Below are 110,939 nucleotides of genomic sequence, written 5' to 3' on the forward strand. Positions count from 1 at the left end.
CCAGCACCATCCGCGACCTGGTCACCGGCCAGGTCGTGCGCGCCTCCTGATCAGGGCAGCAGCACGCTCGAACCGCTGGTGCGCCGGCCTGCCAGGTCGGCATGGGCGCGGGCGATATCGGCCAGGGCATAGCGCTGGCCGATCTCCACCTTCAGCGCGCCGCTGGCGATCATCCCGAACAGCTCGTCGGCCATGGCCTGCAGATGCGCCGGCGTGTCGGCGTAGCTGCCCAGCGTCGGCCGGGTGACGTAGATCGAACCCTTCTGCGCCAGCACCCCGAGGTTGACCCCGCTTACCGCGCCCGAGGCATTGCCGAAGCTCACCAGCAGCCCGCGCGGGGACACGCAATCCAGCGAGGTTTCCCAGGTGTCCTTGCCCACCGAGTCGTAGACCACCGGGCATTTGCGCCCTTCGGTCAGCTCCAGCACCCGTTGCACCACGTTCTCGCGGCTGCTGTCGATGCAGGCCCAGGCACCCAGGGCCTTGGCCCGCTCGGCCTTCTCGACGGAGCCGGCAACCCCGATCAGGCGTGCACCGATGGCCTTGGCCCACTGGCAGGCGATGGAGCCGACACCGCCGGCGGCGGCATGGAACAGCACCGTCTCGCCGGCCTTCAGCACGTGGGTCTGGCGCAGCAGGTACTGCACCGTCAGGCCCTTGAGCATCACCGCCGCCGCCTGCTCGTAGCTGATGGCGTCCGGCAGCTTCACCAGGTTGGCCGTCGGCAGCACGTGGTACTCGCCATAGGCACCCAGGGGCCCGGTGCCGTAGCCGACCCGGTCGCCCACCTTCAGGTGCTCGACGCCCGCGCCCACGGCATCCACCTCGCCGGCACCCTCGTTGCCCAGCCCGGAAGGCAGGGAGGCGGCCGGATACAGGCCGCTGCGGAAATAGGTCTCGATGAAGTTGAGGCCGATGGCGTGGTTGCGCACCCGCACCTGGCCCGGTCCCGGTTCGGCGATGGGCGCCTCCACCAGTTCGAGCACCTCGGGACCGCCGTACTGGGAAAACTGCACGCGTCTGGCCATGGCCGACTCTCCTTCATCTGGGGAAAGCCCCAATCCAAGCCTTCCGCTTGATCGGCGTCAAGCCACTGCACGGCCCCTGCGGTGGTATGCTTGCGCCCTCTTTTTCCCCTGCAAGCCCCGCCAGCTGGCGCTCGCAAGCCGATTCAAGGTGCATTCGACGTGAGTAAACACATTGAGGCCGTGAAGGCCTACCTGCTCGATCTGCAAGACCGTATCTGTGCCGAACTGGCAGCCGAGGACGGCGGCGCCGGCTTCTTCGAAGAAGCCTGGGAGCGCCCTGCCGGCGGTGGCGGCCGCACCCGCGTGCTGGAAAACGGCAAGCTGATCGAGAAGGGCGGGGTCAACTTCTCCCATGTGTTCGGCAGCAGCCTGCCGCCGTCGGCCAGTGCCCATCGCCCGGAGCTGGCCGGCCGTGGCTTCCAGGCCCTGGGCGTGTCCCTGGTGATCCACCCGGAGAACCCGCACATCCCCACCTCCCACGCCAACGTGCGTTTCTTCATCGCCGAGAAGGAAGGCGAAGAGCCGGTCTGGTGGTTCGGTGGCGGCTTCGACCTGACCCCCTACTACGCCCACGAGGAAGACTGCGTGCTCTGGCACCAGGTGGCCCGCGACGCCTGCGCGCCCTTCGGCGAAGACGTCTACCCGCGCTACAAGGAATGGTGCGACCGCTACTTCCACCTCAAGCACCGCAACGAACCGCGCGGCATCGGCGGCCTGTTCTTCGACGACCTGAACCAGTGGGACTTCGACACCAGCTTCGCCTTCATGCGCGCCATCGGCGACGCCTACATCCAGGCCTACCTGCCCATCGTGCGCAAGCGTCGCCACACCCCCTTCACCGAGCAGCAGCGCGAGTTCCAGGCCTTCCGCCGCGGCCGCTACGTGGAGTTCAACCTGGTGTTCGACCGCGGCACCCTGTTCGGCCTGCAATCCGGTGGTCGTACCGAATCCATCCTCATGTCCCTGCCGCCCCAGGTGCGCTGGGGCTATGACTGGAAACCGGAGCCGGGCAGCGAGGAAGCGCGCCTGACGGAGTACTTCCTTCAGGACAGAAATTGGCTTGAGGAGGCAGGGCTCTGATGGACCGCTACGCCGTCTTCGGCAACCCCATCGGCCACAGCAAGTCGCCGCTGATCCACCGCCTGTTCGCCGCGCAGACCGGCCAGGCCCTGGAGTACGAGGCGTTGCTGGCGCCCCTGGACGACTTCACCGGCTTCGCCCGCGCCTTCTTCGCGCAGGGCCTGGGCGGCAACGTCACCGTGCCCTTCAAGGAACAGGCCTTCCAGATGGCCGACAGCCTCAGCGAGCGCGCCCGCCGCGCCGGTGCGGTGAACACCCTCAAGCGCCTGGATGACGGCAGCCTGCTGGGCGACAACACCGACGGCGCCGGCCTGGTGGGCGACCTGATGCGCAACGCCGGGCTCGAGCTCGCCGGCAAGCGCATCCTCCTGCTCGGCGCTGGTGGTGCCGTGCGTGGCGTGCTAGAACCCCTGCTGGCCCAGCGCCCGGCTGCGGTGGTGATCGCCAACCGCACGGTGGATAAGGCCGAGCAGCTGGCCCGTGAATTCGCCGACCTGGGCCCGGTGCTGGCCAGTGGTTTCGATTGGCTGGAAGAGCCGGTGGACCTGATCGTCAACGGCACCTCCGCCAGCCTCGCCGGCGAGCTGCCGCCCATCTCGCCGAGCCTGATCGAGGCCGGCCACACGGTCTGCTACGACATGATGTACGGCGCGCAGACCACCGCCTTCAACCGCTGGGCCCAGGAGCAGGGCGCCGCGCGTACCCTCGACGGCCTGGGCATGCTGGTGGAGCAGGCGGCCGAAGCCTTCCTGCTCTGGCGTGGTGTGCGCCCGGAAACGGCGCCGGTCCTCGCCGAACTGCGCCGGCTGCTGGCCCAGGGCTGATTCGGTCGCCCCGGGCTACGGCTCGATCACCAGCCGGCTGTGCTCGTCTTCCAGCTTGCGCAGCTCGCGCTCCACATGGGGCCGGGCGCGGCGCAGCACCAGGGTGCGGCCCTCGCCGTCCAGGCGCCGCGCCTCGTTGTGCAGCAGGCTCACCCCGGCGAAGTCGATGAAGTTGATGTGGTGCCCGTCCAGCACTAGGCGCTTGCCCCGGCTGCGCTGGATCAGCCGCTGCACATAGGGGCAGGCGCCGAAGAAGATCGAGCCCTCGATGCGCAGCACCTCCTCCTCGGCATCGCCGGAATGCAGCACGCGCGGCTGCGAGGTGCGCTTGAGGTAGAAGAACAGCGACGCCAGCACCCCCGCGTAGATCGCCGTCTGCAGCTCCAGCACCAGGGTGGCCAAGGCCGTCAGCGCCATCACCACGAACTCCGCCCGGCTCACCCGCCACAGCTGGCGCATGCCCGGCAGGTCGATCAGGTTCCAGCAGATCAGCAGGATGCTCGCCGCCATCGCCGGCAACGGGATATGGGCGATCAGCCGCGCGCCCGCCAGGGCGAACAGCGCCACCCACACCGCCGAGCACACCCCCGCCAAGGGTGAATGGGCGCCGGCCTGCAGGTTCAGCGCCGAGCGGGTGAAGGAACCGCTGGAGAGATAGCCGGAGAACCAGGCCCCGACCAGGTTGGACAGGCCCTGGCCCCGGGTCTCGCGGTTGGCGTCCAGCACCTGTTGCGACTGCGCGGCCAGGGCGCGGGCGATGGACAGGCTCATTACCAGGCCGAGCAGGCCGCAGGCCACCGCCGACGGCAGCAGGCGCAGGATGTCGTCGAGGTCGAAGCGCAGCGTGGTGAACGGCGGCAGGCTGCCCTCGAAGGGTGGCACCAGTGGCACGCCGGCCATGCTGGCGGGGAACGCCATTACCAGCAGGCTGCCCGCCACCAGGCCCAGCAACAGGGCCGGCAGGCGCGGGGCGAAGCGTCGCAGCAGCAGCGTCACCACCAGGGTCGCCAGCGCCACCAGCACCGAAGGCACATGCACTTCGCGCACGTGCCCGGCCAGTTCCAGTGCGCCCTGCAATGCCGTAGCGCGGCCTTCCAGGCTGGGCAGGCCGAGCAGGTTGGGGATCTGCCCCAGGGCGATGACCAGTGCCGCACCGCAGGTGAAGCCGATCACCACCGACTGCGAGACGAAGTTGGCCAGGGCGCCGAAGCGCAAGACACCGAGCAGCCACTGGAACAGCCCGGCGAGGAAGGTCAGCAGCAGCACCAGGGCGATGTAGTCGCCGCTGCCCGGCAGGGCCAGGGGGCTGACGCTGGCGAACAGCACCACGGAGATCGCCGCCGTCGGCCCGCCGATCAGGTGCCAGGACGAGCCCCAGAGGCAGGCGATGATCACCGGCACCACGGCGGCATAGAGGCCGTATTCGGCCGGCAGCCCGGCGATCAGCGCATAGGCGATGGATTGCGGCAGGGCGAGGATGGCGCCGGTGAGGCCCACCAGCGCGTCACGCCCGAGGCTGCGCCCGGTGGTCCGGGGCAGCCAGTCGAGGAAGGGGAAGAGGGTGGAAGGCTTCATCGTGGGACGGGCAGGGCCTCATCGGCAGGCGTGGGAAACGTGGTGCGAACTTTCAATCGCGATGGGCAGCGACCATACGCCACCTCGGGCGAATTGGGGCCGTTTCATGGCCCCCGCGAATCACAGCTTCGCCTTCACCGCCGCCAGCCCGTCGCCACCCTCGCGGGTGGTCACGCCCTGCAGCCAGCCCTCGACCACCTGCGGGTTGGCCTTGAGCCAGGCCTTCACCGCCTCGTCGTTGCTGGCGTTCTTGCTCAGCACCTCGTTCATCACCGCGTTCTCCATCTCCTGGGTGAACGCCAGGTTGGCCAGCAGCTTGCCGACGTTGGGGCACTGCTGGGCGTAGCCCTTGCGCGCCAGGGTGTTCACCGTGCCGCTCTCGCCGAAGTACTTCTCGCCGCCCTTGAGGTACTTCATGTCGTACTGCACGTTCATCGGGTGCGGGGTCCAGCCGAGGAACACCACGAACTCCTTGCGCTTCACCGCGCGGCCCACCTGCACCAGCATCGCCTGCTCGCTGGACTCCACCAGCTTCCAGTCGCCCAGGCCGAATTCATCGCCCTTGATCATGTCCTGGATGGAGATGTTGGCCGGCGAGCCGGCGGCGATGCCGTAGAGGGTGTGCTTGAACCTGTCGGCGTGCTTGTCCAGGTCGGCGAAGGTCTTCACCCCCGCGTCATAGGCGTAAGTGGGCACCGCCAGGGTGTACTCGGTGCCGCCGAGGTTCTGCGCCACCTTGTCCACCTCGCCGGCGGCGACGAACTTGTCGTAGTTGCTCTGCTGGGCCGGCATCCAGTTGCCGAGGAAGACGTCCACCTGGCCCTTCTGCAGCCCGGCGAAGATGATGGGCACCGCCAGGGTCTGGGTCTCGGCCTTGTAGCCCAGGCCGTCCAGCAGCAGGCGGGCGACGCCGTTGGTGACGGCGATGTCGCTCCAGCCCGGGTCGCCCAGCTTCACGGTGGCGCAGCGGGCGTCCTCGGCTTGAGCGGTGGCGATCAGGGCGCTGGAAAGCAGCGCGGCGGCGAACAGGGTGGTGGTGGTCTTCATGCCTTTTCCTTGTGAGTGAAGGTGTGGCCGGCCGTGGGTTCGTCCCCTCTGGTCATGGCTGTGGATAACGTGCGCGGCGCTCCAGGTCATCGAGGTCGATGTGGTTGCGCATGTATTGCTGGCTGGCGTCCACCCAGGGCTGGTGGTCCCAGCTGGTGAGCCGGCCCTGCTCCAGGGCGCCGGCGACGAAGCGGCGGCGGCGCTGGCTGGCGAGCGCCGCCTGGTGGATCGCGGGGATGTCCCAGCGCGCCCGGGCTTCGGCGAGGAAGGCCTCGAGCACCTCGCGGTGGCTCGCGGATGCGGCCAGGTTCTCCAGTTCGCGAGGGTCGCTTTCCAGGTTGAAGAGCAGCAGCGGGTCCTGTTCCGAATAGACGAATTTCCACGGGCCACGGCGGATCATCATCAACGGGCTGGTGGTGCCTTCGGCCATGTATTCGCCGAACACCTCGTCATGCCCGCCCTCGCCCGCCAGGTGCGGCAGCAGCGAGCGGCCGTCCAGCGGCAGCTGTGGGTCCAGGGTGCCGCCGGCCAGTTCCACCAGGGTCGGCAGCAGGTCCATTGTCGAGACCGAAGCCTTCACCCGGCGCGGCGCGAAACGCTGCGGCGCATGCACCAGCATCGGCACCCGCGCGGCCATCTCGAACCAGTGCATCTTGTACCAGAGGCCGCGCTCGCCAAGCATGTCGCCGTGGTCGCCGGAGAACACCAGGATGGTGTCCTCGGCCAGGCCACAGTCCTCCAGAGTCTTGAGCAGGGTGCCGATCTGCGCGTCGACGTAGCTGCAGGCGCCGAAGTAGGCGCGGCGGGCGTCGATGATCTTCTGCTCGGGCAGCGGCTTGTCCCACAGGTCGATGACCTTCAGCAGGCGCTGGGCGTGCGGGTCCTGCTCATGCTGGGCCAGCTGCACCGAGGGCAGCGGGATGTCCTCCTCGCGGTACAGGTCCCAGTACTCGCGGGGAATGGTGTAGGGGTCGTGGGGGTGAGTCATCGACACCGTCAGGCAGAAGGGCCGCCCGGCCTGTTCACGCACATGGTCGTAGAGGTACTGGCGCGCCTTGAACACCACCTCATCGTCGAAATCCAACTGGTTGGTGCGCACGCAGGGCCCGGCCTGCAGCACCGAGGACATGTTGTGGTACCAGCTCGGGCGCACGTCCGGCTCGTCCCAGTTCACCGCCCAGCCGTAGTCGGCGGGGTAGATGTCGCTGGTCAGGCGTTCCTCGTAGCCGTGCAACTGGTCCGGGCCACAGAAGTGCATCTTGCCGGACAGCGCGGTGCGGTAACCCAGGCGGCGCAGGTTATGGGCGTAGGTGGGCACGTCGGCGGGGAAGTCGGCGGCGTTGTCGTAGGCACCGATCTTCGACGGCAGCTGGCCGCTCACCAGGGTGAAGCGCGAGGGCGCGCAGAGCGGGCTGTTGCAGTAGGCCGAGTCGAACACCACGGCACGTTCCGCCAAGCGCGAAAGATTGGGCATGTGCAGGGGCAGGCCACCGTGGAAGGGCATCAGTGGCGCGGCCATCTGGTCGGCCATGATGAAGAGGATGTTGGGGCGGTTCATGGGGCCTTCATCCATATGATCGGTTTATGCGAGAGTGCTGGCGTCGATCATGGAATCGCCGCACCTTTTCGGTAAACCGCATGGGCGGACATGCCTCGGATAAGTAATCGTTATGGCAGACCTGCAACCCGAACTCTCCCTCGACCTGCTGCGCGTATTCGAAGCGGCGGCGCGCCACCTGAGCTTCACCGCCGCGGCGGTGGAACTGGGCACCACCCAGCCGGCGGTGAGCCAGCAGATCCAGCGCCTGGAGAAGCAGCTGGCGACGCGGCTGTTCGACCGCGTCTACCGCGGCATCGAACTGACTGACAGCGGCCGCCTGCTCTTCGTTCATGTGCAGGACGGCCTGCGCGCCATCAACCTCGGCCTGGAGGCGGTGGGTGCGCGGGCCCAGCACGAGGTGCTGCAGGTGGCCACCGACTTCGCCTTCGCCGCCTACTGGCTGATGCCGCGCCTGCACCGCTTCCACGAAGCCCACCCGGAAATCGACGTCAGCCTGGTGACCAGCGACCGCACCATGAACATGCTGCGTTCGGAGATCGACGTCGCCATCGCCTTCGGTGACGGCCGCTTCAAGCACGGCGACGCGCTGCTGCTGTTCCGCGAAGAGGTGTTCCCCATCTGCAGCCCACGCCTGCTCAAGGATCAGGCCGCCCCCCTGCCCGCCGCCGCCCTCGCCCAGTTGCCGCTGCTGCACCTCAAGCCCGAGGTGCGCACCCGCTGGTTCGACTGGGAGGCGCTGTTCCGCGAGCTGGGCATCGACCGCCCGCCGGGCTCCGGTTCCCTGCGTTTCGACAACTACACGCTGCTGGTGCAGGCCGCCATCGCCGGCCAGGGCGTGGCCATCGGCTGGCGCTACCTGGTGGACGACCTCATCGAGCAGGGCCTGCTGGCGCGGGTGATCGAAGGCAGCCTCACCTCCGACTTCGGCTATTACGTGGTGCTGCCCGAGCGCAAGCGCCGGGCGCGGGTAGTGGCCTGCTTCGTCGACTGGCTGCAGCGCGAGCTGGCGGACGAAGACCCGGTGCAGCGTATCCGCAACCGCGAGGGCATCGCCGTCTGACGGGCGGAGTTGGGTTTGCAGGATTTTGAGACGCCAGTCCCATAAAGGGCGCGAGCTGTCATTCGGGTTGCACAAAGCGCGGCTATCACTTCTGGGGTCATTCACTTCCCCGAGTGCTGCCGATGAAACCCCTCGTCCACCTGGCTGCAGGACTCTGCATCTGCGCCATGGCCGGCCAGGCCAACGCCTGGTCCCAGCCCACCCACAAGAACATCGTCAAGGATGCACTGGCCTACATGAACTCCCCCTATGCCACGGAGGAGATGCGCCGGGCCTACAGCTTCTACGTGAGCGCGGCCGGCAGCGAAGCCAAGGCGGGCGAAACCCTCGGTCAGGCCGCCTATGACGTGGACGACTTCAAGGACACGCGCCTGGGTGGCTGGTGGGTCGGCTACGAGCACGCGCCGCTGTGGGGCGCCGCGTCCGGCATCGTCAACTACACCTCCTACTGGCACTTCCTCAACCTCACCCGCGAGGGCGACGCCCACGGCAACCGTCACGGCGGCTACGACTACCGCTACCACAAGGTCGACGGCGGCATCTCAGACGTCGACTGGTACGCCATGGTCTACCTCTACAACCGCGAGCTGAAGCGGGCCGACTTCGACACCACCGAAGCCCACTACCGCCGTGGCAGCCGCTCCGACTGGCAGGAGCACTACGGCGACTTCCAGAACGCCGCCTTCCAGCCTGTGGATAACCTCGCCAGCTACTGGTTCGACCAGTTCCGCGCCGCGCCCTCATTGCAGACCATCGGCTACGCGCTGCACGCCACGGGCGACGTGGCCCAGCCCCACCATGTGTGGATCACCTCGGCCAACGGCCACTCCAGCTGGGAAGGCTGGGTCGACGACCACTACGCCAGCGAACGCCTCAACGACCAGGCCGCGGTGGCCAACCTCATCGGCCGCTACGACGCCAGCCGCAGCGTCAGCGACTTGATGCTGCAGACCGGCCGCGTCGCCTACGCGCACCCCGAGCCGCTCTACGACACCAGCTATGCAACCCGCCTGCGCGTGGCCAAGGAGCTGATCCCCGAATCCATCGCGCTCACCGTCAGCGTCCTGACCAAGGGAGCCAACAGCTTCAATGCACCCAAGGCACTCTGATGGACTCCGGCACCGGGCCCGGCAACTGGCCGGCCTGGTGCTGGGGCTGTACCTGGGCGCGGCCCAGGCCATGCCCACCGCCAAGGACCTGCGCATCGACGGCGAGCTGCTGCCCGGGCGCAGCATCGCCCTGCTGCAGCAGGTGCTGTCGCGGGTGAAGTTCAACACCGACCCGGCGCAGCTGCGCCGTGGCCTGGTGGAGAACCACCTGCTGGCCCGCGACGTGGAGGGCCAGCTCAACGCCCAGAGCCGCGCCGACCTGGACGCCACGGTGGAGATCGAGGCTGGCAACCTGCTGGAGCAGTACTACGGCCGCGACGCCCGCCAGGACATGCGCCCCTTCCTCCGCCAGCCGAAGCCTCTGGATTCGAAGCGCCTGCGCGAGGTGCTGGCGCCGTCCAGCAGCGTGCTGGTGGCCAACAGCCTGGTGCTCGGCCCGGTCCAGGAGCAGGCGGCGGCCAAGGTGGAGCTGATCCGCTGGCAGTTCCCCGGCGAGCCCGAGCACAGCCTCGACCTGCTGGACCTCTACCGTGGCGACAACGTCCAGGGCCAGGTGGAGCTGCAGAAGGGCAATCTGGAATACCTGGCGCGCCAGGTGCAGGCCCGGGTGCAGCGTGATCACCTCTGGTACCGCCTGGGCCGCGACGGCTTCACCCAGGCCGAGCGCGCGGGCGTCAAAGCCCTGGTGCGGGACCGCCTGGTGCGCCACCGCTACCTGCACCAGATCGGCCTCTACAGCGACTTCCACCACGAGTCCGACGCCCTGCGCGCCCTCGCCGCCCAGGTCACCGATGCCGAGGCCCAGGCCTACTACCAGCGCAACCTGGCGCAATACCGCAACGTCGCCCAGGTGCAGGCCGCGCACATCCGCCTGGGCGACCAGGCCGGCGCCGACCGCGTCTATGAGGAGTTGCAGAAGGGCCTGGATTTCGACGAAGCGGTGCGTCGCTACTCCCAGGCCGAGGACAAGACCCGCATGCCGCCAGGCGACCTGGGGCTGATCCGCCCCGCTGACGCGGACCTCGACCTGCTGCGCAAGACCGCGCTGATCCAGAAGGCCGACAGCCTGTCCCAGCCCATGCACATCGACGGCGCCTTCGAGATCGTCCGGGTGCGCAGCCGCGAGGACCGCCAACTGCCCCTGGACGACCGCAGCGTGCGCTTCGAAGTGAACCAGGCCGTGGCGCGGGAAAAGCTCGCCGCCCAGGTGGACGCGCAACTCGGTGCCCTGCTGGCCAGCGCCAAGGTGGAAGGCCTGTGAAGGGCTGGATAGGCACCGCCTTGGTCTGCAGTGCGGGCGCCGTGGCTGTGGCGGGAATCATGGTGACCCTGGAGCCGACGCCCGTGGCCGCCGTCGAAGCGGCGCCGGTGGTACGACCCAGGGTGATAGAAGCTTCAACGCCCCGTGAGCCGGTGCTCAGCCCCGCTCCGACACCTGCGCCCCGTCCTGCCGTGGCCCAGGTGGCCGCCGCGGTGCCGGAGGAACGGCCCCTGGACCAGCAGGACGCCATTCTCTTCATGCAGATGATGGAGCAGGAAGGCGACCCGCGCCGGCCCGAGCTGGGCGGCCTCAAGCCCCGCCAGGGGGCCACTGCCGCCGAGCTGGCCGACCCACGCCAGTACGCCGCGCTGGAAGACTGGCAGGCCCGCGAGCTGGTGCAGGCCTACACCAGTGGTGTGCAACAGATCCCGGAGATCCGCGCGCGTATCGAGGCGGCAGCCCAGAGCGGCGAGCGCACAGCCGCCGAGCTGGACGAAGCCCGCGCCGCCCTGCAGCAACTGGAAGCCCTGCAGAGCAAGCTGGAGCGACAGGCGCCGCAGCTGCTGCCCGGCGGTACCGCGCCGACACCGCCCAAACCCTGAGCCAGGCTGGGCGGGTTGCGGGTACCATGGCGCGTCGGTACCCGAGAGAGGTGAACATGCAGGCTGCCCCCCTACCCCGCATCAAGGGCTTCCACGCCCACATCTACTACGACGCGGACAGCTTCGAACAGGCCCGCGAACTCTGCGAAGAGGCCGCGCGCCGCTTCCCCCTGAAGATGGGCCGCATGCACCGCCAGCCCGTCGGCCCGCACCCGGACTGGAGCTGCCAGCTGGCCTTCCGCCCCGAGCTGTTCGGCGAACTCATCCCCTGGCTCGCCCTCAACCGCGCCGGCCTCAACGTGCTGGTCCACCCCATCACCGGCAGCGACCTGCGCGACCACCGCGACTACCCGATGTGGATGGGCGCCGTGCGGCCGCTGGACCTTTCCGACCTCAGCGACGGCGCCATCGAGTACGACCTCTAGCGGCTCAGGCCGGGCGCAGGGTCGCCAGGACTTCGTCCGCCGCGCGCTGGCCGGCGCGGACCGCGCCTTCCAGGTAGCCGCACCAGACAGACGACGTTTCGCTGCCGGCCCAGTGCAGGTTGCCCAGGGGCGCGCGCAGGTGGCGGCCATGGCGGCTAAGCAGGCCAGGCGGCAGTGGTGATACGCAGCCGGCGGTCCAGGGCTCGCGGTTCCAGTCCTGCTCCACGTAGGCCAGCGGTCGGCCCGCTTCCTCGCCGAACAGTCGCACCAGCTCCTTCAGCACCCGTGCCTGGCGCTTGCGAGCATTGCTCCCCGCCCGCGCCGGGTCGAGGAAAGCCAGCAGTACGCCCAGGCCCTGGTGAGCGGGGCTGCCATCGAAGGTCATCTGTACCAGCCCACTGTCGATGAAGCCGGCACCGGAGAGCCCCGACTCTTTCCAGAACGGCCGCGCATAGCTCAGGTGCACCTTCATGCCGCTGCCGCCGGTCCAGCCCTTCTGCAGGGCGGCGCGCCCCTTGGGCAGTGCCGGTGAGAAGCCGATGCGGGCCATGTCGGCGGGCATCATCGCCACTATCACCCGGCGAGCACACAGGCGGCCCAGAGCGCAATCCAGGGTGACCGCCTCCTGATCCCAGCCCTCGATGCGCCGCACCGGCGCGCCCAGTAACACCGAGGGGCCGAGTTGCTGCGCCAGGTTCAGGGACAGCCGCTGCGCGCCGCCCTGCAGGCGGAACTGCTGGGCCTGGTCGTCCAGCGCGGCGAAGCCGCCGGCGGAGTGCAGGTAGAAGAGAAACCACAGCAGCGAGACCCGGTCCGGCGCGCTGTTCAGGGTGGTGGCGACCGTGGTGGACACCGCCTCGACAGCCTCGGCATCGACGCGCTCGGCCTTCAGCCAGGCGGCGAGGCTCCAGCGGTCCCACTCTTCGGCGCGGGCTGCGCTCCAAGGGGCTTCCAGGGGCACCTGCCCCGCCATGGCCTCCAGCCGCGCCTGCAGTGCGCGCACGGCGTCCCCTGGCGGCTCGTCGGCATCGAAGGTGTAGCGCTCGCCACCCAGCAGGGCGGCCATCTGCCCGCCGCGGTACTGCGGCACCAGGGGAATGCCCAGGTCGCTGGCCAGTTCCATCACCAGCGGCTGGTCGCCGCCCACCCACTGGCCACCGCCGTCCACCTCCAGGCCATCGCCCATGGGCTGGTTGACGGTGCGCCCGCCCACCCGCTCGCGGGCTTCCAGCACCGCCACGCGCAGGCCGCTGCCGGCCAGGCGACGCGCCGCCACCAGGCCGGAGAGGCCGGCACCGATGATCGCGACATCCAGTTCCAGCGCTGCGGGTTCGGGGACCGCCGCGCGTCCGCTGCGGGTGATCGCGGCGAGCAGGGCGGCGCCGCTGAGGCACAGCAGGTGCCGACGGGTGAGTGAGGGGGTTTCGAGCAGTCGGTAGCGCATGGTGTTCTCCACTTGGTAACCAAGTTGCCGGAGGCAAAAAACGACCGCTTCCCGCGGTCGTCGGGTTCAGGCCGAGGTGGTGCGCACCGAGGCCAGGTAGAAGGGCACTGGGTCCTGGCGAGCCAGGAGCTGGCGGGCCAGGGTCAGGTAGAACCAGCGCAGCTCGGCGGGGTCGCCGTCGATGGCGCCCTGGTCGTCGGTCCAGCGCTGCCAGAGGGCCATTTCCATCTGCAGGATGCGGTTGCGGCCGATGGCGGTGATGCGCCGCCAGAAGGCATCTTCCAGGCGCTGCGCCTCGGCGGCGTCGAGCGTGGCCGGACAGGTGTCCACCTGTTGCAGCAGGCGTTCCCGCTCGGCATCCGTGGCATGGCGCGAGGCCGCCTCCAGCAGGCCGATGGCATAGAGCTGCTGGTACTCGGCCAGGTCCCGTAGCAGGCGGCTGGTGGCGTCGGATTGCAGCCGGTCGGCGCAGCGCAGCAGCAGCTCGAAGATCCGTGCATCGGCTCGGGCCGGGTCCAGCACACGGCTGGCACCGCCCTGGCGGACCTCCACCAGGCCGACGTCCTTCAACTTGTGCACGGCCTGGCGCACGGTGATGCGCGAGACGCCGTAGCGCTCGGCCAGCAGGCGCTCGGCCGGCAGCGATTCGCCGGGCGCCAGCTGGCCGTCGAGTATCTCGATGAACAGGCCTTCCAGCGCGGCGTCGGCGGCGTGCCCCTTGGGGGCGGGTGTGATCGATTCGTTCATGGCGGGAAAATTTACTTGGTTACCAAGTTAAGTCAAGGCCCCGTGGCGAATCGACGCGCGCTGAGCCACGGCCTATGATCCGCCGCCTGTTTTCGGAGACCCGCCATGCGCTACCTGCTTGTCGTCACCCTGCTCTGGGCTTTTTCCTTCAGCCTCATAGGCGAGTACCTGGCCGGGCGGGTGGACAGCGATTTCGCCGTGCTGGCGCGGGTGCTGATCGCCGCGCTGGTGTTCCTGCCCTTCACCCGCTGGCGCGGGCTGCCGACAAGGCTGCTGGCGGGGTTCTGGCTGGCCGGGGCGCTGCAGTTCGGCATCACCTACCTGTGCCTGTACCGCAGCTTCGCCGTGCTCACGGTGCCCGAGGTGCTGCTGTTCACCGTGCTCACGCCCATCTACGTGACCCTGCTGGACGACGCCCTGTCCCGCCGCTTCAGCCCTTGGGCGCTGCTGGCAGCATTGGTGGCGGTGGGTGGCGGGGTGATCATCCGTTTCGACCGCCTGGAGGGCGACTACCTGCTGGGCTTCATCCTGCTGCAGGTGGCCAACGCCACCTTCGCCGCCGGCCAGGTGCTCTGCCGTCGCCTGCTGGTGCGCTACCCGGTGGAGCAGTCGCTGCATCGCTTCTTCGGCCACTTCTTCCTTGGCGCGCTGCTACTGGCGCTGCCCTCCTTCCTGCTCTTCGGCAATCCCGAGCGCCTGCCGCAAACGGCCGTGCAATGGGGCGTGCTGGTGTGGATGGGCCTGTTCGCCACGGCCCTGGGCATGTTCTGGTGGGTCAAGGGCAGCACCGCCGTCAGCGTCGGCACCCTGGCGGTGATGAACGAACTCCACGTCCCCGCCGGCCTGGTGGTCAATCTGCTGATCTGGAACCGCGACGCCGACCTCCCCCGCCTCGCCCTGGGCGGTGCAGTCATCCTCGCCTCCCTGTGGATAAGCCGCCTGGGCCGCTCGGCCCATCCTGCAAAGCGCGCCGAATCTGGACCGTAGGGTGGGCTTCAGCCCACCACGATGCTTCAGCTATTCACCAAAGCCACCGGCATCCTCCCCAACCCCGGCCCAGTCTTCCGGTAGCAGCCCGTCTTTCACGTAGCGGTGGAAGCTCGAATAGGGCCAGTCCTTCACCTGTGTCACCAGCCCATGCCTGACCGGGTTGTGGTGGATGTAGTCGACGTGTCGCTCCAGGTCGGTCTGGTCCCTTATCTGGTGCTCCCAGAAGCGCCGTTGCCAGATGCCTTTCTCCCGCCGGTTCGCCTTGCTTGCCGAGCGTGGAGACGGAGGCAGCGTCATGGAGAACTGGCTCTTGATCAGGCTCCAGCGGCGAGAGAAGTCAGCATCCCCGGGCGGCAGGGTCCAGACGGCGTGCAGATGGTCCGGCAGTACGCAGATGGCGACGGTGTCGAAGGGCATGCGTTGCAGGGCGAGGGAGTAGGCCCGGCGCAACGAAGGGATGGCATCGGTCAGCAGTGTGGCGCGGCGATCGGCCAGGGTGACCGTGAAAAAGAAGGTGCCGCCGGGCACCAGGCTTCGGCGGTAGTTCGACATGGCAATCCGTTGCCTCGTGTTCGGGTCTTTCTTGGTGGGCTGAAGCCCACCCTACGTGGACTTCAGCTCACATGTATGGCTCAGGCGCGGGCGCTGCGCACGCCTTCGGCCAGGGATTTGCAGAGGGTGAGGACGCCATCGATGGCCTGTTCGGCGGTTTCGGCCTTGGCGATCTGGTCCACCAGGGCGGAGCCCACCACCACACCGTCGGCGAGGCGGGCGATGTTGGCGGCGTGTTCGGCGGTGCGGATGCCGAAGCCGATGGCCACCGGCAGGTCGGTGTGGCGGCGCAGGCGGGCCACGGCTTCCTGCACGTGCTCCAGGGTGGCGGAGCCGGCACCGGTGACGCCGGCCACCGAGACGTAGTAGACGAAGCCGGAGCTGCCATCGAGCACCACGGGCAGGCGCTTGTCGTCGGTGGTCGGGGTGGTCAGGCGGATGAAGTCGATGCCCGCGGCCTGGGCCGGGTGGCAGAGGTCTTCGTTATGTTCCGGCGGCAGGTCGACGACGATCAGGCCGTCCACGCCGGCTTCCTTGGCGTCGCCGATGAAGCGCTCGACGCCGTAGTAGTGGATGGGGTTGAAGTAGCCCATCAGCACCACCGGGGTGCTCTGGTTGCCTGTGCGGAACTCGCGGACCAGCTGCAGGGTTTTCGCCAGGTTCTGCTTGGCCGCCAGGGCACGGATGTTGGCCAGCTGGATCGACGGGCCGTCGGCCATCGGGTCGGTGAAGGGCATGCCCAGTTCGATCACGTCGGCGCCGGCTTCCGGCAGGCCCTTGAGGATCGCCAGGGAGGCGTCGTAGCCCGGGTCGCCGGCAGTGAGGAAGGTCACCAGGGCGGCGCGGTTCTGCTGTTTCAGTTCGGCAAAGCGGGTCTGCAAGCGGCTCATGCCTTGGGCTCCTGTTGCATGTGGTGCATCACGGTCTGCATGTCCTTGTCGCCACGGCCGGAGAGGTTGACCACCATGATGTGGTCCTTCGGCAGGTTGGGTGCGCGCTTGAACACTTCGGCCAGGGCGTGGGAGCTCTCCAGGGCCGGGATGATGCCTTCGAGGCGGCAGCACTGGTGGAAGGCATCCAGGGCTTCGTCGTCGGTGATGGAGGTGTATTCGACGCGGCCGATGTCATGCAGCCACGCGTGTTCCGGGCCGATGCCGGGGTAGTCGAGGCCGGCGGAGATGGAGTGGGCGTCGATGATCTGGCCGTCTTCGTCCTGCAGCAGGAAGGTGCGGTTGCCGTGCAGTACGCCGGGTACGCCACCGTTGAGGCTGGCGGCGTGCTTGCCGGTCTCGATGCCGTGGCCGGCCGCCTCGACGCCGATGATCGCCACGCCGGTGTCATCGAGGAAGGGGTGGAACAGGCCCATGGCGTTGGAGCCGCCGCCGATGCAGGCGACCAGCGAATCGGGCAGGCGCCCTTCCTTCTCGGCCAGCTGCTCGCGGGTCTCCTTGCCGATGACGGCCTGGAAGTCGCGGACCATGGCCGGGTACGGGTGCGGGCCGGCGACGGTGCCGATCAGGTAGAAGGTGTTGTGGACGTTGGTTACCCAGTCGCGCAGGGCTTCGTTCATTGCGTCCTTGAGGGTGCCGGTGCCGGCGGTGACCGGGATCACGGTGGCGCCCAGCAGCTTCATGCGGAAGACGTTGGCCTGCTGGCGGTCGATGTCGGTGGTGCCCATGAAGATCACGCATTCCATGCCGAAGCGCGCGGCCACGGTGGCAGTGGCCACGCCGTGCATGCCGGCGCCGGTCTCGGCGATGATGCGTTTCTTGCCCATGCGCTTGGCCAGGAGGATCTGGCCGATGCAGTTGTTGATCTTGTGCGCGCCGGTGTGGTTCAGCTCTTCGCGCTTGAGGTAGATCTTCGCGCCGCCGCAGTGCTCGGTCAGGCGTTCGGCGAAGTACAGCGGGCTCGGGCGGCCGACGTAGTCGCGCTGGAAGTAGGCCAGCTCCTTGAGGAATTCCGGGTCTTCCTTGGCGGCTTCGTACTCGCGGGCCAGGTCGTGGATCAGCGGCATCAGGGTTTCGGCGACGTATTGGCCGCCGAAGGAGCCGAACAGGCCCTTGGCGTCTGGGCCGGTGCGCAGTGAAGTCATGGTGGAACTCCTGGGAGTGGTATCCGATGGCAGCCATTCTACCGCTGGCCGGTGCCGGGAAAAGCGATTAGATTGCGCTGAATCGTCAGTAAAACTCACAGATGACCATGAGCCGCGACCTCCCTCCCCTCAATGCCCTGAAGGCCTTCGAAAGCGCCGCCCGCCTGCTCAGCGTAAGCCGAGCGGCAGAAGAGCTGCACGTCACCCACGGTGCGGTGAGCCGCCAGGTGCGTGCGCTGGAGGAACAGTTGGGCGTGGCCCTGCTGGCCAAGGACGGGCGCGGCATAAAACTCACGGATTCCGGCCAGCGCCTGGCCGAAGCAGCAGGCGACGCCTTCGAGCGGCTGCGTGGCGTCTGCGCGGACCTGCGTCGCCAGGAGGAGGACCGCCCCTTCGTCCTCGGTTGCCCCGGCAGCCTGCTGGCACGCTGGTTCATCCCGCGCCTGGACCGCCTCAACCGCGAGCTGCCGGAACTGCGCCTGCAGCTCTCCAGCAGCCAGGGCGAGCTGGACCCGCGCAGCCCGCAGCTGGACGCCACCCTGCTGTTCGCCGAGCCGCCCTGGCCGGTGGACATGCAGGTGTTCGAGCTGGCCGACGAGCGCATCGGCCCGGTGTTGAGCCCCCGCTACGCCGGTTTCGCCGAGCTGGAACAGGCGCCGCCCGAGCGCCTGTTGCGGCGCCCGCTGCTGCACACGGAATCGCGCCCCCAGGCGTGGCCGCAATGGGCCCGGGCGGAGGGATTGGACGCGGAAGGGTTGCAGCTGGGCCAGGGCTTCGAGCACCTGTACTACCTGCTGGAGGCGGCGGTGGCCGGCCTGGGCGTGGCCATCGCGCCGCAGCAGCTGGTGGCCGATGACCTGGCCGCCGGCCGCCTGGTGGCGCCCTGGGGCTTCGTCGAGACCCCGGCGCGGCTGGCCCTGTGGGTGCCTGTCGGGCGCCAGGGTCCGCGCGCCGAGCGCCTGGCGCAGTGGCTGCGCCAGGCTTTTTCCCAGCCTGGCTGAGGCGGGTCGGAACCCGCCTGCCTGCGCTAGAAGTCGCCGCGCAGAGAGAGCATGTAGCTGCGTGGCTCGCCGTACAGGTTGACCCGGTCGGTGCCGTCGGCGGAGGCGTAGTACTTGCGGTCCAGCAGGTTCTCGCCGGTCAGGCTGACCTGCCAGTGCGAGTCGAGCTTCCAGGCCGCGCGGGCGTCCCAGATGGCGCGGCCGGGGGCGCCGTACTTGTAGCCGTCCCAGGTTTCGTTCTCGTAGCGCGATTGCGCGGAGACGCCGGCGCCGAGGGTCAGGCGGTTCCAGTCGCCGGGCAGGGTGTAGCTCGTGGAGATGCGCGCCAGGTGCTTGGGCGTTTCGGTGGAGACCGGGCCGCCGCTGCTGCTGCGGGTCATGTTGTAGGTGTAGCCGGCCAGCACCTGCAGCCCGGGCAGCAGCTCGCCGCTGGCCTCCAGGTCGATGCCCTTGCTGCGCTGGATGGTGCCGTTGACGTAGCAGGTGCCGTAGGCGTCGTTGCCGGTGCAGTTGGGGCTGTTGTCGACGTCCTCGACGGCCACGTCCTCCTGCTTCACGTAGAACAGCGCGGCGGAGAGGTTCAGGCGCTTGTCGAACAGCTCGCCCTTGATGCCGGTCTCGTAGTTGGAGCCGACGGCCGGGTCGAGGGAGGTGCCGTTGATGTCGTGGTAGTTGCCCTGGGGCAGGAAGATGTCCGCGTAGCTGGCGTACCAGGACCAGTTGCGGTCGATGTCGTAGATCAGCCCGGCGAAGGGGGTGACCTGGCCGCTCTCCTTGGTGACGTAGTCCGGGCTGGAGTCGAAGGCCTGGTACTTGTAGTCGAAGTCGTAGTTGTACCAGCTGACGCGGGTGCCGAGGACCAGGCTCAGGTCTTCGGTCATGTGCAGGCGGGTATTGGCGTAGAGGCCGTAGCGCTCGTCCACCAGGTCGGTGATGGAGGTCCAGGCCGGGCGAGCCGGCTTGGCGAAGGCGTGGTGATCGACGTCGAACAGGTTGACCGGGATGCGTTGCCGATCGGGGGCCGAGCCGTCGAAGAAGATGTCGGCCATCTTGTCGGTCACGTGCTGTTGCGACCAGTTGGCGCCGACGGTGACCTGGTGGCTCAGGCCGAAGGCCTCGAAGTTGCCGTTGAGGTGGCTGTCGATCCCCCGGCTGCTGACGTCGAGCTGGCGGAACTGCACGCCGCGGAAGGTCGAGCCGGCCTGGGTGAGCGGGTCGACGGTGCCCCGGGCGTAGGTCAGAGCCTGCTCGAAGCCGCCGTCGGACACGCTGATGGAGGTGGTGCTGGTCCAATCGTCGTCGAAGCGGTGCTCGAGTTCGAGGAAGGCTTCGTTCATCTCGGTTTCGTGGCGGTTCCAGTCCTGCACCAGGGCGGTGGAGCGGGAAACGTCCAGGGCCTTGCCGTTGCTGTAGCGCGGCAGGCCGAAGATCGAGTAACCGTCGATGCGGCCGGTCTGGCGGCGCAGGCTGAAGGTCAGGGTGGTGTCGTCGCTGAGGTCGCCCTCGACGATGCCGTAGAGCAGCGGCGTCTTCGAATGCTTCTCGTCGAGGTAGGAGTGCTTGTCCTCGTAGGCCGCGACGAAGCGCCCGCGCAGGGTGCCGGCGTCGTTCAGCGCGCTGCTGCCGTCCAGGTCGAGGCGGTAGTTGTCCCAGGAGCCGGCGCGGGTGTTGAGGGTGAAGCGCGGCTCGGCGGTCGGGCGCTTGCGCACCATGTTCACCGCGCCACCGGGGTCGCCGGCGCCTACCAGCAGGCCGGCGGCACCGCGCAGCACCTCGACACGGTCGAAGATGGCCGTGTCCGGCGGCAGCCAGCCGGTGACGGTGTAGGCCTGGCCCGGCACGCCGTCCATCAGGTAGCTCTCCTCGCCCAGGGTGAAGCCGCGCGACTGGTACACGTGGGCGCCGAAGTTGCGCTGGCCGAAGGTGATGCCCGGGGTCTTGGCCATGACCTGGTCGAGGCTGTTGAGGTTCTTGTCGTCCATCACCTGGCGGGTCATGACGGTGACCGACTGCGGCGTCTCGCGGATGGATTGCGCGCTTTTGCCGATGGTCACCGCGCCGGTGGTGTAGGAGCCGGTGCCTTCGGTGGTGCTGCCCAGGCCTGTGGCATTGATGCTGGTGGCGCCCAGCTCCAGCGCCCCGCTCGCCTCCCGGGCGATGAGGATGTAGCTGCCATTGGCCTGGCGCACCGCCTGCAGCCCGCTGCCGGCGAGCAGCGCGGCGAAGCCCGCCTCCACCGAGTAGTCGCCATGCAGCCCGGTGCTGGCGCGGCCGCCCAGCTGCGCCGCGTCGAAGGACAGCGCGACCCCGGCGGCGCTGGCGAAGCGGCCGAGGTTTTCGGTCAGCGAACCGGCGGCGATATCGAAGCGCTGCGCGGCCAGGGCCGGCGTCAGGCTGGCGAGGCCGGCGCAGAAAATCACGGCCCTGAGGGTGGCGGTCAGCGGGTGTTTCGGGTGGCTGGGCGTTGGCATGGTTTCTCCCCGTTGCATGCGTTGGTTGCAACGAGAGCCGAAGCGGCGGAGGGAAAAGTGCAAAGGCGGGTGAAAAAAGTTTTCGACGGGCTCAGCCCCGTGGCACCAGGGTCACCCAGTAGCGGGTGCGGCGCACCACGGTGACCGGAAAGCCGCTCTCCAGGGCGGCCAGGGCGAGGTCGGTGTCGCCCAGCGGGAAGGCCCCGGACACCCTGATTCCGGCGATGCGCGGGTCGCAGCGCAGCCAGCCGCTGCGGTAGCGCGAAAGCTCCGCCAGCAGCTCGCCCAGGGGACGGTCGATGGCGATCAGGCTGCCCTGGGTCCAGGCCGCCGTGGCGGCGTCCACCGGCTGTGGATTACCCACGGCGTCACGGCTGAAGCCCAGCTGCTGGCCGGCCTCCAGGCGCACCCGCACCGTGCCTTCCCGGGGGCTGACCTCCACGGCTTTCTCCAGCACAGCGACCTGGCTGCCGGCCTCGCCCAGGGTGACGGTGAAGCGGGTTCCCAGGGCGCGCACCCGGCCGTGGGGCGTTTCCACCATGAAGGGGCGTTGCAGCGGGTCCGGCGCGGTTTCCACCAGCAGTGCGCCGCTGCGCAGCACCAGCAGGCGCTGCGTAGCGTCGAAGCGCAGGTCCACGGCGCTGCGGGTGTCGAGCATCAGTTGGCTGCCGTCGTCGAGGGTGAAGCGCCGCCGCTCGCCGATGCCGCTGGCGAAGTCCGCCGCCAGCCGCTGGCCCGGCTCGCTACGCCAGCCCACGGCGCCCAGCGCTCCGGCCGAGGCCAGCGCCACCAGGCCGCGCAGCACCAGGCGGCGGGATTGCGTGGCGCCCTGCAGGCTGCTGGAGGCGAGACGGCCGGGCACCTGGCCGACCTGGTCGCGCACCGCTTCGATGCGGTGCCAGGCGGCTTGGTGCAATGGGTCGGCGGCGTGCCAGCGCTGCCAGGCCTGCTGGGTGGCTTCGCTGGCGGCGCCGGAGGCGAGGCGCGCGTACCACTGCGCGGCGGCGCGGATGGCCTCGCGTTCGGCGTCGCTGAGTTCGAGGGCGCTGCGGCTCATGGCAGGGTCGCCATGACCAGGCAGCAGTGCTCCATGGCCTTGGCCATATGGTTGTTCACGGTGCGCAGGGAGATGCCCAGGCGCTCGGCGATCTGCGCGTAGGTCAGGCCTTCGCATTGGGAAAGGATGAAGGTCTGGCGTGCCTTGGCGCCGAGCCCGTCGAGCAGGCGGTCGATCTCCAGCAGCGCCTCGAAAAGGATGGCCTGCTCCTCCAGCGAGGGGTGCACGGCCTCGGGCATCGCGGCCAGGGCTTCCAGGTAGGCCTGTTCCAGGGAACGGCGGCGGTAGAGGTCGATGACCAGGCCACGGGCGATGGTCGCCAGGTAATGGCGGGGCTCGCGCAGGCCGCCGGCGCTACGGGCCAGGAGCACGCGGACGAAGGTGTCCTGGGCCAGGTCGGCGGCATCGGCGGAGTCGTTGAGGCGCTTGCGCAACCAGCCGCGCAGCCAGCCGTTGTGCTCGCGGTAGAGCGCGTCCAGCTGGGCGTGTGGGGCGGAATCGGGGATTGCGGTGGACACCAGGTCCCTCCCGGAAGCATCGCGATGCAAATAAGAATTTGTCGCAATTCTATGGGTGGGAGCGGGTGTTTGGGAATGGGCAGTTGAATGGGGGCCACAGCGGTCGGGCCGATGACGGCAAGCGCGGGGCTTGCCGCCATCGGCTCGTGGGCGGGGCTAGAAGTCGCCGCGCAGGGTGAGCATGTAGCTGCGTGGGGTGCCGTAGGTGGTGCCACGGGTCCAGTAGCCGGTGGAGTCGAAGTAGGTGCGGTCGAAGAGGTTTTCGACGTCCACGCCGACGGTCCAGTTCTGGTCGAGCTTGTAGGCGGCGCGCGCGTCGTAGATCGCCCGGCCGCTGTTGGCGGTTTCGTTGTAGGCATCCTCGTAGCCCGACTGCGCCGATACGCCGGCGCCGATGCTGAGGCGGTTCCACTCCCCCGGCAGGCTGTAGTTGGTGTTGAGGCGCAGCAGGTGCTTGGGGGTCTGCGCGGAGATGGGGCCGCCGTTTTCCGAGCGGGTGGTGTTGAAGGTGTAGCCGGCCGCCACCTGCAGCCCCGGCAGCACCTCGCCGCTGGCTTCCGCCTCGAAGCCCTTGCTGCGGCTGATGCCGTCGCTGTTCACGTAGCAGCGGTTGGCGACGTCCTGCGGGCAGTTGCCGTCGTTGGCGTAGTCGCGGGCGGCGACGTCTTCCTGCTCGATGTAGAACAGCGCGAAGGACAGGTTCAGGCGCTTGTCGAACAGCTCGCCCTTGATGCCGGTCTCGTAGTTGGAGCCGATGGCCGGGTCGAGCATGCTACCGCCCGCGGTGCGGTAGCCGGCCTGGGGCATGAAGATGTCGGCGTAGCTGGCGTACAGCGACCAGGCGTCGTCGAGGTCGTAGATGGCGCCGGCGAAGGGCGTGAATTCGTGCTTCTGCTCGTTGGTCGACAGCAGGTCGCCGCTCCAGGAGTCGGTCTTGTACCAGCTCAGGCGGCTGCCGAGGACCAGGCTCAGGTCCTCGGTCATGTGCAGGCGGGTGCTGAGGTAGGTGCCGTAGCGGGTTTCGATGGTGTCGTCCTTGGCGTCCCAGCCCTGGCGCGCCAGCTGGGGCACGTTGCTGTTGTTGGGGTTGAAGACGTCGAGGGGGATGGGGCTGGGCAGCGCGACGGTGGCGTCCTTGTCGTTCATCTTGCGCTTGGACCAGTTGGCGCCGAGGGTCACCTGGTGGGACAGGCCGAAGGCCTCGAACTCGCCGTCCAGGTGGCCGTCCACGGCGTTCGAGGTGACGTCGAACTTGTGGTAGCTGATGTCGTTGACCATCGGGCCGGTGGGGCTGCCGTAGTCCAGGGTGTCGCCCGCGCCCCATTCGATGGCGCTGCGGTTGTAGCTGCTCTCGGAGTGGGACAGCGCCAGCTTGCCGGTCCAGTTGTCGTCGAAGCGGTGGCTGAGGTCGGCGAACACCTCGTCGGTGCGGCTCTGCAGCTTGGCCCAGTCCTGGCCGAGGAAGGTCGAGCGCTTCAGGTGCGGGTTGCTGCCGTCGGGGTTCATCGGCAGGCCCAGCACGCTGTAGCCGTCGATGCGCGAGGTCTGCCGGCGCAGGCCGAGGGCGACCGTGGTGGCGTCGTTGAGGTCGACTTCGACGATGCCGTAGAGCAGCGGGCGCTTGGATTCGGTGACGTCGATGAAGTAGCCGCGATCCTCATAGGAGGCGACCATGCGGCCGCGCAGGGTGCCTTCGTCGTTGAGCTTGCCGCTGGCGTCCAGGTCGAGGCGATAGTTGTCCCAGGAGCCGGCGCGGGTGGTGATGGAGAAGCGTGGGTCCACCGTGGGGCGCTTGCGCACCAGGTTCACCGCGCCACCCGGATTGCCCGCGCCCACCAGCAGCCCGGAGGCGCCGCGCAGCACTTCGACGCGGTCGAACATGGCCATGTCCGGGGTCATCCAGCCGGTGTAGGCGAAGGCCTGCCCGGGTACGCCGTCGACCATGTAGCTCTCGTCGGTGAGGTCGAAGCCGCGGGAGCTGAAGTGGTGGTTGCCGTAGCCACGGTTGGCGCGGGTGATGCCCGGGGTCTGGGCCATCACCTGGTCGAGGGAGACGAGGTTCTTGTCGTCCATCAGCTTGCGGGTGACCACGGTCACCGATTGCGGCGTGCGGCGCAGCGATTGGGCGCTCTTGCCGATGGTCACGGCGCCGGTGGTGTAGGAGCCGCTGCCTTCGGTGGTTTCACCCAGCAGGGTGCTGTTGATGTTGGTTGCGCCCAGTTCGAGGGTGTCGCCGCTGCTGGTCGCCACTTCCAGGGCGTAGTTGCCGCCGCTGTTGAGCGCGCGTAGGCCGGTGCCGGCCAGCAGCCGGGCCAGCCCTTCGTTCACCCCATAGTTGCCGTTCAGCCCGGGGCTGCGCTTGCCGGCGGTGAGCTTCGCGTCCACCGAGAGGAGGATGCCGGCCTCGCTGGCGAAGCGGTTCAGCGCCTGGTCGAGGTTGCCGGCGGGGATGGCGTAGGCGCGGGTCTGTTCGCTGGCGGCCTGCGCCAGGGGGGCGGTGGCGACCAGTGCCGGGCCGGCGACCAGCAGGCTGGCGAACAGGGCGTGGCGGATGGCGGCGCTGAGGCGGGAGCGATGGGAAGCGGGCAGATACGGCATTCTGGAACGTCCTCTTGAGAATGCTTCTTGATTGATTTCAAGAGGTATCCCGAGCGAGCCGGGGAAACCGACAACGCCGGGTGAAGTTTTTTTTCAGGGCTCAGGCGCGGGCGCGGACGGTGACCCAGTAGCGGGTCAGGCTGTGCACCTCGACGGGCAGCGATTGCTGCAGGGCGGCCAGTACACGGTCGGTGTCGGCCAGGGGGAAGACGCCGGTGAGGACCAGGCCCGCCACCTCCGGGTCGCAGCGCAGCACGCCGGGGCGGTGGCGCGACAGCTGGCCGATGAACTCGCCCAGGGTCATGCGCTCGGCGACCAGGCGGCCCTGGCTCCAGGCGATGGCGTTGGCATGGGCGCTGCCGAGCTCACCGAGCCGCCCGGCGGAGAACCACAGGCTCTGGCCGGCCTGCAGGCGCGTAGCGGCTGCGTGGCGCGGGCGCAGTTCCAACTGGCCTTCGTAGAGCTGGACGCGACTGCCGCCGTCCTGCTCGTAGACCGAGAAGCGCGTGCCCAGGGCCTGGATCTCCCCGGCTGCGGTCTCCACGATCAGCGGTCGCCCGGCCGGGTCCTGGCCGCTGTCCAGCAGCAGTTCGCCGGCCAGCAGGCGGATGCGCCGCTCGGCGTCGCTGAAGAGGATGTCCACCGCGCTGCCGCTGTTGAGCATCAGCTGGCTGCCGTCCTCCAGGGTGCGTTCGAGGCGTTCGCCGGTGCCGCTGCGCAGGTCGGCCATGGCTTCGCGCCAGGGCAGGTGCGACTGGGCCGCGTAGCCGCTGCCGCCGGCCACCAGCAGCAGGCCGAGCAGCTTGAGGGTCTGCCGGCGGCGGGCGTCGGGCATGTCGCGCAGCACCGCGCGGGCGGTGTCGCCGGGTACGCCGGCGAGGGTGCCCTGCAACTGTTGCAGGCGCTGCCAGGCGCGCTGGTGCTCGGGGTCGGCGTCCTGCCAGGCGACGAAGCGGCGCTGTTGCTCACCGTCCAGTTCGCCACCCCACTGCAGCATCAGCCAGTGGCTGGCCTGCTCGACGATGGCGGGGGCGATGGGGGCGTCGCGGTGGGCTGTCATTCGGCGTAGAGCACCTGGTAGCAGGCCTGGATGGCGCGGATCATGTACTTCTGCACCGAGCTGACGCTGACCTGCAGGCGCTCGGCGATCTGTGGATAAGTCAGGCCCTCGAACTGCGAGAGCATGAAGGCTTCGCGCACCTTGGCCGGCATCGAGTCGAGCATGGCGTCGATCTGCAGCAGGGTCTCGATGACCATGGCGCGGGTCTCCAGGGAGGGGGTTTCCGGCTCCGGCAGCATGGCCAGGCTGTCGAGGTAGGCCTGTTCGATGCGCTGGCGCCGCCATTGGTCGATGACCAGGTTGCGGGCGATCTGCGCCAGGTAGCTGCGGCCTTCGCCGCTACCGGGCAGGCGCCGGGTCACCAACAGGCGGAGAAAGGTGTCCTGGGCGATGTCGGCCGCCCGCTCACGGTCGCCCAGGCGCCGCCGCAGCCAGCCTTGCAGCCAGCCGTGATGGTCCTTGTAGAGACGGTGCACATCCTGTTGCAGCGATGGCTCGGGGATGACAGTGGACACCCGATGCTCCCGTGATGCCTAAGTGCGGATAAGAATTGATCGCAATTCTAAGTGGAGCGGGGGCGCTTGGGAATACGCCATGGGTGCGGAGGCGGGGCCGCAGGATGGGCGGCCTTGTGGCGGCGCCCATCCTGCAGTGATGACGCGGGATCAGAACTCCGGGGTGTATTTGACCGTGAGCATCAGGTTGCGCGGGTCGCCGAAGTTGTTGGCGCCGTCGCCGGCGGCGAAGCCGGGCTGGTAGTAGCGCTTGTCGAAGAGGTTGTTGGCGTTGAGCGCCAGGTCGACCTCCGGGCTCAGCTCGTAGCCCAACCGCGCGTTCCACACGGTGAAGCCGGGCACTTCGAAGTCACGGGCGAAGCTGACGGTGTGGCTCTGGGTGTTGAAGCCGCCGCCGACGCTGAAGCGACGCAGGTTGCCCGGCAGGCGGTAGTCGGTCCACACCCGCAGCATGTGCTTGGGCGTCCACTGGCTGTAGATGCTGCCCTTGTTGTCCGGGTCTTCGAGGAACTTGGTGGTGTTGTAGGTGTAGCCGGCGAATACCTGCAGGTCGGTCAGCAGCTCGCCGCTGATCTCCGCCTCGATGCCCTGGCTGCGCACCTGGCCCGATGCCCGGGAGCAGTACCAGCCGTCGCATTCGAAGCCGGAGTCGAGGTCCTGGGTGGCGCGGTTCTTCTGGTTGTAGCGGAACACCGCCAGGGAGGTGTTGAGGCGGCCGTCGAGCAGTTCGCCCTTGAGGCCGACCTCGTAGTTGGTGCCGACGATCGGTTCGAGGATCTTCTGATCGGCGGAGCGCTCGGTCTGCGGCTCGAACACGTCGGTGTAGCTGGCATAGACCGCCCACTGCTCGCTGAGGTCGTAGATCAGCCCCAGGTAGGGGGTGACTTCGCCGGTGGCAGTGGTGCGGCTCGGGGCGCCGCCGGTGACGTTGTACTCATAGTCGTACCAGCTCACGCGGGACCCCATCACCAGGGTCAGCGGCTCGACCAGCTTGACCCGCCAGCTGCCGTACAGGCCCTTCTGGCGGACGTCGTAGCCGGCGTTGTAGGCGCGGCCGCCCGGCGAGGCGAGGATGTCGGCGACGGTGGGTTTCGGGCGGTGATGGTCGATGGCGAAGATGTTGCCGCCGGGGACGAAGCGCCGGGCGTAGAAGTCGTCCGAGGTGTACTTGGAGTAGTTGCCGCCCAGGGTGACTTCGTGTTCCAGCGACAGCGCGTTGAAGCGCCCGGTGAGGTAGTTGTCCATGCCGATCTTGGTGGACTGGAAGTTGGTGATCCAGTCGGCGAAGTTCAGGCCGCTGCCGTCGGCGGCGACGTCGCCGTGCATGCGCTGGTGGATCGAGTCGCTGTGTTCCTGCATGCGCAGCAGCGAGGATTTGAACGTCCAGTTGTCGTCGAAGCGGTGCTCGAGATCGAGGTAGACGGTGGTCTGGTCGGTGTCGAGGTGGTTCCAGGTGGCGCCGCTGTAGGTGGAGCGCGAGAAGCCGATGTCGCTGCCGTCCGGGTAGCGCGGCAGGCCGCGCATCATCGGCCGCGATTCGCCGTCGGTGTTGCTGACGCCGAAGCCGACCGTGGTGTCGGGGGTGAAGTCGTAGTCGAGGGCGGCGTAGAACGAGCGGGTCTCGTCCCAGACGTAGTCGGTGAAGGAGTGGCTGCGGTCTTCGTCCACCACCACGCGGCCGCGCAGGGTGCCTTCCGGGTTGAGCGGGCCGCCGGCGTCGAGTTGCAGGCCGTAGTGGTCCCAGGTGCCGGCCTTGCCGGTGATGGCGACGGTGGGTGCGTCCTGGCCGCGCTTGCGCACCAGGTTCACCGCGCCGCCGGGGCTGCCGGCGCCTTGTAGCAGGGCGGCGGCACCACGGAGGATTTCCACGCGGTCGAAGAACACCAGGTCCTGGGTCGCCCAGTTGCCCAGCACGTAGAAGTTGCGCGGCACCGGCACGCCGTCGTACTGCCAGTCGTCGATCTGGAAGCCGCGCGAAGAGATGACCATGCCCGGGCCGATGCCCTGGGCGCCCACCAGGCCGGTGGTGCGGTTGACCGCCTCGCGCAGGTCGGTGATGCCCTGGTCGTCGAGCTGCTTGCGGGTGATGACGGTGACCGACTGGGGGATTTCCTTCAGCGTCCGCTCACCCTTGCCGATGCTGATGGCGCGGGCGGCATAGGAGCCGCTGCCCTCGGTGGTGGCGGCATTGCCGAAGCCGGCGGCGTTGACGGTGGTGGCGCCCAGCTCCATGGCGCCGGTGCTGTCGGCCTTGGGCTGCACGCTGTAGTTGCCGCTTTCGGTGACCCGCAGTTCCAGGCCGCTGCCTTCGAGGGCGCGCTGCATGGCCTGGGTGGCGGTCATCGAGCCCCTGACGGCCGGCGCCAGCTTGCCCTTGACCAGTACCGGCTCCAGGGACACCACCTGGCCGCTCTGGCTGGCGATGGCGTTGAGCGTTTCCGCCAGGCTGGCAGCGGGCAGGTCGAAGGCCAGCACCTGTTGCTGGCTGGCGGGCTGGCTGTAGACGTAGCCGAGCGGGCCGGTGGCGGCGAGCGCGACGGCGATGGCAATGGCGCGGGGCCAGGGTTTGCGCACGGAGATTCTCCTGAATGTGTGGGCGTTGTCAGGAGATAGGTGGGACGAACGCAAAAAACCGGACACGAATGAGATGAATTTTCATTCGTTGCCTGTGCAGGCCGCTATCCATGGGCTTCGCGGCATTCAAACGGCCGCGCTGATCAAGGTCAGCCAGGGGCCGTAGGTGTCGACGCGGATCGGCAGGGTTTCGCCCAGGGCGGTGAGCGCGCGGTCGGGGTCGTCCAGGGGGAACACGCCCTGGACCTTGATCTGGCGGACCTCGGGGCTGACCCGGATCAGCCCGCGCCGGTAGGGGCGCAGGGCGTCGATCACCGCCTCCAGGGGCTCGTCCAGCACATTGAGGCGGCCTTGCAGCCAGCTCGCGCGGTTGCGCTGGTCGCCGCTGAGCAGTTCGATGTGGCGGGCGTGCAGCAGCGCCGCCTGCCCTTCGCCGAGGCCGAGGGAGCCGCCTAGCAACTGCGACGCCTGGGCGCCGCGCTCCAGGGCCACCGCGCGGGTGCTTTCCGCGAGTTGCTCCACCAGCAGACGCCCGCCCAGGGTGCGTACGTCGCCCTGGCGGGTACGCACCACCAGGGGCAGGGTGTTGCCCGGAGCCGCACTGATCACCAGCGCGCCCTGGCGCAGGTGAAGCAGGCGGGTGTTGGTGGAGAAATCGAGGTCGACGGCGCTGTCGGCGTTGAGCTCCAGCAGGCTGCCATCGGCCAGGGTGAAGCGGCGTCGCTCTCCGGTGCCGGTGCGCAGGTCGGCCATCAACGCCTGCCCGGCCTGGCTGCTGGCGCCGAGCCAGAGCCCGCCACCCAGCAGGCCGAGGCCGGCCAGGCCACGCAGCAGGTTGCGCCGCGACAGTTCCGGTTGCAGCAGGGCTTCGCGGGCCTGGCCCGGGGCGCGCCGCTCGAAGCTGCGCAGGGTGTCGTAGTGGCCGCCGAGGCCGCCTTGCAGGCGGGCCCAGGCGTCCTGGTGGCTGCTGTCGCTGTTCAGCCAGGTTTCGAAACGGGCCTGCTGGCGCGCATCGGGCGTGCCGGCGCGGAGTCGCACCATCCAGGCGATGGCTTCTTCGCCGGCGCGGTCGATATGGGCCTGGCTCATGGCTGCACCCCGGTGAGGTAGCACTGGCGCAGGGCCTGGGTCATATAGCGGCCGACGGTGCGCTCGGAGACGTCCAGGCGGCGGCCGATCTCGGCGTAGCCGAGGCCGTCGAGCTGGTTCATGAGGAAGGCCTTCTTCACCGCCTGGGGCAGGCCGGCAAGGCTGCGGTCGACGGCGTGCAGGGCTTCCAGCAGAAGGTGGATCTCTTCCGGCGAGGGGGCCAGCTCCTCCGGCAGCAGCATCAGCCGCTCCAGGTAGGCCTGCTCCAGGCGCCGGCGCCGGTGGCGGTCGAAGATCAGCCGCCGGGCGATGGTGGAGAGGTAGGCGCGGGGCTGCTCGATGGTGGCCGGGTCGACCTGGGCGACCAGCAGCTGGCAGAAGGTTTCGGCCGCCGTGTCTTCGGCGTCCGCGCGGTTGCGCAGCTGCCGCTGCACATGCTGCAGCAGCCAGCGGTGGTGGTCGCTGAAGAAGAAACCCAGTTTGCTGGACGCGGACACGGGAGGGGAACCGGATACAAATGAGAATGCGTCGTATGTTATACAAATGCCCGTGCAGGTCCACCTGAACCGTTGCGGGCCCGATGCAGCGGGCCAGGGGCCAAGCGTCCGGCGCACCGATACGCCGCCTTCTGCAGGGCTGCCGCAGCCCTCGTCATGCCTGCCCTCGGCACCTCATCAAGGGCGTTTTCCTGACCTTTCAGATGATAATTATTCTCGTAAAGGCTAAATAAGGCGCCCCCTCTTCGTCTCCAGTGCAACGGAATTTTTCACTCGACGACAAGGAGTCGGCAGCGATGTTCGTGCCATTCACCCGTTTCATGACGATCACATTGGGCCTCTGTGGCGCGGCGCTCAGCCCCGCCCTGCTGGCCGAAACCGAGCCTGCCCGGAGCCCCGATCCGCACGCTACGCCCCTGGAGCTGGAGGCCACCAGCGTCACCGCCGAGGGCCTCGGGGCGACCACCGAGAACACCGGGTCGTACACCACCGGCAGCATGAACACCGCCACGCGCTTGAACCTGTCGATCAAGGAAACCCCGCAGTCGGTGTCGGTGGTGACCCGCCAGCAGATGGATGACTTCAAGCTCGACACCCTGACCGAGGTGCTTGGGCAAACCACCGGGGTGGTGGTGCAGCACCTGGACTCCGACCGGGCGATCTATTCGTCACGGGGCTATGGCATCGACAACTTCCAGGTCGACGGCATGCTCAACACCTTCAGCCGCATGAAGTCCGACTCGGACACCATCATCTATGACCGCATCGAGGTGGTGCGCGGCGCCACCGGCCTGACCACGGGCGCGGGTGATCCCTCGGCAACCGTCAACATGGTGCGCAAGCGCCCCACCCGCGAATGGGCGGCCAGGGCCGGCGCCAGCGGTGGCAGCTACGACAACTACTACAGCTATGTGGATGTCGGCGGCCCCCTGGCGTTCGAGGGGCGCCTGCGCGGGCGCGCGGTGCTGGCCTATCGCGACAGCCAGTCGTTCCGTGATCACTACGCGCAGCAACGGGAGGTGGGCTACGGCATCCTCGAGGCCGACCTGACCGAAAGCACCACCCTGGCCCTGGGCTTCGACTACCAGGACAAGCAGGTCCAGGGCACCTCCTGGGGCACGCTGCCCTACTGGAATGCCTCGGGTGGCAAGGCCAACCTGCCGCGCTCCACCAACATGGCGGCGCACTGGAGCTCCTGGCCGCTTCAGGACAAGACAAGCTTCGCGACTCTCGACCAGCAGCTGGGTGGCGACTGGCACCTCAAGGCGGCCTACACCCACCGCGACAGCGAGAGCGACGGCAAGGTCTACTACGGCGGTGGCGGTATCCCGGAGGCCGACCGCTCGGGCATGAGCGCCTGGACCAGCCACATGATCGGCACGCAGAAAATGCGCGTGTATGACCTCAACCTGGCGGGCTCCTACAGCCTGCTGGGGCGCGATCACGAACTGATGCTGGGCTATGGCGAAGCCGAGCGCCGCGACTGGTCGCCCTACACCATTCCCGGCCCGACCCCCCCGGGCTACACCGACATCGACGACTGGAAGTACATGGGCGGCATCGGCAAGTTCCCCGACACCGTGACCCACCTGCCCGGTTCCGACGGCAGCACCCGGCAGAAGGCCGGCTACCTGGCCACCCGCCTGAGCCTGCGCGATGACCTGCATGCTGTGCTGGGCAGCCGCTACGGCAGCTGGAAAAACCAGGCCCGCAGCTATGAGTACGATGCCAACGACCAACTGACCGGCATCGAGGACACCCGCCAGCAGCACAACGACATGTGGACGCCCTATGCCGGCCTGCTCTACGACCTGACCCCCGAATACACCCTGTACGTCAGCTACACCGACATCTTCAAACCCCAGGAGCTGCGCGACGCCAACCGCAAGTACCTGGAGCCGGTGGTGGGCGCCAACTACGAGCTGGGGCTCAAGGGCAGCCTGCTGGAGGAGCGCCTGAACCTGGCCACGGCGGTGTTCTGGAGCAAGCAGGACAACGTCGGAGAACTGGACAGCTCGGTGCCACCGGACCCGGTCACCGGCGAGGAGTTCTACAAGTCGGGCAGTAAGGGCGGCAAGGCGCAGGGGTTCGAGGCCGAGGTTTCGGGCGAGGTCCTGCCGGACTGGAACCTGACGGCCGGCTACTCCTACACCCACGCGCTGGATGGCGAGAAGCAGCGCAGCAATGGCGGCGAGCCGATGAACATGCTGCGCCTGTCGACGGCCTATCGCCTGCCGGGGCAATGGCGCGCGCTGACCGTCGGCGGCACCTTGAACTGGCAGAGCGAGATCTATGGCAACACCCGGCGCCCGGTGGGGCGCGACAGCGGCGGTGCGATCATCACCCAGACCACCCGCGTCCATCAGCAGGCCTACAGCGTGGTGGGGCTGATGTCGCGCTACGAGTTCGACAGGCACCTGTCGGTGTCGCTCAACGTGAGCAACCTGTTCGACAAGAAGTACTACGAGCGGGTTGGCTTCTATAACGGCGTTTACTGGGGCGAACCGCGCACCCTGACCCTGGGCCTGGACTGGACGCTCTGAGCCTTCGACGCGCGGGTTGCTGAGGAGCGGGCATGCGCGAGGCCGGCTCCCTCAGGCGGGGCCGGCCTCGTGGAAGCCGCCCTGGGCGGGCGGCTCGGGGTGGGCGACGGATCTAGCCGCGATGGCGCAGCATGTAGGTCGCCAGGGCCACGGCACCTACGGCGCCCGCCGCGACGCCAGCGGTGGCCAGCGGGTGCTCACGGCCGTACTCGCGGGTGGCGATGCCGGCCTTGGCCGTGCGCTCCCAGGCCTGGCCGGCCAGGTCACGGGAGCGACTTAGGGTGCGCAGGGCGCCGTCCTGGATGGCACTGAGCGAGTGCTGCGACTCCGCTTCCACCACGTGCTTGATGCGCTCGATACCGCTGCGCAGTTGTTCGATTTCCTGCTCGATGCCCTGCAGGGTGGATTTCTTGCGCGAAGACATGAAGAAAGCCATGTCGTACCTCCTCTTTCGGGTTGGGGTAATAGGTCCGACCCACGTATCGCCGAGGAGTGCAGCTAATCTGAACTTATTCGTGGGATTCCGGGCCTGAGATGGCAAGTGGCCCATTTCCGAAAAGCAAGGAGAACAACCATGTCTGATCATCACACCTACAAGAAGATCGAGATCGTCGGCTCATCCCGCACCAGCATCGACGAAGCCATCAACAACGCCCTGGCCGAGGCGGCGAAGTCCATCCGCAACCTCGACTGGTTCGAGGTGGTGGAGACCCGCGGCCACATCGAGAACGGCAAGGTCGGCCACTACCAGGTCACCTTGAAGGTCGGATTCCGACTCAGCGATAGCTGAGCGTCTTACAGAAAAGGCCTGCCCCCTGGGCTAGGCTCACACAGGTTTGGCCATGTGGCGTCTCAACGAACAAGACCACAGGTGCCATCCGCTTGGGGACGTCTGGTCCCCTTGGCTCGCTCGAGCCTTTCTTTTCTACAACGAGGGAGCGTTACCGATGAAGAAACTGTTGTTGGCCGTTGGCCTGTTTACCCTTGCCGGTTCGGCTTTTGCCGCCGCCAAGCCCTGCGAAGAGCTGAAGTCCGAAATCGACGCGAAGATCAAGGCGAATGGAGCCACCTCCTACACCCTTGAGATCGTCGACAAGGGCAGCGCGACCGACAAGAAAGTGGTCGGCAGCTGCGAAGCGGGCAGCAAGGAAATCGTCTACCAGCGCAATTGATCGCGCGATGAGCAGTAAAGCCGGCGTTCGCGCCGGCTTTTTTATGGGCGCCCGGCGGGCGTCATTGCTTACCCGGAGGTGCCCTGGTTACCGAAAAGTGCCTTCTGGTGGCTGCCGCCGGGTAGGCCTACAGTAGCTCGCCTGTGTCTTACGGAAGGCGTGAGTCTTCCCCCGAGCAAGGTCCCTTCGCTATGTCAGCCCTTTCTTCCCTGCCCCTTTCCGTCCTTGACCTGGCCCCCATCCGCGACGATGGCGGCCCCGCCCAGGCGCTGCACAACTCCCTGGCCCTGGCGCGCCATGTGGAGCAACTCGGCTTCTCGCGCTTCTGGGTGGCCGAGCACCACAACATGGAAGGCATCGCCAGCTCCGCCACCTCGGTGCTGCTGGGTTACCTGGCGGCCAATACCTCCACGCTGCGCCTCGGCTCCGGCGGGATCATGCTGCCCAACCACGCGCCGCTGGTGGTGGCCGAGCAGTTCGGCACCCTCGCCACGCTGTACCCGGGGCGCATCGAGCTGGGCCTCGGCCGCGCGCCGGGCGCCGATCACCTCACCGCCCGTGCCCTGCGCCGCGAGCGTTCCGGCAGCGCCGATGATTTCCCCCAGGACGTGGAAGAGCTGGAGCTGCTGCTCGGCCCGCGCCTGGAAGGCCAGAAGGTCATCGCCATGCCGGGCATCGATACCCGGGTGCCGATCTGGCTGCTCGGCTCCAGCCTCTTCAGCGCCCAGCTGGCCGGGCAGAAGGGCTTGCCCTATGCCTTCGCCTCGCACTTCGCGCCGCGCTACATGCACGAGGCGATACGCGTGTACCGCAACCACTTTCGCCCCTCGGCGGTGCTCGATGCACCCTACGTGATGCTCGGCGTGCCCCTGGTGGCGGCGCCTACGGACGAGGAGGCGGACTTCATCGCCACCACCGTCTACCAGCGGGTGCTGAGCCTGATGCGTGGCGAGAGCCTGGTGCTGCGCCCGCCGGTGGAGAGCATGGCCGGGCGCTGGTTGCCCCATGAGAAGGAAGCGGTCGGCAGTTTCCTGGCAATGGCCATGGTGGGCGGGCCGGAGAAGATCCGCGGCAAGCTGGAGGTGCTGCTGGAGCAGACCGGCGCCGACGAGCTGATCTTCACCTGCGACGTCTACCAGCACGAACACCGCCTGCGCGCCTTCGACATCCTCGCCGAGCTGCGCGGCTGAGTCAGATCGGCCCGCAGCCCAGGGTGTCGCCCCGCGCCACCACGTTGCGCTGGGCGTCGTACATCAGCACCTGCGGGCGCATGACGATGGGCCGGGCGTCGATGCGGTAGCGCTCGCCGGCGACGAAGCCGTCATAGCGGATGCGCACGTGGCAGGTGAGCTGGAAGGAACCGGAATCGCTGTTGAGGGTGCCGCCGCTGGAGACCTCGAACTGGTAGCGCATCTCCAGCTCGTGGCGGCCGGGGCTGACCTGGTAGTAGCGGCCGTCGGCGGTGCGCTTGCCGTCCAGGCGGTCGGCCATGAAGCTGGTGCCCGGCTCGCCGCGCAGGTCGATCCAGGCCTGGGCCGGGTCGGGTTGGGGCAGCGGGCCGGCGCAGGCGGTCAGGCTGGCCAGCAGGAGCGCGGCGGGTAGCTTGCGCATGGCGGAATCCTCGGGAGGGCGTGGCGTTCAGGATAAACCCGCGGCCCGTTTTCAGACATCGCCGCAGCGACTTTCCCGGGCCCGCGCCACTTCGCGGTTGTCTTCGGTATAGAGCCGCGCCCAGGGGCGGAAGCCGATGCCGCCGGCCTTGAGCTCGTAGCGCTGGCCGGCGCTGAATTCCGGGTAGTCCAGCTTCAGCAGGCAGGTGCGGGTCATGGCTTCGCGCTGGGGGCCGATGTCGTGGCCGTCCACATCGAAGCTGAAGCGCACCTCCAGTTCATGGCTGCCCGGGGTCACCTGGAAGTAGCGGTCGTCCTCCAGGGGTTTGCGGTCGACGCTGGCCGCTTGCAGGGCGTGCTTTTCCGGCTGGTTGAGGTCGACCCATGCCTGGTCGGGGTCGTGGCTCGGCATGATCAGCGAACAGCCGCCGAGGTTGAGCAACAGGACAGTGGGAAGCAGGCGACGCATGCGGCAACTCCTTATGGCGTGCGGTGGGCCCATGCGCTAGCTTCACGCCATGCCGGCCACCATTCTTCTAGCCTCTCTCGACCGCGTCCGCACCCTTGCGGTTCCGTTGCTGCTCGCCCTGGCGCTGAACGGTTGCTCCAGCCTGGACTACTACGGCCAGCTGGCCAGCGGGCAGCTGCAGTTGCTGCACGCCCGTGAGCCGGTGGCCCGGGTGCTCGCCGACCCCAGCCGCGATGCCACCTTGCGCCAGCGCCTGGCGCTCTCGCAGCGGGCGCGGGTTTTCGCCAGCACCGAGCTGGCCCTGCCGGACAACGGCAGCTACCGCGTCTATGCGGATATCCACAGACCCTTCGTGGTGTGGAATGTGTTCGCCACACCGGAGCTGTCCCTGGCGCCCGTCACCCACTGCTTCCTCATCGCCGGCTGCGTCGCCTATCGCGGCTATTACCAGCCGGGCCGTGCCCGTGGTGCCGCGGCGTTGATGCGCGAGGAGGGGCTGGATACCTGGATCGGCGGCGTCGAAGCCTATTCCACCCTGGGCTGGTTCGACGACCCCATCCTCAGCAGCATGGTGCGCTGGGACGAGGACCGGCTGGCGGCGGTGATCTTCCATGAGCTGGCGCACCAGCAGCTGTACGTCGCCGACGACAGTGCCTTCAACGAATCCTTCGCCAGCTTCGTCGAGCGCGAGGGCCTGCGCCAATGGCGTGCCAGCCAGGGCCTGCCGGCGGGTGGTGAGGAGGGCGTGCGCCAGCGCGAGCAGTTCACCGCACTGGTGCTGGCCAGCCGCGAGCGCCTGGAGAGGCTCTACGCCAGCGATCGCCCGGATGCCGAGAAGCGCGCGGCCAAGCAGGCCGAGTTCGAGCGCCTGCGCCATGACTACCGCCAGCTGCGCGACAGCCAGTGGCAGGGCGTCGGCCGCTACGACGGCTGGATCGAAAGTCCGCTGAACAACGCCAAGCTGTTGCCCTTCGGCCTTTACGACCGCTGGGTGCCGGCCTTCGCCGAGCTGTACCGACGCAGTGCCGGCTGGACCGATTTCTACGAGCGGGTGGCGGCGCTGGCCGCGCTCGAGCCCACGCAACGCCAGGCGGCTGTGGCCGCGTTGATGCCGGAGAACTCGCCGGTGGCCGCATCGGTCGAATGAACGTGGATTCGCCTGACAGAGGAGGTGTGCGATGAACAGATGGGGATTGGCCGTGCTGCTCGGCCTGCTGGGCAGCGCCGCCGTGGCGGCGCCCAAGCCGTGCGAGGCGCTCAAGCAGGAGATCGAGGTGAAGATCCAGGCCGCCGGGGTGACCGCCTATACGCTGGAGATCGTGCCGGCCGCCGAGGTGGAAGACCCGAACATGGTGGTCGGCACCTGCGAGAACGGCACGAAGAAGATCGTCTACCAGCGCAACGGGACCTGAGCCCTGCGTTGCATCGCCCGGGCTACAGGTATGGGATCTAGCGCGCGAAGGCCTGGTGCATCTCCGCCAGGGTGGCGAAGTACCAGGCCGGGGCTTCCGCCATCAACTCTTCATGGCTGCCGAAGCCGTAGCCGACGCCAATGGCCTTCAGGCCATTCTCCCGGGCGCCGATCAGGTCGTGCTTGCGGTCGCCTATCATAAGTGTCTCGGCCGGGTCCAGGCCTTCCTCGTCCAGCAGATGACGGATCAGCTCCACCTTGTTGGTGCGGGTGCCATCCAGCTCGCTGCCGTAGATCACCTTGAAGTGCCTGGCGAAATCGAAGTGCCGGGCGATCTCGCGGGCGAACACCGCCGGCTTGCTGGTGGCGATGTACAGGGTGCGGCCCTGCTCGCCGAGCATCCCCAGCAGCTCGGCGACGCCTTCGAACACGCGGTTCTCGTAGAGGCCGGTGACCTTGAAGCGGTCGCGGTAGTGGTTCACCGCCTCCCAGGCGCGGGGCTCGTCGAAGGCGTAGGTCTGCATGAAGCACTGCAGCAGCGGCGGGCCGATGAAGTGCTCCAGGCGCGCCAGGTCCGGCTCGTGGATGTCCAGCTTGCCCAGGGCGTACTGGATCGAACGGGTGATGCCCTCGCGCGGGTCGGTGAGGGTGCCATCGAGGTCGAAGAGAATGTTCTGCTGGTGCATGGCTTTAGAGCTCTTTCTTGATCTTTTTCTGTTCGGATTCGATTTGCTGGATGCTGCGATCTGGCGTGGGGAGTGACTCGGGCATGGTGCCGCCCAAGTCCTCGATGGTCTGTCGGACCTTCCTGCCTACTTCGTGGTGGATCTGATTGGCGTGCTGTTTGCCCTGTACGTCTTCCCTACGCAACTTGTCCTCGGTCTGAGTGGCGCGGAACAGGTTGGCGGCCAGTTCCGTGCTACCCATGTGGTCGAGGATCTTCTGGTTTTTCTTCAACTGCTTGCGGGCGTGGATGTCCCGTGCTGATAGGCCGCCGTAAAGGCCGCGGTACCCGTGGTCCTGGAATAGGGCGTAGTCCAGGCCGCTGGCGACGCCGGCATCCCTGGCCGCTGCGGCCAGGTGTTTGTTGTGTTGCGCCAGTTCGTTGCGTATCGCCAGGCGCTTTTCGTCTTCGTCCAGCTGGGCGAAGCGCTCGTCATCGGCCAGCTCCTGTCGGCGGGTCTGGATGGCGAAGTAGGTCTGGCCGTTGGCGATGACCGGTTTGCTCGGGTCGCCGTTTTGCACGATCAGGTAGCAGGCGTAGCGGGACAGACGGATATCAGGGACTTGGCGCTGCGCGCCGGAACCGATCGCAACCATTGTGAGGATGTCCTCAATATGGTCTTCGATCACATGGCCGCTGCGCAGGCAGGCTTCACGCGCACGCTCCACCACCGGGGTGAAGTGGCGATACTGGGAGTAGCCCAGCACCTCGGCCAATTGCCTGGCCAGCCAGAACTCGTTGCCTTCCTCATCCGTCTGGCGGAGGCCTTCGAAGGTGGCGTGGTGCTGATCGGTGACGTTCCGGTTCATGGCGCTCTCCTTGCCTTTGAAAGGGTCAAGGCATCTTCACTCGCCGTATCCCTCGGCGATATGCAGGTCCTTCAGCTTCACGTAGTTGGCGGCGCTGTAAGTGAAGAAGGCCTTTTCCTTGTCGCTCAGCGGGCGGGCCTGTTTTACCGGGCTGCCGACATAGAGGTAGCCGCTTTCCAGGCGCTTGCCCGGTGGTACCAGGCTGCCGGCGCCGATCACCACGTCGTCTTCCACCACGACGCCGTCCATGACGATGCTGCCCATGCCCACCAGGATGCGGTTGCCCAGGGTGCAGCCGTGCAGGGTGACCTTGTGTCCTATGGTCACATCGTCGCCGATGAGCAGGGGAAAGCCGTCCGGGTTGAAGGGACCGGCGTGGGTGATATGCAGGACACTGCCGTCCTGCACGCTGGTACGTGCCCCGATGCGGATACGGTGCATGTCGCCGCGGATCAGGGCGAAGGGCCAGACGGAGCTGTCATCGCCCAGTTCGACATCGCCGATGACCACGGCGGATCGGTCGACGAAAACCCGCTCGGCCAGCTGTGGAGCGGTGCCCCGGTAGGTTCTTATCGCGCTCATAGAAAGTCCTGTGGCTGCGTTGTGCGCCGATTGTAATTAAGATGAACGCCATCGACCCGGGTTAAACCTCGTGGCTCGTCGGTTGTCCCACTCATCAGGTGCACCCGGCGTAGGACCGTCAAAAATCTGGCAATGTGGCTGGCCGTCTCTGGAAAAGGAGAGAGTCCATGACTACCTTGCGTTTCAGATCCTCTGCGAACAGAACCAAAGCCGCAGCGGCCACGGTAACCCGTGAATCCCTCGAATCCCAGGTCGCCGCCTATCTGCGGCGTGGGGGGCAGATCCAGAAGATCGCCCGGGGGGTGAGCGGGATGCCATTGAACGGTTCCTGGCACTTGTCCAGGCGCAGGAAATGATTCAGGAGGGGGCCTTGTGCCCCCTCTCTCTTTCCCGGTATCTACGCTCCATCAACCTTTCCAGACGCAACAGGTGAATGCCGTGAGCTCCAGCAATCCCCTCCTTCAGGACTTCGACCTGCCGCCCTACTCCGCCATCCGCCCGGAGCATGTAGAGCCCGCCATCGACACCATCCTCGCTGACAGCCGTGCCGCCATCGAGTCCCTGCTCGCCCGCCAGGAAGGCACGCCGACCTGGCAAGGCCTGGTGCTGGCGCTGGACGAACTGGGCGAACGCCTGGGCCGCGCCTGGAGCCCCGTGAGCCACCTCAACGCCGTGTGCAACAGCGCCGAGCTGCGCAGCGCCTACGAGGCCTGCCTGCCCAAGCTCTCCGAGTACTGGACCGAACTGGGCCAGAACCGCGCCCTGTTCCAGGCCTATGAGGCGCTGATGCAAAGCCCCGAGGCCGCTGGCTTCGACGTGGCGCAGAAGACCATCCTCGAACACGCCCTGCGCGACTTCCGCCTGTCCGGCATCGACCTGCCGAGCGACAAGCAGCAGCGCTACGGCGAAATCCAGATGAAGCTCTCCGAGCTCACCAGCCGCTTCTCCAACCAGTTGCTGGACGCCACCCAGGCCTGGACCAAACAGGTCAGCGACGAAGCCGCGCTGGATGGCCTGACCGAATCCGCCCGCGCGCAGATGGCCCAGGCCGCCAAGGCCAAGGGCCTGGACGGCTGGCTGATCAGCCTGGAGTTCCCCAGCTATTACGCAGTGATGACCTACGCCAATGACCGCGCCCTGCGCGAAGAGGTCTACACCGCCTACTGCACCCGCGCCTCCGACCAGGGCCCCAACGCTGGCCAGAACGACAACGGCCCGGTGATGGAGCAGATCCTCGACCTGCGCCAGGAGCTGGCCGCCCTGCTCGGCTTCGGCAGCTACGCCGAGCTGAGCCTGGCCACCAAGATGGCCGAGACCAGCGACCAGGTGCTGAGCTTCCTCCGCGACCTGGCCGTGCGCAGCAAACCCTTCGCCAAGCAGGACCTCGACGAGCTGCGCGCCTTCGCCGCCGAACAGGGCCTGGACGACCTGCAGAGCTGGGATACCGGCTACTACGCCGAGAAGCTGCGCGAGCAGCGCTACAGCATTTCCCAGGAAATCCTCCGCGCCTATTTCCCCATCGACAAGGTGCTCACCGGCCTCTTCGCCATCGTGCAGAAGCTCTACGGCATCGAGATCCGCGAGCTGTCGGGCTTCGACACCTGGCACCCGGACGTGCGCCTGTTCGAGATCAGCGAGAACGGCCAGCACGTCGGCCGCTTCTTCTTCGACCTCTACGCCCGCGCCAACAAGCGTGGCGGTGCCTGGATGGACGGCGCCCGCGACAAGCGCCGCACCTCCGCCGGCACGCTGGTCAGCCCGGTGGCCAACCTGGTGTGCAACTTCACCCCGGCCGTGGGCGACAAGCCCGCGCTGCTGACCCACGATGAAGTCACCACCCTGTTCCATGAATTCGGCCACGGCCTGCACCACCTGCTGACCCGCGTCGAGCACGCCGGCGCCTCCGGCATCAACGGCGTGGCCTGGGACGCGGTCGAGCTGCCCAGCCAGTTCATGGAGAACTGGTGCTGGGAGCCGGAAGGCCTGGCACTGATCTCCGGCCACTACCAGAGTGGCGAGGCCCTGCCCCAGGACCTGCTGGACAAGATGCTTGCCGCGAAGAACTTCCAATCCGGCCTGATGATGGTGCGCCAGCTGGAGTTCTCCCTGTTCGACTTCGAGCTGCACGCCACCCACGGCGACGGCCGCAGCGTGCTGGAGGTGCTCGAAGGCATCCGCGCCGAGGTCTCGGTGATGCGCCCGCCGGCCTTCAACCGCTTCGCCAACAGCTTCGCGCACATCTTCGCCGGCGGTTACGCGGCCGGGTACTACAGCTACAAGTGGGCCGAAGTGCTCTCCGCCGATGCCTTCTCCAAGTTCGAGGAAGAGGGTGTGTTCAACGCCGACACCGGCCGCGCCTTCCGCGAGGCCATCCTCGCCCGTGGCGGCTCCCAGGAACCCATGGTGCTGTTCGTCGACTTCCGCGGCCGCGAACCCTCCATCGACGCCCTGCTGCGCCACCTCGGCCTGTCCGCGGAGGCCGCATGAGCGAAGGCCCCGTGAACGTCACCAAGAAGCGCTTCATCGCCGGTGCCGTGTGCCCGGCGTGCAGCGAGCAGGACCGCATCCAGATGTGGGACGAGGACGGCGTACCGCACCGCCAGTGCGTGGCCTGCGGCTATGCCGACACCCTCAACGCCCAGGGCCAGTCGGTGCCCAAGGAGCTGGGGACGCGGGTCAACAAGGCTGTGCCCAAGCCGGCCGACCCCAAGGTTCAGGGCGTGCAGTTCTTCCCCAATCCCAAGCTGAAGAAACCCAGCGAGTGAATTGAAGGCCAGGGAGGGCCGATGACCCGTCTGATGCTCTGTGGCCTGCTGGCTTTGGCCAGCGGCCTTGTCGTCGCCAGCGAAATCACCCGCGAGCCTGCGGCACTGCCCGCGCGTTATGGCGCCGCGCTGCCTCACAGCGCGGCCGACCTGCAGGCCTGGGACCAAGACACCCGCCGTTTCCCACCCGTCGCCCATGCCCTGGACCAGATCGCCGATGGCAGCGAGCCCTGGTTACAGCGCTGGCGTTCGGCAATGGCCCAGGTCCGCCCGACGGAGGCCGTCGCGGTCGAGCGCCTGTGGCAATCGCACTTGCAGTTCAGCGAGCTGTCACCGACGTTCTGCACCTTCGCCCGGCACCGCCTGCAAGGGCCGGACGACCTGATCCGCCGCATCGTCTCCGTACCTTTCGCGAAGGGCTGCGCCCAGGCATCGGACCGTCCCTTGCTGTTGCGCCCGGATACGCCGGCCCGCGCGGTGCTGGCGTTCTACGCCGGGCAGGAAGCACCTGTGCCCGCTTTCGAGCCGCGCCTGGAGCAGGCCGTCACCGCGATGATCCCGGGCGCTGAAGCCTATGAGCTGCGCGCCGCCGCCTTCACCCTCGTGCACCTGAAACAGGCCGAGGCCAACCGTGCGTTGCTGCGCATCCATGGGCGGATCACCGACCAGGACAAGGCCGACCAGGTCGCACTGGCTTTCCTGCGGAGCGACGACCCTCAGGGACGCGCACTGGCGCAGGCGGCCTGCCAGCGTCGCCTGCGCGATCCGATGTGCAGCCCCTCGCCGTACTACGGGGCAGAGGCTCAGGGCGAGGACGAGCCGCACGTCGACAGGGCACTGGTCGCGCGTCGCATCGCCGAGCTGGCCACCCTCGGCTTCAGCCGGGTGCAGGCGCTCAAGGTGGATGAGCAGGCCAGTGCCGACCCGGAGTTCCTGCTGAGTGCCGCCGACTACCTGTACGGCTTCGACACCGAGACCGGGATGTTCCCCAACCAGCACGATTCGCTGTTGCGGCGCCTGGCGCGCCTGGCCGGGCCAACGCTGCAGGATGTGGTGTTCGAGGAGCGCTACCCGGCGGACGACCAGGGCCCCTACCGGCTGAGTGCCTATGCCGATGGCTCGGTCTATCGCCTGGAGGCGCAGAACTACGGCGACTGGTACGACGTCCAGGCCGTGCTGCAACTGCTGCAGCGAGTCGCCGATGACCGCCGGCTGGACGTGGCATTTGTGCCGCTGGCCAGTGGCGACCAGATGTCGCTGGTGCTGGCCGGCCCCAACGCTGCGGTGAACGCGGCATTCGAGCGCGGCCTGTTGCAGCGGGGCGAACCGGAGCAGGCGATGGAAAGCGGCAAGGCATTCGAGGCGGAAGTCATCCAGGGGCTGCAGCGCCAGCAGCCTTGAGCGTGGCGCTTATGACAGTGTTAGATTCCGACACCCAGGGCGGATCTTCCCCTGCGTGCACAAGGGTTCAGAGAGGGCGTCATGTGGCACTTGGTATGCGGTGACAACGCGGTCGAAGGCGTCGCCTTCGTGCTTGGCGAGGAGGTGGCGCGGCAGTTCCTGCGGGTGCTGCGCGATGACCTCGCCGTCGGCCCGCTGAGCGGTATCGAACAGCCGCCCTGTACCCGCCGTGCCGCCTTCTGGCGCGCGGTATGGCCGGTTGCGGTGCAGCCGGTGCCGGACTTCGAAGGCGGCCTGGGCGAAGACGCCCAATGGCTCGCCGGCCTGGCCGGGCAGAGTCATGCGGTCACCGTCTGGCATGGCGACAGCGCCTCCGAGCAACTGTTGTTGGCACGGGTCGCGGCGGCCCTGGAGCACAGCGAGCTGCCCCTCTGGGAAGTGCCCTGCGGCAGCGGTGACAGCCGCGTGGCCAGCCGCCGCGCGGTGGCCATGCACGCGCCGGCCGAACTCGCCGAGCTGTACCTGCCGAAGCTGGTGGGGCCGGAGCGCCGCCAGCAACTGGCCAACCAGTGGCGTGGCGTACTGGCCGAGGGCGCGGGCATCCGCCGCTGGCGCGACGGGGCCTTCCAGGGTGAAGACTTCAGCTTTATCGATGCCGACCTGTTGGGCCGCTGCTCCCCCGAATGGCGCCCGCTGGGCCGGGTGATGGCCGATGTCATGGGCCACTGCGACGGCTTCTTCGCCACCGACTTCTTCCTCTTCTGGCGCACCCGGGAACTGGCTGCCCAGGGCCGGGTCCAGATCGAGGGCGAACCCGGTGCCAATGGCTACGGCGGCCTGCAGGTGCGCCTGCCCGGTTGATTCCGGGCTGCACTCATTCCTTCGAGCCGGAGGCTTCATGCACGGACCCGACCCCCGCAACCCGCATCCCATGGCGGGCTTCCCCCAGGTCTGCTTCATCCGCAATACGGTGAACAACCCGCAGATCGAGATCGGCGAATACACCTATTACGACGACCCGGACGACTCGGAGAACTTCGAGCGCAACGTGCTCTATCTCTTCCCCTTCATCGGCGATCGCCTGGTGATCGGGCGCTTCTGCGCCATCGCGCGCGGGGTGAAGTTCATCATGAACGGCGCCAACCACAAGCTCTCCGGCTTCTCCACCTACCCCTTCCAGATCTTCGGCGGCGGCTGGGAGCGGCACATGCCGGAGCTGTCCGAGTTTCCCAACAAGGGCGACACCCTGATCGGCAACGACGTGTGGATCGGCTACGAGGCGCTGATCATGCCCGGGGTGAAGATCGGCGATGGCGCCATCATCTCCTCGCGTTCGGTGGTGACCCGCGACGTGGCGCCCTACAGCATCGTCGGCGGCAACCCGGCCGAACCGCTGAAGCGGCGCTTCCCCGACGAGGTGGTGGAACGCCTGCTCGCCCTGGCCTGGTGGGACTGGCCGGTGGAGAAGATCAGCCGGCACATGGCGGCGATCATGGCCGCCGATCTCGACGCCCTGGAGCGCTGCGCCCGGGAAGACTGAGGCGAACTGCGTCACTTCCGCCGAGCGGGCACCTTGCCCCGGCGCGGGGCCGGGAGTAGTTTTCCCTGCTGTGCCCCGCTGCACAGGGAGCCGTCGCAGAGGGCGGCAATACAGCAAGGAGACCCCAGGTGCCCACCTTTACCCGCAACAAACTCCCGGTCGTCGGCAGCCTCGAACTGGTGGTCGGCAACGTGCTCAAGCTGAAACTCAACGGCCTGGGGCCGGGCAAGAAGCACTACCGCATCAAGAGCGCCAACACCTGCCTGGAAGTGAAGCAGGACGCCAACGACCGCCAGAGCGAGCAGAGCATCACCATCAAGGCTTTGCGCGCTTGCCAGTCGGTGCGTGTGGAGGCCTTTTCCGCCGTCGATGACCTGCCCTCGGGCATCCACGTGGTCATCACCGTGCTGGAAGCGCTGACGCTGCCCGATGGCAAGACCGACGAAGGCTGCCTCGCGCGCCTGCTGCTGGCCGAGTCGGTGGTGCCGAAGAACGCGGGAGGCCTGGAGGAAGCGCTGTTCTCCATGCAGCTAATGCGCCAGGTGATCGAGAACCGCATGGCGTTCTCCGAACCGAAGCACTTCGGCAAGCCCGCCAACAAGACCATGACCGGCTTCATCACTGCCCGTGACCCGCTGCAGTTCGAGGGGTTCGGCAACTATCCGGCCATCGGCGCCAAGGAAGGCAAGATCGACAGCTACCTGCGGCTGGCCAACGACGGTTCCGACCTGCGCTTCTCCTTCGTCCGCCAGCATGTGCAGAACGCCCTGGACGTGGCAGCGGGCAAGAGCGTCGCCAAGCCCTACAAGCCGCCGGTCTATGGCTGGATGACCGAAGGCAGCGACCCGGGCGGCTACTTCATCAAGGCGGTCGACAAGGGTGGCCAGACCTTCTTCAGCCTCACCCAGGCCTTTATCGACAACCCCAACAACCCGGGTAAACCGAAGAAATGAACAGCTCACGCCTGGCCGGACTCTTCTCCGGCGCCCTGCTTTTCGTCACCCTCGGTGCCTGCGCGGCCGAATCCTTCGGCCCGTCGATCTACACCGGCCAGGTGGCGCGTTTCGACATCGCCGAGGACAAGACCTTCGCCGACCCCGAGCAGGACATGCGCTACCTGCTGATGCAGGCCAAGCGCAACGACAGCGCCAACCACTTCTGCGTGGTCGGCTACCAGTGGCCGGATGGCAAGCGCAAGGCGGCGGTGCATTGGCAGGAAGGCCAGCGCATCGTGCTCTGGACCGGAAAATCCGGCGTGAGCGATGAATTCAAGTACGCCGACTCCCTGGCCATGGCCAATACCGTGGACCTCAAGGACGGGCTGGTGGACACCGACGAGCAGCGCTTCGGCAGCAGCTTCCTGCAACTGCGCTCCTCGGCCGAAGGCACCCTCGCCGACTGCAAGGCCCACGGCCGCCAATACCTGATCGAGCCCTTCACCCCGCCGAGCGAGTCCGACGAGGACGAGTAGGGCTTTCCGACGAAAACCGGCTGGCGTAGGACGCTGTAAGAATATACTGTTCATGCATACAGTATTTTCCGGAGCGCCTCGCCATGTCCGTCACCCTCCCGCCCCGTGGCCGGGGAACCGGCAGCAACCCGTTCAACCGTTTCGCCCCGACCCTCTCGGTGGCCGAGGACGACGGCTGGTACCAGGAGGTGCCGCCGACCCGCGCCACCGAAGTGCGCATCGAGACGGCCAAGAGCATCATCGCCCGCAACCAGTCACCCGACCTGCCCTTCGACCGCTCGATAAACCCCTATCGCGGCTGTGAACACGGCTGTATCTACTGCTATGCGCGGCCCAGCCACGCCTATTGGGACATGTCCCCGGGCATCGATTTCGAAACCCGGCTGATCGCCAAGACCAACGCCGCCGCCCTGCTGGAGCAGCAGCTGAGCAAGCCCGGCTACCAGTGCGCGCCCATCGCCCTGGGCGCCAACACCGACCCCTACCAGCCCATCGAGCGCGAGCATCGCCTGACCCGGCAGATACTCGAAGTGCTGCTGCGCTACCGCCACCCACTGACCATCGTCACCAAGGGCTCGCTGGTGCTGCGCGACCTCGACCTGCTGAGCCAGCTGGCCGAGCAGCGCCTGGTCAAGGTGATGATCAGCCTCACCACCCTCGACGACGAGCTCAAGCGCGTGCTCGAGCCCCGTGCCGCCGCGCCATCCGCGCGCCTGCGGGCGATCCGCGTGCTGCGTGAAAACCGTATTCCGGTGGGGGTGCTCTGCTCGCCGATGATCCCGATGATCAACGACAGCGAGCTGGAAAGCCTGCTGGAAGCCGCCCGTGACGCCGGCGCGCGTAGCGCCTCCTACATGCTGGTGCGCCTGCCCCGGGAGGTGGCGCCGCTCTTCGAGGAATGGCTGCAGGCCCACTACCCGCAACGGGCTGCCCATGTGATGAGCATCATCCGCCAGTGCCGGGGCGGCGAGGTCTACGACAGCCGCTTCGGCAAGCGCTTCAGCGGTGAAGGCGCCTTCGCTGAATTGCTGGCCCAGCGCTTCGCCGTCGCCATGCGCCGCCTGGGCCTGGAGAAACGTGGCGATGTAGCGCTGGACTGCTCGCGTTTCTGTCCGCCTGGGGGGCAGATGGCGTTGCTGTGAGCCGTGCCCGGATATGCGTTGCCGGATATTGCCTGGAAGACGCTAATACCGTTGCGCCCAGGGCCGTCCTGCGGGCTATCCAGCGATTCGATGTCAGCGAGTGTGACCGGAAACCGTCGAGCGGAGTCCTGTAGGGGGTCGGATAAATCCGACCGTGCCGGTAAAGTAAACCGCACCCCCAGAAGACTCCCCAGGCGAAGAGGTCGGCATGAGCGACGAGCACGAAACCCAGAGGCACCAGGAAAGCGCGGACGAAGCGCTGCGCAATATCGTCGAAGGCTTCCAGCGCTTCCGCGACGAGGTGTTTCCCGAGCAGGAAGAACTGTTCAAGCGCCTGGCCCATGAACAGACGCCGCGCGCCATGTTCATCACCTGCGCCGACTCGCGGGTGGCCCCTGAGCTGATCACCCAGAGCTCCCCGGGCGATCTGTTCGTCACCCGCAACGTCGGCAACGTGGTACCGCCCTACGGGCAGATGAACGGTGGTGTTTCCACCGCCATCGAGTTCGCCGTCATGGCCCTCGGCGTGCACCACATCATCATCTGCGGCCACTCCGACTGCGGCGCCATGAAGGCGGTGCTCAACCCCGAGCAGCTGGAGCGCATGCCCACCGTCAAGGCCTGGCTGCGCCATGCCGAAGTGGCCCGCACCGTGGTCGCCGAGACCTGCGGCTGTGCCAACCACGAAACCCTCGGCGTGCTCACCGAGGAGAACGTGGTGGCCCAGCTCGACCACCTGCGCACCCACCCCTCGGTGGCCGCGCGCCTGGCCAGCGGGCAGTTGTTCATCCATGGCTGGGTCTATGACATCGAGACCGCTGCGATCCGCGCCTACGACGCCGAAGCCGGCCGCTTCATGCCCATCGGCGAGGGCCCGCTGCCCATGGCGACCCCCCGCGCGCGCTACCGCTGAGCCCAGGGCGCCCCGGCGGACCGGGGCGCACGGGTGGCAGTGCGCCACCAGGCATTTCGTCTGGAAGCCTCATTCCAGAGCCTTTTCTTCAGTTTGAGTTAAGTCTGCGCGCCTAAGGTTTTTCTCCATCCCGACCGCCCGGTCGGGTTGCAATCTGCCATCAAGCGGCAGGTCACGAGGGCCATCGGCCCGCTCGGAACGCAAACAGGAGAAACCATGAACCAGGACATCCGCAGCATCCCGCCCGCCCCCTCCGACGACATCGACGCCCAGGCCGCCTTCGACACCCTGGTGCAGGGCTGCCGGCGCTTTCGCGAGGAGACCTTCCCCCGGCAACGCGCCCTCTTCCAGCAGCTGGCGCAGCGCCAGTCGCCGCGGGCCATGTTCATCACCTGCGCCGACTCGCGGGTGGCCCCGGAGCTGATCACCCACAGCGCGCCGGGCGATCTCTTCGTTACCCGCAACGTCGGCAACCTGGTGCCGCCCTACGGCCAGATGAACGGTGGCGTCTCCACCGCCATCGAGTACGCGGTCATGGCCCTGGGCGTGCAGCACCTCATCGTCTGCGGCCATTCCGATTGCGGCGCCATGAAGGCGGTGCTGGCCCCTGAATCCCTGAACGGCATGCCCACCGTCAGCGCCTGGCTGCGCCACGCCGAGGTGGCCCGCAGCCTGGTGGAACGCAACTGCGATTGCGTGGGCCACGATGCCCTCGGCGTGCTCACCGAGGAGAACGTGGTGGCCCAGCTCGACCACCTGCGCACCCATCCGGCGGTGGCTGCGCGCCTGGCCGCCGGCCAGCTGTTCATCCACGGCTGGGTCTACGACATCGAGACCGCCGCCATCCGCGCCTACGACGCCGAGGCCGGCCGCTTCCGGCCGCTGGAGCAAGGCCGCGCCGCCATGGCGACACCGCGCCCGCGCTACCTGGCGTCCTGACGCCCCCTTCCCATACGCCGTGGCGGCCGAGACCGCCGCGCGTCCCCCTTTCGTGCCGCAGGAGATCGCGACATGCGCCTTGCTTCCCTTCAATCCACGCTACCCCGGGACCTGCTGGCCTCGGTGGTGGTTTTCCTCGTCGCCCTGCCACTGTGCATGGGCATCGCCATCGCCTCCGGCATGCCGCCGGCCAAGGGCCTGATCACCGGCATCGTCGGCGGCCTGGTGGTCGGCTGGCTGGCGGGCTCGCCGTTGCAGGTCAGCGGGCCGGCGGCGGGCCTCGCCGTGCTGGTCTTCGAGCTGGTGCGCGAGCACGGCATGGCCATGCTCGGGCCGATCCTGGTGCTGGCCGGGCTGTTGCAACTGTGCGCAGGCCGCCTGCGCCTGGGCTGCTGGTTCCGGGTCACCGCGCCGGCGGTGGTCTACGGCATGCTCGCCGGCATCGGCGCGCTCATCGTGATGTCGCAGGTGCATGTGATGTTCGATGCCAAGCCCCACGCCTCCGGCCTGGAGAATCTCCTGGCGTTCCCCGCGACCCTGGTGGGCGCCCTCGCCCAGGTGGGGCCGGGCGGTGGCCTGGCCGCCGCGGCGCTGGGCCTGGGCACCATCGCCTGCATGTGGGGCTGGGAGCGCTGGCGCCCGCAGTCGCTGCGCTTCCTGCCCGGGGCGCTGATCGGTGTCAGCCTGGCGACCCTGGCCAGCCTCGCCCTGGCGCTCGATGTGCAGCGGGTGACGGTGCCGGCCACCCTGGGCGAGGCCATCGATTGGCTGCGCCCGGCCGACCTGCTCGGCCTGGCCGACCCGCAGATCCTCCTGGCGGCGCTGGTGGTGGCCTTCGTCGCCAGTGCCGAGACGCTGCTTTCCGCCGCCGCCGTGGACCGCATGCACGCAGGGCCGCGCTCCGACCTGGACCGCGAGCTGTCGGCCCAGGGCGTGGGCAACCTGCTCTGCGGCGTGCTCGGCGCGCTGCCCATGACCGGGGTGATCGTGCGTAGCTCGGCCAACGTCCAGGCCGGCGCCCGCACGCGCCTGTCCGCCGTGCTGCACGGTGCCTGGCTGCTGGCCTTCGTGGCGCTGTTGCCGGCGGTGCTGCAGAGCATGCCGGTGGCTGCCCTGGCCGGCGTGCTGGTGTTCACCGGCTTCAAGCTGGTGGATGCCAAGGCCATGCGCAGCCTCTCGCGCTACGGGCGCGCACCCTTGCTGATCTACGCCGCCACGGCACTGGGCATCGTCGCCTTCGACCTGCTCAGCGGCGTGCTCATCGGCTTCGCCCTGACCCTGGCCAAGCTGGCCTGGAAGGCTTCACGCCTGAAGGTCGCCCTGGTGCAGGGTGCTCCCGGCGAGGCCGAGCTGCGCCTGGCCGGCGCCGCTACCTTCCTGCGGGTGCCGCAGCTGGCGCGGGTGCTGGAGGGGGTGGAACCGGGCACCCGGCTGCAGGTGCCGCTGGATAACCTCAGCTACATCGACCATGCCTGCATGGAGCTGCTGGAGGATTGGGGGCGCGCCGCGCAGCGCCAGGGTGGGGCCCTGCAGATAGAGCCCCGTGCCCTGAACCGGCGCCTGGAGGGACGGCTGCTCAGCCTGCGCGGCCGCGCCGTCTGAAGATCAGCTGGCGGCGCGTTGTGCCTGGTCCAGCTGCAGTTCGACGCCGAGCTGGCGCGAGAGGCAGGGCCAGCGCTTCCACGCCGCTTCCACCTTTGGGTCGTGCAGCCTGTCGCGGTAGTGCTGCACCGAGACGCGTTCGAACACCGCCTCGTCGAGCATGCCGTCCACCGCGTGGTGCACGGCTTCGTCCAGCTGGTTGGCGAAGGGCTCGCCGATCAGCTGGTGGGCGATGAGGTTGGCCACGGTGGTGTCCAGCGGGATCAGCGGCTCGCCCAGGTGGGCGATGTAGCGGTCGTTCACTTCCTCCACCAGGCGGTGGGCGAGGTAGGCCTCGTCGAGCAGGCCGTCCAGGCCCTCGTGGCCTTCCACCATGCTCGGCGGCTGCAGGAAGAACTGCTCGGCCACCTTCAGCACCGGCTTCACCTGGGCCTCGATGCCGGCTTCGCGGGCGACGTTGGCGGCAGCGTCGAGCACGTCCGGCACCTGTTCGATATAGGCGCTGACGAAGCGCGCCAGCACGCCCTGGGCGTCGTCGTCGGGCAGGCGGATGGCTGGGTGGAGGCGGTCCAGCTGGGTGGAGAGGATGCGTGCCAGGTGCCCGCTCCGGGCTTCCTGTTCGTGGGCTCGCTGGATGAGTTCGCGCAGGGCGAGGGTATTCATGACTGCTCCTGGATAGGACATGGATCGAAGGGAGGGGAAGACACAACTTAGCTCGCCCCGGCGGCCAGCTAAGACCCGATTGTCATAATGCCGCAATGCTTATGCATGGTCGCGATAACGGCCACCGCGCACTCCCGCCAACCCCGCGCCAGCCGTGGCGTTTAGGACAAGGCTTGCGGCCCTTGCGCCAATTTTCCCGTCGCGTTGCCAGCTTCAAGTCGGTGTCTATACTCCGAGTCGAAAGGCGATACCTGATGACACCCGACTGTGCACCACGTGCTGAAGGTCGGCCGTTAAAGTCAGCCGTATTAACGACCGCTCCCTTAGCCGCTGGCCCAGCCGGCGGGATAACAAGAACGATAAGGGGAACCCGCAATGATGCGACATCCACGAGTCTGGATGGGACTCCTGCTGTGGTCGATTTTCAGCCAGGCGCAGGCCGCCTGGACCGTCAACATGACGCCCGGTGCCACCGAGGTCAGTCGTACCGTTTTCGATCTGCACATGACCATCTTCTGGATCTGCGTCGTTATCGGCGTGATCGTGTTCGGTGCCATGTTCTGGTCGATGATCATCCACCGTCGCTCTACCGGCCAGGAGCCGGCGCATTTCCACGAGAGCACCACGGTGGAGATCCTCTGGACGGTCGTGCCCTTCGTCATCCTGGTGCTGATGGCGATACCTGCCACCAAGACCCTGATCGACATCTACGACAGTTCCGAATCCGAGCTGGATATCCAGGTCACCGGCTACCAGTGGAAGTGGAACTACAAGTACCTGGGCCAGGACGTCGAATTCTTCAGCAACCTCGCCACCCCCGCCGAGCAGATCCACAACAAGGCGGAGAAGGACGAGCACTACCTGCTGGAGGTGGACGAGCCGCTGGTGATCCCGGTGGGCACCAAGGTGCGCTTCCTGATCACCGCCGCCGACGTCATCCACTCCTGGTGGGTACCGGCGCTGGCGGTCAAGCGTGACGCCATCCCCGGCTTCGTCAACGAAGCCTGGACGCGCATCGACAAGCCCGGCATCTACCGCGGCCAGTGCGCCGAGCTCTGCGGCAAGGACCACGGCTTCATGCCCATCGTGGTCGAGGCCAAGTCCAAGGAGGACTTCGCCAAGTGGCTCGCCGGTCGCAAGGAAGAGGTGGCCAAGCTCAAGGAGCTGACCGACAAGGAGTGGACGCTCGAAGAGCTCAGCGCTCGTGGCGACAAGGTCTACCACACCACCTGCGCCGCCTGTCACCAGGCCGAGGGCCAGGGCATGCCGCCCATGTTCCCGGCGCTCAAGGGCTCGAAGATCGCCACCGGGCCGAAGGAAGACCACCTCAGCATCGTCTTCCACGGCAAGCCCGGCACCGCGATGGCCGCCTTCGGCAAGCAGCTGTCGGAAGTCGATATCGCCGCCGTCATCACCTACGAACGCAACGCCTGGGGCAATGCCAAGGGCGACATGGTGACGCCGAAAGAAGTGCTTGCGCTCAAGCAAGCCGAGGAGAAATGACATGAGTGCAGTGATCGACCACGATCATGCCGGGCATGATCACCACCACGGCCCGGCCAAGGGCCTGATGCGCTGGGTGCTCACCACCAACCACAAGGACATCGGCACCATGTACCTGTGGTTCGCCTTCGCCATGTTCCTCCTCGGGGGTTCCATGGCTATGGTGATCCGCGCCGAGCTGTTCCAGCCCGGGCTGCAGATCGTCGAACCGGCCTTCTTCAACCAGATGACCACCATGCACGGCCTGATCATGGTCTTCGGCGCGGTGATGCCGGCCTTCGTCGGCCTGGCCAACTGGATGATCCCGCTGATGGTCGGCGCGCCGGACATGGCCCTGCCGCGCATGAACAACTTCAGCTTCTGGTTGCTGCCGGCCGCCTTCGGCCTGCTCATCAGCACCCTGTTCACCGCTGGCGGCGGGCCCAACTTCGGCTGGACCTTCTACGCGCCGCTGTCCACCACCTACGCGCCGGAGAGCGTCACCTACTTCATCTTCGCCATCCACCTGATGGGCATCAGCTCGATCATGGGCGCGATCAACGTGATCGCCACCATCCTCAACCTGCGTGCCCCGGGCATGACCCTGATGAAGATGCCGCTGTTCGTCTGGACCTGGCTGATCACCGCCTTCCTGCTCATCGCCGTGATGCCGGTGCTGGCGGGCTGCGTGACCATGATGCTGATGGACATCCACTTCGGCACCAGCTTCTTCAGCGCGGCCGGCGGCGGCGACCCGGTGCTGTTCCAGCACGTGTTCTGGTTCTTCGGCCACCCCGAGGTGTACATCATGATCCTGCCCGCCTTCGGCGCGGTCAGCTCGATCATCCCGGCCTTCGCGCGCAAGCCGCTGTTCGGCTACACCTCGATGGTCTACGCCACGGCCTCCATCGCCTTCCTCTCCTTCATCGTCTGGGCGCACCACATGTTCGTGGTCGGCATCCCGCTGACCGGCGAGCTGTTCTTCATGTACGCCACCATGCTGATCGCCGTGCCCACCGGGGTGAAGGTGTTCAACTGGGCCAGCACCATGTGGCAGGGCTCGATGACCTTCGAGACACCGATGCTGTTCGCGGTGGCCTTCGTCATCCTCTTCACCATCGGCGGCTTCTCCGGGCTGATGCTGGCCATCGCCCCGGCGGACTTCCAGTACCACGACACCTACTTCGTGGTGGCCCACTTCCACTACGTGCTGGTGCCTGGCGCCATCTTCGGCATCTTCGCCTCGGCCTATTACTGGCTGCCGAAGTGGACCGGCCACATGTACGACGAGACCCTCGGCAAGCTGCACTTCTGGATGAGCTTCATCGGCATGAACATGGCGTTCTTCCCCATGCACTTCGTGGGGCTGGCCGGCATGCCGCGACGCATCCCGGACTACAACCTGCAGTTCGCCGACTTCAACATGATCTCCTCCATCGGCGCCTTTACCTTCGGTGCCACCCAGCTGCTCTTCCTGTTCATCGTCATCAAGTGCATCCGTGGCGGCAAACCCGCTCCGGCCAAGCCCTGGGACGGTGCCGAAGGGCTGGAGTGGACCGTGCCCTCGCCGGCGCCGTACCACACCTTCAGCACCCCGCCGGAGGTGAAGTGAGATGAGCGGGGAACTGAACAATCGCCGCCTGATTCCACGCCTGCTGGTGCTGGTGGTGGCGATGTTCGGCTTCGGTTTCGCCCTGGTGCCGATCTACGAAGTGATGTGCGTGGCCTTCGGCATCAACGGCAAGACCAATGCCTCCGCCTACGAAGGCAGCCAGGCGCTGGACGAGAAACGCCAGGTGCGGGTGCAGTTCCTCGCCACCAACTCGGCGGACATGACCTGGGAATTCCGCTCCAAGGCGGACGACCTGGTGGTGCACCCGGGGGCCAGCAACGAGATGCTGTTCATCGCCCACAACACGACGGACAAGCCCATGACCGCCCAGGCGGTGCCGAGCATCTCGCCATCCAAGGCCGCCGCGTACTTCCACAAGACCGAATGCTTCTGCTTCACCCAGCAGGTCCTGCAACCGGGCGAGCGCATCGAAATGCCGGTGCGCTTCATCGTCGACCGCGACCTGCCGCCCGACGTGCACCACCTGACACTCGCTTACACGCTGTTCGATATCACGGCCCGCAAGCCTCCGGTCGCCAAGACCGGCAGCTGACGCGCCGACAAGGAGAACAACAACGATGGCAAGTCACGAGCAGTATTACGTTCCCGCCCAGAGCAAATGGCCGATCATCGCCACCATCGGCATGCTCGTCACCGTCTACGGCCTGGGCACCTGGTTCAACGACCTCAAGGCCGCCCGCCCGGATTCCAACGGCCCGCTGATCTTCTTCGTCGGCGCCCTGTGCCTGGCGTACATGCTGTTCGGCTGGTTCGGCGCGGTGATCAAGGAAAGCCGCGGCGGGCTTTACAGCCCGCAGATGGACCGCTCGTTCCGCTGGGGCATGAGCTGGTTCATCTTCTCCGAGGTGATGTTCTTCGCCGCCTTCTTCGGCGCGCTGTTCTACGTGCGCACCTGGGCCGGCCCCTGGCTCGGCGGCGAGGGCGACAAGGGCGTGGCCAACATGCTCTGGCCCAACTTCCAGTACACCTGGCCGCTGCTCAACACCCCCGACCCGAAACTCTTCCCCGGGCCCAAGGAGGTGATCGACCCCTGGCACCTGCCGCTGATCAACACCCTCCTGCTGGTGTCTTCCAGCTTCACCGTGACCTTTGCCCACCACGCGCTGAAGAAGGCCAACCGCAAGCTGCTGAAGATCTGGCTGGCGTTGACCATCCTCCTCGGCGTCGCCTTCCTCGCCCTGCAGGTCGAGGAATACGTCCACGCCTACACCGAACTGGGCCTGACCCTCGGCTCGGGCATCTACGGCGCCACCTTCTTCATGCTCACCGGCTTCCACGGCGCCCACGTGACCATGGGCACGCTGATCCTCACGGTGATGCTGGTGCGCATCCTGCGCGGGCACTTCGACGCCGACCACCACTTCGGCTTCGAAGCCGCCAGCTGGTACTGGCACTTCGTCGACGTGGTCTGGGTGGGGCTGTTCATCTTTGTGTATGTGCTTTGAGGGCAGCTGCAAGGGGCAAGCGGCAAGCTTCAAGTGATGGCTGGGCTCGCCCTTTCTTGCAGCTTGAAACTTGCAGCTTGCAGCTCCGACCTACCAGGTCGTATGCGACACCAGTTGGCCGCTGTAGAAGCCCCAGGCGACGAGGCCGAGGGTGAGGGCGGCGAGAATGACGCGGACGGTGAGGGCGTTGACCACGCGTGAACCGCGGCCCTCGTCCTTGACCAGGAAGAACAGGCCGCTGAACAGGCTGACCACGGTGGCCAGCAGCATGAAAACGATAAGCGCCTTGAGCATGGGCGAATCCGGGGCAAGGGGGACGTTGTGCAGTATAGCCAGAGCTTTCCAGGCTCCAGGCCACGTCGGTTGAGGGCCTTCCGCCCCGGCCTCGTGCCCACCCTCGTGGTGCTGGCGCTGCTGCCCCTGCTCATCGGCCTGGGCGTCTGGCAGCTGTCCCGCGCCGAGGAGAAGCGCCAGTTGCTGGCCGGCTACGAAGCGCGTCGCAGCGCCGAACCCATCGCCATCACCGAACTCGAACGCCTGCCCGACCCGGCCTATGTGCGGGTGCGCCTGCAGGGCAGTTTCGATGACCAGCACAGCCTGCTGCTGGACAGCCGCATCCGCGCCGGCAAGCCCGGCGTCGAACTGCTGCAACCCTTCTACGACCAGGCCAGCGGGCTTTGGCTGCTGGTCAACCGGGGCTGGCTGCCCTGGCCGGACCGGCGCACCCCGCCGCAATTCGACACCCCGCACCAGCCCCTGGCCCTCGACGCCTGGGTCTATGTGCCGCCCGGCGCCGCCTTCGAACTCAAGCACGTGGAAAGCGCCGAGTGGCCGCAACTGATCAACCAGGTCGAGCCACGCGCCCTGTGGCAGAAGCTCGGCCGTGGCGGCCTGCCCTTCGAGCTGCGCATCGAGCCCGGCCTCGCCGCCTATGAAGCCGACTGGCCGGTGGTGGCCATGGGGCCGGAAAAACACCTCGGTTACGCGGTGCAGTGGTTCGCCATGGCGGCGGCCCTCTGCGCACTCTTCACCTATTTCGGTTTTCGCCAAGCACGGGAGTTAACGGATGAATCCAGCCCTCGCTCTGCCTGATACGCCGCCGCGCCGTACGCGCGGGCGCCTGCAGCTGCTGCTGATCCTCGCAGTGGTACTCGGCCCCATGGTGCTGGCCTCGGCCATGTACAAGCTGCGCTTCTGGGTGCCGGAGGGGCGCAGCTACCACGGCGCGCTGATCGGCAACGGCCAGACCCGCGCCGACCTCGGCGTGCAGGGCGCCGGGGAGCCTGCGCTGTGGCAGCTGCTGGTCACCGCCCCCCAGGCTTGCGAGGCCGACTGCCAGCAACTGGTCTACGTCGCCCGGCAGATCCACATCGGCCTGGGCCGCGAGGCCGAGCGCGGCAGCCACGCCTTCGCCGCCGGGCAGCCGCTGTCGGCGGACTACCAGCAAACCCTGGAGCGCGAATACCCGCGCCTGCAACGCTACACGCTGGACCCGGCGGCCTATGGCAAGGCGGTGGAAAGCGACGTCACCGGCCCGCAGCTGTGGATCGTCGACCCCCACGGCAACCTGGTGCTGCGCTACGACGCGAAGATCAAGGGCAAGCAGATCCTCAACGACCTGCGGCACCTCATGAAGCTCTCGAATATAGGTTAGGGGCAGCGGCAAGCTTCAAGCGGCAAGCTGCAAGTTCTTGTCGCTTGAGGCTTGCAGCTTGCAGCTGAGAAAACGGAGTTCTCCCATGCCAAGATCGTCCCGTCCCGGTTTCTACCTCGCGGTGCTGGCCACCGCGCTGGCTGTGGTGGTGGTGCTGCTGGGCGCCTACACCCGGTTGACCCATGCCGGCCTCGGTTGCCCCGACTGGCCAGGGTGCTATGGCTTTATCAGCGTGCCCAAGACCGAAGCCCAGCTGGCCCACGCCGAGGTGCATTTCCCCGAGGCGCCGGTGGAGGCCGACAAGGGCTGGAACGAGATGATCCACCGCTACTTCGCCGGCACCCTGGGCCTGGCCATCCTCGGCCTTGCGGTGCATGCCCTGGTGCGGCGCGGGCGTGATGGGCAGCCGCACAAGTTGCCGCTGTTGCTGCTCGCCGTGGTCATCGCCCAGGCCGCGTTCGGCATGTGGACGGTGACCCTCAAGCTCTGGCCCCAGGTGGTCACCGCGCACCTGCTCGGCGGGTTCACCACCCTGGCGTTGCTGTTCCTCCTCAGCCTGCGCCTGTCCGGCGCCTTCGCCCCGTTGCAGCTGCCCGCGCGGCTGCGCTACCTGGCGACCCTCGGGTTGTTGCTGGTGATCGGCCAGGTCGCCCTCGGCGGCTGGGTCAGCTCCAACTACGCGGCGGTGGCCTGTGTCGACCTGCCCACCTGCCACGGCCAGTGGTGGCCGGAGATGGACTTCGCCAACGGCTTCCACCTCAGCCAGCACATCGGCCCCAACTACCTGGGCGGGCAGCTGGACAGCGACGCCCGCACCGCCATCCACATGACCCATCGCCTCGGCGCCCTGGTGGTGACCCTCACCCTGCTGGTGCTCGCCTGGCGCCTGCGCGCCGCCGACCTCGGCCGCCTCGCCGTGCTGGTGCTCGGCGCCCTGGCGCTGCAGGTGGGCCTGGGCATCAGCAACGTGATCTTCCACCTGCCGCTGCCCGTGGCAGTGGCCCACAACGGCGGCGGTGCGCTGCTGCTGTTGACCCTGGTGCTGGTGAACTACCGCGTGCGTGCGCCGGCCCTGGCCGCCGCTCCTGCAACCACGGCTCTCCGGCTGCACGCCGGCAAGCCTGCCTGAACACAAGAAGAAGGAGAGACGCCATGGCCACTCTGCTCAGCGAACGCGAGGCCCGGGTCCACGCCAGCTGGCGCGATTACCTGGAGCTGACCAAGCCCAAGGTGCTGGTGCTGATGCTCATCACCTCCCTGGTGGGGATGTTCCTCGCCACCCGTGCGGGCGTGCCCTGGGAGGTGCTGATCTTCGGCAACCTCGGCATCGCCCTGTGCGCCGGGTCGGCGGCGGCGGTGAACCACGTGGTGGACCGGCGCATCGACTCGATCATGGCGCGCACCCTCAAGCGCCCGGTGGTCAACGGCCGCGTCTCGCCCGTCGCCGCGCTGGTGTTCGCCCTGCTCCTGGCGGTGGCCGGGCAGGTGATGCTGCTGCACTTCACCAACGAGCTCACCGCCTGGCTGACCCTTGCCTCGCTGCTGGGCTACGCGGTGATCTACACCGGCTTCCTCAAGCGCGCCACGCCGCAGAACATCGTCATCGGCGGCCTCGCCGGCGCCGCCCCGCCGATGCTCGGCTGGGTCGCGGTCACCGGGCACCTGTCCGCCGAGCCGCTGCTGCTGGTGCTGATCATCTTCGCCTGGACCCCGCCGCACTTCTGGGCCCTGGCCATCCACCGCAAGGAGGAATACGCCAAGGCCGACATCCCCATGCTGCCGGTGACCCATGGCGAGCACTACACCAAGGTGCACATCCTGCTCTATACCCTGGTGATGTTCGCCGTGAGCCTGCTGCCCTACGCCATCCACATGAGCGGCCTGCTCTACCTGGTCTGCGCCATCGCCCTGGGCGGGCGCTTCCTGCAATGGGCCTGGGTGCTCTACCGCGACAGCCGACCGCACGCGGCGATCAAGACCTTCAAGTACTCTATCGCCTACCTGTTCCTGCTGTTCATCGCCCTGCTGGTGGACCACTACCTGCTGCTGAACATCTGACTCCAAAGGCTGTTACACCGCGGACCGTGCCATCGGCACGCTTCGCGGTTAGTCTTGCCGCCACCGAAATCCCCGAGTGAAGACCGCCCATGACCCGTGTGCAGAAAACCGTATTCGTCCTCATCGCCCTGGTGGCGCTGGTGCTCGGCCTGACCGTGCACAAGGTGCTCAACAACCAGCGCCAGGCCGACCCGACCCAACTGCTCGACGCCGGCATCGTGCTGCTGCCGCAAAGCCGCACCCTGCCGTCCATCAGCCTCACCGACCAGGACGGCAAGCCGGTGGCGGTCAACGAACTCAAGGACAAGTGGAGCCTGCTGTTCTTCGGCTACACCTTCTGCCCGGACATCTGCCCCACCACCCTGGCGCAGATGCGCGAGCTCAAGGGTCTGCTGCCGGAAGCGGCGCGCGACAATCTGCGCGTGGTGCTGGTCAGCGTCGACCCGAACCGCGACACCCCGCAGCAGCTCAAGCAGTACCTGGGCTACTTCGACCCGGCCTTCGTCGGCTACACCGGCGAGCTGGCCGCGATCCAGAAACTGGCCAACGCCGTGAGCATCCCCTTCATCCCGGCTGACACCAGCAAGGAAAACTACACCGTCGACCACAGCGGCAACCTGGTGGTGATCGGCCCGGACGGCACCCAACGTGGCTTCATCCGTGCGCCGCTGAACAATCAGAAGCTCAAGGACCAGTTGCCCACCCTGCTGGCACCGGCCAGCTGAGAAATTCTTTTCTCAATTGCAACCGATTCTCAATAAAAATAAGATGGCGCTCCCTCACCCTCCGCCTGTCAGGGAGCGCGCTTGTCGGAGCCCGATCTCAAGAGCCTTTTCATCAAGCATGCGAAGGCCCTGCAAAGCCTGTTGACGCGCAAGGTGCGCGACCCGCAGCTGGCCGCCGACCTGGTCCAGGAGAGCTTCCTGCGCCTGGCCGAACAGCGCGGCAAGGAACGCATCGACAACAGCCCCGCCTACCTCTACCGCACCGCCCACAACCTGATGATCGATCACGCCCGGCAGCAGTCGCGGCGCAAGACCGAGTCGGTGCCCCACGAGGCGCTGGAAGAGATAGTCGAAGAACGCCCCGGCCTCGACGAAGAAGCCGCCGAGGCCCAGCACATGCTCCGGCTGCGCGAGGCGGTGGCGGGACTGCCGCCGCGCACCCGTGAAATCTTCCGCCTCAACCGCCTCGAAGGCCTGACCCACGCCGAGGTCGCCCGGCAGTTGGATATCTCCGACAGCTCGGTGCAGAAGCACCTGTCCAAGGCCCTGGCGCATGTCATGCAGCGCCTGCAAACCGGCGCTTCGAGCGAAAGATGACAAATGGTTTACCGAATATCGGCCCCTCAGACGTCAGCATTCATATAACGAGAACTCGAGAGACCGCCGTGATCAGCCACGACCTGCGCGAGCAGGACATCCGCGAGCAAGCCGCCGACTGGGCCATCCGCCTCAGCGCCGGGGCCCTGGACGCCGAACAGGCGCAGGCCCTGGCCCGCTGGCAGGCCGAAGACCCGCGCCATGGGCCGGCGCTGCAGTTCGCCCAGCGCACCTGGGCGGACCTCGCGCGCCTGGGCGAGATGCCCGAGCCCGCGTATGCACCCGCCGGCCAGGCACTGCCACGGGCACGGCCGCAGCAGCCGGCCCGCCGTCGCCCGCGCCTGCGCTGGGCGGCCAGCGCTGCCGCCGTGTTGCTGCTGGCCGGGCTCGGCGTCGAACAGGGCAAGCAACTGCTGCTGCCCCTGCTGGCCGACCATGCCACCGCCAAGGGCGAGATACGCCAGGTGCAGTTGCCGGACGGCAGCCGCGTGGAACTGGACACCCGCAGCGCCATCGACCTGGCCTTCAGCGATACCGAACGCCGGGTGCGCCTGCTCGGCGGCGACGCCTACTTCACCGTGGCGCCCCTGGGGCCCAACGAGTCGCGGCCCTTCGTGGTCGAGAGCGCCGGGGGCACCACGCGCGCCCTCGGCACCCAGTTCCTGGTCAGCCAGGACGACGAGCAAGGCGCCTGGGTCGGCGTCACCGAGCACAGTGTCGCCGTGGCCCTGGAGCGCGCGCCCGATCGGGGCCCCCGCGAGCAGGTGCTGAGGGAGGGCCAGAGCGCCCGCTATGACGCCCGTGGCGGTATCCAGCCCCTGGCCGCCCGCGACCTGCAACGGGCCACCAGCTGGCGCCGTGGCGTGCTGGTGTTCGAGCGCGTGCCCCTGGAACAGGTCGCCGAGCAGCTCAACCGCTACCGCCCCGGTCGCGTGCTGATCACCGACTCGGCCCTGGCCCGTCGCGAGGTCAGCGGCGTGTTCCGCCTCGACATCCTCGACGAGGCCCTGGACACCCTCACCCACGAACTCAAGGTCAGCCGTCTCGACCTGCCCGGCGTCACCTTCCTCTACTGACCTGGAGGCCCGCTCCGCGCGGCTTCCAGCGTTCCCCTGAAAAAAATCGCAAAAAAACCTTACTGAGTTTTCCCGACTGGTTCGTCTTGGTGATGAGAGTGATTTTCATTCACCAAACAATAAACACAGCCATAAGGAAAACCGATGAACGCATACAAGGGGCCGGGCCAGCGATTCCGTCGTGCGCTGCTCGCCTTGGGGGGAAGCTGGATGCTGGCCTGCGCTGGGGAGTTGCAGGCCGTCGAATCCGCTCCGGCGACGGCGCAGGCGCAACAGGCACTGGTCGCCTTCGATATCCCGGTACAGCCGCTGAGCAGCGCGGTGCTGACCTTCGCCGAGCAGTCCGGTGTGCAGGTGATCTTCGACGCCGCCCTGCTGGAAGGGCTGCAGGGCAACGCGGTGCGTGGCCGCCTGGAAATCCGCGAAGGCCTGCAGGCACTGCTGCGCGGCCACCCGGTGAGCTACAGCTTCAGCTCGCCGCGCCAGGTCAGCCTGACCCGCACCTACGCCGATGCCGGCAGCGTGATGCAACTGGGCGCCACCCATGTGCAGAGCCAGGCCGACGCCAACGACTGGATGTACCGCACGCCGCGTTCGGTGGCGGTGATCGGCCGCGAGCAGATCGACCGCAACCCGCCGCGCCACGCCGCCGACATGCTCGAGGAAACCTCCGGCGTGTACAGCATCGTCAGCCAGCAGGACCCGGGCCTGTCGGTGAACATCCGTGGGCTGCAGGACTTCGGCCGGGTCAACATGTCGATCGACGGCGCCCGCCAGAACTTCCAGCAGAGCGGCCACCAGCAGCGCAACGGCGAGGTGCTGGTGGACACCGAGCTGCTGACCCAGGTGGACATCGAGAAGGGCCCGACCTCGGGCATGGGCGGCGCCGGCGTGATCGGCGGCATCGCCAACTTCCGCACCCTCAACGTCGAGGACGTGCTGCTGCCCGGCCATGACTACGGCGCGCGCCTGCGCGGCACCACCGGCCTGGGTGGCTACGACAACGGCACGAATTTCATCGGCAGCGCCGCCTTCGCCCTCGACGAAGACCTGTGGAGCCTGCTGGTGGCCCACAGCGAAAAGCACCTGGGCGAGTACGAGCCGGGCCAGCGCGGCAAGTCCGGCGCCGAGAACCAGCTGGGCCTCGACGCCCAGCCGGGCAAGCCGACCTTCGTCAAGTTCACCAACCAGATGCAGCGCTCCGACCTGTTCAAGCTCGGCCTGAAGCTGGCGTCGGACCAGACGCTGGGCTTCAGCTACCTGGAAAGCCGCGTCAGCTACGACAACGCCAGCATGGCCAACGCCCTGAGCACCGATACCTGGCGCAAGACCGGCGAGGACAAGCTGACCAACAAGCTCTACAGCCTCGACTACAGCTACACCCCGGACAACCCGCTGATCGACCTGCAGGCCAAGCTCTACTACGGCACCACCCGCAACGAGCAAGACGTCTACAAGGGCAACCCGCCCACCGGCTATCCGTCCGACTACTGCGACGTGCCGCGCTCGACCGCGACCTGGGAGCGCAACTGCGCACCGGCGTATTCGATCACCCACCGCACCGACACCTGGGGTGCGCAACTGCAGAACACCTCGACCTTCGAGCTGGATGAGCGCTCGGTGGTCACCGCCAACTACGGCATGGAATATTTCGAGGACAAGACCAAGCCCGAAGCCGGCCTGGCCACCCCTCGCGTCGCCACCGACCCCATCGGCGACACCCTGGGCGTGACCCCCAAGGGCACCCGGGAAATGGCCAGCCTGTTCACCGGCCTGGGCTATCGCTACGACGACTGGCTGCAGATCAATGGCGGCCTGCGTTATGACCGTTACCACCTGGAAGGCGACACCCGCCTGACCGCCTACCGCGACTTCAACGGCCGCACCCAGTCGCCCCAGTACAGCGTGGACGAAGAGCGCGGCCACCTCTCGCCGACCTTCTCCATCGCGGTGAACCCGGGCCTGGACTGGCTGCAGCTGTTCGCCAACTACGGCAAGGGCTGGCGCCCACCGGCCATCACCGAAACCCTGATGCACGGCACCCACATCGGCGACGCCGCCTCGAAGATGTACCCCAACCCCTTCCTCGAACCCGAGGAATCCCGGACCTGGGAAGCCGGCATCAACCTGTTCAAGGAAGGGCTGTTCATCCCCGGGGACAAGCTCACCGGCAAGGTCGCCTACTTCGACACCAAGGTCGACGACTACATGTTCATGAGCCTGGAGGTGGGCCTGCCCAATACGGCGGTCACCAACCTGGGCACCTCGGCCTTCGTCAACAGCCTCAACCCGGCGCGCTTCAAGGGCGTGGAATACGAGCTCGAATACGACGCCGAGCGCTGGTACACCGGCCTTACCTACACCCACATGATCGGCAAGAACGACCTCTGCTACAAAGTCTGGTACCTCGGCCCCTCCGCCGTCGCCACCGGCCAGGAATGGCGCGACAACCTGGTGAAATGCGGCTTCATGATGGGCAGCGCCGAGCACATGCCCATGGACCGTGGCAGCTGGCACGGCGGCCTGCGCTTCTTCGACAAGAAACTGGATATGGGCCTGCGTGCCCGCTACAGCGAAGGCTTCTTCGAGACTTACTCCGAGCGCCGCGCCGCCGGCGAGGAAGACGTCTACCCGCTGATCTGGAAGAGCTACGTGGTCTGGGACTTCTACAGCGCCTACCGCGTCAGCGACAACCTCACCCTGCGCCTCTCCGTGGAGAACCTGCGTGACCGTGCCTACGTGGTGCCGATGGGCGATGCCCTGGCCGCCACCATGGGCCGTGGGCGCACGGCGCAGGGCACCGTGGAAATCCGATTCTGATGCACGCCCCCGTGGCAGGCATCGACGAGCACGCCTTTCGGTCCTGAGCCGGCAGGCAGGCCCCGAGGCACCGGACGGCGCCGAGGGAAACCCCAAACGATGGAGACTCACCTGTGACTATCGCAATCAACTACGGAACCGCCACCAATGGCCGCACCTACTTCGCCGACTGGCGCGCGGACTTCATCAGCGGCAACCACCCGGACAACACCGGCGGTTTCTACCCGGGCTCGCTGAGCGGTACCCAGTACGCCCTGTCCAGCGGCGTTGACGGCCACACCGCAGGTTTCATCGCCGGTGGCTCGCTGAACTACACCCTGTTCTCGCCGCCGGCCCACACCCTGTACGGCCAACTGGACAGCCTGGGCTTCGGTGACCAGATCGTTAAGGGCGGCTCCGGCTATGGCTTCAACACTGGCCCGGAACTGTCCATCACCGGCCTCAACCTGACCGGCACCCAGACCGCCAACAACATCGTGCACAAGGTCGTCTACGGCCTGATGCAGGGCACCACCACCGAGCTGGAAGCCGTGCTCAACGCCAACAACCTGTCGATCAACGGCAGCTCCGGCGCGGACACCGTCACCGGCTACAACGGCAACGACACCCTCACCGGTGGCGCGGGTGTGGATAACTTCTTCTTCGGCGTGAACGGCGCGGCCACCAGCTTCGGCAACGACACCGTCACCGACTACGCCAGCGGAGAGAAGATCCAGATCTCCAACTCGCTGTTCGCCAACTACAGCGCCTTCACCGCCGCCGGCGGCACCGTGGGCACCGTGGGCGGCAACACCGTCATCGACACCAACGGTCACGGCACCATCACCCTCACCGGTGTGACCAGCTTCAGCACCAGCGATCTGCAATTCGTCGCCTGACGAAAGCAAAAAGCGGATGAAAGATCGCTCTTCCATCCGCTCCGTTACCACGTCGTCACAGCCCTCGCTTGCAGGCCGGCTGTGACGGCGCCGAATTCTGAAAGGCGCCCGGGGGCACGTCAATGCCCGCCGGGCGCACGCCGCAGGAGCTAATCGGTCATGGCCACACAACAGCAGGGCCCGCGCAACGAGATCCTCACCGCGCTGGGGCTGTTCCGGTCGAGCTTTCGCAGCGTCGGCATCTTCACCGCCGTCATCAACCTGCTGATGCTCGCCCCGGCGCTCTACATGCTGCAGGTCTATGATCGGGTGCTGGCTTCCGGCAACACCATGACCCTGGCCATGCTCACGCTGATGGTGCTCGGCCTGTTCGCCTTCATGGGGCTGCTGGAGTACGTGCGCAGCTTCGTGGTCATCCGCATCGGTGCACGCCTCGACATGCACCTCAACGAGCGGGTCTACAGCGCGGCCTTCGAGTCCAGCCTGAAGAGCGGCGACCAGGCCGCCGCCCAGGCGCTGAACGACCTCACCACCCTGCGCCAGTTCGTCACCGGGCCTTCGCTCTTCGCCTTCTTCGACGCGCCCTGGTTCCCCGTCTACCTGGGGGTAATCTTCCTTTTCGACCCCTGGCTCGGGCTGTTCGCCCTGGTCGGCTCGCTGATCCTGGTGCTGCTGGCCTGGCTCAACGAGCGGGTGTCCGCCGAGCCCCTGGCTGCCGCCAGCCGCCTGTCGATCCGCTCCTCCCAGCAGGCCGGCAGCAGCCTGCGCAATGCCGAGGTGATTGAAGCCATGGGCATGCTCGCGGCCCTGCGCAGCCGCTGGTTCGCCGGCCATGGCGAGTTCCTCCGCCAGCAGAACCTGGCCAGCGAGCGCACGGCGATGATCGGCGCGCTGTCGAAGATCGCCCGCATCGCCCTGCAATCCCTGGTGCTCGGCCTCGGCGCCTGGCTGGCGGTGATCGGCCTGGTGACGCCGGGGATGATGATCGCCGGCTCCATCCTCATGGGCCGGGTGCTGGCGCCGCTGGACCAGCTGATCGGTGCCTGGAAGCAGTGGAGCGCCGCGCGCCTGGCCTACCAGCGCCTGGTGGCGCTGCTCCAGGCCCACCCGCGCCGGCCCCAGGCGATGCGGCTGCCGGTGCCCGAGGGCAACCTGAGCGTGGAGCAGCTCAGCGCCGCCGCGCCGGGCAGCCGCATTCCCGCCCTGCTCAACCTGGGCTTCGCCCTACCGGCCGGGGAAACCCTCGGCGTGCTCGGCCCATCGGGCTCCGGTAAATCCAGCCTGGCGCGCCTGCTGGTGGGCGTCTGGGCACCCCAGGCGGGCAAGGTGCGCCTGGATGGCGCCGACCTGCAGCAATGGGACAAGGCCGCCCTCGGCCCCTACCTGGGCTACCTGCCCCAGGACGTACAACTGTTCGCCGGCAGCATCGCCGAGAACATCGCGCGCTTCGCCGAAGTGGACGCGGAGAAGGTGGTGGCCGCTGCGCGCCTGGCCGGCGTGCATGAGCTGGTGCTGCGCATGCCCCAGGGCTACGACACGCCGTTGGGCGACGGTGGCAACGGGCTTTCCGGTGGGCAGAAGCAGCGTATCGGCCTGGCCCGGGCGCTCTACGGCCTGCCGGCGCTGATCGTGCTCGACGAGCCCGACGCCAACCTCGACGAAGCCGGCGAGCAGGCGCTGCTGGCGGCCATCGCCGAGCTGCGTCGCCTGCGGCGGACCCTGGTGATGGTCACCCACAAGCCCTCGCTGCTGGCCGGTGCCGACAAGCTACTGGTGCTGCGGGGCGGGCAGATGCAGGCCTTCGGCCCGGCGGCGCGGATCTGGCAGGACCTGCAAGGACGGCCCGCCACCCCGGCAGCCGCACCCCTGCGTGCGGCCCCGAGCCTGAGCGTGAGCTACGCCAGCGGCCCTGCCGCCCCGGTGCAATCATGAGGCTGCATGCAGTGGAAAAGGCCCCCGAGCCGACCCTGGCGCCGGTGCTGCCCCTGGACGAACGACGCTTCACCCGCCTCGGCTGGTGGCTGGTGCTGCTGGGCTTCGGCGGCTTCATGGCCTGGGCCGCGCTGGCGCCCCTGGACAAGGGCGTACCGGTCTCCGGCAGCGTGGTGGTCGCCGACAGCCGCAAGGCCGTGCAGCACCCCGGCGGCGGCGTGGTGGAGCGCATCCTGGTGCGCGACGGCGACACGGTGCAGGCCGGCCAGGTGCTGGTGCAGGTCAACGCCACCCAGGCGCGGGCCCAGCGGGAATCCCTGCATGCCCAGTACCTCGGGGCACGCGCCGCCGAGGCGCGGCTGACCGCCGAACGCGATGGGCTGGAAACCATCACCTTCGCCGCCGACCTGCTGGCCAGCGAGAGCGAACCCCGCGTCGCCGCCAGCCTGGCCCTGCAACGCCAGCTGCTCAGCAGCCGGCGCCAGGCGCTGCGCATGGAACTCTCGGCCATCGACGAAAGCATCGCCGGCACCCAGGCCATCCTCCAGGGCCTGCGCGCCTCGATGGCGAGCAAGGAAGCCCAGCGCGACACCCTGGAAGAACAGCTGCGGGGCCTGCGCGACCTGGCCCGCGACGGCTACATCGCCCGTAACCGCCTGCTGGAAAACGAGCGCCTGCTGGCGCAGATCAACGGCACCCTCTCCGAGGACCTGGGCAATATCGGCCGCTTGCAGCGCCAGGTGGCCGAGCTGCGCCTGAACGCCGGCCAGCGTCGCGAGGAATACCAGAAGGAAGTGCGCGGCCAGCTCGCCGAGGAGCAGGTGCGCGCCGAGGACCTGGCCAACCGCCTGCGCGGCGCCGAGTTCGAACTGGCCAACACCCAGGTGCGCGCGCCCAGCGGCGGCGTGGTGGTGGGGCTCAGCGTGTTCACCGAAGGCGGGGTGATCAGCCCCGGGCAGAAGCTGATGGAGATCGTCCCCCAGGACGCGCCGCTGCTGGTGGACGCCCAGGTGCCGGTGGACCTGGTGGACACCCTGCAGCCCGGCCTGCCGGTGGAGCTGATGTTCGTTGCCTTCAACCAGAGCCTGACCCCGCGGGTGGAAGGCCGGGTGACCCTGGTTTCCGCCGACCGCCTGCAGGACGAGAAGACCGGCATCCCCTACTACCGCATGCGCGTGCAGGTGAGCGACGAGGGTATGCACAAGCTGGCCGGCGTGCAGATCCGCCCCGGCATGCCGGTGGAAGCCTTCGTGCGCACCGGCGAGCGCTCGCTGCTCAACTACCTGTTCAAGCCGCTGACCGACCGCGCCCATGTCGCGCTGACGGAGGAATGAGCCCGATGCGCCTGCTGTTCGCCCTCTTCCTGCTGTTGCCCGTATTCCCCGCCAGCGCCCTGGAGCTGCGCGACGCCTATGCCCTGGCGTTGCGCAACGACCCGACCTTCCACGCCGCCCTCGCCGAGCGCGATGCCGGCCAGGAGGAACGCATCATCGGCCGCGCGGCGCTGCTGCCCAAGCTGTCCTACAGCTACAACAACGGCCGCAACGACTCGAAGGTGACCCAGTCCACCGTGATCGGCGACATCACCAACGACCGCGACTACCGCAGCTATTCCTCCACCTTCACCCTGCAGCAGCCGCTGTTCGACTACGCCGCCTGGGCCGAGTACCGCCAGGGCGAGGCCAAGGCGCTGCTGGCCGACGAGCGCCTGCGCAGTCGCAGCCAGGAGCTGGCGGTGCGGTTGTTCAACGCCTACAGCGAGGCATTGTTCGCCAGCGAGCAGATCGCCCTCGCCCAGGCTCAGCGCCGCGCCTATGCCGAGCAGTTGCAGCTCAACCAGCGCCTGTTCGAGGCCGGCGAAGGCACCCGCACCGACCTGCTGGAGACCCGCGCCCGCTACGACCTGGCCCAGGCCCAGGAGATCGAGGCTGTGGATAACCTCGATGCGGCCCTGCGCGAGCTGCAGGCCATCGTCGGCGAGCCGCTGGACATCCAGGACCTGACACCCCTGGCCGACGGCTTCCACGTCCAGCCGCTGCAGCCGGCGCGCTTCGAGACCTGGCGCGACCTGGCCCTGGCCAGCAACCCCGAGCTGGCCTCCCAGCGCCATGCGCTGGACGCCGCCAGCTACACGGTGGAGCGCAACCGCGCCGGCCACCTGCCGACCGTCAGCGCCTACGCCAGCACCAGCAAGACCAGCTCCAGCTCGGAGAGCACCTACAACCAGAAGTACGACACCGACAGCATCGGCATCCAGATCAGCCTGCCGCTGTTCGCCGGCGGCGCGGTCTCCGCCTCCACCCGCCAGGCCGCTGCCGAGATGGAGCGCGCCAGCCATGCCCTGGATGCGCAGACCGCCGAGACCCTCAACCAGCTGCGCAAGCAGTTCAACCTATGCGTCAGCAGCGGTGCCAAGGTGCGTGCCTACGAGCTGGCGGTGGAATCGGCCAGCACCTTGATCGAGGCCACCAAGCGCAGCGTGACGGGTGGCGAACGGGTCAACCTCGATGTGCTCAACGCCGAGCAGCAGCTCTACAGCGCCCGCCGCGACCTGGCCCAGGCCCGCTACGGCTACCTGCGCGCCTGGTTGCAGCTGAAGTACCACGCCGGCCTGCTGGAGGCGGGTGACCTGGACGTGCTGGCCGGGTATTTCCAGGCCCGTGGCTGACCTCGGGCATCGATCTATCCCGGCAGGTAGCCCGGGCTTCAGCCCGGGGAAAACCGTTCGGAATATTTTTTACTGAGTTTCATTCGCTGAAACGTCATCCAGTGCAAAGCCCGGCCGATCGACCGGGCAGGCCAACCCGAATCGAGACATCGTCATGACCGCTTCCCAGTCGCAACTCTCCCATCCCCTGCGTTCCCAGCGCCTCAACCAGCTCACCCACGAGCCCCACAGCCGCCTGGACGCCTTGGTGAAGAGCCACGACCCCTTCGGCAACCGCGAGAACTTCGCCCGCTTCGTCGCCGCCCAGTACCTGTTCCAGTACGACCTGGCCGCGCTCTATGCCGATGCCGAGCTGGGCCTGATCTTCGACAACCTCGCCGCCCGCGCCCGCCACGAGCAGGCGCGCCTCGACCTGGCCGACCTGGGCCAGGCCGTGCCCGAGGGTGATGAGAGCGTGCGTGGCGCCAAGCACCCGCTGGGTGCCGCCCTGGGCTGGCTGTTCGTTTCCGAGGGCTCCAAGCTCGGCGCCGCCTTCCTCTACAAGCGTGCCGAGGCGCTGCAGCTGTCCGACAGCTTCGGCGCCCGTCACCTGGGTGACCCGGAGGGCGGTCGCGCCCAGGGCTGGAAGAGCTTCGTCGCCACCCTCGACGGCATCGAACTGGACGCCGAGCAGGAGCGCCACGCAGAGGCCGCCGCCATCGCCGCGTTCAACCGCTTCGCCGATCACCTGGAACGCTGCTTTGCCTGAGGCCGTTGCGCGGGGACCGCTGCGCTGGTTGTGGCAGGCCCTCGCCTACCTGTTCATCGGCCTGGCGCTGCTGGGTGTGGTGCTGCCGGGGCTGCCCACCACCGAGTTCGTGCTGCTGGCGGCCTGGGCGGCGGCCAAGGGTTCGCCACGCCTCAGCGCCTGGCTGGAGAACCACCGCCTGCTCGGACCCTCGCTGCGCAACTGGCGCAACGGCGGGGTCATCACCCGCCGCACCAAGGTCGTCGCCAGTACCAGCATGTGCCTGGGCCTGACGCTGATGGCCTGCACCGTGCCGCACCTGCCGTCGGTGATCATGGCCGGTGTCGGCATGGCCATCGGCGCCGCGTGGATCTGGTCGCGCCCGGAGCGTTTGCCGGACGCGGGTTGATCGACGCCGTTCCGCGCCCACAAAAAAGCCCGCTCGATGAGCGGGCTTTTTCATGACCGGGAAGCGATCAGAACGCCGGAACCACGGCGCCCTTGTACTTCTCGAGGATGAACTGCTTCACCTCGGGGCTGTGCAGGGCCTTGGCCAGTTTCTGCATGTCGGCGCTGTCCTTGTTGTCCGGGCGGGACACCAGGATGTTCACGTAGGGCGAGTCGCTGCCTTCGATGGCCAGGGCGTCCTTGGTGGGGTTCAGCTTGGCTTCCAGGGCGTAGTTGGTGTTGATCAGGGCGAGGTCGACCTGGGTCAGCACGCGCGGCAGGGTGGCCGCTTCCAGCTCACGCACCTTGATGCTCTTGGGGTTCTCGGCGATGTCCTTGGGGGTGGCGGTGATGCTGGTGTTGTCCTTCAGCTTGATCACGCCGACCTTGTCCAGCAGCAGCAGCGCACGGCCGCCGTTGGTGGCATCGTTGGGGATGACCACCGCGGCGCCCTGGGGCAGCTCGTCGAGCTTCTTGATCTTGGTGGAGTAGGCACCGAAGGGCTCGATGTGCACGCCGGCAACGCTCACCAGCTGGGTGCCCTTGGCCTTGTTGAACTCATCCAGGTACGGCTGGTGCTGGAAGAAGTTGGCGTCCAGGCGCTTCTCGGCGACCTGCACGTTGGGCTGCACGTAGTCGGTGAAGACCTTGATCTTCAGGTCCACGCCTTCCTTGGCCAGCTGCGGCTTGATGAATTCGAGGATTTCCGCGTGGGGCACCGGGGTGGCGGCCACGGTCAGGGTGTCGGCCTGGGCGGAGAGGGCGGCGAAGGCGGCAGCGGCCACCAGCAGTTTTTTCATGGAACGCTCCTTATGAGAATGCGAGGGCCGGGTCGGGGTGGACGCCGGCCATCCTTTCACTTGCGCGAGAAATGCACCACCAGCTTGTCGCCGATGGTTTGCAGGATCTGGACGAGCACCAGCAACAGCACCACGGTGACCACCATCACGTCGGTCTGGAAGCGCTGGTAGCCGAAGCGGATGGCCAGGTCGCCCAGGCCGCCCGCACCCACCACGCCGGCCATCGCGGTGTAGGACACCAGGGTGATGGCGGTGACGGTGATGGCGGCGATGATGCCCGGGCGCGCTTCCGGCAGCAGGGCGTTGACCACGATCTGCCGGGTGGTGGCGCCCATGGACTGGGTGGCCTCGATGATGCCGCGATCCACCTCGCGCAGGGCGGTTTCCACCAGGCGCGCGAAGAACGGCGTGGCGCCCACCACCAGCGGCGGGATGGCGCCGGCGACACCCAGGGAGGTACCGGTGATGAACACGGTGAAGGGGATCATCACGATCAGCAGGATGATGAAGGGCAGCGAACGCAGCACGTTCACCACCAGCGACAGCAGGCTGTAGAGGGCGCGGTTCTCGAACAGCTGGCGCGGGCTGGTGAGGAACAGCAGCACGCCCAGGGGCAGGCCCAGCAGCACGGTGAACAGCAGGGAGCCGCCCAGCATCAGCAGGGTGTCCAGGCTGGCCAGCCAGATTTCGAACCAGTCGATGTTGGCGATGAGCTCGTTCATCAGCGCAGGACCTCCAGGTGCACGTCCGCTTCGCGGAAGCAGGTCAGCGCGGCCTCGATGTCGCCGCCGGTGAGGGCCAGGGTGAGCTGGCCGTAGGGGGTGTCCTTGATGCGGTCGATACGCCCCGCGAGGATGCTGTAGTCGACGCCGGTGCGGCGCGCGACCGTGCCCAGCAGCGGCGCGTAGGTGGCCTCGCCACGGAAGGTCAGGCGCAGGATGCGGCCCTGGACGTGGGCGAAGTCGTCACGCTGCTCGCCCTCGTCCACCTGCTCGTCTTCCTGGACGAAGCGCTGGGTGGTGGGGTGCTGCGGGTGGAGGAACACATCCGCCACCGGGCCCTGCTCGACGATGACGCCGGCATCCATCACCGCGACGCGGTCGCAGACGCGACGGATCACGTCCATCTCGTGGGTGATGAGGACGATGGTCAGGTTCAGCTCGCGGTTGATCTCCGCCAGCAGCTGCAGGACCTGGCCGGTGGTCTGCGGGTCGAGGGCGCTGGTGGCCTCGTCGCAGAGCAGGATCTTTGGCTGGGTGGCCAGGGCGCGGGCGATGCCGACGCGCTGCTTCTGGCCGCCGGAGAGCTGGGCCGGGTACTTCTTCGCGTGGTCGCTGAGGCCGACGCGGGCCAGCAGCTCGGCGACGCGGGCGTCGATCTCGGTGCGCGACAGCTCGCCGGCCAGCTTCAGCGGCAGGGCGACGTTGTCGGCGACGGTCTTGGAAGACAGCAGGTTGAAGTGCTGGAAGATCATGCCGACGCGCTGGCGGAAGCGGCGCAGGCCTTCGGCGTCGAGTGCGGTGACGTCTTCACCGGCGATGACGATGCGCCCGCCGCTGGGTTCTTCCAGGCGGTTGATCAGGCGCAGCAGGGTGCTCTTGCCGGCGCCGGAGTGGCCGATCAGGCCGAACACCTCGCCCTGCTCGACGCGCAGGTCGGTGGGCTGCAAGGCCGGAATCTCGCGGCCTTCGACGCGATACGCCTTGTGGACGTCATGGAATTCGATCACGGGGGAAACCTTGTGGGTTCTCGGGGGCCGGATGGGGCCTAAAAAGCCGAGTAGTTTACCTGTTCACGCATAGGCGCCGAAAATCTTTGTCGGCCTATGGCTATAGCCAGTTGGAATAAGAACGGGAGTGCGCGCGTCCCGCCATCGTCACGCCATGGCGGGGGTGAACGCGGGTTCCACCCGCCCTACGGATCGGCGTTGCGTGACGTGGGTCGGGTGGAGCCGGGCGCGCGCTGGCCGGGGCCTCAGCTCTTCGGGCTGAGCACCAGGTTCGGCACCTTGGCGGGGTCGACGCTGTGGTCCACGCGCAGCTTGTAGCTGGGGTCGAGTTTCTTCACCCGGGCGGAAAGCAGGGCCACGACCCAGGGGTACTGCTTGGCTTCGCGCACCTGCAGGCGCACGCCGCAGTCGAAGGCGACCACGTCGGCGGCGACGGCATCGAGCAGGCTGCGCAGGCGCTCGTTGTCGTCGTTGTCCAGCATCGGCAGCGCCACCTGGTTGGCCACGCGGCGTACGGGCTTGGCGGCTGCGGCCGGCTGCGCCACGGATGCCGGGATGGTCACCAGCTTGGCGGCTTCGGCGGCCTGGCGCTCCAGGGCGAGGCGCTGCTGGCGGGCCTGCTCGGTACGGGCGGCGACTTCCTTGGCGGCGGCCTGCTCGGTGGCGGTGCGGGCCTGCTCGGCACGGTCCAGCTCACTGGCGCGGGCCTGGGCGATGGCGCCGTCGAGACCGGTGGTCAGCGCCGGGGCCTGGGGCATCAGGCTGCGGGCGTGGCTGAGGGCGGTGGTGGCGGTGTCCAGGTCGCCCTGCTGCAGTGCGGCCTGGCCTTTCTTCAGCCAGGCTTCGGTGAGCTGGCGCTGGTACTGCTCCAGGCGGGTGTCGCCGGCGGCGCGCTGCTGGAGATCCTTGAGCTGGGTTTCAGCGTCGGCCAGTTGCCCGTTGTTCAGGCTCAGGTCGAGCTGACGGAAACTGGTGACCAGGTCGTCGGTGGGCAGGCTGGCCACCTGCGGTTTGCTCTGGCACGCGGCTAACAGCAGGGAAATCGCGATAACGGGAAGGTATCGGGTTGCGAACAGCATCATTCCTGCAAGTCTCGTGTTGCTCAAAAAACGCGCAATTCTACACTGCGCGACCGGGCAGGACAAAAGTCGGGGCCACTTTTTTGCCATCTGCGTGCTATCAGACCAGGCGGCCCGCGCGCCGTTCGCCGTTCGTCCTGTATTTCTGCGGCGGCTTCCCTACCATGGTGAACGACAACAGTTACAAGCTCTGGCGAGGTTCCGATGCAGCCTGACAACAGCCCCTACGACTACCTGATCGTCGGTGCCGGCCCCGCCGGTTGCCTGCTGGCCAACCGGCTTTCGGCCGACGGGCGGCATCGGGTTTTGCTGCTGGAAGCCGGGGGCCGCGACAACCACCCCTGGATCCACATCCCCGTCGGCTACCTCTATTGCATCGGCAACCCGCGCACCGACTGGTGCTACCGCACCGAGGCCGAGCCGGGCCTCAATGGCCGCGCCCTGGGCTACCCCCGTGGGCGGGTGCTGGGCGGCAGCTCGTCGATCAACGGGATGATCTACATGCGTGGCCAGGCGGCGGATTACGACCACTGGGCCGCCCTGGGCAACCCGGGCTGGGGCTGGAGCGACGTGCTGCGGCTGTTCAAGCACTGCGAAGACCACCACGGCGGTGCTTCCGAGCACCACGGCGCCGGCGGCGAATGGCGGGTGGAGCGCCAGCGCCTGTCCTGGGACCTGCTGGACGCCTTCCGCGAGGCGGCGGGCGAGACCGGCATCGCCGCGGTGGAGGACTTCAACACCGGCGACAACGAAGGCTGCGGCTACTTCCAGGTCAACCAGCGTTCCGGGGTGCGCTGGAACGCCTCCAAGGCCTACCTGCGCCCCGCACGCCAGCGCCCCAATCTCACCGTGCTCACCGGCGTCGAAGCCGAGCGGGTGCTGCTGGAGGACGGCCGCGCCCGGGGCGTATTGGCCCGCTGGCAGGGCCAGGCCCGGGAGTTCCGCGCCCGCGAGGTGATCCTCAGCGCCGGGGCCATCGGCTCGCCCACCCTGCTGCAGCGCTCGGGGATCGGTCCGCGCCCGCTGCTGGAGGGGCTGGGCATCGCCGTGCGCCACGAGCTGCCGGGCGTCGGCTGCAACCTGCAGGACCACCTGCAGCTGCGGCTGATCTTCAAGGTCAGCGGCGTGCCGACGCTCAACCAGATGGCTGGCAGCCTCTGGGGCAAGGCCGGCATGGGCCTGCGCTACCTGCTCAGCCGCAGTGGTCCCCTGGCCATGGCGCCGAGCCAGTTGGGCGCTTTCGCCCGCAGCGGCCCGGAGCAGGAGCGCGCCAACCTCGAATACCACGTGCAGCCGCTGTCCCTGGAACGCTTCGGTGAGCCGCTGCACGCCTTCCCGGCCTTCACCGCTTCGGTGTGCAACCTGCGCCCGGCCAGCCGCGGGCGGGTGGATATCCGCGCCGCCGAGGCCAGTGCCGCGCCGCTGATCCAGCCGAACTACCTGAGCGAGGACGAGGATCTGCGCGTGGCCGCCGACGCGATCCGCCTGACCCGGCGCATCGCCGCCGCACCGGCCCTGGCGCGCTACCGGCCGGAGGAATACCTGCCGGGCGCGGCGCTGCAGAGCGAGGCGGAGTTGCGCCAGGCGGCCGGGGCCATCGGCACCACCATCTTCCACCCGGTGGGCACCTGCCGCATGGGCCAGGGCCGCGAGGCGGTGGTGGACGCGCGCCTGCGGGTGCACGGGGTGCCGGGGCTGCGGGTGGTGGATGCGTCGGTCATGCCGACCATCGTCTCCGGCAACACCTGCTCGCCGACCCTGATGATCGCCGAGAAGGCGGCACGGATGATCCTGGAAGACGCGGCCACGGGCGCTGCGAAGGCGACCGTGGCGCAGGCGGTGAGCGGCTAGGCGCGCTTGGGCAGGGCGAAGCTGAGGAGGAACAGCGCCGCCGCCGAGACGACGATGGAGGGGCCGGCGGGGGTGTCCTTGAACCAGGACAGCGCCAGGCCGGCGCACACCGCCACCAGGCCCAGCAGGCTGGCGCCGGCGGCCATCTGCTCGGGGGTGCGTGCGTGGCGCTGGGCGGCGGCGGCGGGAATGATCAGCAGCGAGGTGATCAGCAGCACGCCGACGATCTTCATGGCCACGGCTATGACCACGGCGATCAGCAGCATCAGTGCCAGGCGGATGGCGGCTACCGGCAGGCCTTCGACCCGGGCCAGTTCCTCGTGCACGGTGATGGCCAGCAGCGGCCGCCACAGCGGGATGAGGATCAGCATCACCAGGGCGCTGCCGCCGAGGATCCAGGCCAGGTCGGCGGGGCTCACCGCCAGCAGGTCGCCGAACAGGTAGCCCATCAGGTCGATGCGCACTTCGCTCATGAAGCTCAGGGCCACCAGGCCGAGGGACAGGGTGCTGTGGGCGAGGATGCCCAGCAGGGTGTCCGAGGCCAGCGGCTGGCGTTGTTGCAGGGTCACCAGCAGCACGGCCAGCAGCACGCAACCGACGGTCACCGCCAGGGTGGGGCTGACATCCAGCATCAGCCCCAGGGCGACGCCCAGCAGCGCGGCGTGGGACAGGGTGTCGCCGAAGTAGGCCATGCGCCGCCAGACCACGAAGGAGCCGAGCGGGCCCGCCACCAGGGCCAGGGCGAGGCCGGCGAGAAGCGCGTTGACGAGGAAATCAGCCATGGTTGCAGTCGGGGCCGTGCTTGTGGACGGGCGTGAAGCGGGTGCCCTCGGGGAAGGTGGAAGTAGCCACGACCTCGCCATGCAGGTCGTGGGCATGGTCGTGATGGTGGTGGTACACGGCGAGGCTCTTGGCGTCCTGGCCGAACAGCTCGACGAAGGCCGGGTCGAAGCTGACCTGCTCGGGGTGGCCGGAGCAGCACACGTGGCGGTTCAGGCAGACCACCTGGTCGGTGGTGCTCATCACCAGGTGCAGGTCGTGGGAGACCATCAGCACGCCGCAGCCGAGGCGGTCGCGCAGGCGGGTGATGAGGCGGTAGAGCTCGGCCTGGCCGGCGACGTCGACGCCCTGCACCGGCTCGTCGAGCACCAGCAACTCGGGCTGGCGCAGCAGCGCCCGGGCCAGCAGCACCCGTTGCAGCTCGCCGCCGGACACGCTTTGCAGCGGGCTGTCGATGACGTGGGTGGCGCCCACTTCCTTCAAGGCGGCCAGGGCGGCGTCGCGGTCCACGCCCGGCACCAGGCGCAGGAAGCGCAGCACGGAAAGCGGCAGGGTCGCGTCCACCTGGAGCTTCTGCGGCATGTAGCCGATGCGCAGGCGCGGCTTGCGCCAGACGCTGCCGCGCTCGGGCTTGAGCAGGCCGAGCACGGTGCGCACCAGGGTGGTCTTGCCGGCCCCGTTGGGGCCGATCAGGGTGACGATCTCGCCGGGCTTCAGGCTAAGGCCGACGTCCTGCAGCACCGCCTGGCCGGCGAAGCTGACGCCGACGCCGTCGAGGCGGATCAGCGCATCGCTCATGCCGCCTCCCGGCAGGTGGCGCAGAGGCCGACGATCTCCACCGTCTGCCCTTCGACGCTGAAGCCCACGGCCTGGGCGCTGGCGACGATGGCATTGCTGATGGTCGGCTGTTCCAGCTCGATGGCGGTCTGGCATTCGCGGCAGATGAGGAACTGGCCCTGGTGGGCGTCGCCCGGGTGGTTGCAGCCGACGAAGGCGTTGAGCGAGGCGATGCGGTGCACCAGGCCGTTTTCCAGGAGGAAATCCAGCGCCCGATAAACGGTAGGCGGCGCGGCGCGGCGGCCGTCTTCCTCGGTGAGTACCCCGAGGATGTCGTAGGCGCCCAGCGGCTTGTGGCTGGCCCAGACCAGCTCCAGCACGCGCTTGCGCAGGGCGGTCAGGCGCAGGCCGTCGCGAGCGCAGAGCACCTCGGCTTCGGCCAGGGCATCACGGACGCAATGGGAATGGTCGTGGGGCAGGCAGGCCAGGGGGGCTTTGGTCTTGATGGGCTTGAGCATGGGCGGCGACGTCCGGGCAAAGAGACGTTATTCTATTACGCTTTCGAGCCGGAGTCTGTTCCCGTGTCACGTCTGTTGCCTCTTCTTCTCCTCGCTTGCCTGGCCCTTCCGGCCCAGGCCGAAGTGCGCCTGCTGGCCAGCATCAAGCCGCTGCAACTGATCGCCGCCGCCGTGCAGGACGGTGTCGGCACGCCCGAGGTGCTGCTGGCCCCGGGTGCCTCGCCGCACCAGTACGCGCTGCGCCCATCCGACGTGCGGCGGGTGCGTGAAGTGGACCTGCTGTACTGGGTCGGCCCGGACCTGGAAGGCTTCCTCCCCCGTGTACTGGAAGGTCGCAGCCAGCCATCGGTGGCGGTGCAGTCCCTGCCCGGCATGACCCTGCGCCACTTCGAAGCCATCGGCCACGACGAGCATGAGCACGGGGCCGAGGATGAACACGAGCATGACCACGACCACCGCCCCGGCTCCCTCGACGCCCACCTCTGGCTGCTGCCGGCCAACGCCCGGGTGATCGCCGCGCGCATGGCCGCCGACCTGGCCGCCGCCGACCCGGCCAACGCCGCCCGCTACCAGGCCAACCTCAAGGCCTTCGACGAGCGCCTGGGCCAGCTCGACCAGCGCCTCAAGGCGCGCATGGCCGCCGTGTCGGGCAAGCCGTTCTTCGTCTTCCACGAGGCCTTCGATTACTTCGAGTCCGCCTACGGCCTGCGCCACACCGGGGTCTTCAGCGTTGCCGCCGAGGTGCAGCCCGGGGCCCGCCACGTCGCCGCCATGCGCGCGCGCCTGCAAAAAGCCGGCCCCAGCTGTGTGTTCAACGAGCCGCCGGTGCGCCCGCGCCTGGCCGAAACCCTGACCGCCGGCCTGCCGGTGCGCCTGGCCGAGCTGGACGCCCTGGGCATGCAGGCAACCCTGGATGCCGGTGGCTACGAAAAGCTGCTGGAGAACCTGGGCGACGGCCTGGCCGGTTGCCTGGAAGCGCTCTGAAGGTTCGGACGGAACGCCCGGCGAGGGGGCGCTCCAGCGACTAAGGTGTCATCGAGGATTTTGGCTCGGTGACACAAGATATTGATGTGCGTCATCGATCTGGCACTACATGTTGATAGGGTGAGCCGCTTCCAAGGGTTCATCCAGATGACAGGAGGTTCCGGCGAATGGCGAAGACAGGCACCACGATCCAGGCGCGTGAGGGCATTGCCCTGCAGGCCGCTTCGGAAGATATCTGGGACAGCAAATACCGTCTCAAGCACAAGGACGGCACTGCGGTCGACACCTCCCTCGACCACACCTGGCAGCGGGTCGCCAAGGCCCTGGCCGAGGTGGAGGGCAAGGACGCCGAACGCTGGTACGAACGCTTTCTCTGGGCGCTGCGCAACGGTGCCATCCCCGCCGGGCGGATCATTTCCAACGCCGGCGCCCTGGGCCACAAACCGGCCACCTCCACCATCAACTGCACCGTCTCCGGGATCATCCACGACTCCATGGACGACATCCTGGCCAAGGTCCACGAGGCCGGGCTGACCCTCAAGGCCGGCTGCGGCATCGGCTACGAATTCAGCACCCTGCGCCCGCGTGGCGCCTATGTTTCCGGCGCCGGCGCCCATACCAGCGGGCCGCTGTCGTTCATGGATATCTACGACAAGATGTGCTTCACCGTGAGCTCCGCCGGCGGCCGCCGGGGCGCGCAGATGGGCACCTTCGACGTCAGCCACCCGGACGTGCGCGAGTTCATCCGGGTCAAGCGCGAGGACGGGCGCCTGCGCCAGTTCAACCTCAGCCTGCTGATCACCGACGGCTTCATGCAGGCGGTGGAGGCGGATGACGACTGGCCCCTGGTATTCCCCGTGCACGCCAAGGAGCTGGGCGAGGTGGACCTGGGCGACCCCGAGCAGGTGGCCTGGCGCGAGTGGCCGGTGCACGAGGGCTACCAGGTGCGCGAGGACGGGCTGGTGGCCTGCCGCGTCTATGGCCGGCTCAAGGCCCGGCACCTGTGGGACATGATCATGGTCTCCACCTACGACTATGCCGAGCCGGGCTTCATCCTCATCGACCGGGTCAACGACCTGAACAACAACTGGTGGTGCGAGGCGATCCGCGCCACCAACCCCTGCGGCGAACAGCCGTTGCCGCCCTATGGCTCCTGCCTGCTGGGCTCGATCAACCTGACCCGCTTCGTCGAGGCGCCCTTCACCGAGGATGCGCGCTTCGACTGGGATCGCTTCCGCGAGGTGGTGAAGGTCTTCACCCGCATGCTCGACAACGTGGTGGAGATCAACGGCCTGCCGCTTGCGCAGCAGCGCGAGGAGATCACCAGCAAGCGTCGCCATGGCATGGGCTTCCTCGGCCTGGGCTCGGCGCTGACCCTGCTGCGCCTGCGCTACGGCAGCCCGGAAGCCTGCGTGTTCACCGAGGAAGTGGCCCGCGAGATGGCCCTGGTGGGCTGGCAGCAGGCCCTGGAGCTGGCCCGGGAGAAAGGCCCGGCGCCGCTGCTGGCCAAGCGCTTCGCGGTGACCGCAGAGATGCTGCGCAAGCGCCCGGAGATGGCCGCGGACGGCCTCAAAGTGGGCGACGAGGTGCCCGGCAGCCTGCTGCACGCGCGCTATTCGCGCTACATGCAGCGCATCGCCGAGTACGCGCCGGAGCTGGTGGAAGAGCTGGCCCGGGTCGGCGCGCGCTTCACCCACCACAGCTCCATCGCGCCCACCGGCACCATCAGCCTAAGCCTGGCCAACAATGCCTCCAACGGCATCGAGCCGAGCTTCGCCCATGCCTATTCGCGCAACCTGATCCGCCCCGGGCGCAAGACCAAGGAGAAGATCGAGGTGTGCAGCTACGAGCTGCTGGCCTACCGCACCCTAGTCAACGCCCACGCCGTGCCGGGCGCCGAGGCCACGGCGCAGAAGCTGCCGGAGTACTTCGTCGCCGCCGACGACATCAGCCCGGCCGAGCACGTGGACATCCAGGCGGCCGCGCAGAAGTGGGTGGACTCCTCCATCTCCAAGACCGCGAACGTGCCCACCGATTACCCCTTCGAGGACTTCAAGGACATTTACCGCTATGCCTGGCGCCAGGGCCTCAAGGGCTGCACCACCTTCCGCTTCAACCCAGCGGCCTTCCAGGGCGTGCTGGTGAAGGACGCGGACCTGGAGAAGACCCGCTACCGCTTCGAACTGGAAGACGGCAGCGTGGTGGAGCTCAAGGGCAACGAGCAGGTGGAGTACGACGGCGAGCTGCACAGCGCCGCCAACCTCTTCGACGCCTTGAAAGAAGGCTATTACGGCAAGTACTGATTCGCGGAGGCAGTGATGAGCGTGAAGATCAGCCAGAAGATCAAGGGCTTCAAGGTGGTCGACGTCGAGGCCGAGCGCGTGCGCCTGGCCGCCGAGGAAGCCGCCGCCGTGGTGCAGATGGACGAGACCCTGCAGCGCCCGGAAACCCTGGTGGGTGCCACTTACAAGATCAAGTCGCCGCTGTTCGAGCACGCCTTGTACGTGACCATCAACGACGTGGTGCTCAACCCCGGCACGGCCTACGAGCAGCGCCGGCCTTTCGAGATTTTCATCAACTCCAAGGGCATGGAGCACTTCCAGTGGATCGTCGCCCTCACCCGCATCATGTCGGCGGTGTTCCGCAAGGGCGGTGACTGCACCTTCCTGGTGGAGGAGCTCAAGGCGGTGTTCGACCCGCGTGGCGGCTACCTCAAGCGCGGCGGCATCTACATGCCCTCGCTGGTGGCCGAGATAGGCGCCGTCCTGGAGCGCCACCTGATCGCCATCGGCCTGATGGAAGGCCAGCAACTGGGCGAGGAGCAGAAGCTCTACCTCGCCGAAAAACGCGCCGCCTACGAAGCCAGCCTGGGCACCAGCACCGCCGAACCCGGCGAAGGCTTCCCCCCCGGCTCCCAGCTCTGCGGCAAGTGCAACACCCAGGCCGTGGTGCAGATGGACGGCTGCGCCACCTGCCTCAACTGCGGGCACTCGAAATGTGGGTGAGCCGGGGTTTTCGCAACGCATGCGTTGCGCCGGCGAACGCCCGGCCAAGGACGGCCGGGCCGGGGTCTAACTGAGGCAGCGGAGCACCGACAGGGATGTCCACAGCGGGCTTTACCTTTCCTCGGACAAGCATGCGTTGCGCCGGCGAACGCCCGGCCAAGGATGGCCGGGCCGGGGCTGAACCGGGGCAGTGGAGTACCGACAGGGATGTCTACAGCGGGCTTTACCTTCACTCGATCAACGCATGCGTTGCCCCGGCGAACGCCCGGCCAAGGACGGCCGGGCCGGGGTTGAACCGAGGCAGCGGAGTACCGACAGGGATGTCCACAGCGGGCCTGACCTTCGTTCCATCCTTGATGCATTTCCCGGGCTAAAGCCCAGGCTACATCTGTGTCCTTCCAGGGCTTCAGAGTCGGACGTAGGTAGCTGCACCGCTTTCGGCAAACCGGCACCATGGCGCTTTTCCAGGTTCAGGGAGAACCCGAATGATCCGCTTCACCCTCTCGGATGTAGAACACGGTGCGCCCTATCGGCGCCTGCCGGCGGATACCGTCATGCGCACGCTGCTCAACCGGCCGGTGGAGGCGCTGGATTGCGCAGCCGCCGAGCTGCTGGAGGAGGACAACTGCAACGCCTTCGCCAAGGCCGCGTGCCGTGCCTTCTATGGGCATCACCCGCTGGTGATCCGCCCGGACGACATCTGGTTCTGCATCGCCCAGGGCTTGGCGAACCATATGGCCCTGCATGGCGAGCAGCTGCGGCCCGACCTGGTGAGCCACACCGGCAAGAAGAAGCTCACGGTGTTCTGCCCCGACTACCCCTTCGCCGACAAAAGCCGCTGGGTCGAGCTGTTCGGTGATTTCTCCCGGCAGATTGCCGGTGAGATTCCGCAGTTCTCCGACTTCATCGTCACCGCGTTCTCCACTACTGGCCCCATCGAGCAGGCGGCGTTCTCGCTGTGCTGGATGGATGCCTTCAGCGGCTATTTCGACTACGAGATGCTGGCCGGCTGCGGCATCCCCGAGATCGAACTGCAGGGCAGCGAGGATGACTGGCGCCTGATCATCGAGCGTTTCACCGTGCTGGAGGGTTACGGCCTGGGCCATTGGGTGGCGAGCCTGAAGCTGGTGCTGGAGGCGATCGCCCGCACTGCGGCCGGCGAGGTGGACCGCGCCTTCTGGGAGTCCTTCTTCCGCTATCGCAGCGGTTCGGGCCCGTCGGAGCTGACGGGCTGGATCCTTACGCTGTTCCCCTACCTCGTCGACACGGCTACCGACGCGCTGCGACCGAACCCTTACCTGGGGGATTGGCAGGTGCGTTTCGAGCGGGCGGGCGTGGCGGCACTGAGCGGTGACTGGCTGATGGCGGACCAGGCTCAGGGGCCGGGCATGCAGGCCATCCCCAAGAGCCTGGTGAGCGCGGTGCTGCTGATCGACGAATTCACCACCGGCACGAAGCGCAATGCACGGCTGGTGGGCGGCCTGTTCGGCGTGGCCCAGCGCGACGCGGACGGCGCGTTGTACCCGGCGTTCGGCTGGGCGGTGGTGGAAGAGCCCGCTAGCTAGAGCGCGAAAGGCAGCGGCAGGTGCACGTCCTGGCGGTGGGCCAGGCGGCGCTGGAACTCGGCGGGGTCGTGGATCAGCACGTCCTGGCCGGCGAAGGCGTTGGCGGCGATCAGGCGGGACAGCCAGAAGCGTACGCAGGCGATGCGCAGCAGCGCCGGCCAGAGTTCCGCCTCGGCGGCACTGAAGGGGCGCAGCGCGGCATAGGCGCCGAGCAGGGCGCGGGCGCGGTGGGCGTCCAGGCGGCCTTCCTCGTCGGAGCACCAGTCGTTCAGGCAGATCGCCAGGTCGTAGAGCATCGGCCCCGAACAGGCGTTGTAGAAGTCGATCAGCCCGGCCAGGTGCGGGCCGTCGAACAGCACGTTGTCGCGGAACAGGTCGGCGTGCAGGTTGGCGCGGGGCAGGGCGACGATGCGCGGCTTGAGCTCGGCGATTTCCTTCAGGGCGTCACGCAATAAAGGCAGTGCGGCGTCGTCCAGTTGCAGGGCGAGGGACGGCCCTTCTTTGATCATCCAGTCCAGGCCACGGTCGCTCTTGCGTTCGATGGGGTGCGCGCGGGTGGCCAGGTGCAGGCGCGCCAGCAGCGCGCCGACTTCGCTGCAGTGGTGCGCGTTGGCTTCGCGCACATGCTTGCCGGCGAGCCGGGGCTGCAGCAGGGCGGGCTTCCCGGCCAGCTCGCGCAGGGCCTGGCCGTCACCGGTACGCAGGGCATAGGGCACCGGCAGGCCGGCGTCGTGGAGCACGTCGAGCAGTTCGATGAAGAACGGCAGGTCGTGGCTGGGGCCGCGCTCCACCAGGGTCAGCACGTATTCACCCTGCTCCAGGCTGACGAAGAAGTTGCTGTTCTCCGAGCCTTCGGCGATGCCCTTGAAGTCCTTGAGCCGCCCCAGCCCGTAGGGGGCCAGGAAGGTTTCGAGTTCAGGGCGTTCGAGCGGGGTGAAAACGGACATTGGACTACCTTGTTACGGTCGGCGCAGCAGCCTTACCAGCTGAAGATTTCCCACTGCGGGATCAGCATGTCCGGGTTGTCCGACCGGATGAAGTTGCTGTCGCCGTCTGCGCGGACCAGGAAATAGGGTTTGCCACCCTTGGGGGTGACCTTGATGGCGTACAGGAAGCCGTTGACGCGGTATTCCTGGATGGTCTTGTCGCCGTCCTGGCGGATGGTCACGTCGGGCTCGGCAGAGGGGGCGTCGTCGGCGGCGAATACGCCGGCCGGTGCGACGACCAGCAGGCTGGCAAGCAACAGGCGGTTGATGGCGCGCATGGTGGTAACCTTGTCCCTTATCGTCAATGATCGGGCCATTCTACTGCGGGTCCGGCGAATAAAGGTTGAATTCACGCATGAGCCAAGCCCCTCTCGTCCTGGTGGACGGTTCCTCCTACCTGTACCGTGCCTTTCATGCCCTGCCTCCGCTGACCACCTCCGCCGGCCTGCCGACGGGTGCCGTCAAGGGCGTGCTGAACATGCTCAAGAGCCTGCGCAAGCAGTACCCGGACAGCCCCTTCGCGGTGGTCTTCGACGCCAAGGGCGGAACCTTCCGTGACGAGATGTTCGCCGAGTACAAGGCCAACCGGCCGTCGATGCCCGACGAGCTGCGGGTGCAGGTCGAACCGCTGCACGCCACCGTGCGCGCCCTGGGCCTGCCGCTGCTGTGCGTGGAGGGCGTGGAGGCCGACGACGTGATCGGCACCCTGGCCCGGCAGAGCGCGGCGCTGGGGCGTGCGGTGGTGATTTCCACCGGCGACAAGGACATGGCGCAGCTGGTCGACGGGCACATTACGCTGGTCAACACCATGACCGGTAGCGTGCTGGACATCGATGGCGTGAAAGAGAAATTCGGCGTCGGTCCTGAGCTGATCATCGATTACCTGGCGCTGATGGGCGACAAGGTCGACAACATCCCGGGCGTGCCCGGCGTCGGTGAAAAGACCGCCCTGGGCCTGCTGACCGGCGTCGGTGGTGGCCTGGACGTGCTCTACGCCAACCTCGACAAGGTGCCCGAGCTGGCGATCCGCGGTGCCAAGGGGCTGCCGGCCAAGCTCGAAGAGCACAAGGAGATGGCCTACCTCTCCTACAAGCTGGCGACCATCAAGTGCGACGTGGAGCTGAACGTCGAGATCGAGGCGCTGCACCCCGGCGAGCCGGACGTGGAGGCCCTGACCGAGCTGTACCGCACCCTGGAATTCAAGACCGGCCTGGACGACCTGCAGCGCCAGACCAAGGCCGCCGGCGAGACGCTGCCGCCGCCCGCAGCGCCGGCCGATGCGGTCGAGACCCGCTATGAAACCGTGCTGGAGCAGGCGCAGTTCGATGCCTGGCTGAAGAAGCTGCAGGATGCGCCGCTGTTCGCCTTCGACACCGAAACCACCAGCCTCGACCCACAGCAGGCGCAGGTGGTGGGCGTCTCCTTCGCCGTGAACGCGCACGAGGCGGCATACGTGCCGCTGGCCCACTCCTATATGGGCGTGCCCGAGCAGCTGGACCGCGACGCCGTGCTCAAGGCCCTCAAGCCGCTGCTGGAAGACCCGGCCAAGGGCAAGATCGGCCAGCACGCCAAGTACGACATGAACGTCCTGGCCAACGCCTCGACGCCCATCCTCATGCAGGGCATCGCGTTCGACACCATGCTCGAGTCCTATGTGCTGGATTCCACCGCCACCCGCCACGACATGGACAGCCTGGCGCTGAAGTACCTCGGCCAGAGCACCATCCGCTTCGAGGACATCGCCGGCAAGGGCGCCAAGCAGCTGACCTTCGACCAGATCGCCATCGAGCAGGCCGGCCCCTACGCCGCCGAGGATGCCGACGTGACCCTGCGCCTGCACCAGGCGCTGTGGCAGAAGCTGGAGGCCGTGCCTTCGCTGGCCTCGGTGTTCCGCGATATCGAGATGCCGCTGGTACCGGTGCTGGCGCGTATCGAGCGCAACGGCGCCTATGTCGACGCCAAGCTGCTCGGCCAGCAGAGCATCGAGCTGGGCGCGCGCATGGTGGAGCTGGAGCGCCAGGCCTATGAGCTGGCCGGCCAGGAGTTCAACCTCGGCTCGCCCAAGCAGCTCGGCGCCATCCTCTACGAGAAGCTGGGCCTGCCGGTGCTGTCCAAGACCGCCACCGGTCAGCCGTCCACCGCCGAGAATGTGCTGGCGGAGCTGGCCGAGCAGGACTTCGAGCTGCCCAAGGTGATCATGCAGTACCGCACCGTGAGCAAGCTCAAGAGCACCTACACCGACAAGCTGCCGGAGCAGATCAACCCGCGCACCGGGCGCATCCACACCTCCTACCACCAGGCGGTGGCGGCCACCGGGCGGCTGTCCTCCACCGACCCGAACCTGCAGAACATCCCGATCCGCACCGCCGAGGGCCGGCGCATCCGCCAGGCCTTTGTCGCGCCCAAGGGCTACAAGCTGCTGGCGGCGGACTACTCGCAGATCGAGCTGCGCATCATGGCCCACCTGGCCAAGGACGAAGGGCTGCTGGATGCCTTCCGCCACGATCGCGACGTGCACCGGGCGACGGCGGCGGAAGTCTTCGGCGTCGAGCTGGAGCAGGTCAGCAACGACCAGCGCCGCAGCGCCAAGGCGATCAACTTCGGCCTGATCTATGGCATGAGCGCCTTCGGCCTGGCCAAGCAGATCGGCGTCGACCGCAAGCAATCCCAGGCCTATATCGACCGCTACTTCGCCCGTTACCCCGGCGTGCTCGCCTACATGGAGCGCACCCGCGAGCAGGCGGCCCAGCAGGGCTTCGTCGAGACGCTGTTCGGCCGTCGCCTGTACCTGCCGGAGATCAACTCGAAGAACCAGGCCATGCGCAAGGGCGCCGAACGCACCGCGATCAACGCGCCGATGCAGGGCACCGCAGCCGACATCATGAAGCGCGCCATGGTGGCTGTGGATAACTGGCTGACGGACTCCGCCATCGATGCGCGGGTCATCCTTCAGGTGCACGACGAACTGGTACTGGAGGTGCGCGAGGACCTGGTGGACCAGGTACGCGAAGCCATCCGCCCGCTGATGAGCGATGCGGCGCAGCTGGATGTACCGCTGCTGGTGGAAGTGGGCGTGGGCGACAACTGGGACGAGGCGCACTGAGCCGGCACCATTCCTGGTATAGACCTCCGGCGCATAAGGCCGGAGGCTCTAATAACGAACGGTTTTCAGCGGGGCGGTGAACTTTATACCTGGGCACAGGGTCAGAGGATGGGAATGGCTGGTGAAGCCTTCGATGCTCCTTTTGCTGTGTTTAGTGTTGGCAGATATCTGAACCCCGCCCTAGCGGTTCAGACTTGAACCCCGAACTTCCCCCTCCCCATACGAAGCTCGGGGTTTTTTTTGCCTGCGATTCAGGCCTCCGGCTCGACCTGCCCGAATTCCTCGCCCAGTTGCAGCCAGTTGGCCAGCACCGCTTGCGCTTCCTCGATGCCCTGGCGCTTGGGTGCCGAGAACAGCTGGATGGTCACGCCCTCGCCCCACCCCTTGCGGATGTCCTGCTGGACCTTGAGCAGCGCGTTCTTCGCGGCGCCGAAGGCCAGCTTGTCGGCCTTGGTCAGGAGGATGTGCATGGGCATGTTGCCGGCGCTGGACCAGTCGAGCATCAGCCGGTCGAAGTCGGTCAGCGGATGGCGGATGTCCATCATCAGGATCAGCCCGGCCAGGCTTTCGCGGCTGCTCAGGTAGGCTTCCAGGTGGCGCTGCCAGTGCTGCTTGAGCGGGATCGGCACCTTGGCGTAGCCATAGCCGGGCAGGTCCACCAGGCGACGCTGGTCGTCCAGGGAGAAGAAGTTGAGCAGCTGGGTGCGCCCCGGGGTCTTCGAGGTACGCGCCAGGCTGGCGTGGGTGAGGGTATTCAGCGCGCTGGACTTGCCGGCGTTGGAACGCCCGGCGAATGCGACTTCCAGACCTTCGTCGGGAGGGCACTGATCCACCTTGGCGGCACTGATGAGAAAGCGGGCCTGTTGGCACAGACCGATGATCGGGTTCTTGAATGACATGAGGTGTCCACGGGTGCGACGCGGTGTCGCAGGGGGCTGTTTCGTTTCCGTTTGAGCATCGCCAGTATATAATGCCGCAGATTTAGTGTGCGCTTTATCCCCCAGGGTTCAGTGTTCACGGGACTGACCGTTGCGCGACAGAACGCATGGCAGGGCCCCTCTGATGAGGTTGATCATGAAGAAAGTGCTACTCGTCGCAAGCCTTGCGGCGCTGGCCTTTGGCGCGCAGGCTGCCCAGGATCCGGAAGCGGTTTACAACCGGACCTGCAGTGCCTGCCACAACGGTCAACTGCCTATGGCGCCGAAAAAAGGCGACAAGGCCGCCTGGGAGCCGCGTCTGGCCAAGGGCAACGATGCTCTGGTCAAGAGCGTCACCAATGGTTTGAACGCCATGCCTCCCCGAGGCTTGTGCATGGACTGCAGTGCCGAGGACTACCAAGCGGTCATCCAGTGGATGAGCCAATAATCAAGGTAGCCCGGCGCTAACTCTTTCACCCTTAGCCGTAATTGGATTAGCTGATGAACAAAGTACTCGTGAGTCTGCTGTTGACCCTGGGCATCACCGGTCTGGCCCACGCCGCTGGCGACGCCAAAGCCGGTCAGGCGAAAGCTGCCGTATGTGGTGCCTGCCATGGCCCGGACGGCAACAGCGCTGCCCCCAACTTCCCGAAACTGGCTGGCCAGGGCGAGCGCTATCTGCTCAAGCAGATGCACGACATCAAGTCCGGCAACCGCCAGGTTCTGGAAATGACCGGCCTGCTGACCAACCTGAGCGATCAGGACCTGGCCGACATCGCCGCCTACTTCGCCAGCCAGTCCGGCAGTGTCGGCGCCGCCGATCCCAAGCTGGTCGCTCGCGGTGAAGCCCTGTTCCGTGGCGGCAAACTGGAAGAAGGCATGCCCTCCTGCACCGGTTGCCACTCCCCGAACGGCGCCGGCAACGCCGCTGCCGGCTTCCCGCACCTGGGTGGCCAGCATGCCCAGTACGTGGCCAAGCAGCTGACCGACTTCCGCGAAGGCAACCGCACCAACGATGGCGACAACATGATCATGCGCGCCATCGCCGCGAAGCTGAGCAACAAGGACATCGAAGCCGTCTCCAGCTACATTCAGGGTCTGCACTAAGTCCGGCCCAGCGGTAGAAAACGGTAAATAAAAGGGTGGCCATGGCCACCCTTTTTCATTGGCTCCCCCGCTACAATTGCCGGAACCGGTCGCGATGAGATCGGTCGAAGCAAGGCCCGCCGCAGAACCATATGACCCGCTTAGGAGTTGAGCATGCGTAACCTGATTCTTTCCGCCGTTCTTGCCAGTGCGAGCCTTTTCGGCATGACCGCACAGGCCGAGGATATCCAGGCCGGCAAACAGTACGTCGAACTGAGCAGCCCGGTCCCGATTTCCAAGCCCGGCAAGATCGAAGTGGTGGAACTGTTCTGGTACGGCTGCCCTCACTGCTACCAATTCGAACCCACTCTGAACGCCTGGACCGAGAAGCTGCCGGAAGACGTCAACTTCGTGCGCATCCCTGCCATGTTCGGTGGCGTGTGGAACGTCCACGGCCAACTGTTCATCACCCTGGAAAGCATGGGCGTCGAGCACGCCGTGCACAAAGCCGTGTTCGATGCCATCCACAAGGAAGGCAAGAAGCTCTCCACCCCCGACGAGATGGCCGAGTTCCTCGCTGGCCAGGGCGTCGACAAGGCGGCCTTCATCAAGGCCTATAACTCCTTCGGCGTGAAGAGCCAGATGGAGAAGGCCAAGAAGCTCGCCATGGCGTACCAGATCTCCGGCGTACCGACCCTGATCGTCAACGGCAAATACCGCTTCGACATCGGCTCCTCGGGCGGCCTCGAGCAGGCCACTCAGGTCGCCGACTTCCTCATCGCCAAGGAGCGCGCCGCGAAGTAAGCGGCGCCCGGCAGAGCGAAGATGCTGCGCCGCTGGAGCAATGATCGAACCGCTGGCCTGCGGGCTCCGCAGGTCAATCCTCATTGTGGCTCCAGCGGCCTCCCCCAGGACGGCCGCCTGCGGCTGCTCAGCTTCAACATCCAGGTCGGCATCAGCACCGGCCGTTACCGCCACTACCTGACCCGCAGCTGGCAGCACCTGCTGCCCCACGCCGGCCGCGCCAGCAACCTGCAGCGCATCGGCGCCCTGCTCGGCGACTTCGATCTGGTGGCCCTGCAGGAAGTCGACGGTGGCAGCCTGCGTTCCGGCTACGTCAACCAAGTCGAGCACCTCGCCCACCTGGCCGCGTTCCCCTTCTGGTACCAGCAGCTCAACCGCAACCTCGGGCGCATCGCCCAGCACAGCAACGGCTTGCTCAGCCGCCTGCAGCCCACCCAGCTCGAAGACCACCCCCTCCCCGGCCCGCCCGGGCGCGGTGCCATCTTCATGCGCTTCGGCGAGGGCGAGGACGCGCTGGTAGTGGTGATGATGCACCTGGCCCTGGGCACCAAGGCCCGCACCCGCCAGCTCGCCTACATCCGCGAGCTCATCGGCGGCTACCGCCACCAGGTGCTGATGGGCGACATGAACACCCACGCCAACGACCTGCTGCAGAACTCGCCCCTGCGTGACCTCGGGCTGCTCGCGCCGCAGGTCGAGGCCACGTTCCCGAGCTGGCGCCCGCAGCGCTGCCTCGACCACATCCTGCTCAGCCCCAGCCTGACCCTGGAGCGCGTGCAGGTGCTCAGCCAACCCATCTCCGACCACTTGCCAGTGGCGGTGGACATCCGCCTGCCCACGTCCCTCACCGGGGATGCGCTGCCGGCCCTGGTGGACACCCCCGACGGATCGAATCCATGAGCGACGACGGCCAGCGCTGGAAAGAAAAGTACCTGCAGAGCCTCGAGCAGCAGGAGAAGCTGGAGCGTCGCTGGGACGCCCGCCTCGACCTCCTGCGCCGTGGCCTGGTGCGCAGCTCCCTCGCCGCCGAAGGCAGCGACAAGGCTGTCGACCAGTGCATGCAGGAGCTGCGCGAGATCATCCGTGGCGACCAGATAGACGCCGGCCTTTCCGCCCTGATCCCGCGCCTGGAAAAGGCCGTGCTGGACTCCGAGCAGCGCCGCCAGCAACGGGTCGAGCAGAACGTCGGCGCCCTCACCGGGCTGACCAACCAGCTGCTGAAGCTGGAAGTCCCCCGTGACGTGCGCAAATCCCTCAAGCAGTTCGCCAAGCGCATCGACGAGCGTGCCAGCCAGGCGCGGGAAATGCCCGCCATGCTCGGCGAGCTGAGCGACCTGCAGCGCCGCGCCCTCGACGAGCTGGCCAACAGCGACGCCGCTACGCCCAAGCCCGGCCTGCTGCAGCGCCTGTTCGGCAGCCAGGGTGACGTCGCCGAAGATGCCCCGCCCGCTGCCGCCGCGTTGCCGACCGGTGACGCCCTGGCCCCGCCCCCGGCCGTCCCGGCACCTGCCGCATTGCAGGCCGCGCCCCAGCTGGACGACGAGCCCGCGCAGCCGGCCAAGGCACCCGCTGCCGCCCCGGCTCCCGGCGTGCCGCCTACCGTTGAGCCGGCCCCCGTGGCTGCGGCAGCCGCTCCGGCGCCTGCCCCAGCTCCTGCCCAGGCTCCCGCGCCCGTCCCTACCGCCGCTACCGAGCAGGCGGTCCAGGCGGTCGCCGAAGCGGCCCCGGTCGTCGCGCCCCTTGTGCCCGAGGTTGCACCGGCGGCCCCTGCCGAGCCGCTCGCTGCAGCCGTCCCGGCGCCTGTCACCGCGCTGGCCGGCGGTGTCAGCCCGAGCCTGTCGCCGCGCCTCGACAGCCTGCCCTTGCCGGCGGCGCTGATCACCGGCGAAGGCGACCCCAGTTACGCCTTGCCCACCCTGCCCGAGCCTGGCTACAGCGCCGTGGCGCCCCACGTCGCCGCCAGCCTGCGCGGGCTGCTGGACGAACTCGAGCTGCCCGAGCGCCACAAGCCCCAGGGCGAAGCCCTGCGCGAGCGCCTGGTGGGCGGCCTGAACTGGTACGAACTGGTGCCCGTGCTGGACGACCTCGCCGTGCTGGTGCTGGCCGTCACCGACAGCGAGCACCGCGACTTCGCCATCTACCTCAAGCAGCTCAACGAGCGCCTGGTGACCTTCGTCGCCTCCATTTCCGCTGCCCACGAGGGCTACAGCGAAACCCTGGAAAGCGCTCGCGTCCTCGATGACCAGTTGCGTGAGCAGGTCAGCGACCTGCAAAGCAGCGTGCAGGACGCCACCGACCTGGACGACCTCAAACTCTCCGTGGAGCAGCGCCTCGACGGCCTGCTCAACACCATGAACGACTACCAGCGCCAGCGTGATGCGCGTGAAGAAGAGGTCGGTGGGCGCCTCAAGGTCCTGGTGGAGCGCGTCGCCACCATGGAGCAGGAGGCCAGCTCCTTCCGCGACCACCTGGAAGAGCAGCGCCAGAAAGCCCTCAGCGATACCCTCACCGGGCTGCCCAACCGCGCCGCCTGGAGCGAGCGCCTGGAGCTGGAGGTGGCGCGCTGGAAGCGCTACGGCGGCGAGTTGCTGCTGGCGGTGCTGGACATCGACCACTTCAAGCGCATCAACGACAACTATGGCCATCTGGCGGGCGACAAGGTGCTGAAGATCATCGCCGGCGAGATCGCCAAGCGCCTGCGCAAAACCGACTTCATCGCCCGCTTCGGTGGCGAGGAGTTCGTCCTGCTGATCCCCGCCACACCGCTGGAGGGTGGCCAGCAACTGCTCGACACCCTGCGCTCGGCCATCGAGCAATGCCCCTTCCACTTCAAGGGCGAGCCCGTGACCATCACGCTGTCGGGGGGGCTGGTGTCCTTCGTCGAGGGCGAGAAGGACGAGCAGACGTTCGAGCGCGCCGACCAGGCGCTCTACCGCGCCAAGCGCGAAGGCCGCAACCGCATCGAACTGGGCTGAGCCGCCTCAGGCGGCGTGGGTCAGGTAGGGCTTCCAGCCTTCCGGCACGTGCTCCAGGCGCGGGTAGTCCAGGGCGTCCAGCTGCAGGCGCGAGAGCTGGAAGGGCGTATGCCGCAGCTCCTGGGGCAGCGCTCGCAGCTCCGGCAACCACAGGCTCACATAGGTCGCATCCGGGTCGTAATGACGGGCCTGGCGCAGCGCGTTGAAGGCCTGGCTGCGCTGCGGGTCGCTGGCCACGCCGGCCAGGTAGGCCCAGTTGCCCCAGTTGCTCGCCGGGTCGTAGTCCAGCAGGTGTTCTTCGAACCAGGCGGCACCGTGGCGCCAGTCCTGCTCCAGGTCGTGCACCAGGTAGGCGGCCACCACCTGGCGGCCGCGGTTGGACATGAAGCCCGTGGCCGCCAGCTCGCGCATGCTGGCGTCCACCAGCGGCATGCCGGTGCGGCCCTGGCACCAGCTCTCGAAACGTTCGTCCAGCTGCTGCGGTGCGCGCACCGTGGCCTTCAGGCCGCCGGCCTCGAACAGCGCGCTGCCATGGCGCAGCAGGGTCCAGCGGAAGTAGTCACGCCATAGCAATTGTTGCCACAGCTGGTGGGTGGAGGCGTTGGCGCCGTACTGCGCCTCGTGGCGGCGCAGCTCGGCGGCGACGCGGCGCGGCGAGAGGCTGCCGTTGGCCAGCCAGGGGGAAAACTTGGAGGAGTATTCGCTGCCCACCATGCCGTTGCGATTCTCCTGATAGGTACGGACGCCCTGGGTCGCCCACAGGTAATCGCGCAGTCGCGCCAGTGCCGCGACCTCGCCGCCGGAAAAGGGGAAGGCGCTGACGGACAGGCTCACCGGCTCGCCCAGGCCCAGGCGGGTTGGCGTCGGCAGGGGTTCGAAGAGCGGCTCCACCGCTTCGGGCAGGGGCGGCAAGGCCGCCGGGGCCGAGCGTGGCTGATAGACGCTGGGGCGCTGCTCCACCTGCTCGCGGAACTGGCTGAACACCGCCGGCAGCTGCTCCACCGGGGTCGGCAGCTCCTCGCGGCGCAGCAGGCTGTTGCCGGCCAGCTCACGCAGGGGGGTATCGCCGAGTGCCTGGCGCAGCTCCTCCACCAGGGTGCGCTCCTGGGGCGCCACTTCCTCCAGGGTCAGTACTTCGTTCAGGTCCAGGTGTTCCAGCAGCGCCGGGATCACCTGCGCGGCGTTGCCCTGCACCACCAGCAGGCGCGAGCCGCGCTGGCGCAGCTCGGCGTCCAGGGCGGTGAGGCTCTCCAGCTGGAACCGCGCGCGGTGCACGCCCATGCGGCGGATGCCGAGGTCGCCCGGGCGCAGCAGGGTCGGGTCGAAAACGAACAGCGGCAGGACGCAATCGGCCGCCAGCGCCGCTTGCACGGCAGGGTGATCATCGAGGCGCAGATCCTGTTTGAACCAGAGCAGAGTACGACGCATGACGTAAATCCTCGGCAGGCATTTCCCTATGCCAACTGATTCCGCTGGCCTCTAGACGTTATAGGCTTTTCGCCGGGCTTGAACAGTGCCGTCGGGAGGATGACCGGTGGCGTTGCTGCCGTCGGGCCGGGAGCTGCGTATAATCCGCCCCTTTTTTCGCGGGCCCTGCCTGCTTTCACCTGTGGAGACATCGTCAATGCGTCTTTCCTTTTCCCGTATCGCCAGCTGGTTGGGTGGTTTTGCCCTGACCTTCGGCGCCGTTCAGGTCGCCGGCAACGAATTGCTGCACCTGCAGGACAGCAACCTGCAGTTCTCCACCCTGCCCTATTCCGCCGGCGAGAGCTTCCTCAGCTTCGCCACCGAGCGCCCGGCCTTCACCGCCGGACTCTCGCCCAAGGCCCTGGCGGACCTGCCCGGCCATACCCCGGCGCCCCTGCAGATGCGCCTCAGCGGTGCCCACGCGGCCCCGGCGCCCGGCCAGGGCGGCAACCTGCTCGGCCCGGCCTTCGACCTGCAGGCCCCCGGTTTCGACTACCTGACCCTCAGCCTCTACGACCGCGACGACCAGGACGAGCCTGGCCACAGCGTGCAGTTCAGCGGCGCCTGGGCCTATGCCTTCCGCCTTGGCGAGGCCAACTGGATGCTCGATGGCGGCCTGGACTGGGCCGGTGCCGAAGGCGACCGTGAACAGGGCCTGAGCTTCAGCCCGCAGCTGAGCTTCGATGCCGGCGACTACTTCTTCGCCCAGGGCCGCCAGCTGTTCCTCGGCATCCAGTACCTGCAGCAGAGCGGTGGCTACAGCGAGCTGGACGACGTGCGCGGCAACGCCTCGCGCGACCAGCGTGCGGTCAACACCACCCTCAAGTACCACTTCTGACACCCGACCCGGCACGGCGGCGAGACGTCGCCGCCAGCGCCCTTTACACTTCGTCCTTCAGTTGAGGAGCGCCCATGGAAATTCTCGGCATCGCCGTGCTGATCTTTCTGGTCACCGACCCCTTCGGCAATATCGCCATCTTCCTCGCCGCACTGAAGAACGTGGCGCCGGAGCGCCGGCTCAAGGTGGCCCTGCGTGAGCTGGTGTTCGCCCTCGGCCTGCTGCTGCTGTTCCTCACCTTCGGCGAAAACATCCTCAGCGGCCTCGGCCTGTCCCGCGAGGCGATCGCCATCGCCGGCGGCATCATCCTCTTCATCATCGCCCTGCGCCTGATCTTCCCGCGGCCCGAAGGCGTGCTCGGCGACCTGCCGGATGGCGAACCCATGCTGGTGCCCCTGGCCACCCCGGCCGTGGCCGGCCCTTCCGCGCTGGCGGTGCTGATGACCCTGCGCAACACCCACCAGGGCGAGCTCTGGGAGCTCTACGTAGCCGTGCTGGTGGCCTGGGCCTGCACCGCCCTGATCCTGCTCCAGGCGGCCTTCCTGCAGCGCTTCCTCGGCCAGCGCGGGCTGATGGCGGTGGAGCGCCTGACCGGCATGTTGCTGATCATGCTCAGTGTCGACATGCTCCTGGACAACCTGCAAAGCGTGCTACATATCACCCCATGAGAACCCTAGCCCTCGGCCTGTTGCTGGCCCTGCTCGCCGGTTGCACCAGCGGCCCGCGCATCGATCGCAGCCAGACCTCGGTCAACCAGAACAGCCGCGTGCAATACGTCGTGCTGCACTACACCTCCACCGACCTGCCGCGCTCCCTGGCGCTGCTCACCCACGGCGAGGTCAGTGCGCATTACCTGATCGGCACCCAGCCTCCGACCATCTACCAACTGGTGGACGAGAACCGCCGCGCCTGGCATGCCGGGCAGAGCGAGTGGCAGGGGCGCACCTGGCTGAATGCGAGCACCATCGGCATCGAACTGGTCAACGAGGGCTACGAGCAGACCGCCACCGGGCGCAACTGGCAGCCCTTCGACGACCAGCAGATCGACGCCCTGATCGTGCTGCTCAAGGACATCGTCAAACGCCACAACCTGCCCCTGGGCAGCATCATCGGCCACAGCGACATCGCCCCCCAGCGCAAGGTCGACCCGGGCCCGCTGTTCCCCTGGAAGCGCCTCGCCGAGGCCGGCCTGGTGCCCTGGCCGGAAGCCTCCGCCGTGGCGGTCGAGCAGGCGCGCTTCGCCCAGGCGCTGCCCACCGTCGGCTGGTTCCAGATGCAGCTGGCCCGCCAGGGCTACCCGGTGCCGCGCAACGGCCAGCTGGACGAAGCCACGCGCAATGTCATCGCCGCCTTCCAGATGAAGTACCGCCCGCACCTGTTCGACGGCCAGCCCGACGCCGAGACCGCCGCCCTGCTGCTGGTGCTCAACCGCATGCCGGGCGAGGCGCTGCCGCTCCGTCCCGTGACGTTTTACTGACGCCCGAATCGCGCCCAGCACCGGTCGGCGGCTGGCGCGATGATTTCCTGGCGGTGGGCTATACCTGAGTGATCTCGCTCGGACGCGACCCTCCCCATCATGCAGCCCCCCTTCGCCCGTTGGCGCCGCACCCTCTACCAACCCCTGCCCGTGGCCATCCTGGTCGGCCTGCTGAGTGCCTGCCTGCTGGTGCTGGCCAGCCTGTGGCTGTCGGCGCAACAGGCCCAGCGCGCCGAGCAGGAACAGATGAAGGTCCAGGGCGAGCGCTTCCTGGTGCGCCTGGAGCAGGTCTTCGGCCAGCTCCACGAGGCCCTCGACAAACTCGAAGCCCAGCCCCTGCGCGGCTGCGACATGGCCATGGTGGAGACCCTGCGGCAGATCAACTTCCGCTACCGCTTCATCTACGAGGCGGCCTTCATCGGCGGGGGGCAGCGCTGTTCCTCCTGGCCGCGGCAGAACTCCTTCGGCCCCGAACGCCCGGCAGACATCGTCGGCCAGCGCCAGAGCTACTGGCTCAACAGCACCGACCAGCCGGACGACAACCTCGCCGCCCTGGTGGTCGGGCGCGGCTATTTCCGCCTCTCCACCTCGCGCGGCCACCTCAGCGACATGGTCGAGCTGCCCGCCGGGGCCAGCCTGCTGTTGCTGCCCAAGAGCACCGGCGCCGCGCTGCCGATCCTCGGCCTGGCGCAGCCCTGGCCGCCGGGCTCGGAGTGGCCGACCCCCAAGGACTACGAGCTGGAGGTGAATGCCGATCGCCTCGCCTATCGCATGCCCACCCAGACGCCGGAGTTCGACCTGCTGGTGATGACCCCGCGCGGCGAACTCATGGCCCGCGCCCGTGATGCGCTGCTCGGCTGGCTGCCGCTGGCGGCGTTGCTGTCGCTGCTGTGCGGCGTGCTCGCCTACTACGCCATGTGCCGCCGCCAATCCCTCAGTGGCGAGCTGCAGGGTGCGATCCGCCGGCGCGAGCTGCGGGTGCGCTACCAGCCGCTGTTCGACCTGACCAGCCGCCGCTGCGTCGGCGCCGAGGCGCTGGTGCGCTGGCGCCGCACCGACGGCAACATGATGAGCCCGGACCTGTTCATCCCCCTGGCCGAAAGCACCGGGCAGATCCGCGACATCACCGACTTCATGATCGAGCAGGTGCTGGCCCAGCAGAGTGCATTCCTGCGCAAGAACCCCGAGCTGTACATCTCCATCAACCTGGCCGCCTGCGATGTCGGCTCGCCGCGCATCGCACCGCTCACCGCCGCCCTGCTGGCGCGCTACCAGGTGCCGGCGCAGCAGATCGCCTTCGAGGTCACCGAGCATGGCCTGGCCGATATCCATGCCGCCCAGGAGGTGCTGGGCCAGCTGCGCGCCCAGGGCCACCGCATCCTCATCGACGATTTCGGTACCGGCTACAGCAGCCTGGCCTACCTGCAGGCGCTGCCGGCGGATGTGCTGAAGATCGACAAGGCCTTTGTCGATGCCCTCGGCCACGACGCCGCCAGCAGCGGTGTCGCCCCGCACATCGTGCACATGGCCCAGGCGCTGCAGTTGAAGGTGGTTGCCGAAGGCATCGAGCACGAGGCCCAGGCGCTGTTCCTCGCCAGCGAGGGCGCCCACTATGGCCAGGGCTGGCTGTTCTCGCGGCCGCTCACCGCCGCGCGCTTCCGCGACCTGGTGACCGGCCAGCTCGACCTCACTCAGGCCCTCAACGACGAAACCCTGCCCGCCGCCTAGTCCCGTCCTTGAACCACAGCACGACGTCCACACTCGCCGGGTAGGAGCGAGCTCTGCTCGCGAAGCGCCCCCGCCCGTGCGGGGGTGAAGGGAAAGGGCGCGCCGCTAGAGCGGCAGCGCCAGGTAGAACTGCGCGCCTTCGCCAGGGCGCGAGTAGATGCCGATGCGGCCGCCGTGGAGCTGGACGATCTCCTTGCACAGCGCCAGGCCGAGGCCAACGCCGCCGCCGGTGTAGCTGCCCAGCTGCACGAAGGGCTCGAAGATGCGCGCCTGCTGGCTGTAGGGCACGCCTTCGCCGTTGTCCTCGACGCTGAGGATCACCCGCTCGCCGTGGCGCCGCGACTGCAGACGGATATGCCCGCCATTGGGCGTATGGCGGATGGCGTTGCTCACCAGGTTGTCCAGCACCCGCTCCACCTGCGGGCGGTCGATGGGCACGCGGGGCAGCGGCTCCTGCAGGTCCAGCTCGATGCTGATGCCCTTGTTCTGCGCCGGCTCCTGGAAGCGCGTGCGCAGGGCGCCGAGCAGGTCGTCGATATCGCAGGGCGCCAGGGTCAGGGTCTGCATGCCGTTCTGGTAGCGGGAGAAATGCAGCAGGTCGTTGATCAGCCGCACCAGGCGCTGCATCTCCTCGTCCACCGTCAGCAGCAGGTCGGACTCGCGGGACTCCTCGGCGAAGACCAGGCGCTCACGCAGCAGCCCGAAGGCCATCTGCATGCCGGTCACCGGGGTGCGCAGCTCGTGGGAGGCACGCAGCACGAACTCGTTGCGCACCCGTTCGAAGGCGCGCTGCTCGGTAACGTCGCGCAGCACCATCACCGCACCGAGGATGCGCTCCTCGTCCAGGCTCACCGGGGTCAGGCGCCAGCTCAGCAGGCGGTTCTCGCCCTCGACCTCGATGGCCAGGTCCGGCGGCACCTGCTCCAGGGGCTGGCCGCGCAGCACCTGCTGGGTCGGTGCCTCCATGGCCGGGTTGTCCAGGGCCTGGCTCAGGGGTTGGCCGAGCTGCTCGGTCTCCCAGGCCAGCTGGCGCTGGGCCACGGGGTTGGCGTGTTCGATGCGGCCCTGGCGGTCGAGGATCAGCAAGCCGTCGTCGATGCTGTCGAGCACCGCCTTCAGGCGGCGCTGCTCGGCCAGCAGCTTCTCGATATTGGTTTCCTTGAACAGCCGCAGGCCCTCGGCCATGAGGCCGAAGCGGCGGCTCAGGGAGGCCATCTCGCTGACCGTGGAAATCGGCAGGGTCACCTGGAAATCACCCTGGCCGATGCGGTCGGCGGCGCGGGCCAGGGCCTCGATGGGCTGGCCGAAGCGCCGGGCGATACCGTGGGCGGTGACGAAGCCTATCAGCAGAACGGCGATGCCCAGCAGGCCCAGCAGGGTGGCCACCAGCCCGGCGCGTTCGCGGGCCGATTGCTCGGCCTCGGCGGCACTCTGCAGGGCGTGTTTCTGCAGCGCCAGCATGGCGTTGCGGGTGGCGTTGAGGGCCTGGCTGAAATCGTCGTCGCGGCGGTCGGTGTTGCGTTCGCTGACCCGCAGGAACTCGCCGTAGCTGTCGGCGATGGCCTGGAAACCCTGGCGGGTCCGTTCGTCACGGGCGTTCATCAGGCCCTGCTGCACCACGGCGAGGAAACGTTGCTGCGAGGTGAGCAGCGCCTGGATATCCGGCTGTTCGCGGGTGAGGTTCACCAGCTGGTCGCCCAGGTGCGTGCGCAGCTTCTCGCCCAGGTCGATGGTGGCGAAGTTGTAGGAGATCAGGCGCTCCTGGGAGCGGGCCAGTTGCATGACGCTGGTCAGCCCCAGCAGCAGCCCCAGGAGTGCCACGGTAATCAGCGCCGAGATGCTGAGGAAAAGCCGCGTTCGCAGCTTCATCGGTAGCTTCATAGACCGTACTGCTTGCGTTTGCGATAGAGCGTCGAGGCGTCGATGCCAAGGGTCTTGGCGGCCTGGTCGAGGGTTTCACTGGCCGCGAGCACGGCAGCGATATGGGCCTTCTCCAGGTCCTCCAGGCTCATGGAGGCGCCAACACGCGGGGCGTTGTTGGACGGCGCCTCGCTCAGCCCCAGGTGGGCGATTTCCACCAGCTCTTGGCCGCAGATGATGCTGGCGCGCTCGATCACGTTGCGCAGTTCGCGCACGTTGCCCGGCCAGTGGTAGCCCAGCAGCGCATCGCGCGCGGCGTCGCTGAAGCCGCGGGCCGGGCGCGCGTAATCCTTGACGAAGCGGGCGAGGAAGCGCTCGGCCAGGCCGATCAGGTCCTCGGTGCGCTCGCGCAGGGGCGGCAGGTGCAGGGTGATGACGTTGAGGCGGTAGAGCAGGTCCTCGCGGAAGCGGCCCTCGCGGACCATCTCATCGAGGTTGAGGTTGGTGGCGGCGAGAATGCGCACATCGGCGCGGCGGGTCACCGCGTCGCCCACCCGCTCGTATTCCTTGTCCTGGATGAAGCGCAGCAACTTGGGTTGCAAGGTAAGGGGAAAATCGCCGATCTCGTCGAGAAACAGCGTGCCGCCGTCGGCCTGGTTGACCCGGCCCAGGGTGCTCTCGCTGGCCCCGGTGAAGGCGCCGCGGCTGTGGCCGAACAGCTCGCTCTCCATCAGCTCCGCCGACAGCGACGGGCAGTTGATGGTCACGCAGGCCTTCTTCGCCCGCTTGCTCCAGCCGTGGATGGCCCGGGACAGCTCGCCCTTGCCGGTGCCGGACTCGCCGAGGATGAGGATGTTGGCGTCGGTGCCCGCCACCTGGCGAGCGGTTTCCAGCACCGCCATCATCGCCGGGCTCTGCGAATCCAGGCCGTCGCCCGGCTTGCGCACCTCGCCCTCCAGGGCCTCCAGGCGCGCGGTGAGCTGGCGCACTTCCAGCTGCTTGGCAGCCGAGAGGCGCAGCTGGTCGGGGCTGCAGGGCTTCACCAGGTAGTCGGCCGCGCCGGCCTGCATGGCGTCCACGGCGGTGTCCACGGCCGAGTGGGCGGTGACGATCACCACCCGCATCCAGGGGGCCTGCACGCGGATCTGCGCGAGCACATCCAGGCCGTTGTCATCGCCCAGGCGCAGGTCGAGGAAGCACAGGTCGAACACCTGGCGCTGCAGGATGGCCTCGGTCTGTGCCGCGCTGCTGGCGGTGGCCACGCTGTACCCCTCGTCTTCCAGGCAATAACGGAAGGTGCGCAGGATCGCCGACTCGTCGTCGACCAGCAGGATGCGTCCTTTGGTTTCCGTTGCTGATGCCATTTTGTCGCTCCGCATTGTTCAGTCGTATCGCTTAGTCCAGGAATTATCGTGCAAGTTGCAAGGTCCTTTCATACATGTATTGCAGCCTGCATGCAGTGGCTATTTACACATATGAAATAACCAATTGATTTTAAATGAATAAACGCCACGAAAAGGCCTGGCACAGGCCTTGCGATAACCCCTGCATCTGGAGGCGCCGAGCGCCGAAGTGGATGACAGGAGGTTTCCATGCCGCACTTGCACAGCCTGGCGCTCGCCATGGCCGGTAGCGCCTTGCTGGGGCTGGTCGCCCTGCCGGCGGCCGCCGGGGACGGCTTCAGCGAACAGATTCGCGAAGCCCGCCAGGAAGGCAGCATCTGGACCGCCTTCGCCTTCAACCATCACCTCAGCCCCTTCTCCCTCAACGTCGATGTCGAGCATGGCCTGGCCACGCTCACCGGCACCGTGACGAACGAGGTCAACCGCGAGCTGGCCGAGCAGGTCGCACTCGGCGTCGAGGGTATCGACGCGGTGGAAAACCTCATCCGGGTCGACCCGGGCGTTCGACCCCGCTTGCTGTCCATTGCCGCCGCCGACAGCCATCTCGACGACGCCACCGTCACCGCCAAGGTGAAATCCAAGCTGCTGTGGAACACCACCACCGAAGGCCTCGACATCGGCGTCGAGACCCGTGAAGGCCTGGTCACCCTCAGTGGGCGCGCAACCAGCACCGAATCCCGTGAGCTGGCCGGCAAGCTGGCCGCCAGCACCGAGGGCGTCGAGCGGGTGGACAACGCCATTGACCTCAGCGCCGCGCCCGGCACCGCCCCGCGCGACGGTGAGCAACGGGCCGAGGCCGGCAGCCTGCTGGGCGACGCCTGGATCACCGGCAAGGTGAAGACCCGCTTCCTCTCCAGCGACAACCTCGCCGCCCTGGATATCTCCGTGGAAACCGACGACGGCGTGGTGCGCCTCGCCGGCAACGTGGCCACGGCGGCAGAAAAGGCGCTGGCGGTGGAAACGGCCAGAAATGTTCGCGGCGTGCTCGATGTGCACGCCGCATCCCTCAAGGTCGCCGGCTGAACGCGCGACCCGTACCCCCAAGGAGAAACGCCATGACCAATACCACTGCGCAACTCAACGAGCTGATCGAGATCACCCGTGACGGCGAGCGCTTCTACCAGCACGCCATCGACGAAGTGAAGGACCCGGCCCTGCAGGGCCTGTTCCGCGACATGGCCCAGGCCAAGACCCAGGTCATCCAGGCCCTGGCGGTCCGGGTCGCGGCCAACCATGAAGACCCGTCCACCGGCGGCACCTTCGTCGGCAAGTTGCGCCAGGTCTATGCGGACACCCGCGCCACCCTGTCCAGCGACGAGAAGGCCACCTATGTGAGCCAGCTGGAGGAAGCCGAGGACCGCATCCTCCACGCCTTCGAAGACGCCCTGGAAAGCGCCGAGCCCGAGGTGCGCGGCCTGCTCGCCCAGGAAATGCCTCGGGTGAAGGCCTGCCATGACCGCATGCGCAGCCTGAAGCTGGCGATGAAGTGAGCCCGGATCGGACAGGGATGTCCGGCCATGCAAAACGCACGACGTAGCGCTAGCGATCATGCAAGTTGCCAGCAGATTCAGTGATCAATTGATTTGTAAGTTATTGAATTTAAATGGATTTACCTGAATCAAAAAACTGGCATGCGCTCTGCAATCAATACATCAGGAAAAGGAAATCGCCAGCCGGCGATGACCGCAAGGACAGGCAGGGGAGCTTCGGTTCCCTCGATCGATCAACAGCTCAGGAGGTGTTTCAGGATGAACCGTCGTCATGCGCGTCTCGCCCTTGCGGGCAAGGTACTGCTGGCCGCCCTCGCCGTGGTGTTGATCCTCCTGGCCGAACACCAGCTGCGCCAGAGCCTGCGCAGCCATGAGCAGCAGCCCCCGCTGCCGGCCCGCCTGGATATCGCGCCGACCCCGGCCGCTTTCCATGCCAACGGCATGCTCCACGACGGTTCGCTGCAGAGCGTTGCCCAGCAGCGCTGGAACGATCAACCGCAGCAACCCCGTTGGGTGTTCTGAGCACATAAAGGAGATACGAAGATGTGGACCATCGCCCTGTTCCTGACCGCCCTCCTGATCCTCCCCGTATTGATGCTCGGCAGTGCCCTGGCGGTTGGCCAGGCTCTGCAGGACAGCAACGATTTCAGTGGCATCGATTTCGTAAACCCGGTTGCCGACGACACACCCGCCGCGCAACCGGCCCAGTCGCAACCGGCCTGGTCGCCGGCGCACTGATAACCCGACAAACCGAAGCAGGAGAAACCATCATGCTCAGCTGGGCACTTACCTTCCTCGTCATCGCCATCGTCGCTGCCGTTCTGGGCTTCGGTGGTATCGCCGGCACCGCAGCAGGTATCGCGAAGATTCTCTTCGTGCTGTTCCTGGTCCTGTTCGTGGTGTCCTTCATCTTCGGTCGCCGCAGGGGCTAGGGAGGCAGCATGCGCATCCTGCGTGATCTCTGCGCCGCCGCCGCGTTCGGCTTCGCCAGCACCCTGGTGCTGGCGGCCGATACCGACGCGCAGCACAGGCTCAACGAACTGCTGGGCACTGACCCGCAGTACCGCGAGACCTGGCAGGCGCTGGTCAAGGACGAAAGCCGTCTGCCCGAATGGGTGATGAACCTGAGCGGGACGGCACCGCCGATGAAGGCGGTGGACCAGGACGGCGACAAATACCTGGTTGGCGAGTTGTGCGAACCGCATGCCTGCGCCAGCCAACGACTGCTCGTCGCCTTCAGCTGGGACAAGGACGACGCCTACGCCCTGCTGGTGCAAGTGCCGGAAGGCCTGCCCCAGGACAAATCACCGAGCCGCCACGCCAGCAAACGCTGGCTGGGCGAACCGGATGACGAGGTGAAGGCGATTCTCGAGGACCAGCTGAAAAGCGATCCGAACTGGTACTGAAGCCATTCAGACCACAGGCCCCGCGGACGGGGCCATGACCATGGGGCCGGGTTGTTCCGCGTCGGTAGAGCGGCATGACCTAGGGGTAAAGGGGTTACCTCCGCGAACGCGGGCCGGGTCAGGCGAAGCCGCCGCCGGGAAGCTGTGATCCAGCTTCTCGGTGGTAGTGTTATTAGAAGCAGCTGCAAGCGGCAAGTTACAAGCGGCAAGAAGGAAGAGCAGCTGAAAGCTATAAGCCGCAAGCCGCAAGCTAAAAGCGATCCCAGCTCGGGCGGACCTTGTCGCTGACCAGCAGGCCGTTCACATAGAGGCTGAGCGCGTGGATCGTACCGTCCACTGTCTGATTGCCGTGCATTCCCACTGGAGCTCGCAGATAGAGCTGCTGATTCTCCGGTGCCCAACCGCCGTTGGCGGTGTGCAGCGTCCCGGCGCACCCTTCGAGCAGGGTGAGCCCGGCGAAGAGGGCCAGCGTCCTGCCGGCCTTGGTCATTTCCTTTCCCGTCATTGGAGTCGTGTCGCCAACTTGGCCACGTGGGCGCCCTGGAATCGGGCGAGCGCGAGCTCCTTGTCGGTCGGCGTGCGTGAGCCGTCGGCGCCGGCGATGGTGGCGGCGCCGTAGGGTGAGCCGCCGCGTACGTCGCTGATGTCGGTCAGCTCGGGGGCCGCGTAGGGCAGGCCGACGATGAGCATGCCGTGGTGGGCCAGGGTGTTCCAGAACGAGGTGATGGTGGTTTCCGAGCCGCCGCCGGTGCCGGTGGAGGTGAATACGCTGCCGAACTTGCCCACCAGGGCGCCTTTCACCCAGAGGCCGCCGGTCTGGTCGAGGAAGGTGCGCATCTGCCCGGCCATGTTGCCGAAGCGGGTCGGGGTGCCGAAGAGGATGGCGTCGTAGTCCGCCAGCTCCTGGGGGCTGGCCACGGCGGCGGGTTGGTCGAGCTTGGCGCCGGCGTTGCGGGCGATGTCCTCGGGTATGGTTTCGGCGACGCGCTTGATGGTCACCTCCACGCCCGGCACGCTGCGCGCGCCCTCGGCCACCGCTTCGGCCAGGCGTTCGATATGGCCATACATGGAGTAGTAGAGCACCAGGACCTTCTTCATCGTCATCTCCCAGGACAGAGGTCGTCATCGACCGACCCGGTTCAGCCTAGATGGCTTTCATGACATTGCCGGGGTGGCTTCCTGGCGCGCGCCGTGCCCCCGCCGCTATCATCCGCCCATCGTTTTCGGGGGATTGTTCATGCTCAACGGCCTTTGGCTCGGCTTCTTCGTGGTGGCCGCGACCGCGGCGCTGGTGCGCTGGATCGGCGGTGACCCGGGTGTCTGGGCCGCCATGGTGGAAAGCCTGTTCGCCATGGCCAAGCTTTCGGTCGAGGTGATGGTGCTGCTGTTCGGCACCCTGACCCTGTGGCTGGGCCTGCTGCGCATCGCCGAGAAGGCCGGGCTGGTGGACGTGCTGGCGCGCCTGCTGGGCCCGCTGTTCGCGCGGCTGATGCCCGAGGTGCCCCGTGGCCACCCGGCCCTCGGCCTGGTGACCCTCAGCTTCACCGCCAACGGCCTGGGCCTGGACAACGCCGCCACCCCCATCGGCCTCAAGGCCATGAAGGCGTTGCAGGAGCTCAACCCCAGCCCCACCACCGCGACCAACGCCCAGGTGTTGTTCATGGTGATGAACGCCTCCTCCTTCGTGCTGCTGCCGGTGTCCATCTTCATGTACCGCACCCAGGCCGGTGCCCAGGACCCGGCGCTGGTGTTCCTGCCCATCCTGCTGGCCAACAGCATCTCCACCCTCACTGCCCTGGTCAGCGTCGCGGTGATGCAGCGCATCCGCCTCAACGACCCGGTGCTGCTGGCCTGGTTCGGCACCGGCGCGTTGCTGCTGGGCGGCTTCATGGCGCTGCTCGCCGGGCTCTCGGCCACCGCGCTCACGGCGCTGTCGTCGCTGCTGGGCAACCTCACCCTGTTCGGCCTGATCCTCACCTTCCTGCTGATGGGCGCGCTGAAGAAGGTGCCGGTCTACGAAACCTTCGTCGAAGGGGCGAAGGAAGGCTTCGACGTGGCCAAGAACCTGCTGCCCTACCTGGTGGCCATGCTCTGCGCGGTGGGCGTGCTGCGCGCCTCGGGGGCGCTGGAGGTGCTGCTGGACGGCATCCGCTGGTGCGTCGAGGGCCTGGGCTGGGATTCGCGCTTCGTCGAGGCGCTGCCCACCGGGCTGGTCAAGCCGTTCTCCGGCAGCGCCGCCCGCGCCATGCTCATCGAAACCATGAACACCCAGGGTGTGGACAGCTTCCCCGCCCTGGTGGCCGCCACCATGCAGGGCAGCACCGAAACCACCTTCTACGTGCTGGCGGTGTACTTCGGCGCCGTCGGCATCCAGCGCGCCCGCCACGCGGTGGGCTGCGCCCTGCTGGCCGACCTCGCCGGCGTCGTCGCCTCGATCCTGGTGTGCTACTGGTTCTTCGGCTGACCCGGCTCCCGGGCTGAAGCCCGGGCTACAGCTCACCCCGTGGGCGCCAATTCATTCGTGATCGGGGCGGCGGGTTGCACCCGCCCTACGGCCTGCGTCCAACCCTGTAGGGGCGGATTCATTCGCCCGGCACCGCCCGGGCTCAGAACCCGTTGGCCTTGGCGAAATCCAGCTTCGGGTCGCGCACGTTGGTGACGTTCACCGCCGCACCGGACCAGCCGCCCTCCATCTCCTCGGTCATGTGGTAGCGCAGCAGGTTGTACTGGATGGCGGTACCGCCCAGCTGCTGGTGGCCGATGCGCGAGATGACCGTCTCCAGCAGGCTGGAGATCAGGTACTGCAGCGGCGTGTCGGAGGTCTTCAGGGCCAGGCCATAGTCGAAGCGCGCGTTTTCGTTGGCCCGGAAGTTCGCATAGAACGCCTGCTTGCCGAGGTCGGTGTTCATCGCCTGGTTGAACGACTGGCGGCAGGTCTCGAGGTCTTCCGCGCCCGCATGGGGCAGCTGCAGGAAGTTGCTGAGGTTCTTCAGGCTCACGCAGCCCTGGGTAGCGATCACCTCCGGCATCAGCGTGACGTCCAGCTCGCCGGCGCTGTTGGGCACGTTGTGCCAGCGGTTCAGGCTCCTGCGCAGGTCCTCCAGGCTGTTCTCGGTATAGCCGCGGTAGCCATAGATGTAGGTCGGCGGCAGCACCAGGCCCATGAGCGAGTTGTACTGGGGGATGGAAAGCTCCGTGTGCGGCTTGCCGAAAACGCAGGTGCTGTAGTCATCCAGCGAGGCCTTGAGCAACGACGGCCGCAGGTTGCGCACCGACCTGCCGTTTTCCAGGGCTTCGACCAGGGACTTGTCGTTGAGCTGCGACTTGACCTCCACCGTGGCGACCACGCCTTCGATCAGGTACACGTCCGCCGAGCCGAAGGTGCGCAGGGTGGGGAAGTCGTTGCGGTAGATGATCAGGTCGATCTGCTTGGAGATGCCGCCTTCGTTGTCGACGATCTGCCCCGAGCCGATGCTGATGTTGCTCGGCAGGAAGCGCTTGAGGACATCGCGGATGAAACTCTCGCGTGCATCGCCGAGTACGGTGGAGTGATTGGCGATGCTGCTGCTGACGTTGAAGCTGCTTTCCAGCACCCGGGCGATGGACTTCGCCCAGTTGTTGATGATGGCCATG

At 67.6% G+C, this 110,939-nt stretch carries 110 protein-coding genes (1 of these 110 cut by a window edge); 68 read left to right on the forward strand and 42 right to left on the reverse strand.

The annotated features are described in order from the left end of the window. Positions 1-50, forward strand: partial view of an L-threonylcarbamoyladenylate synthase gene (locus OEJ36_RS02185; protein ID WP_263400207.1) — the 3' portion only. 508 nt of this gene lie to the left of the window's left edge; the window shows 50 of its 558 coding nt (coding positions 509-558); its start codon lies off the left edge, out of view; its stop codon occupies positions 48-50. On the opposite strand, the gene OEJ36_RS02190 is transcribed toward OEJ36_RS02185, so the two are convergent. Continuing rightward, positions 51-1,028 carry a quinone oxidoreductase family protein gene (locus tag OEJ36_RS02190; RefSeq protein WP_263400208.1) on the reverse strand — a complete coding sequence of 326 codons (978 nt, stop codon included), beginning with the start codon at positions 1,026-1,028 and terminating at the stop codon, positions 51-53. It lies immediately after the preceding gene. 159 nt (positions 1,029-1,187) lie between these two features. Between OEJ36_RS02190 and hemF the strand changes: the two genes are divergently transcribed. Then, the gene (hemF, locus tag OEJ36_RS02195; RefSeq protein ID WP_263400209.1) at positions 1,188-2,108 is read left to right on the forward strand and encodes an oxygen-dependent coproporphyrinogen oxidase; all 921 of its coding nucleotides are present in this window, start codon (positions 1,188-1,190) and stop codon (positions 2,106-2,108) included. Continuing rightward, positions 2,108-2,932 (forward strand): shikimate dehydrogenase, encoded by an 825-nt coding sequence (aroE, locus tag OEJ36_RS02200; protein WP_263400210.1) that lies wholly within the window; start codon positions 2,108-2,110, stop codon positions 2,930-2,932. The genes hemF and aroE overlap by 1 nt, the downstream gene beginning before the upstream one ends. Positions 2,933-2,947: 15 nt before the next feature. On the opposite strand, the gene OEJ36_RS02205 is transcribed toward aroE, so the two are convergent. The 3 genes from OEJ36_RS02205 to betC all read right to left on the reverse strand — a co-directional run bounded on the left by OEJ36_RS02205 (position 2,948) and on the right by betC (position 7,112). Continuing rightward, positions 2,948-4,507 (reverse strand): SulP family inorganic anion transporter, encoded by a 1,560-nt coding sequence (locus OEJ36_RS02205; RefSeq protein WP_263400211.1) that lies wholly within the window; start codon positions 4,505-4,507, stop codon positions 2,948-2,950. A 120-nt stretch (positions 4,508-4,627) separates the two neighbouring features. Beyond that, complete coding sequence (choX, locus tag OEJ36_RS02210; protein ID WP_263400212.1) at positions 4,628-5,554, reverse strand: choline ABC transporter substrate-binding protein; 927 nt, start codon at positions 5,552-5,554, stop codon at positions 4,628-4,630. Positions 5,555-5,606: 52 nt separating this feature from the next. Then, positions 5,607-7,112: a choline-sulfatase gene (gene betC / locus OEJ36_RS02215; RefSeq protein ID WP_263400213.1), complete on the reverse strand. Its 1,506-nt coding sequence runs from the start codon at positions 7,110-7,112 to the stop codon at positions 5,607-5,609. 112 nt (positions 7,113-7,224) lie between these two features. Here betC and OEJ36_RS02220 point away from each other — a divergent pair, with 112 nt between their 5' ends. From OEJ36_RS02220 to OEJ36_RS02240, 5 genes are all read left to right on the forward strand, one after another. Beyond that, positions 7,225-8,175: a choline sulfate utilization transcriptional regulator gene (locus tag OEJ36_RS02220; RefSeq protein WP_021219922.1), complete on the forward strand. Its 951-nt coding sequence runs from the start codon at positions 7,225-7,227 to the stop codon at positions 8,173-8,175. A gap of 122 nt (positions 8,176-8,297) precedes the next feature. Continuing rightward, positions 8,298-9,284 (forward strand): phospholipase, encoded by a 987-nt coding sequence (locus OEJ36_RS02225; RefSeq protein ID WP_043241872.1) that lies wholly within the window; start codon positions 8,298-8,300, stop codon positions 9,282-9,284. After that, positions 9,265-10,545: a peptidylprolyl isomerase gene (locus OEJ36_RS02230; protein ID WP_263400214.1), complete on the forward strand. Its 1,281-nt coding sequence runs from the start codon at positions 9,265-9,267 to the stop codon at positions 10,543-10,545. Before OEJ36_RS02225 ends, OEJ36_RS02230 begins: the two co-directional genes overlap by 20 nt. After that, the gene (locus OEJ36_RS02235) at positions 10,542-11,147 is read left to right on the forward strand and encodes a hypothetical protein (protein ID WP_263400215.1); all 606 of its coding nucleotides are present in this window, start codon (positions 10,542-10,544) and stop codon (positions 11,145-11,147) included. Before OEJ36_RS02230 ends, OEJ36_RS02235 begins: the two co-directional genes overlap by 4 nt. A gap of 56 nt (positions 11,148-11,203) precedes the next feature. Then, positions 11,204-11,572 (forward strand): DOPA 4,5-dioxygenase family protein, encoded by a 369-nt coding sequence (locus OEJ36_RS02240; protein WP_263400216.1) that lies wholly within the window; start codon positions 11,204-11,206, stop codon positions 11,570-11,572. 4 nt (positions 11,573-11,576) lie between these two features. Here OEJ36_RS02240 and OEJ36_RS02245 read toward each other — a convergent pair whose 3' ends face one another. Next, on the reverse strand, positions 11,577-13,016 hold the full coding sequence (locus tag OEJ36_RS02245) for a flavin monoamine oxidase family protein (RefSeq protein WP_263400217.1): 1,440 nt from the start codon (positions 13,014-13,016) through the stop codon (positions 11,577-11,579). A 66-nt stretch (positions 13,017-13,082) separates the two neighbouring features. Further along, complete coding sequence (locus tag OEJ36_RS02250) at positions 13,083-13,763, reverse strand: FadR/GntR family transcriptional regulator (RefSeq protein WP_263400218.1); 681 nt, start codon at positions 13,761-13,763, stop codon at positions 13,083-13,085. A gap of 105 nt (positions 13,764-13,868) precedes the next feature. On the opposite strand from OEJ36_RS02250, the gene OEJ36_RS02255 reads away from it, so the two are divergent. Next, positions 13,869-14,750 carry a carboxylate/amino acid/amine transporter gene (locus OEJ36_RS02255; protein ID WP_263400219.1) on the forward strand — a complete coding sequence of 294 codons (882 nt, stop codon included), beginning with the start codon at positions 13,869-13,871 and terminating at the stop codon, positions 14,748-14,750. Positions 14,751-14,780: 30 nt separating this feature from the next. Here the strand turns inward: OEJ36_RS02255 and OEJ36_RS02260 are convergent, their stop codons facing one another. From OEJ36_RS02260 to trpB, 3 genes are all read right to left on the reverse strand, one after another. Beyond that, positions 14,781-15,305, reverse strand: coding sequence for an REP-associated tyrosine transposase (locus OEJ36_RS02260; protein ID WP_263400220.1), 525 nt, complete (start codon positions 15,303-15,305; stop codon positions 14,781-14,783). Between the two features lie 80 nt (positions 15,306-15,385). Then, on the reverse strand, positions 15,386-16,195 hold the full coding sequence (trpA, locus tag OEJ36_RS02265) for a tryptophan synthase subunit alpha (protein WP_263400221.1): 810 nt from the start codon (positions 16,193-16,195) through the stop codon (positions 15,386-15,388). Further along, positions 16,192-17,400: a tryptophan synthase subunit beta gene (gene trpB / locus OEJ36_RS02270; protein ID WP_263400222.1), complete on the reverse strand. Its 1,209-nt coding sequence runs from the start codon at positions 17,398-17,400 to the stop codon at positions 16,192-16,194. Before trpB ends, trpA begins: the two co-directional genes overlap by 4 nt. Before the next feature lie 107 nt (positions 17,401-17,507). On the opposite strand from trpB, the gene OEJ36_RS02275 reads away from it, so the two are divergent. After that, entirely contained in the window at positions 17,508-18,401 is an 894-nt protein-coding gene (locus OEJ36_RS02275) for a LysR family transcriptional regulator (protein ID WP_263400223.1), read from the forward strand. Between the two features lie 26 nt (positions 18,402-18,427). On the opposite strand, the gene OEJ36_RS02280 is transcribed toward OEJ36_RS02275, so the two are convergent. From OEJ36_RS02280 to OEJ36_RS02320, 9 genes are all read right to left on the reverse strand, one after another. Next, positions 18,428-20,872 carry a TonB-dependent siderophore receptor gene (locus OEJ36_RS02280; RefSeq protein ID WP_263400224.1) on the reverse strand — a complete coding sequence of 815 codons (2,445 nt, stop codon included), beginning with the start codon at positions 20,870-20,872 and terminating at the stop codon, positions 18,428-18,430. A gap of 91 nt (positions 20,873-20,963) precedes the next feature. Continuing rightward, positions 20,964-21,929 (reverse strand): FecR domain-containing protein, encoded by a 966-nt coding sequence (locus tag OEJ36_RS02285; RefSeq protein ID WP_263400225.1) that lies wholly within the window; start codon positions 21,927-21,929, stop codon positions 20,964-20,966. After that, positions 21,926-22,447, reverse strand: coding sequence for a sigma-70 family RNA polymerase sigma factor (locus tag OEJ36_RS02290; protein WP_263400226.1), 522 nt, complete (start codon positions 22,445-22,447; stop codon positions 21,926-21,928). Before OEJ36_RS02290 ends, OEJ36_RS02285 begins: the two co-directional genes overlap by 4 nt. Positions 22,448-22,603: 156 nt before the next feature. After that, positions 22,604-25,045, reverse strand: coding sequence for a TonB-dependent siderophore receptor (locus tag OEJ36_RS02295; RefSeq protein WP_263400227.1), 2,442 nt, complete (start codon positions 25,043-25,045; stop codon positions 22,604-22,606). A 100-nt stretch (positions 25,046-25,145) separates the two neighbouring features. Next, positions 25,146-26,105 carry a FecR domain-containing protein gene (locus OEJ36_RS02300; RefSeq protein WP_263400228.1) on the reverse strand — a complete coding sequence of 320 codons (960 nt, stop codon included), beginning with the start codon at positions 26,103-26,105 and terminating at the stop codon, positions 25,146-25,148. Further along, complete coding sequence (locus OEJ36_RS02305) at positions 26,102-26,620, reverse strand: sigma-70 family RNA polymerase sigma factor (RefSeq protein WP_021219910.1); 519 nt, start codon at positions 26,618-26,620, stop codon at positions 26,102-26,104. Before OEJ36_RS02305 ends, OEJ36_RS02300 begins: the two co-directional genes overlap by 4 nt. A gap of 150 nt (positions 26,621-26,770) precedes the next feature. Continuing rightward, on the reverse strand, positions 26,771-29,194 hold the full coding sequence (locus OEJ36_RS02310) for a TonB-dependent siderophore receptor (protein ID WP_263400229.1): 2,424 nt from the start codon (positions 29,192-29,194) through the stop codon (positions 26,771-26,773). Positions 29,195-29,320: 126 nt separating this feature from the next. Further along, a complete protein-coding gene (locus tag OEJ36_RS02315) occupies positions 29,321-30,283 on the reverse strand; it encodes a FecR domain-containing protein (protein WP_263400230.1) in 963 nt (320 codons plus the stop codon). Further along, entirely contained in the window at positions 30,280-30,780 is a 501-nt protein-coding gene (locus OEJ36_RS02320; protein WP_263400231.1) for a sigma-70 family RNA polymerase sigma factor, read from the reverse strand. The genes OEJ36_RS02315 and OEJ36_RS02320 overlap by 4 nt, the downstream gene beginning before the upstream one ends. Positions 30,781-31,076: 296 nt before the next feature. On the opposite strand from OEJ36_RS02320, the gene OEJ36_RS02325 reads away from it, so the two are divergent. Continuing rightward, positions 31,077-33,323 carry a TonB-dependent siderophore receptor gene (locus OEJ36_RS02325; protein WP_263400232.1) on the forward strand — a complete coding sequence of 749 codons (2,247 nt, stop codon included), beginning with the start codon at positions 31,077-31,079 and terminating at the stop codon, positions 33,321-33,323. A gap of 112 nt (positions 33,324-33,435) precedes the next feature. On the opposite strand, the gene OEJ36_RS02330 is transcribed toward OEJ36_RS02325, so the two are convergent. Next, positions 33,436-33,759, reverse strand: coding sequence for a hypothetical protein (locus tag OEJ36_RS02330; RefSeq protein WP_021219905.1), 324 nt, complete (start codon positions 33,757-33,759; stop codon positions 33,436-33,438). 138 nt (positions 33,760-33,897) lie between these two features. Here OEJ36_RS02330 and OEJ36_RS02335 point away from each other — a divergent pair, with 138 nt between their 5' ends. From OEJ36_RS02335 to OEJ36_RS02345, 3 genes are all read left to right on the forward strand, one after another. Further along, positions 33,898-34,113, forward strand: coding sequence for a dodecin (locus OEJ36_RS02335; RefSeq protein WP_043241890.1), 216 nt, complete (start codon positions 33,898-33,900; stop codon positions 34,111-34,113). Between the two features lie 157 nt (positions 34,114-34,270). Further along, positions 34,271-34,495 carry a DUF1161 domain-containing protein gene (locus OEJ36_RS02340; RefSeq protein ID WP_021219903.1) on the forward strand — a complete coding sequence of 75 codons (225 nt, stop codon included), beginning with the start codon at positions 34,271-34,273 and terminating at the stop codon, positions 34,493-34,495. Positions 34,496-34,686: 191 nt separating this feature from the next. Next, positions 34,687-35,685, forward strand: a complete 999-nt coding sequence (locus tag OEJ36_RS02345) for an LLM class flavin-dependent oxidoreductase (protein ID WP_263400233.1) — start codon at positions 34,687-34,689, stop codon at positions 35,683-35,685. Position 35,686: 1 nt separating this feature from the next. On the opposite strand, the gene OEJ36_RS02350 is transcribed toward OEJ36_RS02345, so the two are convergent. Further along, positions 35,687-36,106, reverse strand: a complete 420-nt coding sequence (locus OEJ36_RS02350) for a hypothetical protein (protein WP_263400234.1) — start codon at positions 36,104-36,106, stop codon at positions 35,687-35,689. Between the two features lie 51 nt (positions 36,107-36,157). Then, complete coding sequence (locus tag OEJ36_RS02355; RefSeq protein WP_263400235.1) at positions 36,158-36,574, reverse strand: hypothetical protein; 417 nt, start codon at positions 36,572-36,574, stop codon at positions 36,158-36,160. 49 nt (positions 36,575-36,623) lie between these two features. Here OEJ36_RS02355 and OEJ36_RS02360 point away from each other — a divergent pair, with 49 nt between their 5' ends. Together OEJ36_RS02360 and OEJ36_RS02365 are read left to right on the forward strand one after the other, a co-directional pair. After that, a complete protein-coding gene (locus tag OEJ36_RS02360; protein WP_263400236.1) occupies positions 36,624-37,721 on the forward strand; it encodes an aminopeptidase in 1,098 nt (365 codons plus the stop codon). 31 nt (positions 37,722-37,752) lie between these two features. Beyond that, complete coding sequence (locus OEJ36_RS02365) at positions 37,753-37,986, forward strand: DUF1161 domain-containing protein (protein ID WP_173174701.1); 234 nt, start codon at positions 37,753-37,755, stop codon at positions 37,984-37,986. A gap of 37 nt (positions 37,987-38,023) precedes the next feature. Here OEJ36_RS02365 and OEJ36_RS02370 read toward each other — a convergent pair whose 3' ends face one another. Genes OEJ36_RS02370 through OEJ36_RS02380 form a run of 3 tightly spaced genes read right to left on the reverse strand, consistent with a single transcriptional unit; the run spans position 38,024 to position 40,100 of the window. Continuing rightward, positions 38,024-38,671, reverse strand: a complete 648-nt coding sequence (locus OEJ36_RS02370; RefSeq protein WP_263400237.1) for an HAD family hydrolase — start codon at positions 38,669-38,671, stop codon at positions 38,024-38,026. Between the two features lie 4 nt (positions 38,672-38,675). Further along, positions 38,676-39,518: a DNA damage-inducible protein D gene (dinD, locus tag OEJ36_RS02375; protein WP_263400238.1), complete on the reverse strand. Its 843-nt coding sequence runs from the start codon at positions 39,516-39,518 to the stop codon at positions 38,676-38,678. Between the two features lie 36 nt (positions 39,519-39,554). Beyond that, the gene (locus OEJ36_RS02380; RefSeq protein WP_184488195.1) at positions 39,555-40,100 is read right to left on the reverse strand and encodes a gamma carbonic anhydrase family protein; all 546 of its coding nucleotides are present in this window, start codon (positions 40,098-40,100) and stop codon (positions 39,555-39,557) included. A gap of 167 nt (positions 40,101-40,267) precedes the next feature. On the opposite strand from OEJ36_RS02380, the gene OEJ36_RS30515 reads away from it, so the two are divergent. The 12 genes from OEJ36_RS30515 to OEJ36_RS02435 all read left to right on the forward strand — a co-directional run bounded on the left by OEJ36_RS30515 (position 40,268) and on the right by OEJ36_RS02435 (position 51,873). Beyond that, entirely contained in the window at positions 40,268-40,456 is a 189-nt protein-coding gene (locus OEJ36_RS30515; RefSeq protein WP_374979461.1) for a hypothetical protein, read from the forward strand. Between the two features lie 82 nt (positions 40,457-40,538). Continuing rightward, positions 40,539-42,587: an oligopeptidase A gene (gene prlC, locus OEJ36_RS02385; RefSeq protein WP_263400239.1), complete on the forward strand. Its 2,049-nt coding sequence runs from the start codon at positions 40,539-40,541 to the stop codon at positions 42,585-42,587. Further along, the gene (locus OEJ36_RS02390) at positions 42,584-42,865 is read left to right on the forward strand and encodes a YheV family putative zinc ribbon protein (RefSeq protein WP_021219893.1); all 282 of its coding nucleotides are present in this window, start codon (positions 42,584-42,586) and stop codon (positions 42,863-42,865) included. Before prlC ends, OEJ36_RS02390 begins: the two co-directional genes overlap by 4 nt. A 21-nt stretch (positions 42,866-42,886) precedes the next feature. Beyond that, entirely contained in the window at positions 42,887-44,266 is a 1,380-nt protein-coding gene (locus OEJ36_RS02395) for a hypothetical protein (protein ID WP_263400240.1), read from the forward strand. 81 nt (positions 44,267-44,347) lie between these two features. Further along, positions 44,348-45,127, forward strand: a complete 780-nt coding sequence (locus tag OEJ36_RS02400) for a DUF1835 domain-containing protein (protein ID WP_263400241.1) — start codon at positions 44,348-44,350, stop codon at positions 45,125-45,127. 37 nt (positions 45,128-45,164) lie between these two features. Continuing rightward, complete coding sequence (locus tag OEJ36_RS02405; RefSeq protein WP_263400242.1) at positions 45,165-45,806, forward strand: Vat family streptogramin A O-acetyltransferase; 642 nt, start codon at positions 45,165-45,167, stop codon at positions 45,804-45,806. A gap of 128 nt (positions 45,807-45,934) precedes the next feature. Beyond that, positions 45,935-46,759 carry a hypothetical protein gene (locus OEJ36_RS02410; protein ID WP_021219889.1) on the forward strand — a complete coding sequence of 275 codons (825 nt, stop codon included), beginning with the start codon at positions 45,935-45,937 and terminating at the stop codon, positions 46,757-46,759. Next, positions 46,756-47,277: a hypothetical protein gene (locus tag OEJ36_RS02415; protein ID WP_263400243.1), complete on the forward strand. Its 522-nt coding sequence runs from the start codon at positions 46,756-46,758 to the stop codon at positions 47,275-47,277. The genes OEJ36_RS02410 and OEJ36_RS02415 overlap by 4 nt, the downstream gene beginning before the upstream one ends. 83 nt (positions 47,278-47,360) lie before the next feature. Beyond that, positions 47,361-48,419 (forward strand): PA0069 family radical SAM protein, encoded by a 1,059-nt coding sequence (locus tag OEJ36_RS02420; protein ID WP_263400244.1) that lies wholly within the window; start codon positions 47,361-47,363, stop codon positions 48,417-48,419. A gap of 208 nt (positions 48,420-48,627) precedes the next feature. Beyond that, complete coding sequence (locus tag OEJ36_RS02425) at positions 48,628-49,332, forward strand: carbonic anhydrase (RefSeq protein ID WP_263400245.1); 705 nt, start codon at positions 48,628-48,630, stop codon at positions 49,330-49,332. Positions 49,333-49,548: 216 nt separating this feature from the next. Continuing rightward, positions 49,549-50,271, forward strand: coding sequence for a carbonic anhydrase (locus OEJ36_RS02430; RefSeq protein WP_021219885.1), 723 nt, complete (start codon positions 49,549-49,551; stop codon positions 50,269-50,271). Between the two features lie 72 nt (positions 50,272-50,343). Beyond that, complete coding sequence (locus OEJ36_RS02435; RefSeq protein ID WP_263400246.1) at positions 50,344-51,873, forward strand: SulP family inorganic anion transporter; 1,530 nt, start codon at positions 50,344-50,346, stop codon at positions 51,871-51,873. 3 nt (positions 51,874-51,876) lie between these two features. Here the strand turns inward: OEJ36_RS02435 and OEJ36_RS02440 are convergent, their stop codons facing one another. After that, positions 51,877-52,536: a hypothetical protein gene (locus OEJ36_RS02440; RefSeq protein WP_263400247.1), complete on the reverse strand. Its 660-nt coding sequence runs from the start codon at positions 52,534-52,536 to the stop codon at positions 51,877-51,879. Positions 52,537-52,911: 375 nt separating this feature from the next. On the opposite strand from OEJ36_RS02440, the gene coxB reads away from it, so the two are divergent. From coxB to OEJ36_RS02460, 4 genes are read left to right on the forward strand one after another with little or no spacing between them, the layout of a single operon-like run. Next, positions 52,912-54,039, forward strand: a complete 1,128-nt coding sequence (gene coxB / locus OEJ36_RS02445; protein WP_263400248.1) for a cytochrome c oxidase subunit II — start codon at positions 52,912-52,914, stop codon at positions 54,037-54,039. A 1-nt stretch (position 54,040) separates the two neighbouring features. Then, positions 54,041-55,630: a cytochrome c oxidase subunit I gene (gene ctaD, locus OEJ36_RS02450; RefSeq protein WP_021219881.1), complete on the forward strand. Its 1,590-nt coding sequence runs from the start codon at positions 54,041-54,043 to the stop codon at positions 55,628-55,630. 1 nt (position 55,631) lies between these two features. Further along, entirely contained in the window at positions 55,632-56,183 is a 552-nt protein-coding gene (locus tag OEJ36_RS02455; RefSeq protein WP_263400249.1) for a cytochrome c oxidase assembly protein, read from the forward strand. Positions 56,184-56,208: 25 nt separating this feature from the next. After that, positions 56,209-57,096, forward strand: coding sequence for a cytochrome c oxidase subunit 3 (locus OEJ36_RS02460; RefSeq protein WP_263400250.1), 888 nt, complete (start codon positions 56,209-56,211; stop codon positions 57,094-57,096). A 90-nt stretch (positions 57,097-57,186) separates the two neighbouring features. Here OEJ36_RS02460 and OEJ36_RS02465 read toward each other — a convergent pair whose 3' ends face one another. Continuing rightward, positions 57,187-57,390 carry a twin transmembrane helix small protein gene (locus OEJ36_RS02465; protein ID WP_263400251.1) on the reverse strand — a complete coding sequence of 68 codons (204 nt, stop codon included), beginning with the start codon at positions 57,388-57,390 and terminating at the stop codon, positions 57,187-57,189. Positions 57,391-57,459: 69 nt separating this feature from the next. Between OEJ36_RS02465 and OEJ36_RS02470 the strand changes: the two genes are divergently transcribed. The 14 genes from OEJ36_RS02470 to OEJ36_RS02535 all read left to right on the forward strand — a co-directional run bounded on the left by OEJ36_RS02470 (position 57,460) and on the right by OEJ36_RS02535 (position 72,640). Then, positions 57,460-58,188 (forward strand): SURF1 family protein, encoded by a 729-nt coding sequence (locus OEJ36_RS02470; RefSeq protein ID WP_263400252.1) that lies wholly within the window; start codon positions 57,460-57,462, stop codon positions 58,186-58,188. Next, complete coding sequence (locus tag OEJ36_RS02475; RefSeq protein WP_184488206.1) at positions 58,163-58,750, forward strand: hypothetical protein; 588 nt, start codon at positions 58,163-58,165, stop codon at positions 58,748-58,750. The genes OEJ36_RS02470 and OEJ36_RS02475 overlap by 26 nt, the downstream gene beginning before the upstream one ends. An 85-nt stretch (positions 58,751-58,835) precedes the next feature. After that, positions 58,836-59,879: a COX15/CtaA family protein gene (locus OEJ36_RS02480; protein ID WP_263400253.1), complete on the forward strand. Its 1,044-nt coding sequence runs from the start codon at positions 58,836-58,838 to the stop codon at positions 59,877-59,879. Between the two features lie 23 nt (positions 59,880-59,902). Then, the gene (gene cyoE / locus OEJ36_RS02485) at positions 59,903-60,808 is read left to right on the forward strand and encodes a heme o synthase (protein ID WP_263400254.1); all 906 of its coding nucleotides are present in this window, start codon (positions 59,903-59,905) and stop codon (positions 60,806-60,808) included. A gap of 89 nt (positions 60,809-60,897) precedes the next feature. After that, positions 60,898-61,533 (forward strand): SCO family protein, encoded by a 636-nt coding sequence (locus OEJ36_RS02490; protein WP_263400255.1) that lies wholly within the window; start codon positions 60,898-60,900, stop codon positions 61,531-61,533. Positions 61,534-61,614: 81 nt separating this feature from the next. Continuing rightward, positions 61,615-62,130 carry an RNA polymerase sigma factor gene (locus tag OEJ36_RS02495; protein ID WP_263400256.1) on the forward strand — a complete coding sequence of 172 codons (516 nt, stop codon included), beginning with the start codon at positions 61,615-61,617 and terminating at the stop codon, positions 62,128-62,130. Between the two features lie 68 nt (positions 62,131-62,198). Further along, on the forward strand, positions 62,199-63,206 hold the full coding sequence (locus tag OEJ36_RS02500; RefSeq protein WP_263400257.1) for a FecR family protein: 1,008 nt from the start codon (positions 62,199-62,201) through the stop codon (positions 63,204-63,206). Positions 63,207-63,350: 144 nt separating this feature from the next. Further along, positions 63,351-66,026, forward strand: coding sequence for a TonB-dependent receptor (locus tag OEJ36_RS02505; protein WP_263400258.1), 2,676 nt, complete (start codon positions 63,351-63,353; stop codon positions 66,024-66,026). A gap of 113 nt (positions 66,027-66,139) precedes the next feature. After that, positions 66,140-66,904: a heme acquisition protein HasA gene (locus OEJ36_RS02510; protein ID WP_263400259.1), complete on the forward strand. Its 765-nt coding sequence runs from the start codon at positions 66,140-66,142 to the stop codon at positions 66,902-66,904. A 159-nt stretch (positions 66,905-67,063) separates the two neighbouring features. Then, complete coding sequence (locus OEJ36_RS02515) at positions 67,064-68,836, forward strand: type I secretion system permease/ATPase (protein ID WP_263400260.1); 1,773 nt, start codon at positions 67,064-67,066, stop codon at positions 68,834-68,836. Further along, positions 68,833-70,170, forward strand: a complete 1,338-nt coding sequence (locus tag OEJ36_RS02520; RefSeq protein ID WP_263400261.1) for an HlyD family type I secretion periplasmic adaptor subunit — start codon at positions 68,833-68,835, stop codon at positions 70,168-70,170. The genes OEJ36_RS02515 and OEJ36_RS02520 overlap by 4 nt, the downstream gene beginning before the upstream one ends. Next, positions 70,167-71,504, forward strand: a complete 1,338-nt coding sequence (locus OEJ36_RS02525) for a TolC family outer membrane protein (protein WP_411860957.1) — start codon at positions 70,167-70,169, stop codon at positions 71,502-71,504. The genes OEJ36_RS02520 and OEJ36_RS02525 overlap by 4 nt, the downstream gene beginning before the upstream one ends. 154 nt (positions 71,505-71,658) lie before the next feature. Continuing rightward, positions 71,659-72,252: a biliverdin-producing heme oxygenase gene (locus OEJ36_RS02530; protein WP_263400263.1), complete on the forward strand. Its 594-nt coding sequence runs from the start codon at positions 71,659-71,661 to the stop codon at positions 72,250-72,252. After that, positions 72,245-72,640 (forward strand): YbaN family protein, encoded by a 396-nt coding sequence (locus OEJ36_RS02535; RefSeq protein ID WP_263400264.1) that lies wholly within the window; start codon positions 72,245-72,247, stop codon positions 72,638-72,640. The genes OEJ36_RS02530 and OEJ36_RS02535 overlap by 8 nt, the downstream gene beginning before the upstream one ends. A gap of 67 nt (positions 72,641-72,707) precedes the next feature. Here the strand turns inward: OEJ36_RS02535 and OEJ36_RS02540 are convergent, their stop codons facing one another. The 4 genes from OEJ36_RS02540 to OEJ36_RS02555 form a co-directional block, all read right to left on the reverse strand. Beyond that, complete coding sequence (locus OEJ36_RS02540) at positions 72,708-73,478, reverse strand: MetQ/NlpA family ABC transporter substrate-binding protein (RefSeq protein WP_263400265.1); 771 nt, start codon at positions 73,476-73,478, stop codon at positions 72,708-72,710. A gap of 56 nt (positions 73,479-73,534) precedes the next feature. Then, positions 73,535-74,200 (reverse strand): methionine ABC transporter permease, encoded by a 666-nt coding sequence (locus OEJ36_RS02545; RefSeq protein ID WP_021219862.1) that lies wholly within the window; start codon positions 74,198-74,200, stop codon positions 73,535-73,537. Beyond that, on the reverse strand, positions 74,200-75,207 hold the full coding sequence (locus OEJ36_RS02550) for a methionine ABC transporter ATP-binding protein (RefSeq protein ID WP_236205064.1): 1,008 nt from the start codon (positions 75,205-75,207) through the stop codon (positions 74,200-74,202). Before OEJ36_RS02550 ends, OEJ36_RS02545 begins: the two co-directional genes overlap by 1 nt. Before the next feature lie 245 nt (positions 75,208-75,452). After that, positions 75,453-76,289, reverse strand: coding sequence for a PA5502 family lipoprotein (locus OEJ36_RS02555; RefSeq protein ID WP_263400266.1), 837 nt, complete (start codon positions 76,287-76,289; stop codon positions 75,453-75,455). Between the two features lie 201 nt (positions 76,290-76,490). On the opposite strand from OEJ36_RS02555, the gene OEJ36_RS02560 reads away from it, so the two are divergent. After that, positions 76,491-78,137 carry a GMC family oxidoreductase gene (locus tag OEJ36_RS02560; RefSeq protein WP_263400267.1) on the forward strand — a complete coding sequence of 549 codons (1,647 nt, stop codon included), beginning with the start codon at positions 76,491-76,493 and terminating at the stop codon, positions 78,135-78,137. Here the strand turns inward: OEJ36_RS02560 and znuB are convergent. From znuB to OEJ36_RS02575, 3 genes are read right to left on the reverse strand one after another with little or no spacing between them, the layout of a single operon-like run. Next, positions 78,134-78,919: a zinc ABC transporter permease subunit ZnuB gene (gene znuB / locus OEJ36_RS02565; RefSeq protein ID WP_263400268.1), complete on the reverse strand. Its 786-nt coding sequence runs from the start codon at positions 78,917-78,919 to the stop codon at positions 78,134-78,136. The genes OEJ36_RS02560 and znuB overlap by 4 nt on opposite strands. Further along, the gene (gene znuC / locus OEJ36_RS02570; RefSeq protein WP_263400269.1) at positions 78,912-79,715 is read right to left on the reverse strand and encodes a zinc ABC transporter ATP-binding protein ZnuC; all 804 of its coding nucleotides are present in this window, start codon (positions 79,713-79,715) and stop codon (positions 78,912-78,914) included. The genes znuB and znuC overlap by 8 nt, the downstream gene beginning before the upstream one ends. Beyond that, positions 79,712-80,212 carry a Fur family transcriptional regulator gene (locus OEJ36_RS02575; RefSeq protein WP_021219856.1) on the reverse strand — a complete coding sequence of 167 codons (501 nt, stop codon included), beginning with the start codon at positions 80,210-80,212 and terminating at the stop codon, positions 79,712-79,714. The genes znuC and OEJ36_RS02575 overlap by 4 nt, the downstream gene beginning before the upstream one ends. Positions 80,213-80,275: 63 nt before the next feature. Between OEJ36_RS02575 and OEJ36_RS02580 the strand changes: the two genes are divergently transcribed. The 4 genes from OEJ36_RS02580 (at position 80,276) to OEJ36_RS02595 (ending at position 85,766) form a co-directional block, all read left to right on the forward strand. Then, positions 80,276-81,196: a zinc ABC transporter substrate-binding protein gene (locus tag OEJ36_RS02580; protein WP_263400270.1), complete on the forward strand. Its 921-nt coding sequence runs from the start codon at positions 80,276-80,278 to the stop codon at positions 81,194-81,196. Positions 81,197-81,363: 167 nt separating this feature from the next. Then, positions 81,364-83,499 (forward strand): adenosylcobalamin-dependent ribonucleoside-diphosphate reductase, encoded by a 2,136-nt coding sequence (locus OEJ36_RS02585; RefSeq protein ID WP_263400271.1) that lies wholly within the window; start codon positions 81,364-81,366, stop codon positions 83,497-83,499. Positions 83,500-83,511: 12 nt separating this feature from the next. Beyond that, positions 83,512-84,201 (forward strand): NrdJb, encoded by a 690-nt coding sequence (locus OEJ36_RS02590; protein WP_169708402.1) that lies wholly within the window; start codon positions 83,512-83,514, stop codon positions 84,199-84,201. 485 nt (positions 84,202-84,686) lie between these two features. Next, positions 84,687-85,766, forward strand: coding sequence for a DUF4419 domain-containing protein (locus OEJ36_RS02595; protein WP_263400272.1), 1,080 nt, complete (start codon positions 84,687-84,689; stop codon positions 85,764-85,766). On the opposite strand, the gene OEJ36_RS02600 is transcribed toward OEJ36_RS02595, so the two are convergent. Both OEJ36_RS02600 and OEJ36_RS02605 read right to left on the reverse strand, forming a co-directional pair. Further along, positions 85,763-86,713 (reverse strand): homoserine kinase, encoded by a 951-nt coding sequence (locus OEJ36_RS02600; protein WP_263400273.1) that lies wholly within the window; start codon positions 86,711-86,713, stop codon positions 85,763-85,765. The two genes, OEJ36_RS02595 and OEJ36_RS02600, sit on opposite strands and share 4 nt — an antisense overlap. A 32-nt stretch (positions 86,714-86,745) precedes the next feature. Beyond that, entirely contained in the window at positions 86,746-87,030 is a 285-nt protein-coding gene (locus tag OEJ36_RS02605; protein WP_111259321.1) for a DUF2782 domain-containing protein, read from the reverse strand. Between the two features lie 77 nt (positions 87,031-87,107). Between OEJ36_RS02605 and polA the strand changes: the two genes are divergently transcribed. Next, positions 87,108-89,855 carry a DNA polymerase I gene (polA, locus tag OEJ36_RS02610; RefSeq protein WP_263400274.1) on the forward strand — a complete coding sequence of 916 codons (2,748 nt, stop codon included), beginning with the start codon at positions 87,108-87,110 and terminating at the stop codon, positions 89,853-89,855. Between the two features lie 251 nt (positions 89,856-90,106). On the opposite strand, the gene yihA is transcribed toward polA, so the two are convergent. Continuing rightward, on the reverse strand, positions 90,107-90,754 hold the full coding sequence (gene yihA, locus OEJ36_RS02615; RefSeq protein WP_263400275.1) for a ribosome biogenesis GTP-binding protein YihA/YsxC: 648 nt from the start codon (positions 90,752-90,754) through the stop codon (positions 90,107-90,109). A 175-nt stretch (positions 90,755-90,929) separates the two neighbouring features. Here yihA and OEJ36_RS02620 point away from each other — a divergent pair, with 175 nt between their 5' ends. The 5 genes from OEJ36_RS02620 (at position 90,930) to OEJ36_RS02640 (ending at position 95,637) form a co-directional block, all read left to right on the forward strand. After that, positions 90,930-91,220 carry a c-type cytochrome gene (locus tag OEJ36_RS02620; RefSeq protein ID WP_031287843.1) on the forward strand — a complete coding sequence of 97 codons (291 nt, stop codon included), beginning with the start codon at positions 90,930-90,932 and terminating at the stop codon, positions 91,218-91,220. A 53-nt stretch (positions 91,221-91,273) separates the two neighbouring features. Further along, positions 91,274-91,879, forward strand: coding sequence for a c-type cytochrome (locus OEJ36_RS02625; RefSeq protein ID WP_021219846.1), 606 nt, complete (start codon positions 91,274-91,276; stop codon positions 91,877-91,879). Positions 91,880-92,032: 153 nt separating this feature from the next. Beyond that, a complete protein-coding gene (locus OEJ36_RS02630) occupies positions 92,033-92,662 on the forward strand; it encodes a thiol:disulfide interchange protein DsbA/DsbL (protein ID WP_263400276.1) in 630 nt (209 codons plus the stop codon). A 21-nt stretch (positions 92,663-92,683) separates the two neighbouring features. Continuing rightward, positions 92,684-93,562, forward strand: a complete 879-nt coding sequence (locus OEJ36_RS02635) for an endonuclease/exonuclease/phosphatase family protein (RefSeq protein WP_263400277.1) — start codon at positions 92,684-92,686, stop codon at positions 93,560-93,562. After that, positions 93,559-95,637: a GGDEF domain-containing protein gene (locus tag OEJ36_RS02640; RefSeq protein ID WP_263400278.1), complete on the forward strand. Its 2,079-nt coding sequence runs from the start codon at positions 93,559-93,561 to the stop codon at positions 95,635-95,637. Before OEJ36_RS02635 ends, OEJ36_RS02640 begins: the two co-directional genes overlap by 4 nt. Before the next feature lie 6 nt (positions 95,638-95,643). On the opposite strand, the gene OEJ36_RS02645 is transcribed toward OEJ36_RS02640, so the two are convergent. Continuing rightward, the gene (locus OEJ36_RS02645) at positions 95,644-97,065 is read right to left on the reverse strand and encodes a DASH family cryptochrome (protein WP_263400279.1); all 1,422 of its coding nucleotides are present in this window, start codon (positions 97,063-97,065) and stop codon (positions 95,644-95,646) included. A gap of 196 nt (positions 97,066-97,261) precedes the next feature. Between OEJ36_RS02645 and OEJ36_RS02650 the strand changes: the two genes are divergently transcribed. The 4 genes from OEJ36_RS02650 (at position 97,262) to OEJ36_RS02665 (ending at position 101,147) form a co-directional block, all read left to right on the forward strand. Further along, on the forward strand, positions 97,262-97,942 hold the full coding sequence (locus OEJ36_RS02650) for a hypothetical protein (protein ID WP_263400280.1): 681 nt from the start codon (positions 97,262-97,264) through the stop codon (positions 97,940-97,942). A 74-nt stretch (positions 97,943-98,016) separates the two neighbouring features. Beyond that, on the forward strand, positions 98,017-98,610 hold the full coding sequence (locus tag OEJ36_RS02655) for a MarC family protein (RefSeq protein ID WP_021219840.1): 594 nt from the start codon (positions 98,017-98,019) through the stop codon (positions 98,608-98,610). Continuing rightward, the gene (locus OEJ36_RS02660) at positions 98,607-99,419 is read left to right on the forward strand and encodes an N-acetylmuramoyl-L-alanine amidase (protein WP_263400281.1); all 813 of its coding nucleotides are present in this window, start codon (positions 98,607-98,609) and stop codon (positions 99,417-99,419) included. The genes OEJ36_RS02655 and OEJ36_RS02660 overlap by 4 nt, the downstream gene beginning before the upstream one ends. Before the next feature lie 96 nt (positions 99,420-99,515). Then, on the forward strand, positions 99,516-101,147 hold the full coding sequence (locus OEJ36_RS02665) for an EAL domain-containing protein (protein ID WP_411860959.1): 1,632 nt from the start codon (positions 99,516-99,518) through the stop codon (positions 101,145-101,147). Positions 101,148-101,252: 105 nt separating this feature from the next. On the opposite strand, the gene OEJ36_RS02670 is transcribed toward OEJ36_RS02665, so the two are convergent. Beyond that, a complete protein-coding gene (locus OEJ36_RS02670; RefSeq protein WP_263400283.1) occupies positions 101,253-103,028 on the reverse strand; it encodes an ATP-binding protein in 1,776 nt (591 codons plus the stop codon). After that, positions 103,025-104,371 carry a sigma-54-dependent response regulator transcription factor AlgB gene (gene algB / locus OEJ36_RS02675; protein ID WP_263400284.1) on the reverse strand — a complete coding sequence of 449 codons (1,347 nt, stop codon included), beginning with the start codon at positions 104,369-104,371 and terminating at the stop codon, positions 103,025-103,027. Before algB ends, OEJ36_RS02670 begins: the two co-directional genes overlap by 4 nt. A 228-nt stretch (positions 104,372-104,599) precedes the next feature. Here algB and OEJ36_RS02680 point away from each other — a divergent pair, with 228 nt between their 5' ends. The 6 genes from OEJ36_RS02680 to OEJ36_RS02705 all read left to right on the forward strand — a co-directional run bounded on the left by OEJ36_RS02680 (position 104,600) and on the right by OEJ36_RS02705 (position 107,306). Further along, positions 104,600-105,433, forward strand: a complete 834-nt coding sequence (locus OEJ36_RS02680) for a BON domain-containing protein (protein WP_263400285.1) — start codon at positions 104,600-104,602, stop codon at positions 105,431-105,433. A gap of 32 nt (positions 105,434-105,465) precedes the next feature. After that, positions 105,466-105,900 (forward strand): ferritin-like domain-containing protein, encoded by a 435-nt coding sequence (locus tag OEJ36_RS02685; RefSeq protein ID WP_021218839.1) that lies wholly within the window; start codon positions 105,466-105,468, stop codon positions 105,898-105,900. Between the two features lie 258 nt (positions 105,901-106,158). Further along, positions 106,159-106,422 (forward strand): hypothetical protein, encoded by a 264-nt coding sequence (locus tag OEJ36_RS02690; protein WP_021218840.1) that lies wholly within the window; start codon positions 106,159-106,161, stop codon positions 106,420-106,422. Between the two features lie 21 nt (positions 106,423-106,443). Beyond that, entirely contained in the window at positions 106,444-106,638 is a 195-nt protein-coding gene (locus OEJ36_RS02695) for a hypothetical protein (RefSeq protein WP_263400286.1), read from the forward strand. Positions 106,639-106,670: 32 nt separating this feature from the next. After that, entirely contained in the window at positions 106,671-106,832 is a 162-nt protein-coding gene (locus OEJ36_RS02700) for a DUF1328 domain-containing protein (RefSeq protein ID WP_021218842.1), read from the forward strand. A 9-nt stretch (positions 106,833-106,841) separates the two neighbouring features. Next, positions 106,842-107,306, forward strand: coding sequence for an inhibitor of vertebrate lysozyme family protein (locus tag OEJ36_RS02705; protein WP_184488228.1), 465 nt, complete (start codon positions 106,842-106,844; stop codon positions 107,304-107,306). Between the two features lie 250 nt (positions 107,307-107,556). Here the strand turns inward: OEJ36_RS02705 and OEJ36_RS02710 are convergent, their stop codons facing one another. Both OEJ36_RS02710 and wrbA read right to left on the reverse strand, forming a co-directional pair. Beyond that, on the reverse strand, positions 107,557-107,796 hold the full coding sequence (locus OEJ36_RS02710) for a hypothetical protein (RefSeq protein ID WP_263400287.1): 240 nt from the start codon (positions 107,794-107,796) through the stop codon (positions 107,557-107,559). Between the two features lie 11 nt (positions 107,797-107,807). Then, positions 107,808-108,404: an NAD(P)H:quinone oxidoreductase gene (wrbA, locus tag OEJ36_RS02715; protein ID WP_263400288.1), complete on the reverse strand. Its 597-nt coding sequence runs from the start codon at positions 108,402-108,404 to the stop codon at positions 107,808-107,810. Positions 108,405-108,543: 139 nt separating this feature from the next. Here wrbA and OEJ36_RS02720 point away from each other — a divergent pair, with 139 nt between their 5' ends. Next, a complete protein-coding gene (locus OEJ36_RS02720; protein ID WP_263400289.1) occupies positions 108,544-109,770 on the forward strand; it encodes a nucleoside recognition domain-containing protein in 1,227 nt (408 codons plus the stop codon). Between the two features lie 142 nt (positions 109,771-109,912). Here OEJ36_RS02720 and OEJ36_RS02725 read toward each other — a convergent pair whose 3' ends face one another. Further along, complete coding sequence (locus tag OEJ36_RS02725; protein WP_263400290.1) at positions 109,913-110,938, reverse strand: DUF6602 domain-containing protein; 1,026 nt, start codon at positions 110,936-110,938, stop codon at positions 109,913-109,915. Position 110,939 lies beyond the last annotated feature (1 nt).

The sequence above is a fragment of the Pseudomonas sp. PDM13 genome, from assembly GCF_025685765.1.
Taxonomy (GTDB): Bacteria; Pseudomonadota; Gammaproteobacteria; order Pseudomonadales; family Pseudomonadaceae; genus Metapseudomonas; species Metapseudomonas solani.

Coding starts and splice junctions, on each gene's coding strand:
- OEJ36_RS02280 (WP_263400224.1), bottom strand. CDS start 20,872: ATGCCAACGCCCAGCCACCCGAAACACCCGCTGACCGCCACCCTCAGG.
- OEJ36_RS02635 (WP_263400277.1), top strand. CDS start 92,684: ATGCTGCGCCGCTGGAGCAATGATCGAACCGCTGGCCTGCGGGCTCCG.
- wrbA (WP_263400288.1), bottom strand. CDS start 108,404: ATGAAGAAGGTCCTGGTGCTCTACTACTCCATGTATGGCCATATCGAA.
- OEJ36_RS02585 (WP_263400271.1), top strand. CDS start 81,364: ATGGCGAAGACAGGCACCACGATCCAGGCGCGTGAGGGCATTGCCCTG.
- OEJ36_RS02425 (WP_263400245.1), top strand. CDS start 48,628: ATGAGCGACGAGCACGAAACCCAGAGGCACCAGGAAAGCGCGGACGAA.
- polA (WP_263400274.1), top strand. CDS start 87,108: ATGAGCCAAGCCCCTCTCGTCCTGGTGGACGGTTCCTCCTACCTGTAC.
- OEJ36_RS02530 (WP_263400263.1), top strand. CDS start 71,659: ATGACCGCTTCCCAGTCGCAACTCTCCCATCCCCTGCGTTCCCAGCGC.
- OEJ36_RS02350 (WP_263400234.1), bottom strand. CDS start 36,106: ATGCGCAAGCTACCCGCCGCGCTCCTGCTGGCCAGCCTGACCGCCTGC.
- OEJ36_RS02655 (WP_021219840.1), top strand. CDS start 98,017: ATGGAAATTCTCGGCATCGCCGTGCTGATCTTTCTGGTCACCGACCCC.
- aroE (WP_263400210.1), top strand. CDS start 2,108: ATGGACCGCTACGCCGTCTTCGGCAACCCCATCGGCCACAGCAAGTCG.
- OEJ36_RS02335 (WP_043241890.1), top strand. CDS start 33,898: ATGTCTGATCATCACACCTACAAGAAGATCGAGATCGTCGGCTCATCC.
- OEJ36_RS02380 (WP_184488195.1), bottom strand. CDS start 40,100: ATGAGCGCGATAAGAACCTACCGGGGCACCGCTCCACAGCTGGCCGAG.
- OEJ36_RS02300 (WP_263400228.1), bottom strand. CDS start 26,105: ATGACAGCCCACCGCGACGCCCCCATCGCCCCCGCCATCGTCGAGCAG.
- OEJ36_RS02190 (WP_263400208.1), bottom strand. CDS start 1,028: ATGGCCAGACGCGTGCAGTTTTCCCAGTACGGCGGTCCCGAGGTGCTC.
- OEJ36_RS02640 (WP_263400278.1), top strand. CDS start 93,559: ATGAGCGACGACGGCCAGCGCTGGAAAGAAAAGTACCTGCAGAGCCTC.
- OEJ36_RS02525 (WP_411860957.1), top strand. CDS start 70,167: ATGAGCCCGATGCGCCTGCTGTTCGCCCTCTTCCTGCTGTTGCCCGTA.
- OEJ36_RS02430 (WP_021219885.1), top strand. CDS start 49,549: ATGAACCAGGACATCCGCAGCATCCCGCCCGCCCCCTCCGACGACATC.
- OEJ36_RS02700 (WP_021218842.1), top strand. CDS start 106,671: ATGCTCAGCTGGGCACTTACCTTCCTCGTCATCGCCATCGTCGCTGCC.
- OEJ36_RS02365 (WP_173174701.1), top strand. CDS start 37,753: ATGAACAGATGGGGATTGGCCGTGCTGCTCGGCCTGCTGGGCAGCGCC.
- OEJ36_RS02420 (WP_263400244.1), top strand. CDS start 47,361: ATGTCCGTCACCCTCCCGCCCCGTGGCCGGGGAACCGGCAGCAACCCG.
- OEJ36_RS02695 (WP_263400286.1), top strand. CDS start 106,444: ATGTGGACCATCGCCCTGTTCCTGACCGCCCTCCTGATCCTCCCCGTA.
- OEJ36_RS02710 (WP_263400287.1), bottom strand. CDS start 107,796: ATGACCAAGGCCGGCAGGACGCTGGCCCTCTTCGCCGGGCTCACCCTG.
- OEJ36_RS02245 (WP_263400217.1), bottom strand. CDS start 13,016: ATGCGCTACCGACTGCTCGAAACCCCCTCACTCACCCGTCGGCACCTG.
- dinD (WP_263400238.1), bottom strand. CDS start 39,518: ATGAACCGGAACGTCACCGATCAGCACCACGCCACCTTCGAAGGCCTC.
- OEJ36_RS02355 (WP_263400235.1), bottom strand. CDS start 36,574: ATGCGTCGCCTGCTTCCCACTGTCCTGTTGCTCAACCTCGGCGGCTGT.
- OEJ36_RS02205 (WP_263400211.1), bottom strand. CDS start 4,507: ATGAAGCCTTCCACCCTCTTCCCCTTCCTCGACTGGCTGCCCCGGACC.
- OEJ36_RS02315 (WP_263400230.1), bottom strand. CDS start 30,283: ATGAGCCAGGCCCATATCGACCGCGCCGGCGAAGAAGCCATCGCCTGG.
- trpB (WP_263400222.1), bottom strand. CDS start 17,400: ATGACTTCACTGCGCACCGGCCCAGACGCCAAGGGCCTGTTCGGCTCC.
- OEJ36_RS02645 (WP_263400279.1), bottom strand. CDS start 97,065: ATGCGTCGTACTCTGCTCTGGTTCAAACAGGATCTGCGCCTCGATGAT.
- OEJ36_RS02555 (WP_263400266.1), bottom strand. CDS start 76,289: ATGATGCTGTTCGCAACCCGATACCTTCCCGTTATCGCGATTTCCCTG.
- OEJ36_RS02345 (WP_263400233.1), top strand. CDS start 34,687: ATGTCAGCCCTTTCTTCCCTGCCCCTTTCCGTCCTTGACCTGGCCCCC.
- OEJ36_RS02255 (WP_263400219.1), top strand. CDS start 13,869: ATGCGCTACCTGCTTGTCGTCACCCTGCTCTGGGCTTTTTCCTTCAGC.
- OEJ36_RS02250 (WP_263400218.1), bottom strand. CDS start 13,763: ATGAACGAATCGATCACACCCGCCCCCAAGGGGCACGCCGCCGACGCC.
- znuB (WP_263400268.1), bottom strand. CDS start 78,919: ATGGCTGATTTCCTCGTCAACGCGCTTCTCGCCGGCCTCGCCCTGGCC.
- OEJ36_RS02465 (WP_263400251.1), bottom strand. CDS start 57,390: ATGCTCAAGGCGCTTATCGTTTTCATGCTGCTGGCCACCGTGGTCAGC.
- OEJ36_RS02475 (WP_184488206.1), top strand. CDS start 58,163: ATGAATCCAGCCCTCGCTCTGCCTGATACGCCGCCGCGCCGTACGCGC.
- betC (WP_263400213.1), bottom strand. CDS start 7,112: ATGAACCGCCCCAACATCCTCTTCATCATGGCCGACCAGATGGCCGCG.
- OEJ36_RS02600 (WP_263400273.1), bottom strand. CDS start 86,713: ATGTCCGTTTTCACCCCGCTCGAACGCCCTGAACTCGAAACCTTCCTG.
- OEJ36_RS02705 (WP_184488228.1), top strand. CDS start 106,842: ATGCGCATCCTGCGTGATCTCTGCGCCGCCGCCGCGTTCGGCTTCGCC.
- OEJ36_RS02405 (WP_263400242.1), top strand. CDS start 45,165: ATGCACGGACCCGACCCCCGCAACCCGCATCCCATGGCGGGCTTCCCC.
- ctaD (WP_021219881.1), top strand. CDS start 54,041: ATGAGTGCAGTGATCGACCACGATCATGCCGGGCATGATCACCACCAC.
- OEJ36_RS02230 (WP_263400214.1), top strand. CDS start 9,265: ATGCACCCAAGGCACTCTGATGGACTCCGGCACCGGGCCCGGCAACTG.
- OEJ36_RS02325 (WP_263400232.1), top strand. CDS start 31,077: ATGTTCGTGCCATTCACCCGTTTCATGACGATCACATTGGGCCTCTGT.
- OEJ36_RS30515 (WP_374979461.1), top strand. CDS start 40,268: ATGACTACCTTGCGTTTCAGATCCTCTGCGAACAGAACCAAAGCCGCA.
- OEJ36_RS02440 (WP_263400247.1), bottom strand. CDS start 52,536: ATGAATACCCTCGCCCTGCGCGAACTCATCCAGCGAGCCCACGAACAG.
- OEJ36_RS02680 (WP_263400285.1), top strand. CDS start 104,600: ATGCCGCACTTGCACAGCCTGGCGCTCGCCATGGCCGGTAGCGCCTTG.
- OEJ36_RS02650 (WP_263400280.1), top strand. CDS start 97,262: ATGCGTCTTTCCTTTTCCCGTATCGCCAGCTGGTTGGGTGGTTTTGCC.
- OEJ36_RS02720 (WP_263400289.1), top strand. CDS start 108,544: ATGCTCAACGGCCTTTGGCTCGGCTTCTTCGTGGTGGCCGCGACCGCG.
- OEJ36_RS02330 (WP_021219905.1), bottom strand. CDS start 33,759: ATGGCTTTCTTCATGTCTTCGCGCAAGAAATCCACCCTGCAGGGCATC.
- OEJ36_RS02625 (WP_021219846.1), top strand. CDS start 91,274: ATGAACAAAGTACTCGTGAGTCTGCTGTTGACCCTGGGCATCACCGGT.
- OEJ36_RS02690 (WP_021218840.1), top strand. CDS start 106,159: ATGAACCGTCGTCATGCGCGTCTCGCCCTTGCGGGCAAGGTACTGCTG.
- OEJ36_RS02540 (WP_263400265.1), bottom strand. CDS start 73,478: ATGAAAAAACTGCTGGTGGCCGCTGCCGCCTTCGCCGCCCTCTCCGCC.
- OEJ36_RS02390 (WP_021219893.1), top strand. CDS start 42,584: ATGAGCGAAGGCCCCGTGAACGTCACCAAGAAGCGCTTCATCGCCGGT.
- OEJ36_RS02275 (WP_263400223.1), top strand. CDS start 17,508: ATGAGCCGCGACCTCCCTCCCCTCAATGCCCTGAAGGCCTTCGAAAGC.
- OEJ36_RS02620 (WP_031287843.1), top strand. CDS start 90,930: ATGAAGAAAGTGCTACTCGTCGCAAGCCTTGCGGCGCTGGCCTTTGGC.
- OEJ36_RS02575 (WP_021219856.1), bottom strand. CDS start 80,212: ATGCTCAAGCCCATCAAGACCAAAGCCCCCCTGGCCTGCCTGCCCCAC.
- OEJ36_RS02560 (WP_263400267.1), top strand. CDS start 76,491: ATGCAGCCTGACAACAGCCCCTACGACTACCTGATCGTCGGTGCCGGC.
- OEJ36_RS02220 (WP_021219922.1), top strand. CDS start 7,225: ATGGCAGACCTGCAACCCGAACTCTCCCTCGACCTGCTGCGCGTATTC.
- OEJ36_RS02225 (WP_043241872.1), top strand. CDS start 8,298: ATGAAACCCCTCGTCCACCTGGCTGCAGGACTCTGCATCTGCGCCATG.
- OEJ36_RS02515 (WP_263400260.1), top strand. CDS start 67,064: ATGGCCACACAACAGCAGGGCCCGCGCAACGAGATCCTCACCGCGCTG.
- OEJ36_RS02435 (WP_263400246.1), top strand. CDS start 50,344: ATGCGCCTTGCTTCCCTTCAATCCACGCTACCCCGGGACCTGCTGGCC.
- OEJ36_RS02505 (WP_263400258.1), top strand. CDS start 63,351: ATGAACGCATACAAGGGGCCGGGCCAGCGATTCCGTCGTGCGCTGCTC.
- cyoE (WP_263400254.1), top strand. CDS start 59,903: ATGGCCACTCTGCTCAGCGAACGCGAGGCCCGGGTCCACGCCAGCTGG.
- OEJ36_RS02460 (WP_263400250.1), top strand. CDS start 56,209: ATGGCAAGTCACGAGCAGTATTACGTTCCCGCCCAGAGCAAATGGCCG.
- OEJ36_RS02260 (WP_263400220.1), bottom strand. CDS start 15,305: ATGTCGAACTACCGCCGAAGCCTGGTGCCCGGCGGCACCTTCTTTTTC.
- OEJ36_RS02370 (WP_263400237.1), bottom strand. CDS start 38,671: ATGCACCAGCAGAACATTCTCTTCGACCTCGATGGCACCCTCACCGAC.
- OEJ36_RS02725 (WP_263400290.1), bottom strand. CDS start 110,938: ATGGCCATCATCAACAACTGGGCGAAGTCCATCGCCCGGGTGCTGGAA.
- OEJ36_RS02670 (WP_263400283.1), bottom strand. CDS start 103,028: ATGAAGCTACCGATGAAGCTGCGAACGCGGCTTTTCCTCAGCATCTCG.
- OEJ36_RS02360 (WP_263400236.1), top strand. CDS start 36,624: ATGCCGGCCACCATTCTTCTAGCCTCTCTCGACCGCGTCCGCACCCTT.
- OEJ36_RS02240 (WP_263400216.1), top strand. CDS start 11,204: ATGCAGGCTGCCCCCCTACCCCGCATCAAGGGCTTCCACGCCCACATC.
- OEJ36_RS02630 (WP_263400276.1), top strand. CDS start 92,033: ATGCGTAACCTGATTCTTTCCGCCGTTCTTGCCAGTGCGAGCCTTTTC.
- OEJ36_RS02455 (WP_263400249.1), top strand. CDS start 55,632: ATGAGCGGGGAACTGAACAATCGCCGCCTGATTCCACGCCTGCTGGTG.
- coxB (WP_263400248.1), top strand. CDS start 52,912: ATGATGCGACATCCACGAGTCTGGATGGGACTCCTGCTGTGGTCGATT.
- OEJ36_RS02520 (WP_263400261.1), top strand. CDS start 68,833: ATGAGGCTGCATGCAGTGGAAAAGGCCCCCGAGCCGACCCTGGCGCCG.
- OEJ36_RS02660 (WP_263400281.1), top strand. CDS start 98,607: ATGAGAACCCTAGCCCTCGGCCTGTTGCTGGCCCTGCTCGCCGGTTGC.
- OEJ36_RS02605 (WP_111259321.1), bottom strand. CDS start 87,030: ATGCGCGCCATCAACCGCCTGTTGCTTGCCAGCCTGCTGGTCGTCGCA.
- OEJ36_RS02340 (WP_021219903.1), top strand. CDS start 34,271: ATGAAGAAACTGTTGTTGGCCGTTGGCCTGTTTACCCTTGCCGGTTCG.
- znuC (WP_263400269.1), bottom strand. CDS start 79,715: ATGAGCGATGCGCTGATCCGCCTCGACGGCGTCGGCGTCAGCTTCGCC.
- OEJ36_RS02285 (WP_263400225.1), bottom strand. CDS start 21,929: ATGAGCCGCAGCGCCCTCGAACTCAGCGACGCCGAACGCGAGGCCATC.
- OEJ36_RS02295 (WP_263400227.1), bottom strand. CDS start 25,045: ATGCCGTATCTGCCCGCTTCCCATCGCTCCCGCCTCAGCGCCGCCATC.
- OEJ36_RS02685 (WP_021218839.1), top strand. CDS start 105,466: ATGACCAATACCACTGCGCAACTCAACGAGCTGATCGAGATCACCCGT.
- OEJ36_RS02400 (WP_263400241.1), top strand. CDS start 44,348: ATGTGGCACTTGGTATGCGGTGACAACGCGGTCGAAGGCGTCGCCTTC.
- OEJ36_RS02490 (WP_263400255.1), top strand. CDS start 60,898: ATGACCCGTGTGCAGAAAACCGTATTCGTCCTCATCGCCCTGGTGGCG.
- algB (WP_263400284.1), bottom strand. CDS start 104,371: ATGGCATCAGCAACGGAAACCAAAGGACGCATCCTGCTGGTCGACGAC.
- OEJ36_RS02480 (WP_263400253.1), top strand. CDS start 58,836: ATGCCAAGATCGTCCCGTCCCGGTTTCTACCTCGCGGTGCTGGCCACC.
- OEJ36_RS02395 (WP_263400240.1), top strand. CDS start 42,887: ATGACCCGTCTGATGCTCTGTGGCCTGCTGGCTTTGGCCAGCGGCCTT.
- trpA (WP_263400221.1), bottom strand. CDS start 16,195: ATGAGCCGCTTGCAGACCCGCTTTGCCGAACTGAAACAGCAGAACCGC.
- OEJ36_RS02545 (WP_021219862.1), bottom strand. CDS start 74,200: ATGAACGAGCTCATCGCCAACATCGACTGGTTCGAAATCTGGCTGGCC.
- OEJ36_RS02415 (WP_263400243.1), top strand. CDS start 46,756: ATGAACAGCTCACGCCTGGCCGGACTCTTCTCCGGCGCCCTGCTTTTC.
- yihA (WP_263400275.1), bottom strand. CDS start 90,754: ATGTCATTCAAGAACCCGATCATCGGTCTGTGCCAACAGGCCCGCTTT.
- OEJ36_RS02595 (WP_263400272.1), top strand. CDS start 84,687: ATGATCCGCTTCACCCTCTCGGATGTAGAACACGGTGCGCCCTATCGG.
- choX (WP_263400212.1), bottom strand. CDS start 5,554: ATGAAGACCACCACCACCCTGTTCGCCGCCGCGCTGCTTTCCAGCGCC.